The organism is Stenotrophomonas acidaminiphila (assembly GCF_014109845.1).
Lineage (GTDB): Bacteria > Pseudomonadota > Gammaproteobacteria > Xanthomonadales > Xanthomonadaceae > Stenotrophomonas > Stenotrophomonas acidaminiphila.
In genome coordinates this window covers 1,102,672-1,217,372 of sequence record NZ_CP043567.1, presented here as the reverse complement: position 1 = coordinate 1,217,372, position 114,701 = coordinate 1,102,672, and the positions used below count along the sequence as shown (strand labels likewise).

Annotated in this window: 95 protein-coding genes, 1 tRNA gene and 1 pseudogene (2 of these 97 only partly in view); 31 read left to right on the top strand and 66 right to left on the bottom strand. The window is 68.7% G+C overall.

Features of this window, described 5'->3' with window-relative positions; genetic code table 11:
• From F0P95_RS05540 to F0P95_RS05515, 6 genes are all read right to left on the bottom strand, one after another.
• Positions 1 to 721: the 5' portion of a MobA/MobL family protein gene (locus F0P95_RS05540; RefSeq protein ID WP_182335989.1), read on the bottom strand. 2 nt of this gene lie to the left of the window's left edge; the window shows 721 of its 723 coding nt (coding positions 1-721); it begins with the start codon at positions 719 to 721; its stop codon straddles the left edge of the window (only 1 of its three bases is visible, at position 1).
• Between the two features lie 324 nt (positions 722 to 1,045).
• Positions 1,046 to 4,375, bottom strand: coding sequence for a type I restriction endonuclease subunit R (locus F0P95_RS05535; protein WP_182335988.1), 3,330 nt, complete (start codon positions 4,373 to 4,375; stop codon positions 1,046 to 1,048).
• A 4-nt stretch (positions 4,376 to 4,379) separates the two neighbouring features.
• Positions 4,380 to 4,736 (bottom strand): hypothetical protein, encoded by a 357-nt coding sequence (locus F0P95_RS05530; protein ID WP_054659968.1) that lies wholly within the window; start codon positions 4,734 to 4,736, stop codon positions 4,380 to 4,382.
• Between the two features lie 3 nt (positions 4,737 to 4,739).
• The gene (locus tag F0P95_RS05525; protein WP_054659966.1) at positions 4,740 to 5,075 is read right to left on the bottom strand and encodes a type II toxin-antitoxin system Phd/YefM family antitoxin; all 336 of its coding nucleotides are present in this window, start codon (positions 5,073 to 5,075) and stop codon (positions 4,740 to 4,742) included.
• Between the two features lie 71 nt (positions 5,076 to 5,146).
• A complete protein-coding gene (locus F0P95_RS05520) occupies positions 5,147 to 6,316 on the bottom strand; it encodes a restriction endonuclease subunit S (RefSeq protein ID WP_182335987.1) in 1,170 nt (389 codons plus the stop codon).
• A complete protein-coding gene (locus F0P95_RS05515; RefSeq protein WP_182337077.1) occupies positions 6,313 to 6,537 on the bottom strand; it encodes an SAM-dependent DNA methyltransferase in 225 nt (74 codons plus the stop codon). Before F0P95_RS05515 ends, F0P95_RS05520 begins: the two co-directional genes overlap by 4 nt.
• Between F0P95_RS05515 and F0P95_RS05510 the strand changes: the two are divergent.
• Positions 6,506 to 7,411, top strand: a pseudogene (locus F0P95_RS05510) (ISL3-like element ISStma11 family transposase); the annotation flags it as partial. The gene F0P95_RS05515 and the pseudogene F0P95_RS05510 sit on opposite strands and share 32 nt — an antisense overlap.
• Positions 7,412 to 7,493: 82 nt before the next feature.
• On the opposite strand, the gene merA reads toward F0P95_RS05510, so the two are convergent.
• Genes merA through merT form a run of 3 tightly spaced genes read right to left on the bottom strand, consistent with a single transcriptional unit; the run spans position 7,494 to position 9,840 of the window.
• Entirely contained in the window at positions 7,494 to 9,188 is a 1,695-nt protein-coding gene (gene merA, locus F0P95_RS05505; protein WP_057506629.1) for a mercury(II) reductase, read from the bottom strand.
• A gap of 10 nt (positions 9,189 to 9,198) precedes the next feature.
• Positions 9,199 to 9,477 carry a mercury resistance system periplasmic binding protein MerP gene (gene merP, locus F0P95_RS05500; protein WP_054660980.1) on the bottom strand — a complete coding sequence of 93 codons (279 nt, stop codon included), beginning with the start codon at positions 9,475 to 9,477 and terminating at the stop codon, positions 9,199 to 9,201.
• Positions 9,478 to 9,489: 12 nt separating this feature from the next.
• Entirely contained in the window at positions 9,490 to 9,840 is a 351-nt protein-coding gene (gene merT, locus F0P95_RS05495) for a mercuric ion transporter MerT (protein WP_019183730.1), read from the bottom strand.
• Between the two features lie 74 nt (positions 9,841 to 9,914).
• On the opposite strand from merT, the gene merR reads away from it, so the two are divergent.
• Complete coding sequence (gene merR, locus F0P95_RS05490; protein ID WP_012480188.1) at positions 9,915 to 10,322, top strand: mercury resistance transcriptional regulator MerR; 408 nt, start codon at positions 9,915 to 9,917, stop codon at positions 10,320 to 10,322.
• Between the two features lie 316 nt (positions 10,323 to 10,638).
• On the opposite strand, the gene radC is transcribed toward merR, so the two are convergent.
• The 12 genes from radC to dtd form a co-directional block, all read right to left on the bottom strand.
• On the bottom strand, positions 10,639 to 11,127 hold the full coding sequence (gene radC / locus F0P95_RS05485) for a RadC family protein (protein ID WP_232528822.1): 489 nt from the start codon (positions 11,125 to 11,127) through the stop codon (positions 10,639 to 10,641).
• Between the two features lie 147 nt (positions 11,128 to 11,274).
• The gene (locus F0P95_RS05480) at positions 11,275 to 11,433 is read right to left on the bottom strand and encodes a hypothetical protein (RefSeq protein ID WP_158499998.1); all 159 of its coding nucleotides are present in this window, start codon (positions 11,431 to 11,433) and stop codon (positions 11,275 to 11,277) included.
• Positions 11,434 to 11,457: 24 nt separating this feature from the next.
• Positions 11,458 to 12,351: a recombination directionality factor gene (locus tag F0P95_RS05475; protein WP_057506631.1), complete on the bottom strand. Its 894-nt coding sequence runs from the start codon at positions 12,349 to 12,351 to the stop codon at positions 11,458 to 11,460.
• 2 nt (positions 12,352 to 12,353) lie between these two features.
• Entirely contained in the window at positions 12,354 to 13,331 is a 978-nt protein-coding gene (locus F0P95_RS05470) for a YqaJ viral recombinase family nuclease (RefSeq protein ID WP_057506632.1), read from the bottom strand.
• Positions 13,332 to 13,407: 76 nt separating this feature from the next.
• Positions 13,408 to 13,725 (bottom strand): hypothetical protein, encoded by a 318-nt coding sequence (locus F0P95_RS05465; RefSeq protein WP_054660644.1) that lies wholly within the window; start codon positions 13,723 to 13,725, stop codon positions 13,408 to 13,410.
• Between the two features lie 3 nt (positions 13,726 to 13,728).
• Positions 13,729 to 14,685, bottom strand: a complete 957-nt coding sequence (locus F0P95_RS05460) for a DUF932 domain-containing protein (protein ID WP_054660642.1) — start codon at positions 14,683 to 14,685, stop codon at positions 13,729 to 13,731.
• 513 nt (positions 14,686 to 15,198) lie between these two features.
• The gene (locus F0P95_RS05455) at positions 15,199 to 16,560 is read right to left on the bottom strand and encodes an IS1182 family transposase (RefSeq protein ID WP_054662344.1); all 1,362 of its coding nucleotides are present in this window, start codon (positions 16,558 to 16,560) and stop codon (positions 15,199 to 15,201) included.
• Positions 16,561 to 16,731: 171 nt separating this feature from the next.
• Complete coding sequence (locus F0P95_RS05450; protein WP_054659492.1) at positions 16,732 to 17,910, bottom strand: tyrosine-type recombinase/integrase; 1,179 nt, start codon at positions 17,908 to 17,910, stop codon at positions 16,732 to 16,734.
• Positions 17,911 to 18,090: 180 nt separating this feature from the next.
• Positions 18,091 to 18,166 (bottom strand) — tRNA-Ile (locus F0P95_RS05445).
• Between the two features lie 69 nt (positions 18,167 to 18,235).
• On the bottom strand, positions 18,236 to 20,569 hold the full coding sequence (locus tag F0P95_RS05440; RefSeq protein ID WP_182335986.1) for a GH92 family glycosyl hydrolase: 2,334 nt from the start codon (positions 20,567 to 20,569) through the stop codon (positions 18,236 to 18,238).
• A 138-nt stretch (positions 20,570 to 20,707) separates the two neighbouring features.
• A complete protein-coding gene (rpoD, locus tag F0P95_RS05435) occupies positions 20,708 to 22,561 on the bottom strand; it encodes an RNA polymerase sigma factor RpoD (protein ID WP_182335985.1) in 1,854 nt (617 codons plus the stop codon).
• 92 nt (positions 22,562 to 22,653) lie between these two features.
• Entirely contained in the window at positions 22,654 to 23,094 is a 441-nt protein-coding gene (gene dtd / locus F0P95_RS05430; RefSeq protein ID WP_182335984.1) for a D-aminoacyl-tRNA deacylase, read from the bottom strand.
• Positions 23,095 to 23,206: 112 nt separating this feature from the next.
• On the opposite strand from dtd, the gene F0P95_RS05425 reads away from it, so the two are divergent.
• The 4 genes from F0P95_RS05425 (at position 23,207) to F0P95_RS05410 (ending at position 27,405) form a co-directional block, all read left to right on the top strand.
• On the top strand, positions 23,207 to 24,127 hold the full coding sequence (locus F0P95_RS05425; protein WP_182335983.1) for a lauroyl acyltransferase: 921 nt from the start codon (positions 23,207 to 23,209) through the stop codon (positions 24,125 to 24,127).
• Positions 24,128 to 24,210: 83 nt separating this feature from the next.
• Positions 24,211 to 25,341, top strand: coding sequence for a GTP cyclohydrolase II RibA (gene ribA / locus F0P95_RS05420; RefSeq protein WP_182335982.1), 1,131 nt, complete (start codon positions 24,211 to 24,213; stop codon positions 25,339 to 25,341).
• 55 nt (positions 25,342 to 25,396) lie between these two features.
• The gene (locus tag F0P95_RS05415) at positions 25,397 to 25,903 is read left to right on the top strand and encodes a PH domain-containing protein (protein ID WP_232528820.1); all 507 of its coding nucleotides are present in this window, start codon (positions 25,397 to 25,399) and stop codon (positions 25,901 to 25,903) included.
• Positions 25,900 to 27,405 carry a PH domain-containing protein gene (locus F0P95_RS05410; RefSeq protein ID WP_425515910.1) on the top strand — a complete coding sequence of 502 codons (1,506 nt, stop codon included), beginning with the start codon at positions 25,900 to 25,902 and terminating at the stop codon, positions 27,403 to 27,405. The genes F0P95_RS05415 and F0P95_RS05410 overlap by 4 nt, the downstream gene beginning before the upstream one ends.
• A gap of 57 nt (positions 27,406 to 27,462) precedes the next feature.
• On the opposite strand, the gene F0P95_RS05405 is transcribed toward F0P95_RS05410, so the two are convergent.
• Positions 27,463 to 28,521: a CDP-glycerol glycerophosphotransferase family protein gene (locus F0P95_RS05405; RefSeq protein WP_182336797.1), complete on the bottom strand. Its 1,059-nt coding sequence runs from the start codon at positions 28,519 to 28,521 to the stop codon at positions 27,463 to 27,465.
• A 1-nt stretch (position 28,522) separates the two neighbouring features.
• Here F0P95_RS05405 and F0P95_RS05400 point away from each other — a divergent pair, with 1 nt between their 5' ends.
• Positions 28,523 to 29,335 (top strand): glycosyltransferase family 2 protein, encoded by an 813-nt coding sequence (locus F0P95_RS05400; protein WP_182335980.1) that lies wholly within the window; start codon positions 28,523 to 28,525, stop codon positions 29,333 to 29,335.
• Here the strand turns inward: F0P95_RS05400 and F0P95_RS05395 are convergent.
• Positions 29,326 to 30,651, bottom strand: a complete 1,326-nt coding sequence (locus F0P95_RS05395) for an O-antigen ligase family protein (RefSeq protein ID WP_425515929.1) — start codon at positions 30,649 to 30,651, stop codon at positions 29,326 to 29,328. The two genes, F0P95_RS05400 and F0P95_RS05395, sit on opposite strands and share 10 nt — an antisense overlap.
• Positions 30,652 to 30,794: 143 nt before the next feature.
• Between F0P95_RS05395 and F0P95_RS05390 the strand changes: the two genes are divergently transcribed.
• A complete protein-coding gene (locus F0P95_RS05390; RefSeq protein WP_182335978.1) occupies positions 30,795 to 31,733 on the top strand; it encodes a UDP-glucuronic acid decarboxylase family protein in 939 nt (312 codons plus the stop codon).
• A complete protein-coding gene (locus F0P95_RS05385) occupies positions 31,730 to 32,656 on the top strand; it encodes a glycosyltransferase family 2 protein (RefSeq protein WP_182335977.1) in 927 nt (308 codons plus the stop codon). Before F0P95_RS05390 ends, F0P95_RS05385 begins: the two co-directional genes overlap by 4 nt.
• 36 nt (positions 32,657 to 32,692) lie before the next feature.
• On the opposite strand, the gene F0P95_RS05380 is transcribed toward F0P95_RS05385, so the two are convergent.
• The 4 genes from F0P95_RS05380 to def form a co-directional block, all read right to left on the bottom strand.
• On the bottom strand, positions 32,693 to 33,457 hold the full coding sequence (locus F0P95_RS05380; RefSeq protein ID WP_182335976.1) for a glycosyltransferase family 25 protein: 765 nt from the start codon (positions 33,455 to 33,457) through the stop codon (positions 32,693 to 32,695).
• A 214-nt stretch (positions 33,458 to 33,671) separates the two neighbouring features.
• A complete protein-coding gene (rsmB, locus tag F0P95_RS05375; protein WP_182335975.1) occupies positions 33,672 to 35,009 on the bottom strand; it encodes a 16S rRNA (cytosine(967)-C(5))-methyltransferase RsmB in 1,338 nt (445 codons plus the stop codon).
• A gap of 4 nt (positions 35,010 to 35,013) precedes the next feature.
• Positions 35,014 to 35,937 carry a methionyl-tRNA formyltransferase gene (gene fmt / locus F0P95_RS05370; RefSeq protein ID WP_182335974.1) on the bottom strand — a complete coding sequence of 308 codons (924 nt, stop codon included), beginning with the start codon at positions 35,935 to 35,937 and terminating at the stop codon, positions 35,014 to 35,016.
• 88 nt (positions 35,938 to 36,025) lie between these two features.
• A complete protein-coding gene (gene def / locus F0P95_RS05365; RefSeq protein ID WP_182335973.1) occupies positions 36,026 to 36,541 on the bottom strand; it encodes a peptide deformylase in 516 nt (171 codons plus the stop codon).
• A 130-nt stretch (positions 36,542 to 36,671) separates the two neighbouring features.
• Here def and F0P95_RS05360 point away from each other — a divergent pair, with 130 nt between their 5' ends.
• From F0P95_RS05360 to F0P95_RS05325, 8 genes are all read left to right on the top strand, one after another.
• Positions 36,672 to 37,808 carry a LysM peptidoglycan-binding domain-containing protein gene (locus F0P95_RS05360; protein WP_182335972.1) on the top strand — a complete coding sequence of 379 codons (1,137 nt, stop codon included), beginning with the start codon at positions 36,672 to 36,674 and terminating at the stop codon, positions 37,806 to 37,808.
• A gap of 77 nt (positions 37,809 to 37,885) precedes the next feature.
• Positions 37,886 to 39,037, top strand: coding sequence for a DNA-processing protein DprA (dprA, locus tag F0P95_RS05355; protein ID WP_182335971.1), 1,152 nt, complete (start codon positions 37,886 to 37,888; stop codon positions 39,035 to 39,037).
• Positions 39,038 to 39,080: 43 nt separating this feature from the next.
• A complete protein-coding gene (locus tag F0P95_RS05350) occupies positions 39,081 to 39,554 on the top strand; it encodes a DUF494 family protein (RefSeq protein WP_054668528.1) in 474 nt (157 codons plus the stop codon).
• A gap of 184 nt (positions 39,555 to 39,738) precedes the next feature.
• Entirely contained in the window at positions 39,739 to 40,437 is a 699-nt protein-coding gene (locus tag F0P95_RS05345; protein WP_182335970.1) for a pilin, read from the top strand.
• 34 nt (positions 40,438 to 40,471) lie between these two features.
• Positions 40,472 to 41,392: an RDD family protein gene (locus F0P95_RS05340; RefSeq protein ID WP_182335969.1), complete on the top strand. Its 921-nt coding sequence runs from the start codon at positions 40,472 to 40,474 to the stop codon at positions 41,390 to 41,392.
• A gap of 187 nt (positions 41,393 to 41,579) precedes the next feature.
• On the top strand, positions 41,580 to 44,099 hold the full coding sequence (locus tag F0P95_RS05335; RefSeq protein WP_182335968.1) for a DNA topoisomerase I: 2,520 nt from the start codon (positions 41,580 to 41,582) through the stop codon (positions 44,097 to 44,099).
• A 132-nt stretch (positions 44,100 to 44,231) separates the two neighbouring features.
• Complete coding sequence (gene tsaC, locus F0P95_RS05330) at positions 44,232 to 44,792, top strand: L-threonylcarbamoyladenylate synthase type 1 TsaC (RefSeq protein WP_182335967.1); 561 nt, start codon at positions 44,232 to 44,234, stop codon at positions 44,790 to 44,792.
• 103 nt (positions 44,793 to 44,895) lie between these two features.
• Entirely contained in the window at positions 44,896 to 45,570 is a 675-nt protein-coding gene (locus F0P95_RS05325; RefSeq protein WP_182335966.1) for a DUF4124 domain-containing protein, read from the top strand.
• On the opposite strand, the gene F0P95_RS05320 is transcribed toward F0P95_RS05325, so the two are convergent.
• From F0P95_RS05320 to F0P95_RS05305, 4 genes are all read right to left on the bottom strand, one after another.
• Positions 45,564 to 46,793: a sensor histidine kinase gene (locus F0P95_RS05320; protein WP_182335965.1), complete on the bottom strand. Its 1,230-nt coding sequence runs from the start codon at positions 46,791 to 46,793 to the stop codon at positions 45,564 to 45,566. The two genes, F0P95_RS05325 and F0P95_RS05320, sit on opposite strands and share 7 nt — an antisense overlap.
• Entirely contained in the window at positions 46,780 to 47,490 is a 711-nt protein-coding gene (locus F0P95_RS05315; protein WP_182335964.1) for a response regulator transcription factor, read from the bottom strand. The genes F0P95_RS05320 and F0P95_RS05315 overlap by 14 nt, the downstream gene beginning before the upstream one ends.
• A gap of 31 nt (positions 47,491 to 47,521) precedes the next feature.
• A complete protein-coding gene (locus F0P95_RS05310) occupies positions 47,522 to 48,577 on the bottom strand; it encodes a type 1 glutamine amidotransferase domain-containing protein (protein WP_182335963.1) in 1,056 nt (351 codons plus the stop codon).
• Positions 48,578 to 48,671: 94 nt separating this feature from the next.
• A complete protein-coding gene (locus F0P95_RS05305) occupies positions 48,672 to 49,445 on the bottom strand; it encodes an SDR family oxidoreductase (RefSeq protein WP_054661583.1) in 774 nt (257 codons plus the stop codon).
• A gap of 89 nt (positions 49,446 to 49,534) precedes the next feature.
• Between F0P95_RS05305 and F0P95_RS05300 the strand changes: the two genes are divergently transcribed.
• The gene (locus tag F0P95_RS05300) at positions 49,535 to 49,747 is read left to right on the top strand and encodes a hypothetical protein (RefSeq protein WP_182335962.1); all 213 of its coding nucleotides are present in this window, start codon (positions 49,535 to 49,537) and stop codon (positions 49,745 to 49,747) included.
• Positions 49,748 to 49,824: 77 nt separating this feature from the next.
• Here F0P95_RS05300 and sppA read toward each other — a convergent pair whose 3' ends face one another.
• The 4 genes from sppA to F0P95_RS05280 all read right to left on the bottom strand — a co-directional run bounded on the left by sppA (position 49,825) and on the right by F0P95_RS05280 (position 54,869).
• Positions 49,825 to 51,732: a signal peptide peptidase SppA gene (sppA, locus tag F0P95_RS05295; protein ID WP_182335961.1), complete on the bottom strand. Its 1,908-nt coding sequence runs from the start codon at positions 51,730 to 51,732 to the stop codon at positions 49,825 to 49,827.
• A gap of 69 nt (positions 51,733 to 51,801) precedes the next feature.
• A complete protein-coding gene (locus F0P95_RS05290; protein ID WP_182335960.1) occupies positions 51,802 to 53,163 on the bottom strand; it encodes an MATE family efflux transporter in 1,362 nt (453 codons plus the stop codon).
• 130 nt (positions 53,164 to 53,293) lie between these two features.
• Positions 53,294 to 53,851 carry a DUF3106 domain-containing protein gene (locus F0P95_RS05285; RefSeq protein WP_232528806.1) on the bottom strand — a complete coding sequence of 186 codons (558 nt, stop codon included), beginning with the start codon at positions 53,849 to 53,851 and terminating at the stop codon, positions 53,294 to 53,296.
• Positions 53,852 to 53,855: 4 nt separating this feature from the next.
• Positions 53,856 to 54,869, bottom strand: a complete 1,014-nt coding sequence (locus tag F0P95_RS05280) for a hypothetical protein (RefSeq protein ID WP_182336793.1) — start codon at positions 54,867 to 54,869, stop codon at positions 53,856 to 53,858.
• Positions 54,870 to 55,353: 484 nt separating this feature from the next.
• Here F0P95_RS05280 and F0P95_RS05275 point away from each other — a divergent pair, with 484 nt between their 5' ends.
• Positions 55,354 to 57,549, top strand: coding sequence for a primosomal protein N' (locus tag F0P95_RS05275; RefSeq protein WP_182335959.1), 2,196 nt, complete (start codon positions 55,354 to 55,356; stop codon positions 57,547 to 57,549).
• A gap of 41 nt (positions 57,550 to 57,590) precedes the next feature.
• On the opposite strand, the gene F0P95_RS05270 is transcribed toward F0P95_RS05275, so the two are convergent.
• The 8 genes from F0P95_RS05270 to F0P95_RS05235 form a co-directional block, all read right to left on the bottom strand.
• Entirely contained in the window at positions 57,591 to 58,622 is a 1,032-nt protein-coding gene (locus F0P95_RS05270; protein ID WP_182336791.1) for a serine hydrolase domain-containing protein, read from the bottom strand.
• 222 nt (positions 58,623 to 58,844) lie between these two features.
• A complete protein-coding gene (locus F0P95_RS05265; RefSeq protein ID WP_182335958.1) occupies positions 58,845 to 60,281 on the bottom strand; it encodes a glycoside hydrolase family 47 protein in 1,437 nt (478 codons plus the stop codon).
• Entirely contained in the window at positions 60,281 to 62,965 is a 2,685-nt protein-coding gene (locus tag F0P95_RS05260; RefSeq protein ID WP_182335957.1) for a beta-mannosidase, read from the bottom strand. Before F0P95_RS05260 ends, F0P95_RS05265 begins: the two co-directional genes overlap by 1 nt.
• 68 nt (positions 62,966 to 63,033) lie before the next feature.
• A complete protein-coding gene (locus F0P95_RS05255) occupies positions 63,034 to 64,311 on the bottom strand; it encodes an AGE family epimerase/isomerase (protein WP_182335956.1) in 1,278 nt (425 codons plus the stop codon).
• A complete protein-coding gene (locus tag F0P95_RS05250; RefSeq protein ID WP_182335955.1) occupies positions 64,308 to 65,303 on the bottom strand; it encodes a carbohydrate kinase family protein in 996 nt (331 codons plus the stop codon). Before F0P95_RS05250 ends, F0P95_RS05255 begins: the two co-directional genes overlap by 4 nt.
• A 6-nt stretch (positions 65,304 to 65,309) precedes the next feature.
• Positions 65,310 to 66,617: a sugar MFS transporter gene (locus tag F0P95_RS05245; RefSeq protein ID WP_182335954.1), complete on the bottom strand. Its 1,308-nt coding sequence runs from the start codon at positions 66,615 to 66,617 to the stop codon at positions 65,310 to 65,312.
• 31 nt (positions 66,618 to 66,648) lie between these two features.
• Positions 66,649 to 67,710: a LacI family DNA-binding transcriptional regulator gene (locus F0P95_RS05240; RefSeq protein ID WP_054661539.1), complete on the bottom strand. Its 1,062-nt coding sequence runs from the start codon at positions 67,708 to 67,710 to the stop codon at positions 66,649 to 66,651.
• A 127-nt stretch (positions 67,711 to 67,837) separates the two neighbouring features.
• Positions 67,838 to 70,288: a GH92 family glycosyl hydrolase gene (locus F0P95_RS05235; protein WP_182335953.1), complete on the bottom strand. Its 2,451-nt coding sequence runs from the start codon at positions 70,286 to 70,288 to the stop codon at positions 67,838 to 67,840.
• A gap of 755 nt (positions 70,289 to 71,043) precedes the next feature.
• Here F0P95_RS05235 and F0P95_RS05230 point away from each other — a divergent pair.
• Positions 71,044 to 74,178: a TonB-dependent receptor gene (locus tag F0P95_RS05230; RefSeq protein ID WP_182335952.1), complete on the top strand. Its 3,135-nt coding sequence runs from the start codon at positions 71,044 to 71,046 to the stop codon at positions 74,176 to 74,178.
• Between the two features lie 191 nt (positions 74,179 to 74,369).
• Here F0P95_RS05230 and F0P95_RS05225 read toward each other — a convergent pair whose 3' ends face one another.
• Together F0P95_RS05225 and F0P95_RS05220 are read right to left on the bottom strand one after the other, a co-directional pair.
• Positions 74,370 to 74,990, bottom strand: coding sequence for a glutathione S-transferase family protein (locus tag F0P95_RS05225; protein WP_182335951.1), 621 nt, complete (start codon positions 74,988 to 74,990; stop codon positions 74,370 to 74,372).
• 79 nt (positions 74,991 to 75,069) lie between these two features.
• Complete coding sequence (locus tag F0P95_RS05220) at positions 75,070 to 75,846, bottom strand: NYN domain-containing protein (protein WP_056931533.1); 777 nt, start codon at positions 75,844 to 75,846, stop codon at positions 75,070 to 75,072.
• A 121-nt stretch (positions 75,847 to 75,967) separates the two neighbouring features.
• Between F0P95_RS05220 and F0P95_RS05215 the strand changes: the two genes are divergently transcribed.
• Positions 75,968 to 77,263 carry an NAD(P)/FAD-dependent oxidoreductase gene (locus F0P95_RS05215; protein ID WP_182335950.1) on the top strand — a complete coding sequence of 432 codons (1,296 nt, stop codon included), beginning with the start codon at positions 75,968 to 75,970 and terminating at the stop codon, positions 77,261 to 77,263.
• A 12-nt stretch (positions 77,264 to 77,275) separates the two neighbouring features.
• Here the strand turns inward: F0P95_RS05215 and F0P95_RS05210 are convergent, their stop codons facing one another.
• The 7 genes from F0P95_RS05210 to rhlB form a co-directional block, all read right to left on the bottom strand.
• Positions 77,276 to 77,677, bottom strand: a complete 402-nt coding sequence (locus F0P95_RS05210) for a GFA family protein (RefSeq protein ID WP_182335949.1) — start codon at positions 77,675 to 77,677, stop codon at positions 77,276 to 77,278.
• A 178-nt stretch (positions 77,678 to 77,855) separates the two neighbouring features.
• The gene (gene rpoH, locus F0P95_RS05205) at positions 77,856 to 78,731 is read right to left on the bottom strand and encodes an RNA polymerase sigma factor RpoH (protein ID WP_054661518.1); all 876 of its coding nucleotides are present in this window, start codon (positions 78,729 to 78,731) and stop codon (positions 77,856 to 77,858) included.
• A 179-nt stretch (positions 78,732 to 78,910) separates the two neighbouring features.
• Positions 78,911 to 79,645, bottom strand: coding sequence for a uracil-DNA glycosylase (gene ung, locus F0P95_RS05200; RefSeq protein ID WP_182335948.1), 735 nt, complete (start codon positions 79,643 to 79,645; stop codon positions 78,911 to 78,913).
• Positions 79,642 to 80,484, bottom strand: a complete 843-nt coding sequence (locus F0P95_RS05195) for a response regulator (protein WP_182335947.1) — start codon at positions 80,482 to 80,484, stop codon at positions 79,642 to 79,644. The genes ung and F0P95_RS05195 overlap by 4 nt, the downstream gene beginning before the upstream one ends.
• A gap of 7 nt (positions 80,485 to 80,491) precedes the next feature.
• Complete coding sequence (ftsX, locus tag F0P95_RS05190; protein ID WP_182335946.1) at positions 80,492 to 81,469, bottom strand: permease-like cell division protein FtsX; 978 nt, start codon at positions 81,467 to 81,469, stop codon at positions 80,492 to 80,494.
• Entirely contained in the window at positions 81,466 to 82,152 is a 687-nt protein-coding gene (locus F0P95_RS05185) for a cell division ATP-binding protein FtsE (protein WP_182335945.1), read from the bottom strand. Before F0P95_RS05185 ends, ftsX begins: the two co-directional genes overlap by 4 nt.
• A 100-nt stretch (positions 82,153 to 82,252) precedes the next feature.
• Entirely contained in the window at positions 82,253 to 83,938 is a 1,686-nt protein-coding gene (gene rhlB / locus F0P95_RS05180; RefSeq protein ID WP_182335944.1) for an ATP-dependent RNA helicase RhlB, read from the bottom strand.
• 197 nt (positions 83,939 to 84,135) lie between these two features.
• Here rhlB and trxA point away from each other — a divergent pair, with 197 nt between their 5' ends.
• Positions 84,136 to 84,465, top strand: coding sequence for a thioredoxin TrxA (trxA, locus tag F0P95_RS05175; RefSeq protein ID WP_054661500.1), 330 nt, complete (start codon positions 84,136 to 84,138; stop codon positions 84,463 to 84,465).
• A 221-nt stretch (positions 84,466 to 84,686) separates the two neighbouring features.
• Positions 84,687 to 86,405 (top strand): transcription termination factor Rho, encoded by a 1,719-nt coding sequence (gene rho, locus F0P95_RS05170; RefSeq protein ID WP_054661497.1) that lies wholly within the window; start codon positions 84,687 to 84,689, stop codon positions 86,403 to 86,405.
• A gap of 75 nt (positions 86,406 to 86,480) precedes the next feature.
• Here the strand turns inward: rho and F0P95_RS05165 are convergent, their stop codons facing one another.
• The 7 genes from F0P95_RS05165 to F0P95_RS05135 all read right to left on the bottom strand — a co-directional run bounded on the left by F0P95_RS05165 (position 86,481) and on the right by F0P95_RS05135 (position 95,118).
• On the bottom strand, positions 86,481 to 87,350 hold the full coding sequence (locus F0P95_RS05165) for an energy transducer TonB (RefSeq protein ID WP_232528804.1): 870 nt from the start codon (positions 87,348 to 87,350) through the stop codon (positions 86,481 to 86,483).
• 59 nt (positions 87,351 to 87,409) lie between these two features.
• On the bottom strand, positions 87,410 to 89,128 hold the full coding sequence (gene aceK, locus F0P95_RS05160) for a bifunctional isocitrate dehydrogenase kinase/phosphatase (RefSeq protein ID WP_182335943.1): 1,719 nt from the start codon (positions 89,126 to 89,128) through the stop codon (positions 87,410 to 87,412).
• A 150-nt stretch (positions 89,129 to 89,278) separates the two neighbouring features.
• Complete coding sequence (locus tag F0P95_RS05155; RefSeq protein ID WP_182335942.1) at positions 89,279 to 91,504, bottom strand: NADP-dependent isocitrate dehydrogenase; 2,226 nt, start codon at positions 91,502 to 91,504, stop codon at positions 89,279 to 89,281.
• Between the two features lie 347 nt (positions 91,505 to 91,851).
• Positions 91,852 to 92,340, bottom strand: a complete 489-nt coding sequence (locus tag F0P95_RS05150) for a hypothetical protein (protein ID WP_182335941.1) — start codon at positions 92,338 to 92,340, stop codon at positions 91,852 to 91,854.
• 43 nt (positions 92,341 to 92,383) lie between these two features.
• Positions 92,384 to 92,683, bottom strand: coding sequence for a LysM peptidoglycan-binding domain-containing protein (locus F0P95_RS05145; protein ID WP_182335940.1), 300 nt, complete (start codon positions 92,681 to 92,683; stop codon positions 92,384 to 92,386).
• A 104-nt stretch (positions 92,684 to 92,787) separates the two neighbouring features.
• The gene (gene queF, locus F0P95_RS05140) at positions 92,788 to 93,600 is read right to left on the bottom strand and encodes an NADPH-dependent 7-cyano-7-deazaguanine reductase QueF (protein ID WP_182335939.1); all 813 of its coding nucleotides are present in this window, start codon (positions 93,598 to 93,600) and stop codon (positions 92,788 to 92,790) included.
• 204 nt (positions 93,601 to 93,804) lie between these two features.
• Positions 93,805 to 95,118: an amidohydrolase gene (locus tag F0P95_RS05135; RefSeq protein ID WP_425515928.1), complete on the bottom strand. Its 1,314-nt coding sequence runs from the start codon at positions 95,116 to 95,118 to the stop codon at positions 93,805 to 93,807.
• Positions 95,119 to 95,331: 213 nt separating this feature from the next.
• Here F0P95_RS05135 and F0P95_RS05130 point away from each other — a divergent pair, with 213 nt between their 5' ends.
• The 8 genes from F0P95_RS05130 (at position 95,332) to F0P95_RS05095 (ending at position 109,054) form a co-directional block, all read left to right on the top strand.
• Positions 95,332 to 96,579: an efflux RND transporter periplasmic adaptor subunit gene (locus F0P95_RS05130; protein WP_182335937.1), complete on the top strand. Its 1,248-nt coding sequence runs from the start codon at positions 95,332 to 95,334 to the stop codon at positions 96,577 to 96,579.
• A 164-nt stretch (positions 96,580 to 96,743) separates the two neighbouring features.
• On the top strand, positions 96,744 to 99,980 hold the full coding sequence (locus F0P95_RS05125) for an efflux RND transporter permease subunit (RefSeq protein ID WP_182335936.1): 3,237 nt from the start codon (positions 96,744 to 96,746) through the stop codon (positions 99,978 to 99,980).
• Positions 99,977 to 103,096, top strand: coding sequence for an efflux RND transporter permease subunit (locus tag F0P95_RS05120; RefSeq protein WP_182335935.1), 3,120 nt, complete (start codon positions 99,977 to 99,979; stop codon positions 103,094 to 103,096). The genes F0P95_RS05125 and F0P95_RS05120 overlap by 4 nt, the downstream gene beginning before the upstream one ends.
• 863 nt (positions 103,097 to 103,959) lie before the next feature.
• Complete coding sequence (locus F0P95_RS05115) at positions 103,960 to 104,601, top strand: ABC transporter ATP-binding protein (protein WP_198422022.1); 642 nt, start codon at positions 103,960 to 103,962, stop codon at positions 104,599 to 104,601.
• On the top strand, positions 104,582 to 105,568 hold the full coding sequence (locus F0P95_RS05110) for an HlyD family secretion protein (protein ID WP_182335933.1): 987 nt from the start codon (positions 104,582 to 104,584) through the stop codon (positions 105,566 to 105,568). The genes F0P95_RS05115 and F0P95_RS05110 overlap by 20 nt, the downstream gene beginning before the upstream one ends.
• A complete protein-coding gene (locus F0P95_RS05105; RefSeq protein WP_182335932.1) occupies positions 105,565 to 106,551 on the top strand; it encodes an HlyD family secretion protein in 987 nt (328 codons plus the stop codon). Before F0P95_RS05110 ends, F0P95_RS05105 begins: the two co-directional genes overlap by 4 nt.
• The gene (locus F0P95_RS05100; RefSeq protein WP_182335931.1) at positions 106,548 to 107,807 is read left to right on the top strand and encodes an efflux RND transporter periplasmic adaptor subunit; all 1,260 of its coding nucleotides are present in this window, start codon (positions 106,548 to 106,550) and stop codon (positions 107,805 to 107,807) included. Before F0P95_RS05105 ends, F0P95_RS05100 begins: the two co-directional genes overlap by 4 nt.
• A complete protein-coding gene (locus F0P95_RS05095) occupies positions 107,804 to 109,054 on the top strand; it encodes an ABC transporter permease (RefSeq protein ID WP_182335930.1) in 1,251 nt (416 codons plus the stop codon). The genes F0P95_RS05100 and F0P95_RS05095 overlap by 4 nt, the downstream gene beginning before the upstream one ends.
• Before the next feature lie 824 nt (positions 109,055 to 109,878).
• Here the strand turns inward: F0P95_RS05095 and hglS are convergent.
• From hglS to F0P95_RS05060, 7 genes are all read right to left on the bottom strand, one after another.
• Positions 109,879 to 111,243: a 2-oxoadipate dioxygenase/decarboxylase HglS gene (gene hglS / locus F0P95_RS05090; RefSeq protein WP_182335929.1), complete on the bottom strand. Its 1,365-nt coding sequence runs from the start codon at positions 111,241 to 111,243 to the stop codon at positions 109,879 to 109,881.
• Positions 111,244 to 111,367: 124 nt separating this feature from the next.
• The gene (locus F0P95_RS05085) at positions 111,368 to 111,940 is read right to left on the bottom strand and encodes a hypothetical protein (protein ID WP_232528788.1); all 573 of its coding nucleotides are present in this window, start codon (positions 111,938 to 111,940) and stop codon (positions 111,368 to 111,370) included.
• Positions 111,937 to 112,686 (bottom strand): HAD family hydrolase, encoded by a 750-nt coding sequence (locus tag F0P95_RS05080; RefSeq protein ID WP_182335928.1) that lies wholly within the window; start codon positions 112,684 to 112,686, stop codon positions 111,937 to 111,939. The genes F0P95_RS05085 and F0P95_RS05080 overlap by 4 nt, the downstream gene beginning before the upstream one ends.
• Before the next feature lie 85 nt (positions 112,687 to 112,771).
• On the bottom strand, positions 112,772 to 113,110 hold the full coding sequence (locus tag F0P95_RS05075; protein ID WP_182335927.1) for an EF-hand domain-containing protein: 339 nt from the start codon (positions 113,108 to 113,110) through the stop codon (positions 112,772 to 112,774).
• Positions 113,111 to 113,333: 223 nt separating this feature from the next.
• A complete protein-coding gene (locus tag F0P95_RS05070) occupies positions 113,334 to 113,714 on the bottom strand; it encodes a hypothetical protein (RefSeq protein ID WP_182335926.1) in 381 nt (126 codons plus the stop codon).
• A gap of 126 nt (positions 113,715 to 113,840) precedes the next feature.
• Complete coding sequence (locus F0P95_RS05065) at positions 113,841 to 114,545, bottom strand: M15 family metallopeptidase (RefSeq protein WP_232528786.1); 705 nt, start codon at positions 114,543 to 114,545, stop codon at positions 113,841 to 113,843.
• Between the two features lie 21 nt (positions 114,546 to 114,566).
• Positions 114,567 to 114,701, bottom strand: partial view of an N-acetylmuramic acid 6-phosphate etherase family protein gene (locus F0P95_RS05060; RefSeq protein ID WP_182335924.1) — the end only. The gene runs 1,905 nt beyond the window's last position; only the last 135 of its 2,040 coding nucleotides appear in the window; its start codon lies beyond the right edge, outside the window; its stop codon occupies positions 114,567 to 114,569.

Here is a 114,701-nt window from a genome sequence, read left to right as displayed (position 1 = left end):
AGGCGGAATCGCTCTCGCCATTTCGACGTACCGTAACGTATTGAGCCTTCTCCTGCGGTGACATTCCTCGGATCCTCGCCGGTCCGAGATGGCGTTCAGCCCTTCTATCAGCGCCCTGCTCCTTGAGCGTCCGGTGATCGACCCTCGCAGCATGCCCGTTGATCTCAAGATGCTGATTGATGGTGTCCGCCACCGACTTTCGCATCGCGATGACCTCGTCCCTGAGCTGCATGCGATTGCGTCCTCCACTGGCTTTCCTGCGACCGCCATCCTCCGGTCGCTTACTGTTGTACCGAGTGAAGAAGCGATCTGAAGATCGCTCGACTCCATCATCCATGCGATCACACGTCATCAGGTGGAGATGTGGATTGGCCTCACCCTCCAGCGAGGATGATGGCGCATGGATTGCAAACTGGTATGGCTTTCCAGGCGTCAGCTTCGCAACGATATCGTCCACCAAGGCCGCGTTCTGCTCTGCTGTCAGCTCAGCAGGCAGCGCAATGATCGCCTCGCGGTATGCGGCACCGTTCTTGCGCTCGTACTTGTCCGCGGCCTTCCACATGACCTTCGGATCGTTGGCCGCCCAACGCGGCAGATTTCCATGGCTCGCATGAACTAGATCGTCGCGTTTGCGGTGAAAGCCATTTCTGGCGATGTAATCCGCATGATCACCTGCGGTTCCTTTGCCTCCACTCTTGATTTGAACATGAAACGTTGCCATCGGGGCACTACCCTTTTCTTGGTTGTAGAAGTGAAAAGACCGGCCAGGTTGCCTTGGCCGGTCTTTGAGCAATTGAAGTGATTCGTTGGAAACGGTAAGTGCGCGAAGGCTTTGCCCCCCCTATCACTATGAGACAATCCAGTACTGATTACTGCGAACTACCAATCACCGAGCCCACCCCTGCTCATAGGGTAGTGTTACGCAGGTAGAAAATTACTTTTACTTGTTCTTCGTGGTACTGAACTTGGATGGCGAGAGCGGCTGGCTTGAACAGCACAGCAGACGTTCGGTGGCCTAGGCCTGAGAGATGCCTACTGACACGCGTCAGTGAAGCAACCGCACACTGCCGCTGGCAGCACCTGCAAACAGATAGGCGAACACGGCATCGCCCTTGCTCACCACCTCGTCTTCGGAATAGCCCATGTCGGCCATTCCGCTGTCCCACAGGTGGTTCTCGATCTCGTGACGCAACTGCGCCTGCTTAGCTGCCATGTCGCGCAGGTGGCCCATCAGCAGATTGCGCTCCTCCAGCCTTGCCAGCAGTTCGACGGCCGACTTCTTGATCGCCTCGCGATCCTTCCGGCCGAGTGACTTCTTCCGCAGCAGGTCGAATACGGCGAGCTGTTGCTCGGTCTCCAGTCCCTCCCGCTGGAAACGCCGGGCTTCCTCGTCCATCTCGTCATGGGTGGCGAACAGCTCCCCCATCACCTTCTGGATCTCGGCCTCATCCTTGTCGGTGTTGTACTCGGCCACGATGCGCTGGGACTTCTCGTACAAGTCGATCCGCGTCGGGTTCTCCAGCACCATGGCCTTCAGCCCTTCCTCGATCTTCTCTATGAGGTTCAGCGCGACCAGGTTCTTCTGCTTGATGTTCTGGAACTCCGCCCGCAATCGGTCGAAGTCGATGGTGCTCAGGTCGAACTGGGCAGGCACCTTGCTGGCCCCCTGCTCCAGGCCAATGCCCAGGTCCACTACGTCATAGAAGCCCTGCAGCAGCTTGGTGATATCCGGCGACGTGCGCGCTGCCTGCAGCTTGTTGTAGATAGCGTTGAGGGCGCTCTCCTGCTCGTCATAGGCGAACAGGCCGGGATTCGGAAACAGGCCGCGATACTTGGCCGCGACGTCTTCCACGATCACCATGAAGGTCTTGCGCCGCTCATTGCTGGCCGCAAGCAGATCGCAGGCCCCCAGGACTTTCTCGCCCTTGTCCATCCCCTGGGCATCAATCACGTCCTGCAGCTCGAAGCCGAGGTCCGCCAGGAACTCGGCCGCATGCTCGATGCTCGCGGCGTACTCGGCAATCCCTTCGGCGTCGTCCTCCAGATACCCGGGGTCCTCACCTTCGCCGACTTCCACCTTGCCGTCGCGGTCGCCCTGGGCGAACGTCGCCAAAGCCTTGCGCAGGCTCTTGATCATGCCGTTGTAGTCAATGATCAGACCGTTGGCCTTTCCCCCTCCAACGCGGTTCACCCGGGCAATCGCCTGCATCAGGGTGTGGCCCTGCATCGGCTTGTCCAGGTAGAGGGTGGCCAGTGACTTCACGTCGAAGCCGGTCAGCCACATCGCGCAGACGATGGCGACCCGGAACGGATTCTCGGCCTTCTTGAACTCCTGTTCCAGATTGCGCGACGTCATTTTTGCCCGATGTGGCGCGATGTCGAGCGGCTCACCTCGGTGGTTGGTCCACTTCCTGAACTCCTCCACCTCGCCCTGCTCGCTGGACACCACCACGCAGAATTCTGTTTCGCGCATCCACTCCAGGCGTTCGCGCTTTTGCTGCAGGATCCTGGGCAAGGGGCGCTGCGGATACTTGGCAATGAAGGTCGCCTCATCGGCGAGCAGGTCCGCCTCCAGCGCGTCGCTCAGCGCCTTCCACTTGTCAGCGACCAGGTCGTATATCTTCACGCAGGTGATCTTGTCGATGCAGACCACTAGCGCTTTGCTATTGCCACCGGACACCGCATTGCGGCGCTGCGAGTAGTGCTTGACGAAATCCTCCGCCACCGCCTCCAGGCGCGTGGGCGAGGTGAAGATGGTGTATTCCCTGGCCAGCTTCCGGTAGAGCTTGTCTTCCTTCTCGTCCGTCCACGGATCTTCCGCCGTGGAATCGAGCCTGGCCTCTTCTATGTAGCGGGTGATCTTCTCGTTGAGGTCGTCATCAACGATCTCCAGCTTCTCACCGTGGTTCTCATACTTCAGCGGTAGAGTCGCGCCATCAGCGACCGCACGCTGGAAGTCGTAGACAGAGACGTAGTCGCCAAACACTTCGCGGGTCAGCTGCTTCTCCGCCGCTTCGATCAGCGGCGTGCCGGTGAAGCCGATGAACTTGGCATTGGGCAACCCCTTGCGCATGTTCAGGGCAAGCCGTCCGTATTGGCTGCGATGCGCCTCGTCGCTGATGACGATGATGTCGTCACGCTCCGAATAGGGTTCGGTCACGCGCTCGCGGTACTTCTGGATCAGGGTGAAGACATAGCTGCGGTTGCTGTCGCGGAGCATGGCCCGCAGGTTCGCACCGCTCTGGGCCTGGTCATCCTTGGCGTGTGCGCGCCCGCAATGGGTGTAGGTGCCGGCGATCTGGCCATCCAGCTCGCTGCGATCAGTGACGACAACAAAGGTGTAGCCCGCCGACACCCTGCGCCGGATTTTCTCGCTCAGGAATACGATGGAGTACGACTTGCCCGAGCCCTGGGTATGCCAGAACACGCCGAGCTGCCCCGTCGCCAGCTCGGCTTTCACCTTGTCATCGTCCGACTGCAGCCGTGCAATGACGCGATTCACGCCCAGATACTGGTGATTGCGGGCCACGATCTTGGCGAGGGCGCCCTCGCTGGCGTCGAACAGGATGAAGTTCTCGATAATGTCCAGCAGCCGCGCCCTGTCCATCATTCCGCGCAGCAGCAGGGGAAGCTGCATCGTGCTCTTTCCCGGCTCCGGATCGTCCTCGTCCAGCCGCTTCCACTGGTAGTGATGCTCGGACGTGGCCGTGATGCTGGCGTACCTGGCGATGTGGCCATTGGAGAACACCACGAACTGGTTCCAGTGGAACAGCTGCTCGATGCTGCCCTCGATGGCGACTTGCTTGCCGGATTCGTCGGTACCGCGATAGTCGCGGTAGTTCTTCTTGTAGGCGTCGTGGTAGTCCACGTCGAAGCGCTTGAGCTCGACGAACACCAGCGGCAGGCCGTTGACGAAGCCCACCAGGTCGGCGCGACGCAGGTAGTTCCTCCCGCGCACCCACAGCTCGCGAACGGCCTTGAAGCTGTTGTTGTCCGGATCGACGAAATCGACCAGCCGCAGGCGGCGTTCCACGGCTCGCCCGGCGCCATCCTTGAACCGGACCAGCGCGCCGTTGCGCAACAGCTCGTACTTGTCCTGGTTGATGGCGACCAGGGTCTTGGCGTGGTCGTGGGTAGTGGCTTGGTCGATGGCCTGCCGGTAGGCCTCCTCGGGCAAGCCGGGATTGAGCCGCTCCAGCGCGGCGCGCAGGTCGGGCGTGAGCACCGTCTCGGTGAAATTGCTACGCCCGGTGAGATGCGGCCTGTCCTCGGTCTCGGCCTGGGCATGGACCGACGACCAGCCAAGCTCACCCAGGATTGCGGCGGCATCCTTCTGGATCATCCCGTCTTCGCTGTAATCCCCCCGTGCGTTCATCGCCTTACGCCTCGCTGAAGTCGAAGCCGCACTGGCGGTGATGGCGCAGCGTCAGCAGATGGATGCAGTCCCGATGGATGGCATACAGCGCCAGGTACTCTTCCAGAATGTACTCGCGCAGTTCGATGTCATCGCCCAGCAGCTCGCGCACGGCTGTCCAAGCGGCAAGCACTTCCGGCGCTTCAGGGTTGTGGGCGATGAATTCGCGCCCGATGCGCGGCGCCTGAGCCAGGCGCTTGGGCAAGGCGTCATAGGCGTCGTCCAGCAGCTGCTGCCCCGCGGCATCCGCGCCAACGCCGATCAGGTGCGCCACGGCCTCGTCCAGTCTGCGCTCGTAGGCCGCACCCAGGACGACCTGCATGCGTCAGGCGTCCGTCTTGCGTGCGGCCCTGGCCGCGTCCAGCCGGGTCTGCGACCGCGACCTGGCCTCCTCCACCGGGATGCCGGGCTTGCCCGCGCGAATGTCCTGCAAACCGGCGGTCACGTCGTTCAGCAGGCCAAGCTGAAAGTTGGCTCGTGCCAGCGTTTCGCGCTCCAGACGGTGGTAGTAGTCCAGCTTGCGGGCATCCACCAGCGCCACATAGCTCTCGCCGTTGCGGGTGATGATCTTTTCGTGGCCGGCGCGGACTTCATCGGCCAGCCGGGTCAGGTCGGCGCGAGCCTTGTTGAAGGGCACGATGTCCTGTGAGGTGATGGGCATGGCGGGCTCCGGGTGTTGATGCGCCTAAACCTTAATGTATTCGTTGATGTTTGGCAAAATCGCCCTCCGGGCTACGCCGCTTCCGGCTGCGGTAGCGGGATGCCGGAGACGTCCAGTTGTCCGCTCATCAGCTTGGGCAGCAGGGCGTCGCGGGCTCTGGCGAGTTTCTTTTTTTGCCTTTCCAATTGGAATGCTTGCGAATACAGCGGTGCGACTAATGTTTCGAAGGAAGCAGCAACTTCACCGGCTGGCACAAGCAATGACAGCAAATGTGCGTAGTTTCGATTTAAACCAGGCACAGCGGCATCGCTGCTGATGAAGTTCAGGTTGCTCAGGGCTTGCAATAAATAGAACGTCGACGCTTCGGGATCAATGAAGAACACCGTATCGATCGGAAAGCAGGGCTCGGGCGAAAAGTACAGGCTGCCCACATTGCCTTTGCGCCCGACTACGATGGCGCACCCATCCACGAGCGCACGATCATGGTTACCGACAACCCCACTTGAGCCATATACAGGCACCTGTCCATCCTTGCGTTCCGTAGCTTTAAGCGCCCTGCCGTACTTGAGCGGCGCGATTTGACCCAAGGTCTTGCGTGCCCAACCCTCCGGCACGCCATCCACCACCGTGACGGTCTCATGGCCGGGAAAGCGTAGATGCACGAACCATTCTCGATATAGGCGACGGGCGGCGTCTTCCAGAAGGGCGATGCGGCGCTGATTAGTGGCGATGAGATCGTCGTAAGCGAACAGTACTGCAGCTATTCTTCGCTGCTCTCCCAACGAAGGAACAAAAATCTCGAAGCCTGGAAAATTCGTCAACGGAATCCGATCAACCGTCGCGCCCGTCATCGTTTTTGCTTCAATCTGTGCCCGCCATCTCGGCGCGAAGAAGTAGTAGAACAGATAGCAATAGTCGATCTTTTCTGGATCCGGGCGTATCAATGCGGTTCTACGACCCAACGTGAAACTCATGCCGTCGGGGATGATGGCGTACCTATTCAAAGTTGCTTCATAGGTGAAAACGATGTCATTCGCCTGCGGCGTCACGCGACGATTCCATCTCGGAAGGTCACGATCGGCAACCCACCGGGCAGTGGCTAGGTCAATTCTGCCATCTGCCGAAATGTTAGGAATTCCAAGGAATACTGCTGCACCCTCTTCATGAAGCTCTGGCGTTGCATGCGGGCCGTCGTAAACGCCAATAGCAATGTCTCGAATCGTTCGTACACTGTCACTCACGCGAACAACTCCTCGAAGTTCTGGCTGATGGTCGCCGCAAGCTCGGATGCCTTCTCATCCAACTCTGCCAGCTCGTCATGGATGGCCCGCATCCGCTCGGCAAACCCTTCTTCGTCATCTTCAGTGACCACCGCTACGCCGACATAACGCCCCGGCGTGAGCGACCAGTCGTTCTGCCCGATGCGCTCGCGGGTGCTGGGTATCGACGAGCTCAAGATCATCGGCCAGTACCGGGCCATGATCACCAACGTCGAGCGCAAGACCGTGTTCGATATCCGCCCCAGCCGGGCCAAAGCCGAGTTGATGCCCTATTTCCGCGACCTGCGGGACAAGGACTCGGTCGAGTGGGTGGCGATGGACATGTACCACGTTTATCGGCAGGTGGTGCGCGCCACGCTGCCACAGGCCCGGATCGTGGTCGATCGATTCCATATCCAGCGCATGGCGAACGACGCGCTGGAGAAGCTGCGCAAGCGCATTCGCAAGGATTTGTCCACCCGGCAGCGCCTCAAACTCAAGGACGAGCGGTTCCTGCTGCTCAAGCGGCAGCACGACCTGACAGGGAGAGATATGGACCGGATGCGGGAATGGTTCCAACAGTTCCCGCTCCTAAGCGAAGCCCACGCGCTCAAGGAAGGATTTCTGTCGATCTGGGATCAGAAGACCCGCCCAGCAGTAGAAGCCGCCTGCGCGAAGTGGCAGGCCAATATTCCGACCGAATTGGCGGCCACGTTCAAGGACCTGACCACCGCCGTGCACAACTGGCACGACGAAATCTTCGCCTACTTCGAGCAGCCGATTACCAATGCCTATACTGAGTCAGTCAACCGAGTGGCCAAAGACATGAACCGCATGGGCAGGGGTTACAGCTTCGAGGTGCTTCGGGCGCGCATGCTCTACGACAAGAAGGCGCGCAAGGATGGCTCGGTTATCGAAACCGTGTTGGTCGATGACGACGACCCAATGACCACGGACTTCGTGTTCCAGCGGATGACCACGGCGGCAACGCGCAAGAAGAAGATCACGCGCGTGGTCGAGTACGGCCCCTATCTCCCGACGCTGGCGCGGCTACTCGAAGAGGGGTATTTCGAATAGTCCTCAGCCCATTGTGCAAGAGGCGGCGCTTCAGCCTGAATTTGTGATTCAGCCGATGAAGCATAGGTAAGAGGCCCAGCCACTACCCCGCGCAACAGGACAGTTGCTTTACGTCCTTGGTGAAGGTTTGTGCCGCGAGTTTCAGCCCCTCGACCATCGTCAGGTAGGGGAATAACTGGTCGGCCAACTCTCGCACCGTCATGCGGTTGCGAATCGCCAGTACTGCGGTTTGGATCAGCTCGCCTGCTTCCGGGGCTACCGCTTGCACGCCGATCAGTCGTCCCGAACCGGCCTCCGAAACCAGCTTGATGAAACCGCGCGTGTCGAAGTTGACCAGCGCCCGGGGCACGTTGTCGAGCGTCAGCGTGCGGCTGTCGGTCTCGATACCGTCGTGGTGCGCTTCGGCTTCGCTGTAGCCCACGGTGGCGACCTGCGGGTCGGTGAACACCACCGCCGGCATCGCCGTCAGATCCAGCGTCGCGTTGCCACCCGTCATGTTGATTGCAGCGCGGGTGCCGGCCGCCGCCGCGACGTAGACGAACTGCGGCTGGTCAGTGCAGTCGCCGGCGGCATAGATGTGCGGCACGGTAGTGCGCATCGCGTGGTCGATGGTGATGGCGCCTTGCGCATTGACCACCACACCGGCCGCGTCGAGGTTGAGCGTGCGGGTGTTTGGGGTGCGGCCGGTGGCGAACAACAGCCGGTCGGCATGCAGTTCGCCGCGTTCGGTGGTGAGCACGAATTCCCCATCCTCATAGGCGACCTGGCTGGCCTGGGTGTGGTCCAGCACTTCGATGCCTTCGGCGCGGAACACGGCCGTGATGGCCTCGCCAATGGCGGGGTCTTCGCGAAAGAACAGTGTGCTGCGCGCCAGCATGGTCACCTTGCTGCCCAGCCGGGCAAAGGCCTGCGCGAGTTCGACGGCCACCACCGACGAGCCGATCACGGCCAGCCGATCGGGGATCGTGTCGCTGGCCAGCGCTTCGGTCGACGTCCAGAAGGGCGTGTCTTTCAAGCCCGGGATCGGTGGAATCGCCGGACTGGCCCCGGTGGCGATGAGGCAGCGGTCGAAACTCACCTCGCGCATCCCGTCGTCAGCGGTTGCCACGGTCAGCGTGTGCGCATCCTTGAATCGGGCATCGCCGCGCAGCACGGTGATGGTCGGGGTGCTCGTCAGGATGCCTTCGTACTTGGCGTGGCGCAGTTCATCGACGCGCCCCTGCTGCTGAGCCAGCAAGCGCTTACGCAGAATCTTCGGCGAGGCGGCGGCAATGCCGTCATCGAACGGACTCTCGCGACGCAGATGCGCAATGTGGGCAGCGCGGATCATGATCTTGGACGGCACACATCCGACGTTGACGCAGGTGCCGCCGAGAGTGCTGCGCTCGATCAGCGTCACACGCGCCCCTTGCTCGACGGCCTTCAACGCCGCCGCCATCGCCGCGCCGCCGCTGCCGATCACGGCCACGTGCAGTGCAGCCTCATCGTCCTCGCGCTTTGGTTCGCCGCCCAGCCGCTCTTGTGCATTGTTCAGCAGGTCGCTGGGTTGCCCCGGCGCATCGGCAAGCTGCGCTCGGTAACCGAGTGCGGATACCGCCGCGACCAGCGAGGTCACGTCCGCGGCGGTACCTACGCTGGCCTCAATCTCGGCCCGGCGCTGTGGGTAGGACACTGAGGCCGAACGCACGCCGGGCACCTTTTCCAAGGTCTGCTTGACGTGCTCGGCGCACGACCCGCAGGTCATGCCACCGATGTGCAGCGTGATCGCCTCGGTCATGAGCGTGTGCTCACTTCTTGACGGTAGACGGGTAGCCGGCGTTCTCGGTGGCTTTGGTCAACGCGGCCGGAGTGGTCTTGGCATCGTCGTAGGTTACCACCGCCTCCTTGGGCTCCCAGGTCACCTTGGCCTCGATGACGCCTTCGACCTTGGTCAGCGCCTTTTTGACCGTGATCGGACAGGTGGCGCAGGTCATGCTCGGCACCGACAGCATGACGGTTTTGGTGGCGGCCCAGGCGGGAGCGCTGAGGGCAACGGTCAGAGCGAGCAATGCGACGAGTTTCTTCATGGCAATCTCCTTTCAGTAGAACAGGGGCATGAGGTAGGGGAACACGAGCGCGATCAGCACCAGGGCGGTGACGATCCAGAAGATCACCTTGTAGGCCGTCCGCACCTGGGGCACGGCGCATGCGTCGTCCGGCGCGCAGGCGCGAGCCGGCCGGAAGATGCGACGCCACGCGAAGAACAGCGCCACGAGCGCCACGCCAATGAAGATCGGCCGGTACGGTTCCAGCGCGGTCAAGTTGCCGATCCAGGCGCCGGAGAAACCCAGCGTGATCAGCACCAGCGGACCGAGGCAGCAGGTCGAGGCGAGGATGGCGGCGAGGCCACCGGCGGCCAGTGCACCGCGGCCGTTGCTGGGGTCTGCCATGTGAGGGATCTCCTTCCGAGACGTTGCGTGATGCGCTAAGGTTACTTCCGTAGTCAAGTACGGAGTCAAGCGCGATGGTGAACGATCCGCAAACACTGACCATCGGGGCTTTCGCCAAGGCCGCTGGGGTCAACGTGGAGACCATCCGGTTCTATCAGCGCAAGGGGTTATTGCCAGAACCAGGTCGGCCCGTCGGCAGTATTCGCCGCTACGGATCGGCGGACGTGGCGCGGGTGCGTTTCGTGAAATCCGCCCAGCGGCTGGGGTTCAACTTGGACGAAGTCGGCCAACTCCTACAGCTTGAGGACGGCACTCACTGCAGCGAAGCCGCCGAGCTGGCTGCGCTCCAGCTCACCGACGTGCGCACCAAGATGGCGGACCTGACGCGAATCGAAGCGGTGCTGTCACGGTTGGTCAACGAGTGCCATGCGCAGCGAGGCACTGTGTCGTGCCCGCTGATCGATTCTCTGCACGGGAGCTAGGCGCGTGGCTTAACCCGGTTTTCCGTTCCACTGCGCCTCAAACCCCAGTTCGAGCCGGGGGCAAGGTGACCTGCCACTGATTGTTTCCTTGCACCGACATGCGCCAGACAAAGCCCACACTGAAGGCTAAAAGCGCGTAAGCCTTGCGATACCAGAAACCTACCGAACGAGAGCTGTCAGACAAGAAGGGCTAGTGCGGTCTTCCCACACTAAAATCCGGATACCCAAATAAAAAAGGATCCGACCACATCCTGCCAGCCCCTATTGGCTGGCAGGAAAGTCGATCCGGTTTCCCACTGGTTCTCGCGTGTGGCCATCAAAGCCAGCCACGTTCCGCCAGGGTTACAGTCTGCAGTCCACCGACCACCACGTGATCAATCAGGCGCACGTCGACCAGGGCGAGCGACTGCTTGAGTCGCTCGGTCACCGCGCGATCCGCAGCTGATGGTTCTTCCAAGCCCGACGGATGGTTGTGCGCCACGATCACCGCTGCGGCGTTGCAGCGGAGCGCGTGACGCACCACCTCCCGCGGATGGACCTCGGCTCCGTCGATGGTTCCGTGGAACAGTTCCACGTACCCGACCAAGCGGTGACGGGTGTCCAGGAAGGCAGCAGCAAAAACCTCCTGACCCAACCCGCCCAGCTTGTCGCGGAAGAAGGCCTTGGCGGTCTGGGGGTCCGAAAAGGCGGCCCCTCGCTGCATCCTCTGCCCGACGACGGCGCGGGCCGCCCCCAAGACCTCGTCGGCGCTGGCAACCTTGTAGGATCGCGCGCCGCTTCGAACGTACAGCAGGGGCAAGCTCATGGGTGGTGACTCCATCTGGTTCTCCTCGATGAATTTTCGTGCCCTGATTCGACGACAACAGAGAAGGGGCGCGGTTCCGCCCCCTTGCTCCTTTCCCTCACGTTGCCCTGCCTTGCCCGCAAGCCAGGCAGTTCCGACGAGCCCCCACTACGCGCCGTGGACACCCTCCTGCCCGGCCACCTGACCGGCGTCCTCCGGATCCGGCTGTCGCTTGACGCACTGCATGACCTTGACCTTCTCCATGAAGGTGTTGAGTCCGTAAAGGGCGAAGCCGTACACCACGGCCCCACCAATTGCCTTCAGCATGGTCTTCCTCCTCTTGATTGACGATTAACCGCCCGCGATCCGGGCGACCTTGCTCTCCAGCCTGTCCTGCAAGCTGCCGCCAGACGGCCCGCTTGGGACGCCGTTGCCGGCCACACCCGCTTCGCCGGGATAGAACTCCTCCACCACAGCCGGCACGTCCTCTACCAGGTCCTCGAAGGCGCCGTTGGCGAAGCCGAGCCTGGCGGCCTCGTCCAGAGCCGCCTGATCGAAGCCGGCGTCCTTGCGGGCCTGATCGAGCGCCCTCGCCTCCCCGATGGCCTGCTCCAACGACAGGCCCGACCTGACCACCAGATCGACGTAATAGATCGCCGACCTGAAGCTCATCGTCGTGGACTTGCCGCGGAGCTTAAGTTCCAGCGGCATGCAGGCTAGGCGCCCATCGGAGACGGCATCGAAGTAGGCCAGGCGGGCTGCCAGCGTCCGGATCGTGTTGTACGACGTGGTGCGGAGCACAAAGCTCCCCAACTCGTCCTCGTCCCCGACCCTGACGTTCAAGCGGGCGTAGGCCTTGCACTCGCCCATGGCGAATGGACAACCATCCGGGCCAGGGCATACCTCCTGGGTGATGCCGTCCTTGCCCATCCTCCGGCTGGTCTCCCCGTTGCCGACACAGACCGGCCTGCCGGTCGTCCGGTCGAAGAGCGAGTAGTCGGCACGAAGGTTCAGTCCCGGGTCGTTGAACAGCAGCCGCACCGGGATCGAGCGCAGCTTGCCTCCGGCCTCCTTGCGAAGGGCCTCGTCCAGCGGATGCAGCACCCAGCCTTCCCGGTTCTGTACCTGACTGGTCAGCGTGAACTGATCATCCTTCTCCGGCAGGCGCTTGCCGTTGCGCTCGACCATGCGGCCGATTGAGATCCGCCCGACCACGGGCGGGGTGATCGCCAAGCCTTTCAGCATGGTCATGCTCCTTGGGTTTGATGGGGAACGAGCCGGAACCGCCGGGATCCGGGTCGGGCGACGATGAACTCAGCCACCAGGTCCGGGTGGGCCTCGGTCAACCGCTTGAGATCGACACTCGTGCCGTCCTTGGAACGCCGGTAGGTGATCTCACCACTCGGAAAGATCGCCCGAGAGGCGTCGCCCATGGACTGCTCCAACTGCTGGCGCATCTGCTCGGCCCGTTTGTCCATCTGGGCGATCTCGTCACGCAGCAGTACCAGCCCGTCGAAGGTGGCAGACAGTTCGGCGTCTTCGCTGAAGTCGAGGCTGGTGTCGTTGCCCCTGTACAAGCTGCGCAGGGCCCGGGCGGCAGACTCGCTGCCATCCGCCGGGGGCGGGGTATCCTGGGTCACGTACTCCCAGAACCTGGCCTCCAGCACGATCAGGCGCGAGACCACGTCCTCGTCGCGCTCGATTCGGTGCACCTCCAGCTTCTGGCCACAGAGCAGCACGGCCACGTCTGCGGCCGCCTTGCCGGTGACGGCCAGCTGGTGCTGGACCTGGATCTGGACATACTCGGGCACGCCATCCCGCCAGAGTCGTGAGCCGAACTCCCCGGCCGTCTTGCACTCCAGGATCTGCACGTCCGGAACGCCAACCACCTCCCGGTCGACATTGGCCAGCATGAAGCTGTAGGTCGGATGCTGAAGCACCGCGTTGACCCGGCGGACCTTCCGTCCGGTCTGCTCGGTATACGCACCGGCCACAAGTGGCTCCAGCAGGGTGCCCCAGTACATGGGACTGTCCTGGCCGGGCTCATCATCCCGGGTCGTCCGCCCGGTCTTCTCCATCCAGAGCTCAAGCTGGCTCTTGTAGGGACAGAGCCCCACCGCAGCGGCAGCATCGGAACTCCCGATGCCGCGATTGCGGACTTCCAACCACTCCTCACGCTCCATCGAGCGCGTGTCGACCAGACGAATCGCCGCTGATCTGCTCATTTCCAATCCTCCAATCGAAGAAGCCCGGCCTCCGTGGGGAGGCCGGGCTTATGGGTAGCTTTGACAGAGACGGAACCTACACCGGGGTTGTCGCCATCGCTGAGGCCAGCACCCCGTTGAGGATGCTCTGGGCGCTCTCAGGACCACCTCCGGCCAGGAGGTGCTTGCCGAAGGCCACGCCGAAGGGCTCGGCCACCTCGTAGCACCAGACACCGGGGAACACCTCACTACATGCGCGCCAGGCCCGAGTCAGAAGCTCAGCCTGATCGATGCATGCTTGGACGTAGCCCAACTCCCCTTGGAACGGGACCTTCGCGTACGGAGCCCCACTCTTGTCCAGTGCTTGCTTGGCCCCTATGGCGATGTACGCAACGTCGAGCTGATCGACGTCCATCGCTCAGGCCACCAGCTTTATGGCTTCGTCCCAGGCCCGTTGCTTGATCTGGGCGCCCGCCCCGAACCATGCCGCATCCCTGCGGTGGTCGTCGCTCCTGGCACGCCGGTGGTGGTCAACGAACTCCGTCACGCTGCTCAGGACGCCCCAGGCTGTCCCCTTGGCCGTTGACAGCTCCGACCCCCTGCCCGCGCCGTCGTACAGCGCACGGGCGACCGTGAAGGCCTGCTCGTTGACCGCGACTCCCTGCCCGTCCGGGTTGGGGTATGTCAACACCCGGCGCAGGAGTCCGTCCACCGAGTCCGGGTCTACCGGGGTCTCAACCAGCGCCCTCATCTGGGCCACAAACGAATCCCAGGTCGATACGGTGATGCCCAGCTGACGCTTCACCACGTCGGGGTCGAACTGACTGCGGTGCGGCACCTTCACGACGCCCGCATTGCTGCCCAGTGCGATGGCCAAGGTGTTGTTGCACACGACCCGAACCGAGGTGAACTGGGCTGTGGTGGCCAGCGTCCCATCACAGGCCGTGGCCAGCAGCAGGTAGCCTTCGACGCGGTCCTTCCGCTTGAGCACCGTGCTCTGCCCAGTCCTGGCCAAGGCCCAGAACTTACGGCCTTCGCGCAGTACGCCGGCCGTTTCCAGCTCAAAGCCGCCGACCTCGGTCAGGTCGCGATAGAACTCCAGGATTTCCCCCGGCTGGACGACCTTGTAGCGCTTGGAGACGACGGACAGCGGGGCTTGCGTGTCTGACCGGTACAGGACCTTCTGTTCCGGGAAAGCGTTGATGGCCCCGATCCCGTTCTTCCCGACCACGTAGCGGACTTCGGACTCTTCGATCGACCAGTCCATCCCGGCCTCGCGCTTCCAGACCTCGATGGGCTGCTGCGGCGCAAGCTTGTTGCCGAGCCCGTGCCACGGTCGTTCGCCGGCATAGGCCATTGTTTCAACCAGGTGCATCTTTCTTCTCCTAACTCTTGGGCATAAACGCACAAGGCCCGGCGAATGCCGGGCCTTGTGGTCTGTCGCGGGTTGGATTACGGAAATCTTGGGCGTTTGCAGCTGACGCATCTGGCGACGCTCACCAGAGCCGCCGCGACTACTACAAGAACGCAGTAGACCGCCTCGGACCTGTCACTCATAAGGAATCCATCTTCAAGGTGCACAAGGAGCGCTGTGCCCTTGCGCAAAGCCAGACCCTACTGGCTTCAACGAGGTGATATGTGGCTGAGATTTTCTTAGATCGACTCTTTGCGCATTATCCACTCACGCTCGGACGAAATCGCCAGTGAGTCAGTCCCCATGAGCCAGAAAAGGCCCAAAAGCCTGGAAGTATGAGGTGGTGCGTCCGCTCTCGGCCTATTCTGTTGAAAAACTCGGTCCCGGAGCAGGGGCGTCACGTGACCAGGCAGCCGGAAGCGGATTTGTTCGATCCGCAATGAAGCAAATGGGGGCGCGCAAGCGCCCCATGCCTTAGATCGGCACCGCAATTCCTGCTTCCGGGCCTTTCGGCATCAACCACGCCGCCATTCTTCGCAGATTTTGCGCAGTCGCCGCCAACAGGAACTCGTCGCGGGCACCTTTCAGGCCCCGAAGCCGCAAGCGATCCAGCCGCAGGATGCGCTTGAGGTGTGCGAACAGCATCTCGACCTTCTTTCGATGTCGCCGCGATCGTGCGTATCGAGGTGTTGATGCCAACTGGCGGGCCACGTCGCGTGCGGATTCGTTGACCTGGCGGGCGATCTTCCGATGCGTGGTGTTGGGGCAGCATCGCGACTTGAGCTCGCAGCCGGCACAGTCGTAGACGCTGCTGCGATAGATCAGCGTGTCGTCCGCCGTAGGCTTGCCAGTTGAGCGCAACGGCTTGCCCTGTGGGCAGCGATATTCGTCGGCTTCGGCCTCCCAGCGGAAGTCGGAACGTCCCAGCGAACCATCCTTGCGCTCGGCCTTGTCCCACACCGGAACGTGCGGTTCGATCGCTTTCTCGTCCACCATCCAGCCCAGCATCTCGGCGGTGCCGTAGGCCGTATCGCCGATCAGATGCGTCGGCTTGATCTCGAACCGTTCCTCGACGCGATCCACCATGACCTTGGTGGCGTTCACCTCGTTCGTGCGGTGTGCGGGCGTGGCCTCGACGTCGAGGATGACGCCGGCCTTGGTGTCGATCAGGTAGTTGGTCGAATAGGCGTAAAACGCCGGGCCGCCGGGCGCGGCGGTCCACTGCGCGGCCGGGTCGGTGAGCGACACGTTCTTCGGAGGCTTACGCGCTTCCTCTGCGGCGTCCAGCGCTTCCAGGTACTCGCGTACCGGGCGCGTGAGCGACGACTCCCGGTCCCAGCTGGCATCGCTGCCCGGGACACCGCGCTGGCGGTTTGCGTCGGCCTTGATGACGCTGGCATCGATGGCGAAGCCTTCGCCTCCGACCAGGCCCTCAGCCAAGCAGCGCTCCAGCACCTTCTCGAACACGAAGCGCAGCGTGTCGCTGTTGCGGAACCGTCCATGCCGGTTCTTTGAAAAGGTCGAATGGTCCGGCACTGCATCCTCCAGCCCCAACCGACAGAACCAGCGGTAGGCCAAGTTCAAATGCACCTCCTCGCACAGCCGGCGCTCGGAGCGGATGCCGAAGCAGTAGCCCACGATCAGCATCCGGATCAGCAGCGCCGGATCAACGGAGGGGCGGCCGGTGTGGCTGTAGTGCGGGGCGAGGTGCCGATGCAGCTCGCCGAGGTCCAGGAACTGATCGATCCTGCGGAGCAGATGGTTCGCTGGAACGTGGTCTTCCAGGTTGAAGGCGTAGAACAGCGGCACTTGGCCGACTTCCTGACGTCCCATCATCGCGTGAACTTCCGCTCGATCGATGGGACGTCAGTGAATCAGCATCAGCCGGCCGATTCAACAGAGTTTTTCAACGGAATAGGTCGGAAGCGGCCGCCTAAGCACCGGACAAGATCCGCGCCCACCGAGCAAAGTTGGCGACGACGCATGAATTCAACCATGGATCGAGGCCTACGTGCCACGCCTTAGCTCGTCCAGGTAGTTGGCCCAAGCCTGCATCATCTTCTTGCGCTCTCCCAGGTGGGTAGTCCGGTTGTACGCCCGCCCCAGCGGATCCCGCACCGCATGGGCAAGCTGATGCTCGATGAAGTCCGGCCTGAACCCAAGCACCTCGTCCAGCAAGGTTCGCGCCATGGCCCGAAATCCATGGGCAGTCATCATCTCGCCATCGAACCCGAGGTTCCGTAGAGCAGCGTTGATCGTGTTCTCACTGATTGGCTTCTGGATGCTGCGCACGCTGGGAAAGACGTACCGGCTTTTCCTTGCATAGGGCCGGACATCCTCCAGGAGCTCGACGACCTGGCCAGCCAGAGGAACGATGTGCTGGGTCTGGGTCTTGTTGGTGATGTAACGCCACTCAGCAGCATCCAGATCGATATCCTCCCAGCGCGCCGCACGGAGCTCGCCCGGCCTGACGAATAGGAGCGCCGAGAGCTTGAGCGCAGCGGACACGATCGGCGACCCCTGGTAGCCGTAGATGGCCTTGAGAAGCTTCGCCACCTCCCCCGGCTCCGTCAGGCTGGAGAAGTGCTTGGTTTTCGTAGGGGTCAGCGCACCGGCAAGACTCAGGGCGGGGTTGTTCTCTGCACGGCCGGTGGCGATGGCATAGCGAAAGACCATGCCCGCGGCGGCGCGAGCCCGATGTGCCGTCTCAACCGCTCCACGGGCCTCGATCTTCCGGAGGGCTTTCAGCAGGATTGGCGCAGTCACGCTCCGAACGGGCAGATCAGCGATGCTTCCCAGGTCGCGCTCCAGCATCCGGCGCTCCCGTACGACTGACCCGGGGGTCAGCTTCTTGGCCCGTTGCGCCACCAGTTCCTTAGCAAGCGCGCCAAAGGTATTGCCGGCCTCTTCCTCCTGTGCCGCCCGCTCGATCTTCACCACGAGAGCCGGGTCCATGCCCTTCTTGAGCTGGGCCCGGGCCTTGTCCCGCTCGGCGCGAGCTTCTGCCAGGGAAACCGCCGGGTAGTCGCCGATGGTCAGCATGTTCGCCTTGCCGGCGAACCGGTACCGATAACGCCAGATCCTGGCTCCAGAAGGCCTCACCTCGACGCACAGCCCATTGGCGTCGGCGACGCGATAGACCTTGCCCTGGGGCTTGAGGCTGCGCAGCTTGGTGTCCGTCAACATGGCTGTGAGTAACCGGTATGTGAGTAAGCGAAGACCTTCCGGCCATCTTACTCGCACCGTTACTCACGTTCCAGCCGGATGGGGGTGCACACCACCGGACCCGGCCGGACACGAAAGCCACGGAGCACAGCCACTTTGCTAGGATATTCGGACTGATCTGGACGTGGTCGGATCAGCAGATGGTGGGCCCACCAGGATTCGAACCTGGAACCAAAGGATTATGAGTCCTCTGCTCTAACCGTTGAGCTATAGGCCCGCTGCCGGTGGGCAAGTGTAGTGGAGGCCGCGGCAGGCGGCCACCGCCGGCGGCTCGGGCATGCGCGGCTCAGTGCGTGGACTGCGAGTACGGACGGGCGTCGGGCCGGGTGCCCCATTCGCGGTTGGGCGTGGCCTGCATCGTGAAGCGCAGCTCGCCGCCGGCCATGATCTCGTCGTGGCGCAGGAACGCACGGTCCAGCGGCTTGCCGTCAAGGGTGGCGCTGCCGATGTAGGGATGGGCCTCGTCCAGGTTCTCGGCGATGAGGGTGAAGTGCTTGCCGTTGGGCAGGTTCAGGCGGGCGCGCGGCAGGAACGGGCGGCCGATGATGTACTCGTTGCTGCCCGGCGTGACCGGGTAGAAGCCCAGTGCAGTGAACACGTACCACGCCGACATCTGCCCGAGGTCGTCGTTGCCGGCCAGGCCGTCCGGGCGCGGCGCGTACTGGGTGTCCATGATCCGCTTCAGCCGGGCCTGGGTGCGCCACGGCTGGCCGGCGTAGGCATACAGGTAGGCGACGTGGTGGCTGGGCTCGTTGCCGTGCGCGTACCAGCCGATCAGGCCGGTGATGTCCTCCATGTGCTCGAACACCGCCGGGTCCACCTTCGCATCGAACACGTCGTCGAGCCGTTGCAGCAGCCTGTCCGCGCCGCCGTGCGCGGCGGCCAGCCCGGCCACGTCCTGTGGCACGTACCACGAGTACTGCCAGGCGTTGCCTTCGGTGTAGTCGCTGCCGTAGCTGCTGGCGGCGGGATCGAACGGCTCGCGGAAGCGGCCGTCGCGCCTGCGCGCGCGCATGAAGCCGGTGGACGGATCGAAGGCGTTTTTCCAGTTTCCGGCGCGCTTGGCGAATTCCGCGGCGACATCGTCCCGCCCCATGGCCGTGGCCATCCGCGCGATGCTCCAGTCGTCGTAGGCGTATTCCAGGGTCTTGCTCGCCGCCTCGCCTTCCTCGTCGATCGGCACCCAGCCCAGTTCGCGGTACTGGGCGATGCCGTCATAGGGGCCGTAGTCGGCACTGGCGACCATCGCCTGCAGCGCCTCGTCGGCGTCGAAACCACGGATGCCCTTCATGTAGGCATCGGCGATCACCGGCACCGCGTGGTAGCCGATCATGCACCACGTCTCCAGGCCGTGGAACGACCATACCGGCAGGATCCCGTAGGGGCTTTCGCGGCGCGCGGCCAGCAGCGAGTTGACCATGTCGCTGCTGCGCTGCGGCGGCTGCAGCAGGGTCATCAGCGGGTGCAGCGCGCGATAGGTGTCCCACAGCGAGAAGGTCGAATAGTGGGTCCAGCCCTGCGCCTGGTGCACGGCGTTGTCGGGGCCGCGGTAGCGGCCATCGCTGTCCATGAACAGGGTCGGGCCGAGCATGCTGTGGTACAGCGCGGTGTAGAACGCGGTGCGCTGCGCCGGCGGTGCGTCCACCTCCACCGCCGCCAGCGCCTGCGCCCACTGCGCACGCGCGGCGGCGCGCATGCCGTCGAAATCCCACCCGGGCGCTTCGGCATCGAGGTTGGCGATCGCGCTGTCCTCGCTGACCGGCGAGATCGACACTTTGACCAGCAGTGGCTCGCGGCCGCCGGGGCCGAAATCGAAACTGCCGACCAGTTGCCGGCCCTCGATCTGCGCACGCGCGCCCGGGTCCTTGTCCGCCGGTGGTGGGAAGCCGCGGTAGACGACATCGCTTTCGGTGTCGAGGAAAGAATGACCGCGCAGCGGCCGCGAGAAGCGCATGGCGAAGTACAGCTCACGTCCCGGCGCCCAGCCGCGGGTCTGGCGGTAACCGGTCACGGTGCCATCCGCACGCAGCCGCAGGCGCGACCACAGGATCTTGCCCGGGTAGTCGTACATGCTGGTGCGCAGGTCGACCAGCACATGCGCCGGCCGGTCCGCGGGGAAGGCGTAGCGGTGCATGCCCACGCGCGCGCTGGCGGTGAGTTCGGCGCGCACCCCGGAGTCGTCCAGGGTGACGGCGTAGTAGCCCGGCTCGGCGCGCTCGCTGCGGTGGTCGAAGCGCGAGGTGTAGCCGCTGCCCGGCCGGGCGACGTCGCCACGCTCGTACTTCACCTCGCCGCTGAGCGGCATCAGCAGCACGTCGCCCAGGTCGGAGTGGCCGGTGCCGGAGAAGTGGGTATGCGAGAAGCCGACGATGGTGCTGTCGTCATGCCGGTAGCCGGCGGCCCAGCCATAGCCGTCCCTGCGCGACCGGATCTGCGTGTCGGGGCTGAGCTGGACCATGCCGTGCGGCACCGTCGCACCCGGATAGGTGTGGCCCTCGCCGCCAGTGCCGATGAACGGGTCGACCGCCGCCAGCGCGCGCTCGCCGGCACTCTCGCCCGCCACCGCCGTGCCCGCCAGCAGCACCAGCGCGACCATCCACTTCGCCTGCCCGACTGCCATTGCCCGCTCCTTGGATCGATCCAATTCCCATCGAAGATAACATCCGTCGCCATCGCGGTAATGGCGCGGCGCCACAAAACGAAAAGGCCCCGCGATGCGGGGCCTTCTCTTCGGTGCCGCGGCGGGGCCGCAGGCCGGTCAGTCGATGTCGAGGAAGCTGCGCAGCTGCTCGGAACGGCTGGGATGACGCAGCTTGCGCAGCGCCTTGGCCTCGATCTGGCGGATGCGCTCGCGGGTGACGTCGAACTGCTTGCCGACCTCTTCCAGGGTGTGGTCGGTGTTCATGTCGATGCCGAAGCGCATGCGCAGTACCTTGGCTTCCCTCGGGGTGAGGCCGGCCAGCACGTCGCGCACGGTTTCAGACAGGTTGATGTTGGTGGTGTTGTCGATCGGGGACTCCACGTTGGTGTCCTCGATGAAGTCGCCCAGATGCGAATCCTCGTCGTCGCCGATCGGGGTTTCCATCGAGATCGGCTCCTTGGCGATCTTCATCACCTTGCGGATCTTGTCTTCCGGCATGTCCATTTCCTTGGCCAGCTCCTCCGGCGTGGCCTCGCGGCCGTACTGCTGGAGCATCTGGCGGGAAATGCGGTTGAGCTTGTTGATCGTCTCGATCATGTGCACCGGGATGCGGATGGTGCGCGCCTGGTCGGCGATCGAGCGGGTGATCGCCTGGCGGATCCACCAGGTGGCATAGGTCGAGAACTTGTAGCCGCGGCGGTACTCGAACTTGTCCACGGCCTTCATCAGGCCGATGTTGCCCTCCTGGATGAGGTCGAGGAACTGCAGGCCGCGGTTGGTGTACTTCTTGGCGATGGAGATCACCAGGCGCAGGTTGGCCTCGACCATTTCCTTCTTGGCCTTGCGCGCCTTGGCTTCGCCATAGGCCATGACCCGGCTGATTTCCTTCAGCTCGTCCAGGCTCAGGTGCGATTCCTTCTCCACGTCGAGCGTGGCCTGCTGCTCGGCGACGATCTGGTCCTTGACGTCACGCAGTGCCGAGGACCACTTCTGCTTGCGCTTGATCGCGTCCTCGACCCATTCCAGGTTGGTCTGGTTGCCTTCCCAGGAGCGGATGAAGTCCTTGCGCGGCATGCGCGCGGTGACCGTGGCCAGGTGCAGCACGCGGCGTTCCTGGGCCTTGATCCGGCCCATGGTGTCGCGCAGCAGGCGCACCAGCACGTCGGTCAGCGGCAGCGGCAGCTTCAGGGTCACGAAGGTCGCCGACAGCTCCTCGCGCAGCTTGGCCTGCGTCTTGAGGTCGCCCTTGGCGTGGGCCTTCTTGAACTTGGCCAGGTCGCTGGCCAGCTGCTCCATGCGGTTGGCCACTTCCACCGGGTCCGGACCGGTCGGGCCGGTATCCTCGTCGCCGCCGACATCGTCCTCGTCCTCGTCGGCCTCGGCATCGCCGTCGTCGGACGCGTCGTCGCTGTCGGTGGCGGCCGGCGCCGGCTCTTCCTCGACCAGGTCGTTGAAGCCGACGATGATCTCGGCCAGGCGCTTCTTGCCTTCCTTGTGCAGCTCGTAGTCGGCCAGCACCGCCTCGACCGCGGGCGGGAAGGTGCCCAGCGCCGCCTGCACCTGGCCCAGGCCTTCCTCGATGCGCTTGGCGATGGCGATTTCGCCTTCGCGGGTCAGCAGCTCGACCGTGCCCATCTCGCGCATGTACATGCGCACCGGGTCGGTGGTGCGGCCACCTTCGGTGTCGAGTGCGGTAAGTGCGGCAGCGGCTTCCTCGGCGGCGGTATCATCCACCTCGCGGTTGCCGGTGTTGCCATCGCTCAGGATCAGCGTGTCGGCATCGGGCGCCACTTCATGGACATCGATGCCCATGCCGGTGATCAGGCCGATGATGTCTTCGATCTGCTCCGGATCGACCATGTCGTCGGGCAGGTGATCGTTGACTTCGGCGTAGGTCAGGTAGCCCTGTTCCAGGCCCTTGCTGATCAGTTGTTTGATATCGGACTGCTGGGCAGGACGTTCGTTGGCCATGTAGTGCTCGCGCCACCGGCTGGGGAAAGATAGAGAACCTACTATTATACCAGCGCAGCATAACGCTTGCCGGGCGGTGGTTTCACGGCGCGTCAGGGTCTGAGCAGGAAGGTCACCGGTCCATCGTTGACCAGGCTGATCACCATATGGGCCCCGAAGCGGCCGGTTTCCACCCCGCCGGCGTGTTTTTCACGGCAGATCGCCACCAATCGGTTGAATAGCCGTTCAGCCTCGGCCGGCGTCGCGGCGGTGCTGAAGCCCGGGCGCATGCCCGAACGGGTGTCGGCGGCCAGGGTGAACTGGCTGACCAGCAGCAGGCCGCCCCCGGTATCGCGCAGGGAACGGTTCATCCTGCCTGCATCGTCGGCGAAAACCCGGTATCCCAGCAGGCGCTCGGCCATCCGCGCCAATGCCGCCTCGTCGTCGCCCGGTTCGACGCCGACCAGCACCAGCAACCCCGGGCCGATCTGCCCGACCACCTCCTCCCCGACCGTGACCGACGCCCGGGTGACGCGCTGGATGAGGGAAAGCATGCGGGCTCCTGGCAAGGGGGAGCGCGCACCATATACCGCCCGGCGCCGGCTGCGGGCAGGCGCTGCGGCGGCGCAGCCAGGTCCACCACCCCGGCGGGCTAAACTTGCACGGATGAAACCGGAACGCACCGCCTCGCTGTACTACCGCCTCGCCACCGGACTGACCGCGCTGCCCTGGCGCTGGCAACGCGCCCTGGCCGACGGCCTGGCCTGGCTGTGGCGGCGGCTGGATGCCCGCGAAAGCCGGGTGACCCGGCGCAACCTCGAACTGGCCTACCCGGAGCTGTCCGCGCCGCAGCGCGCGCGCCTGCACCGCGACATCCTCAGGACCACCGCCCGCCAGGCGCTGGAGACCCTGTACCTGTGGACCCACGATCCGGCCGGCAACCTGGCCCGGCACCTGCGCGAGCGCCATGGCCAGGCGCTGTACGACGCGGCGCGAGCCTCCGGCAAGGGGGTGATCGTGGTCGCCCCGCACTACGGCAACTGGGAGCTGCTGAACCAGTGGCTGGCTTCGCGTGGGCCGTTCGCCTTCGTCTACGCCCCGCCCGAAAGCCCGGCTGGCAACGCCTTCCTGCAACTGGCCCGTGGCGGCGACAACGTGCGCCAGGTGCGCGCCGAAGGCCCGGCGGTGCGGCAGCTGTTCAAGGTGCTCAAGGACGGCGGCACGGTCGCCATCCTGCCCGACCAGCAGCCGAAGAACGGCGACGGCGTGTTCGTTCCGTTCTTCGGCGTGCAGGCGCTGACCATGACCCTGGTCAACCGCCTGGCCGAACGCACCGGCGCCACCGTGCTCTATGCCTGGTGCGAGCGGACCGGCCCGGACATCGAGTTTGCCCTGCACGTGGAACCGGCGCCGGCGTCGATCGCCGACCCCGACCTGCAGGTCGCCGCCGGTACGCTGAGCGCGGGCATCGAAGGCATCGCCCGGCGCGATCCGGCGCAGTACCAGTGGACCTACAAGCGCTACACGCTGCGCCCGCCCGGCAGCGGCGAAAGCGACCCGTACGCCACCGAGCGCCACCCGCATTGAATGCGCATGCATGATGCCCCTGCAACACTGCGTCACCCCCGCGATCGATTGAATCGCCGGACGCCGACCCCATTAGGTTGCCGATGAACGCTACATCCCCCTCCCCCGCTGCCGCCCTTCCCTGCTTCGGCGAGACCGCGGCGATCCGGTGCGAACGCGCCGCCGCCGAACTGCGTGCAGGGCGGCCGCTGGTGATCACCGAGGGCGACCGCCGCCTGGCCACGATGGCGCTGGACAGCGCCTCGCCGGCCGGCTTCGCCGCGTTCGCCCGGGCCGCGGACGACCGCCACTACCTGTTCCTGACCAGCCCGCGGGCGCGGACGCTGGGCATCGACAGCGCCCATGGCATCCGCATCGCACTGGCAGGGCAGGACTTCGACACCCTGGCGGCGCTGGCCTACCTGCGCGACACACCCTCACCCGGCGGCCTTCCCAGCGAAGGCGACGCCCTGGATGCCGCCGCCGTCGAAGTGGCGCGCCTGGGCCTGCTGCTGCCGGCACTGGTCTCGACCCCCCTGCATGCCGGCGACAGTGCGTTCGACGGCTGCCTGCACCTGGCCCTGGACGACCTGCGCTGCGGCGCCGCCCAGGCCGGCCAGGACTACGAGCTGGTGACGCGCTCGCCGGTGCCGCTGCGCGATGTCGGCATGACCGAGTTCGCGGTGTTCCGCGGCGGGGTGGCCCAACGCGACCAGGTCGCGGTCATCGTCGGCAGCCCCGACCTGCTGGGGGTGGTGCCGGTACGCGTGCACTCCTCGTGCCTGACCGGCGACCTGTTCGGTTCGCTCAAGTGCGATTGCGGCGACCAGCTGCGGCGCGCCCTGCGTACGCTCAAGGAACTGGGCGGCGGCATCCTGCTGTACCTGGACCAGGAGGGCCGCGGCACCGGCATCGCCGCCAAGATGCGCGCCTACGGCTACCAGCACGAGGGCCTGGACACCATCGACGCCGACGCGCAGCTGGGCTTCGGCGCCGACGAGCGCCGCTACGGCAGCGCGATCGCCATGCTGCGGGGCCTGGGCGTACAGCGCATCCAGCTGCTGACCAACAACCCCACCAAGGTGCAGCACCTGCGCAACGCCGGCATCGAAGTGCTGGGCTGCATCCCGGTCACCGGCCAGATCACCCCCGAGAACGAGCAGTACCTGCGCACCAAGGCCGCGCGGGCCGGCCACCACCTGGATGTCGACGCGCTGATCATGTCCGCGCAGTGACCGTGGCCGTGCCGCGCGGATGACGGACCTCCCGGCGGCCCTGTATGGTCGCGCCATGATCGAACCGCCAAGCCTCCCCACCCTGCCTTCCGCCACGGACGACTGGCAGCCGCTGCCGGCCCGCGGCGCGCCCTTCGCCGCGATCGGCGCGGGGCTGGCATCGATGGCCGTGCTGCTGCTGGCCAGCGGCGTGCTGTCGCTGGTACTGCGCAATCCCTGGTGGCTGCCGAGCATGCTGGCCGCCGCCGGCGTCGGCCTGCTGGGCGGGGCCTGGATCGGCTGGCGCCGCCATCGCCGCACGTTCTGGCGGCTGGACCCGCAGGCGCTGGGCGTGCGCCGCGGCCACCTGTGGCAAAGCGAAAGCCACGTGCCGGTGTCGCGCGTGCAGCACCTGGACCTGCGCCGCGGCCCGCTGCAGCGCGCCGCCGACCTGGCCACCCTGGTCGTGCATACCGCGGGCACCCGGATGAACACCGTCGCCATCGCCGGGCTGGCGCAGGAAGACGCCGAGCGCCTGCGCGACCGGCTCGCCCGCCAGCTCGACCACGACGACGCACTGTGAGCCTGCACGACACGCCGGACGAGCCCCGGGAGCAGCGCCTGCATCCCTGGTCGTGGCTGTTCGAGCTGCAGCAGCACCTGCAGCAGTTCCTGCTGCCACTGGTGGCGCTGCTGGTCTTCGGCAGCCGCCGCCAGGACGGCGAGTGGCCGTTCCACCTGGTCACCCTGGCGGTGCTGCTGGCCATGGCCGGCAGCGCGCTGCTGCAATACCTGACCTACCGCTACCGGATCGGTGACGACGCACTGACCGTGCGCAGCGGCATCCTCGAGCGCACCCGCCGCGAGATCCCGTTCGCGCGCATCCACAACGTGGTCGTGCACCAGAACCTGCTGCACCGCCTGTTCGGCGTGGCCGAGCTGCGGCTGGAGTCGGCCGCCGGCAACAAGCCCGAAGCGCAGATGCGGGTGCTGCGGCTGCAACAGGCGCTGGAACTGGAACGGCTGATCCGCCAGGGCGGCACCCGCGTGCCGCTGGCCGCGGACAGTACCCAGGCCGCTCCCGGTACGCTGCTCGCACTGCCGCTGCCGGAACTGGTGCGGCTGGGGCTGATCTCCAACCGCGCGCTGGTGGTGGCCGCCGCCGCCATCGGCGCCGTCTGGCAGATGTTCCCGCGCGAGGTCGCGGAGGATTTCGTCCGCGACCAGGGCCGGCAGGCAATGGGCTATGCCAGCCAGCTGCAGCTGGACAGCGTGCCGCTGGCCGGCACCGTCGCCGTCGTCCTGTTGATCGGGCTGCTGCTGATGGCGGCAATGTCCATCGCCCTGGCGATCGTGCAGTACCACGGCTTCCGCCTGAGCGAGGCCGAGCGCCGGCTGACCGTCGAGCGCGGCCTGCTGACCCGGCTGCGCAGCAGCGTCGCGCACCGCCGCATCCAGGCCTGGACCCTGCGCGAAGGCGTGATGCACCGCCTGTTCCGGCGTCGCCAGCTGCGCGTGGACATCGCCAGCGGCGGTGGCCAGGAGCAGGAGGGCCGGGCCCTGAAGGAGCTGGCACCGGTGGCCGCGCCCGCCGCCTGCGACGCGCTGCTGCAGCATCTGCTGCCCGGCGTGCAGTGGCCGCCCGCGCAATGGCAGGCGGTGTCGATGCGCGGCTGGTGGCGGCTGTGCCTGCCGGCACTGATCATCGTCGCGGCGGTCACGGCACTGGGCTGCCGCCAGTTCGGCGCCTGGGGCCTGCTGCCCCTGCTGTGGCTGCCCTGGTCGGCGCTCAATGCGCATCGCCAGGTCGCACGCATGGGCTACAGCATCGACCCGCAGCGGGTCGCGATACGCGGCGGATGGTGGAGCCGCTGGTGGCGCGTGGCCGAGCTGGACAAGCTGCAGGCGCTGCGCCTGGACCGCTCGCCGCTGGACCACTGCTTCGGCACCGCCACGCTCACCCTGGATACCGCCGGCGCTTTCGGCTCGCCGCCGCTGCGCCTGCATTTCCTCGAAGCCGCGCGCGCCCGCGAACTGATGGAGCAGTTGGGGCGGGAGATGGCTCGACGCCGGCTGCGCTGGTAGCGGCAACCGCGTGGGCAGGGCCCTGCCCTGCCCGGTGCGGCCTGCGCGCCCGGCGGCTTACGCCCGCGAAGGCCCCCAGTAGCCCAGCTCGCGGCGGATCTGCAGGCCGCGCCAGATCGCGCCCAGCGGCTTGCGCCCCGGCTTCCCCAGGCGGCCGGCAATGAAATCCTCGGTGGCGGCGATCACCCGCTCGGACGAACGCCCGTCGCGATACGGATGGATCGAATCGGCATAGCGGGTGATTTCCGCCAGCAGCGCCGGCTCGGGCGACAGTGCGCGCGCCAGCATGTCCGGCAGCCGCTGCGGATCGTCGAAATCGAGCATGTGCGGCTGTGGCACGCGGTTGCGGAAGGTCACCACCGGCTTGTGCTGGACGATGAACTCCGAAACGATCGACGAGGTGTCCGACACCAGCACGTCGGCGGCGCGCTGCGCGGCCATCAGCTGCTCTGGTTCGATGAAGCAGGCATTGGCGCCGGCCAGCGCACGGTAGCGCTCGAACAGCTCCGGCGCGCACTTCGGGTGCAGGGTCAGCAGCCAGTAGCGGTCGCCGGCGGCGATGTCGGCGGCGATGCTGTCGTACAGGTGCGGTGCCGCACTGAGGCGCTCGGTGAAGGTGGAACCGAACAGCACCACCGCGCGGTCGCCGGCCGCCGCGCGCAGGCTGGCGGCCTGCCCGCCGTCATCGCGGAACAGCGGGTCGAGTTTCGGCCAGCCGGTTTCCTTCACCACGAAATGCCGCTCGCGCGCGGCCAGCTCCTGGAACGGCCGCGTCGTCGCCGGCCCCTGCGTGCAGTACAGGTCGAACAGGCCACGCACCCGGAAATGGCCGCGGGCGTCCTCGCGCTTCTGCACGTTGAAGCCGTGGAACAGCTGCACCTTGGCCCCGGCCACGAATGGCGGCACCCAGTTGGCGGCGCTGAGCACCGCGCGCGGCCGCATCGCCAGCGCCTGCTGCAGGCCGATGGCCGGGACCCCCGCCAGGCTCGCCCCGGCCGCGCCGCCCTCGAACCAGGCCGCGACCGCGTGGCCGTCCGCGTGCAACGCCTGCGCCAGAGGCGCGAGAATAGGCAGCGCATAGCGCTCCGTCGCAAACAGCAGGTATCCGGCCATCACCATGTCCTCTTCGACCGCTCCCACCGAACGGCCTCGCATCACGGCCTGCATTATCGCGTTCAACGAAGCCGCACGCATCGGCGACTGCCTGGCCTCGCTGGCCTTCTGCGACGAGATCGTGGTGGTGGATTCGTACTCCAGCGATGCCACCGTGGCCATCGCCGAAGCGGCCGGCGCACGGGTGCTGCAGCGCACGTTCGACGGATTCCGCAGCCAGAAGGCGTACTGCGTCGAACAGGCCCGCCACGACTGGGTGCTGTGCCTGGACGCCGACGAACGCGTGGGCGACGAACTCCGGCACGCCATCGAGCAGGCCCGCGACGCCGGGTTCGACGGTGCCGCCGGTTACCGGTTCGCCCGCCTGTCCGAGTATTTCGGCCGGTTCCTGCGCCATGGCAACGCCTACCCGGACCGCGTGCTGCGCCTGTTCGACCGCCGTCGTGGCGGTTGGCGCGGCGCGCGCGAGATCCACGAGGCCGCCAGCGTCGATGGCCCGGTGCGCACGCTGCGCGGCGACCTGGTCCATTACCCCTATCGTTCATTCGAACAGCAGCTGGCCAAGACCCAGCGCTACGCGCGGATGATGGCCGAGCACGAGTTCGCCCGCGGCAAGCGCGCCACCCTGGGCAAGCTGGTGCTGGCGCCGGCCTGGCGCTTCTGGCGCGGCTGGCTGCTGCGCGGCGGCTTCCGCGACGGCTGGCACGGCCTGGTGTACGCCTACGTGCGCGCCAACTACGTGCGGCAGAAGACCATCATGCTGTGGCTGCTGCAGAACGGCCGGAACGTGGCCGATCCGCCGCGCGATCAGCCCTGAACCGGCTGCTGCCGACCCGCAGTCCGCTGCCCGGGCCGCGGCTGGCGGTGCTCGGACGCCCGCATCAGCGACAGGCCGGCAAGCAGGCCCACCAGAGTGGCGTAGGTGCTCACGGTTATCTGGTGGGCGAACATCGACTGGGTCGCGCCGCAGAGGATGTAGGCGACCACCACCATCACCCCGGCCGCAGCCGGTCCGCGGAATCCGCCCTCGCCGCTGTGCCGATGCAGGCGAATGAAGAGCCACAGCGGCAGACCGTAGATGCACAGCAGCAGCAGCAGGCCCGGGATGCCCTCGGTCGCGCCCCATTCGGCGACGTCGTTGTGCGCGTGTCCCAGGTGGCAGCGGGCCTCCACCACCTGCGGCAGGCGGCAGTCCGGCAGGCGCTGCATGGCAGTGTCGAACTTGCCGATGCCCACGCCCGTCCAGGGATGCTCGCGGAACGTATCCCACGCCACCTGCAGCCGCTCCAGGCGCGCGCCGGCCGACGAATCCACGTCACCGGCCTCGATGCGCTGCACATCGCTGTGCAGTTCGCTCAGGCGGGTAAGCTCGCGCAACTGCGGGACCGCCAGCACCAGGGTCGCCGCGACCAGCAGCAGTCCGGCCAGAGACGCCAGGCGCAGGCGTCCGCTGCCGCGGCGTATCGACAGCGCCATGGCCACCAGCAGCGCCAGCAGCGCCGGCCATACGCCGCGGCTGCCGCTGAGCAGGATCACCGCACCACCGGCGGCCATGCCCAGCGCGATGCAGCCCCAGCGCCCCGGCGGGCGGCAGAACACCAGCACGATCATGAGCACCAGGGTGACGTCGGCCAGCACGATGGAATTGGTCCATGCTTCGGCGCGCGGCCAGCCGTGGGTCACCTGGTAAATGGCGATGGCCAGGGTCGCGAACAGGCCGAACAGCGCCCCCCACCACAGCATCTCCTGGCGGGGCCGGAATGCGCATACCCACAGCAGCACCCAGGGCATTGCCAGGAACCGGGTGCGGTAGCCCTCGTCCCTGAACGCCTCGGCGGACTGCCATGACGACACCAGCGACGAGGCCAGCGCCGCCACGGTCAGGGCCAACAGCAGGTAGCCGATGACGCCCGGGCGCGCGCGCCACAGGCGGGAGAATCCCCAGGCACTGGTCAGCAGCAGTACCAGGGCGAACGGCAGCACGTTGAAAGGCGTGCTCACCATTGCCGCCGGCAACAGGAACAGCGCTGCCGACGCCAGCGTGCCCAATGTGTCCTTCCGCTCAATACCAGCGGTTGCGGTATACGTCAGATTGCGTGCCATCCGTGCAACTCTGGGGCCGAAGCCATGAATCATTCCCTACCAGACAGACCATCGCCGCCGTCCATGCCCCCTGGATCCACGGATGCGGTTTCCCGGCCGCGGCAGCCGGCGGACGATAGCACGCCTGTATGATTCCCCTTAACAGGCGCTCCCATCCCAGTCATATTTCCTCAATGAAACGTATCCTGGTCACCGGCGGCGCCGGCTTCCTCGGCTCACACCTGTGCGACCGTCTGGTGGGCGGCGGCCACGACGTGCTGTGCGTCGACAATTTCTTCACCGGCAGCAAGCGCAACGTCGCACACCTGCTGGGCAACCCCGGCTTCGAGCTGATGCGCCACGACGTGACGTTCCCGCTCTATGTCGAGGTGGACCGGATCTTCAACCTCGCCTGCCCGGCCTCGCCCATTCACTACCAGCACGACCCGGTGCAGACCACCAAGACCAGCGTGCACGGGGCGATCAACATGCTGGGCCTGGCCAAGCGCCTGGATGCGCGCATCCTGCAGGCGTCCACCAGCGAGGTGTACGGCGACCCGGAAGTGCATCCGCAGCAGGAGGGCTACTGGGGCCGAGTCAATCCGATCGGGCTGCGCAGCTGCTACGACGAGGGCAAGCGCTGCGCCGAGACGCTGTTCTTCGATTATTTCCGCCAGCACGCGCTGGACATCAAGGTGGTGCGCATCTTCAACACCTATGGGCCGCGCATGCACCCCAGCGACGGCCGGGTGGTCAGCAATTTCATCGTGCAGGCGCTCAAGGGCGAGGACATCACCATCTACGGCGACGGCAGCCAGACGCGCAGCTTCTGCTACGTGGACGACCTGGTCGATGCCATGGTCCGCATGATGGACAGCGAGCGCGGCTTCACCGGGCCGGTCAACATCGGCAATCCGGGCGAGTCCACCATGCTGGAACTGGCGGAGAAGGTGATCTCGCTGGTCGGCGGCGGCTCCAGGCTGGTGTTCCAGCCACTGCCGGAGGACGACCCGAAGCAGCGCCAGCCGGACATCGCGCTGGCCCGCTCGGCGCTGGACTGGGAGCCGAAAGTGGCACTGGACGACGGCCTGAGGGAAACCATCGCCTATTTCCGCCAGGTGCTGGCGGCATGAGTATCGCGGCCACCACGTTCTCGGTCGTCATCACCAGCTACAACTACCTCCAGTTCGTCGTGGAGGCGGTGGAGAGCGCGCTTGCGCAGACCCGGCCGGCCGCGCAGGTCATCGTCGTCGACGATGGCTCCAGCGATGGCTCGCCGGCCATGCTGCAGCAGCGCTACGGCGCCGATCCGCGCGTGACCCTGCTGTTCGGCGAGAACGAGGGGCAACTGGCCGCGTTCCAGCGCGGTACGGCCGCCGCCAGCGGCGACGTGGTCTGCTTCCTGGACGCCGACGACCGCTGGAAACCACGGTACCTGGAGAAGATCGGCGCGATCTACGACGCGCGGCGCGATGTCGATTTCGTGTTCAGCGACCTGCGCACCTTCGGCATCGACAACCAGGACATCCTGTACGAGGACAGCAAGGCACCGATCGATCTGGGCTACACCGCGATCAGCACCTACTTCTTCGTCACCTGGTACGGCGCACCGACCTCGGCGCTTTCCCTGCGCCGGCGCTGGGCGGACACCGTGCTGGACCTGCCGCCCAGCTTCCGCAAGCAGTGGAAGTTGTGCGCCGACGCCTGCCTGGTCCACGGCGCCAGCATCCTGGGCGCACGCAAGTTCTACCTGCCCACCGACTGCGTCGAATACCGGACCCATGGCAGCAATGGCTGGTGGGCGACGCGCCAGCAGCCGGCCTCGCTGCACCTCAACGGCCTGCGCAACTACGGGATCGTCCGCCACTACGCCTGGCGCAGCGGGCTGGACGACAACTGCTGCGTGCTCAGCAAGAACGAGTACCGCACCAAGCCCGCGCCAACCCGCAAGGAGCGCAAACGCTATGCGTCGCTGGCGCTGCGCGGCGATGCGCCGTGGTGGAAGCGCTATGAGCGCGCGGCCAGCATCCTGTTCGGCCGCAAGCGCAACCGCTGAAAGCCGGTCGCCGGCATGCCAGCGCGGGGCCGGCGCTCAGGGGCAGGATGCGGCCCGGGTGCGGAAGCGCCCGGGCAGGTTGTGCAGGAACCAGCGCACGTCGAGCTTCAGCCGGTAGCTCTCCCGCGCCAGCCAGCGCCACGGTCCGACCGGCTCCTTCACCCCGGTGCGGGCCTGGATGATCGACTCGAAGCTCTCGTCGCTGCTGACCAGCCCCGGCTTCAGGCCCAGGCATTCCACGCCGTGCAGCCAGGCCAGGTCCATGTAGTCGTCGACCGCCACGACCCATTCGTCCGCATGCCGCAGGAACCGTTCCGCCGCCGCCGGTGCCAGGTAGTAGCCGAACGTGCACAGCGGGCTGCGCCAGTAGCGGTGCAGGACGAAATCACCGAAACGGCACCACGGCTCGCTGGGCCTGTCGGCGGCGTGCAGGCGGAAGTACCCCACCTGCGGCGGCAATTGCCGCAGCTCGGCCAACAACCCGGGCAGGCGCGGGTCGATGGCGATGTCGTCCTCCAGCACCAGCATCGGCTCGCCGCTTTCCAGGCAGCGCTGCCAGAGCAGGTAGTGGCTGGCCCAGCAGCCGATCTCCCCCGGGCGGAACGGCCTGCCCTTGCGCAGCAGGCGCTTCTTCTCGGCGACATGGCCGAACAGTGGATGCGGCTGGCGCCCGTTCACCGCTTCGAAGAACTGGAAGCGCAGCCCCAGCGCGGCCGCCTGGCGCTCCATCGACACCCGCCGGTCAGCCGAGGCGGGCAGGTTGATGACGTAGATCGGCAGTTCGCTCGTTGACCGAGGCATGGGGGACACTTCTGGATTCGGGGAAACGACGACGATGAAAGCGGGACGCCATGCCGGCAGGCGGGCCGGGCCTTGGCCCGGAAAAGACGCGCCCGCGCGGCCGCACATGCACCGCCGCTGTTTTCACAAGCATTGCACGGACACCGGAAAACCCATGTGAATGGGCGTTCCGTGATGGTGAGCACATCCACCCGGGCATCATGACCGGTTTTGACTACCGGCTTTTCACCAGCCGCGCATGGAAGAAGCCATCGCCGTCCTGTTCGCCCGGCAGGCGCTGGCGCGTCCCGGCATCGTCGTGGCCGAAGCCCTCCGGCAGCCGGTCGATGCGCGCATCCGCCGTCCGCGCCAGGAAGGCGGCGACCTGCTGCTGGTTCTCGCGGCGCAGGATCGAACAGGTGGCGTACACCAGCACGCCGCCGGGCGCCACCACCTGCCACAGGGCATCGAGCAGCCGCGCCTGCTGGGCAACCAGCGCATCGATGTCGCCGGGGCGCCGGTGCAGCAGCACGTCGGGCTGGCGACGGATCACGCCGGTGGCCGAACACGGCGCGTCCAGCAGCACCGCGTCGAAGGGCTCGCCGTCCCACCACGCGGCGCAATCGGCCGCGTCCGCAGCCCGCACCTGCGCCGAGGCGCCCACACCGGTGCGGTTGAAGGTCTCGCGGATGCGCTGCAGGCGCCGCGCATCCACGTCCAGCGCCAGCAGCCGCAGGCTGGGATCACGTTCCAGCAGGTGCGCCGCCTTGCCGCCAGGGGCCGCGCAGGCATCGAGTACCCGCGCACCGGGCGCCGGCGCCAGCGCATCGGCCACCTGCTGCGCCGACAGGTCCTGCACCGACACCGCGCCCTCGCCGAAACCGGGCAGGCTGGCGACCGGCACCGCGACCGGCAGGCGGATCGCGTCGGCGGCCAGGGCCGAGCGCTCGGCCTCGATGCCCGCCTCATGCAACAGCGAGAGATAGGCATCGCGCGGGTAGCGCTGGCGGTTGACCCGCAGCCACAGCGGCGCCGGCTGCAGGCTGGCGGCGAACACCGCCCCGGCCTGCGCCGGCCAGTCCCGGCGCACATGCTCCTGCAGCCAGGCCGGCCATGCGTCCTCGGCACGGACGTCGGGGAAACCTTCACGCTGCGCCCGGCGCAGCACCGCGTTGACCAGCCCGGCCTGGCGCTCGCGCCCCAGCGCGCGTGCCGCATCGACCGTGGCCGACAGCGCGGCATGGGCCGGCAGCTGCAGCGCATCGAGCTGGGCGAAGCCGGCCAGCAGCAGCCCCTTCAGGTCGGCATCGCGCGCTCCCAGCGGTTTCTGCAGCCATTGCCGCAACGCCTGCTCGTAGACCGCGTGGCGGCGCAGCGCGGCGAAGCAGATCGCTTCCAGCAGGGCGCGGTCACGGCCATCGTCCAGCTTCGGCAGCACGGCCGCCAGCTCGGCCTTCAACGAACGACCGCGGCCGGCCACTGCCGCCAACACCTTGGCCGCCAGCAGGCGCGTCTGCACGCCCGGCTGTCGCGCGGCGCCGCCCTTCCACGGCCCGGATGCCGAAACCACCATCCGCTCAGCCCTCCACCGGCAGGTCGCGGCGGGCATTGAGGTAGTCGGCGGCGGTGATCGCCTTGCCGCCCTCGCGCTGCACCACGCGCAGCCGCAGTGCACCGTGGCCACAGGCGATGTCGATGCCCTCGCGGGATGCGCCAATCACCGTGCCCGGCGCCTTGCCGCGGTTGTCGGCGATGGCCACCGCGCCATGGATGCGCACGCGCTCGCCGGCCAGCATGGCCTCGGCCACCGGCCACGGGTTGAAGGCGCGCACCCGCCGCGCCAGCGCCGCGGCGTCCTGGCTCCAGTCCAGCCGCGCCTCGGCCTTGTCGAGCTTGTGCGCATAGGTGACGCCGGCCTCGGGCTGCGGCTGCGCGACCGGCTTGAGGCCCGCGCGCAGCAGGCCCAGGCCGTCGGACAGCACCCGCGCGCCCATCTCCGCCAGGCGGTCGTGCAGCAGGCCGCCGGTATCGGTGTCGGCGATGGCGGTGCGCTGGCTCAGCAGCACCGGCCCGGTATCCAGCCCGGCCTCCATCTGCATCAGGCAGACCCCGGTCTCGCCGTCGCCGGCCTCGATCGCACGCTGGATCGGGGCCGCGCCGCGCCAGCGCGGCAGCAGCGAGGCATGCACGTTCCAGCAGCCGTGGGTGGGAATGGCGAGCACCGCCCTGGGCAGGATCAGGCCGTAGGCGACCACGACCATCAGGTCCGGCTGCAGGTCGCGCAGCTGCTGCTGGGCTTCTGCGCCCTTCAGGCTCTCGGGCTGGAACACCGGGATCCCGCGGGCGATGGCGTCGAGCTTGACCGGCGACGGCATCAGCCCACGGCCGCGGCCGGCCGGACGGTCGGGCTGGGTGTAGACCGCGACCACCTCATGGTGGCGCGCGGCCGCGCCGAGCGAGGCGACGGCGAATTCCGGCGTACCGGCAAAAACGATTCTCATGGCAATCCAACTCCCGGAAAGAACGACGGCGCCGGGGACGGCGCCGTGCGATGCGCTGGTGCGCGCCCGGCCAGGCCGGGGGCGCGGCTCAGGCGACGTGCTTGCGCTGCTTGGCCAGCTTCTTGCGCACCATCTCGCGCTTGAGCGGCGAGAGGTAATCGATGAACAGCTTGCCGTCCAGGTGGTCCATCTCGTGCTGGATGCAGGTGGCCAGCAGGCCTTCGGCCTCCAGCTCCTGCGCGCGGCCCTCGCGGTCGAGGAAGCGCACCACGATGCTGTCGGCACGGGTCACGTCGGCATAGATGCCGGGCACCGACAGGCAGCCTTCCTGGTAGACCCGGCCACCCTCGCTGGCGCTGGCGATCTGCGGGTTGATGAAGACCTGCGGCGCATCGTGCTCCTCGCTCACGTCGATCACCATGAAGCGCTTGTGCACGTCCACCTGGCTGGCGGCCAGGCCGATGCCGGGGGCGTCGTACATGGTCTGGAACATGTCGTCGAGCAACTGCTGGAACGCCGGGGTGGTCACTTCGGCAGGGTCGACCGGGACCGCCTTGGTGCGCAGCCGCGGGTCGGGGAATTCGAGAATGGGCAGGAGGGCCATGGGGTGCACCGGATGGGAGATGCCGCACAATTCGGCAGGACGTCCCAATTCTAGCGCCTGCGCTTGCCCCGCGCCCCGGGTTCTGCACTATAGTGCGCGAACCTGTTGGGGAATCAGGCAGATCGCAGCCATGCTGAAACAAATACGTACGGTCGCCGCCGTCGCGTTGCTGACCGTGACGACCTATGCCGTGGCGGTCGAGACGGGCGCCACCCATCCGGACACCTACGTGGTGCGCAAGGGCGACACGCTCTGGGATATCGCCGCCCGTTTCCTGAAGAAGCCGTGGCTTTGGCCGGAAATCTGGCAGGCCAACCCGCAGGTCAAGAACCCGCACCTGATCTACCCGGGTGACATCCTGAGCCTGGCCTACCTGGACCGGGTGACGCCGCAGGGCACCCTCCAGCCGGGCAAGCGCGACGAAGCGCCGATCAATGCGATCCCGCTGGCCCAGGTTGAACCGTTCCTGAAGAACCTGACCGTCATGGACAGCTTCAAGCAGCTGCCCTACGTGGTCGGCCTGGAAGACAACCGCATGCGCGCCAGTGCCGGGCAGCAGGCGTATGTCCGCGGCCTGCAGGGGGCGCAGGCCGGCCAGCGCTATGCCGTGCTGCGACCCACGGTGCGTTATGGCCAGCCCAAGCCCAGCGACGACCTGGACGAACGCGGCAACGTCGTGCCGTTCACCGGCGACCTGTGGAGGAGCTACGTGGCCAGCAGCGACCGCCACGAACTGCTGGGGTACGAACTGGCCCAGGTCGCGACCGGCACGATCACCCGCGTCGGCAGCGGCGAGCACGAAACCAGCACCCTGCAGCTGCAGGCCAGCGGCCGCGAAGTGCGTGCCGGCGACCGCCTGGTCCCGGTCCAGGCCAACCCCTACGACCTGCAGTTCGTGCCGCATGCGCCCGCCGCGGCGGTGGCCGACGGCCACCTGCGCGTCCTGGCCGTGGCCGATACCCTGACCTCGGGCGGCCCGCGCGATGTCATCGCCATTTCCGGCGGCGCCCGCGACGGCATCGACAACGGCACCGTGTTCTCGGTCTGGCGCAGCGGCCGCCATGTCACCGACCGGGTGACCGGCATGGCCACCTCGCGTACCGATGATGGGCTCAAGCCCGGCGCCGGCCGCGTGTCGCTGCCGGCCGAATATGCCGCGCACGCGATGGTGTTCCGCACCTTCGACAGGGTCAGCTATGCGCTGGTGATGGAAGGCACCAAGCCGGCGCGCGTCGGGTACGAGCTCAAGCACCCGGACGCCCAGTAGGCGACGCGGCGTAATCCCACGTGGCAATACGACGGCGCCCGAGGGCGCCGTCGTCGTTTCCGGGCCAGCATGCGCGCATGCCAGCCCTTCCCGACCCCGCCGGCGAGCGCGCAGATGAAACCCGGGCGCTGTTGGCGCTGGTGCTGGCCGGCGGCCGCACCCGGCCACTGCGCGACCTGCTCGACCACTTCGGCAGCGCCAGCCATGCGCTGGCTGCCGGGCCCCGGGCTTGGCAGGCCGCCGGCCTGGACCGGCAGCAGGTGCAGGCACTGGCCACCACCGCGCCGGCATGCAGCGGGCAGGCCCGCCGCTGGCTGGAGCACCCTCGCCACCACCTGATCGGCTGGAGCGACGGCGACTACCCGCCACTGCTGCGCAATTGCCAGAATCCGCCGCTGGCCCTGTTCATCGACGGCGACCCGGCATGCCTGTGGCGGCCGGCCATCGCCGTCGTCGGCAGCCGCAATCCCAGTGCGGCGGGGTGCGAGAACGCCTGCGAATTCGCCCGCGCGCTGTCGGCAAGCGGGCTGGCGATCGGCAGCGGCCTGGCCGCCGGGATCGATGCGGCCGCCCATCGCGGCGCGCTGGACGCCGGTGGCGCCACGTTCGCGGTGGTCGGCACCGGTCCGGACCTGGCGTACCCACGCCGCCATGCCCCTCTCCAGGCGCGGGTCGCCGCCCACGGCGCGGTGGTCAGCGAGTACCCGCCCGGCACGCCGCCGCGCAACGGCCAGTTTCCGGCCCGCAACCGGGTACTGGCCGCGCTGTGCCTGGGTACGGTGGTGATCGAGGCCGCCGCGCGTTCCGGCGCGCTGATCACCGCCCGGCTGGCGGCCGAGGCCGGGCGCGAGGTATTCGCGGTGCCCGGATCGATCCGCAATGCCATGGCACGCGGCTGCCACCGTCTGATACGCGACGGTGCAATCCTGGTGACACAACCGGCCGACATCCTTGAAGGCGTGGCCAATCTGGCCGGCGAACTGGCAGGCGCCTTGCAAAACCGGTTGCTGACCCCCATTCCTGAGGCCCCGGGCAGCATTTGCCTGGCCCCCACCCCACCGGACCCGGACTACCAGCGCTTGTGGAATGCGCTGGGCCACGACCCAACCGGTATGGATTCGTTGATCAGGCGCACTGGATTGACGGCCAGCAGGCTGTCATCCATGCTGCTGGTCATGGAACTGGAAGGGAAGGTGTCGTCCGCATACGGCTGCTACACCCGTACCTGAGGTTCCTTCACCTCCACAGCGCCGCATGGCGCAGGCCGAGGCAATGAAAGAGAGCATCCTGGACGTCCTGCTGTATCTGTTCGAACACTATTTCAGCGAGGACGCCGATCTCATCCGAGACCGCGACTCCCTGCAGAACGGCCTGATCCAGGCCGGTTTCAGCCCCACCGAGATCAGCAAGGCCTTCGACTGGCTCGACGCCCTGGCCGAGCAGCGCCCGGCCGTGGGCCAGGCCCGGGTGGACGGGCCGGTGCGTATCTTCCATGGCCCGGAACTGGACAAGCTGGACGTGGAGAGCCGCGGCTTCCTGCTGTTCCTGGAACAGCACGGCATCCTCGATGCCGACCAGCGCGAACTGGTGCTGGACCGGGCGATGGCGCTGGACCAGGACGAGCTGGACCTGGACGACCTCAAGTGGGTGGTGCTGATGGTGCTGTTCAACCAGCCCGGCGCCGAAGCCGCCTACGCCTGGATGGAAACGCAGATGTTCGTCGACGAACCGGAGCCGCTGCACTGAGTACGGGTGGCGCGTTGCATCGCGCCCCGAAATCAGCATGCGGCGCGAATGGACGCGTCGCTCCCCGCGCCGACCTGGACCGGGGCGCATGGCCCGGCATTTCCTCCGGGCTGGGTACCGGCCGAAGCAGCACGCCCCTGCGCGTCCAGGCGTGCCCCTGTCTGGACAGCCGCAAGGAGTCCCCGTGAGCCAGTGGTTCTACGCCGAAGGCAACCGCGAACGCCGCGGTCCGCTGCCCGCGGCGAGCATCGTCGAGCTGTTCCGTTCCCGGCGCATTGCCGGCGACACCCTGGTGTGGCGCGAAGGTGCCACCGACTGGCGGCCGCTGAGCGAATTCGCCGGTGAACTCGGCCTGGACATGCCGCCAGGCCAACCCACCGCGCCGCCATTGCCGCCCCCGGTGCAGCACGTGCATATCGTCGCGCCGGCGCCGCCGCGGCCCGGACTGTCCGGATGCGCCGTGGCCGGCGTGGTCGCCGCGGTAGTGGGCGTGGTGCTGCTGGCGATCGGCGGCATTCTCGCCGCCATCGCGATACCCGCCTACAACAGCTACCTGATGCGCGCGAAGACAACCGCCGCCTGGGCGCAGCTGCAGCCGCTCACCGAGGACGTCGCGCGGTTCGCCAGCGCCAACGGCCACTGCCCGGTCAACGGCGACAGCGGCTTCGAGGGCCCGGAAAGCTACGCCGCCGGCGATGTCGCGAGCGCGCGTGTCGGCCGTTTCGAGAACGGCCACTGCGGCGTGGAGGCGCGCTTCCGGGTGCCCGGCAAACAGGCGCTTGACGGCAAGCACCTCTGGCTCGACTACGATACGCAGACCGCGACCTGGACATGCAGCTCCGACGTGGCGGACGAACATCTGCCCACCCAGTGCCGCGGCTGAGCCGGTACGAACACCACCTTACAGGGGAATATTGATGAGTCAGTGGTATTACGCCGATGCGCAGCGCGAGCGGCATGGGCCGGTCGAAGCCGACGCCGTGCGCGACATGTTCCGCAGGAACGAGCTGGACCTGGGCAGCCTGGTCTGGCGCGAAGGCATGTCGCAGTGGCAGCCGCTTTCGGCGATGGCCGAGGAACTGCAGCTGCTGGTACCGGCGGCCACCGGGGCCGGCATCGACCTGCGCGCGGACTACCAGGCCATCGAGGACGGCACCGCCGTCGCCAAGGCCAGCGCGGCGGCGCCGTCGCCGTATGCCGCGCCCGCCAGCGCCACCACCGGCGAAGCGGTGGTCAACGGCGGCGAGATCGTCTACGCCGGCTTCTGGAAGCGGGTGGCGGCCTATTTCATCGACAGCCTGATCGTCGGCATCGTCGGTGGCGTGGTGGCGATGGTCATCGGCATGGTGCTGGGCATCGGCATGGCCGGCATCGGCGGCGGCAGCGACGCCATGGGCGCGGGGTTCATCGCGATCCAGCTGCTGACCAACCTCGTCTCCATCGGCCTGGCCGCCGCCTATTACGCCGGCTTCCATGCCTCGTCCGGCAAGGCCACCCTGGGCAAGATGGCGGTGGGCATCAAGGTGGTGCGCAGCAACGGCGAGCGGATCACCATCGCGCGCGGCATCGGCCGCTACTTCGCGGCCATGCTCAGCGGCCTGATCCTGTGCATCGGCTACCTGATGGCCGCCTTCACCGAGCGCAAGCAGAGCCTGCACGACATGATCTGCGACACCCTGGTGGTGGACAAATGGGCCTTCACCGACCACCCGGAATGGCAGCAGCGCGGGCTGGGCACGGTCACCATCGTGATCCTGGCGCTGTTCGGCGTGGGGGTGTTGGTGGGCCTCGTCGCGCTGCTGGCGATCATCGGCATCGCCGCCTCCAGCTTCAGCTGAGTCACATGCCGCCGCTTGACAACGGCGGCCTCTCCGTGATTTCTCTGGACAAGGAAAGCTGAACGCCCGGGCCCTGCCCGGGCGTTGCGCATCTCCGTACCGGCCCCCGCGGCTTCACTATCGGGCGCGTTTGCGCCACCCTAGCGCCCCCCACCGGGCCCCGCCCTCCCCGCAAGAACCCACTGACATGCCCAAGCACCTGCTCATCGTCGAATCGCCCGCCAAGGCCAAGACGATCAACAAATACCTCGGCAAGGACTTCACCGTCCTGGCCTCGTATGGGCACGTGCGCGACCTGGTCCCGAAGGAAGGCGCGGTCGATCCGGACCATGGCTTCGCCATGCGCTACGACCTGATCGAGAAGAACGAGAAGCACGTCGAGGCCATCGCCAAGGCCGCCAAGGGCGTCGATGACATCTTCCTGGCGACCGACCCGGACCGCGAGGGCGAGGCGATCAGCTGGCACATCGCCGAGATCCTGAAGGAACGCGGGCTGCTGAAGGACAAGTCGATGCAGCGCGTGGTCTTCACCGAGATCACCCCGCGCGCGATCAAGGAAGCGATGGCGCAGCCGCGCGCCATCGCCGACAACCTGGTCGACGCCCAGCAGGCGCGGCGCGCGCTGGATTACCTGGTCGGCTTCAACCTCTCCCCGGTGCTGTGGCGCAAGGTGCAGCGCGGCCTGTCCGCCGGCCGCGTGCAGAGCCCGGCGCTGCGCATGATCGTCGAGCGCGAGGAGGAGATCGAGGCGTTCAAGGCGCGCGAGTACTGGTCGATCCAGGCCGACTGCGCGCATCCGACCCAGCATTTCTCGGCCAAGCTGATCAAGCTGGACGGGCAGAAGTTCGAGCAGTTCACCATCACCGACGGCGACACCGCCGAGGCCGCGCGCCTGCGCATCCAGCAGGCCGCGCAGGGCCGCCTGCACGTCACCGACGTCGCCAGCAAGGAGCGCAAGCGCCGCCCGGCGCCGCCGTTCACCACCTCCACCCTGCAGCAGGAAGCCTCGCGCAAGCTCGGCTTCACCACGCGCAAGACCATGCAGGTCGCGCAGAAGCTGTACGAAGGCGTGGCGATCGGCGAGGAAGGCACTGTCGGCCTGATCTCCTACATGCGTACCGACTCGGTGAACCTGTCGCAGGACGCGCTGGTCGAGATCCGCGACGTGATCGCCCGCGACTACGGCACCGCCTCGCTGCCGGACAAGCCCAACACCTACACCACCAAGAGCAAGAATGCCCAGGAGGCGCACGAAGCGGTGCGCCCGACCTCGGCGCTGCGCACGCCGGCGCAGGTGGCCAGGTTCCTGACCGACGACGAGCGCCGGCTGTACGAGCTGATCTGGAAGCGCGCGGTCGCCTGCCAGATGATCCCGGCCACGCTCAATACCGTCAGCGTCGACCTGTCCGCCGGCAGCGAGCACGTATTCCGCGCCAGCGGCACCACCGTGGTGGTGCCCGGCTTCCTGGCCGTCTACGAGGAAGGCAAGGACAGCAAGAACGCCGAGGACGAGGACGAGGGCCGCAAGCTGCCGGCGATGAAGCCCGGCGACAACGTGCCGCTGGAGCGCATCGGCGCCGAGCAGCATTTCACCCAGCCGCCGCCGCGCTACACCGAAGCGGCGCTGGTCAAGGCGCTCGAGGAATACGGCATCGGCCGTCCCTCGACCTACGCCTCGATCATCCAGACCCTGCTGTTCCGCAAGTACACCGAGATGGAAGGCCGCAGCTTCAAGCCCACCGACGTCGGCCGCGCGGTCAGCAAGTTCCTGTCCAGCCACTTCACCCGCTACGTCGACTACGACTTCACCGCCAAGCTCGAGGACGAGCTGGACGCGGTGTCGCGCGGCGAGGAGGAATGGGTGCCGCTGATGGAGCGCTTCTGGGGCCCGTTCAAGGAACTGGTCAGCGACAAGAGCGAATCGCTGGACCGCACCGACGCCGGCAGCGCGCGCGTGCTCGGCACCGACCCGGGCAGCGGCAAGGAAGTGAGCGCGCGCATCGGCCGCTTCGGGCCGATGGTGCAGATCGGCACCGTCGAGGACGAGGAAAAGCCGAAGTTCGCCTCGCTGCAGCCCGGCCAGAGCATCTATTCCATCTCGCTGGAAGACGCGCTGAAGCTGTTCGACATGCCGCGCAGGCTCGGCGCCGACGCCAATGGCGAGGAAGTGAGCGTGGGCATCGGCCGCTTCGGCCCGTTCGCCAAGCGCGGCAGCACCTACGCCTCGCTGAAGAAGGAGGACGATCCGTACAAGATCGACCTGGCCCGCGCGCTGTTCCTGATCGAGGAAAAGGAAGAGATCGCGCGCAACCGCGTGATCAAGGAATGGCCCGGGCATGACGTGCAGGTGCTCAACGGCCGCTTCGGCCCGTACATCAGCGACGGCAAGCTCAACGGCAAGATTCCGAAGGATCGCGAGCCGGCATCGCTGTCGCTGGAGGAAACGCTGAAGCTGCTGGAAGAAACCGGCAAGCCGGCGCGCAAGGGCTTCGGCGCGAAAAAGGCCGCCACCAAGAAGGCCGCGGCGAAGAAGACCGCGGTGAAGAAGGACGCCGCGCCGAAGAAGCCGGCCGCCAAAAAGGCCCCGGCCAAGAAAGCGGCGGCCAAGAAGGCTACAACCACCAAGACCACGGTGAAGAAGGCCGTCAGGAAAGCCGTCGTGAAAGCCGTGAAGGCACCGGTGGACGACGACACGCCGCCGTTCTGAGCGTGGCCTCCCGCTGCCGCCCCGGCAGGGGGATAATCGGTGTACCTGCTCCAGGCCGCCCACGGGCGGTCTGGTGCGTTTGGCCTCCCTGCGTTCCCGCGGCCGTCGCCGCGGTAGCCAACGGTACCCCCGATGATTGAACTCGATCTGCAGAATGTGGTCCCGGCGCTGCGCGCCGGAAGCGTCATCGCCTACCCGACCGAAGCGGTCTGGGGCCTGGGCTGCGACCCGGCCAACGAAACGGCGGTGATGAAACTGCTGGCGCTCAAGCAGCGGCCGGTCGAGAAGGGCATGATCCTGATCGCCGCCGACGTGGCGCAGCTGCAGGGCTGGGTGCGGCTGGACGCACTGGCCGCGGACCGCCGCCAGGCGGTGCTGGACAGCTGGCCCGGGGCCAATACCTGGATCGTGCCGGCCGGGCCGCTCGCCCCCAGCTGGATCACCGGCGAGCACAGCGGCATCGCGGTGCGGGTCAGCGCGCATCCGCAGGTACGCGCCCTGTGCCAGGCCTGGGGCGGCCCGCTGGTCTCGACCAGCGCCAACCTTGCCGGGCAGCCCCCGGCACGCGCCCGCGACCAGCTCGACCCGGCCCTGCTGGCGCAGCTCGACGGCCTGCTCGACGGCGCCACCGGCGGGCTGGCGCAGCCCACCCGCATCCGCGTCGCCGCCACCGGGCAGGTGCTGCGCGAGTAAGCAACCCGGCGGCGTGGGGCCCGCTCCGGGGGCGGCAGGCGCCCGGCAGCGCACCGTAGACGTCCGCCTACCCGCCGTCCGCCATATGCGGCACCATGGCCGCATGCGCGTCCGCCTGCTCCTGCTCGGGTTCCTGGGCCTGCTGCCCGCCATGGCGATGGCTGCCGAACCGCCGCCTGCCGGCAGCGTGCGCATCTACCGCTGCGTTGCCGGCAATGGTGCGGTCACGCTGCAGGACGCCCCCTGCAACGGCGCACACCGCCAGCAGGTGCTGGACATGCAGCGCCCCCAGGACCCGCCGCCGCGGCCGGTGGCGGCACCCACGACGTCCCCTGCGCCACCGCCACCGGAGCGCGAAGTACGCATCGTCACCGTACAGCCGCCGCAACCGCTGTACGAATGCATCGCGCCGGACGGTGGGCGTTACACCAGCGATGACGGCGTCGGCAATCCACGCTGGGTACCGTTGTGGGTCGGCGGCTATTACCCGCCCGGGCCCATGGGCAGCCCCGCCCCGGGCTCCGCTGGCGGCGGGCTCCCGGGCGGACGGCCCGGCCACGGCCACCCCCATCCCGGCGGGGCTGCGGTCGCTACCGGCACCTGGGTCCGCGACGCCTGCCACCCGCTGCCACAGCAGGAAGTGTGCGCACGCCTGCGCGACCGCCGCTGGGAACTGGTGCGGCGCTACAACAGCGCGCTGCAGAGCGAACGCCAGGCCCTTACCCGCGAACAGCGCGGCATCGAGGCGCGGCTGGGCCGCGACTGCGGCGGTTATTGACCCGTACCGGTACTGCAGGCGGCTGCCGGCCAGCGCAGCTCGCAACGGACCATGCCGGCGGCCACCTGCATTTCCAGCCGCCAACCGATACGCGCGGCCAGGCGCCGGGCGATCTCCAGGCCGAGGCCGAAACCCGGCACGTCGGCCGCCGCCTGCCGGTTGCATATCACCAACCGCCCGCCATCGGCCTCCACGCCGATGACGCCGGCGTCACCGTGCTGGATCGCGTTGAGCAGCAGGTTGGCCAGCAGCGTTTCCACCACCTCCCGGGGCGCGTCCCAGTACAGCCCCGGGGCGACGCGGACGTCGAACGCCTGTGCGCGGGCGACCGCCAGCGGTTGCAGCTCGTCGACCAGTTCGTCCAGCGCCGGCCGCGCCGGGGTGGGTTGCCCGCCGCACAACACCGTATCGGCGGACAGCCACAGGATCGCGTTGCCCGCCCGTTCCAGCCGCGACAGCGCGCGCCGCAGCCGCGACAACGCCGGAGACGAGGGAGTCGCCGCGGTGGCTTCTTCCAGCAGCGCCAGGCTGGTGCGTGCCGACTGCAGCGGCGTGCGCAGCTCATGCGCGAGGAAGGCCAGCGTCTGCCGCTCGCGTTCGACCGCCTGGTGGCGGCCGCGCCAGACATCGGCATGCAGGCGCAGGATCTCGGCGAACTCGTGCACCGGTTCCGCGCCGGCCAGGGCGTCCAGGCTGGCCGGGTCCGGCGCCGACCGCACCTGCGACAGCAGGCGCCGCGCATGCCGCTGCGCACGGCCGACGAAGGCATTGGCCAGCAGCCAGGCGCACAGCAGGGTCGAGCCGAACACCGCCGCGGCAGGGCCCAGGCCGGCGCGCAGGCCGGCGGTCACCGTGAGCTCGCCGGTGACGTCGTACAGCAGCACCGCGCGCGTACCGTCCGCCGCGGACAGCAGCAGCGCATGCACGTAGCGCCCGTCATCGCGCCTGAACTCGGTGATCGTCCCGACACCGCGGTCGCCCAGCCGCTGCCGTCCCGCAGCCGGAAGCCGGTCGAACGCAACCCACTGGAAATGCTCGGGCAGCGCCGTCGCGCGCATGTCCGCCGGCAGGGTCGCCGCGACTGTGCGCAGGCGTCGGTCGATGAAGCTGTCTTCCAGCACGAACAGCAGCAACACGGTGGCGCCCGCGAGCAGCAGCGACAGCAGCGCGGCGAACAGCATCCAGCGCCGGACCAGCGCGTGGCGCAGGCTACGCCGACGCATCGCCGCGCTCCGCGCTGAAGCGATAGCCGACGCCGCGCACGGTGGCGATCAGCGGCACGCCGAAGGCACGCAGGCAATGCCGGCGCAACTGGTAGACATGCATGCGCAACGGATCGCTGTCCGGCGGCTCGCCCTGCCACAGCAGCTCGCACAGTGCCTGCCGCGACACGACGCCCGGGCTGGCACGCATCAACTCGCGCATCAGCACGAAGCCGGCGGCGTGCAGGGGCAGCGATTGTCCGGCGCGCTGCAGCAGGTGGTGCCGGATATCCAGCACGAAATCGCCGGCGCGCAACGGCAGGCCACCACTGCTGGCCGCATGCGCGGTGATCGCACGGGCGCGGGCGAGCAGCTCGGCGGGCGCGAATGGCTTGACCATGTAGTCCACCGCCCCCGCCTCGAACGCCGCCAGCTTGTCGTCCAGCGCGCCACGCGCGGTGAGGAACAGCACCGGCGGTCGCAGGCCGGCGTCACGCTTGAGCGCCCGGCACAGCGCCAGCCCATCCTGCCCCGGCAGGTTCACGTCCAGCACCAGCAGGTCGAATGCCTGCGCCTGCAGGCGCAGCCGTGCCTGCGACGCGTTGTAGGCGAAATCCACCTCCACGCCGTGGCTGTCCAGGTAGTCGCCGATACCGGCGGCGATGTCGACATCGTCCTCCACCAGCAACAGCCGCAATGACGGTGCGCGCAGCTTCATCGCCTTTTCCGTTCGGGGCGCGCGAGTGTAGTCATCCATGCGCCAGGCGTTGCAAGTGCCAGGCATCGCGCCAGCGCTGCTGCATCGCGGCCACCAGCGCATGCATCAGCAGCAGCCGCTTGTCGACGCCGGGCAGCGAGCCCCGGGCCTCCCGTGCGGCGGTGATGCCGCCCCGGCGATAGGCCTCCATCAGCCGTACCGCCTGCTCTTCGCCGGTGGCTTCGCGCGCCGCCGGCACATGGCCCAGGGCCCTGACCATCGCCTCGGCGACCGACCACGTCGACCAGGGGTTCTGGCCGGTCACCAGGCGGCCGTCGACCACGGTGTTGTCCAGGTAGAGGCCACCTTCGACGAAGCGCGCGCCGCGCTGCGCCAGCGCGTCCTGCAGCAGCGTGTCGAAGCGCTGGCGCGCATCCTTCATCAGGAACAGCTCCTCGGCATTGCTGAAGCCGGTGACGCGGCGCCCGTGCAGCAGCGGCGTGCCGTCGTCCAGGGTCACCTCGAGCAACGCGGCCGGGCCATGGCATACCGCGCCGATCACGCCGCCGGCGCCATGCACATGGCGCACGAGCCGGGCGATGGCGGCATTGCCGGGAAAATCGAACATCGCGCCCTTGCCGCCGACGAAGTACACCGCGGCGTAGCGCGTGGCGTCCACCTGCTCCAGCGGCTGGCTGGCGGCAAGCCTGGCCCGCGCCTGCGCGTCGTTGAGGAAGGCATGGTCGGCCACGCCCATGTCCTCGTCGTCCACGCGCATCGGCGGCGGGCCGCCGAGCGGACTGGCGATGTCCACCTCGTAGCCGTTGGCGATGAAGGTGTAATAGGCGCGCGCCAGCTCGGTCAGCTCGAAGCCGGCGCGCTTTTCGGTACCCGGGAACACCCCGGCGCTGCTGACCACGGCCAGGATCCGGCCACGCGCCGGTGGCGGTGCAGCGCGCAGGAACGCCAGATCGGCCACGCGACTGCGCGGATCGGCCGGAGGCTGGCTGCCCAGGTCCAGGCTGTGCAGGTACAGGCCCGCGCCTGCCGCCAGCACCAGCGCCGCAACCAGCCCGCCCCGCAGCAACCGCTTGATCCAACGCCACATGTTCCACTCCCGGGCCGCGCCCATGTTCGGTATGCGGCCACGTTGCAGCGGCGATGTAGAACCAGGATCAGTCCATGCATCCCGGCGCGGCGGCTCAGAATCCGTAGCGCAGGAAGCCGCCGTCCACAGCGATGCACTCGCCGGTGACGTAGCTTGCAGCCGGCAGGCACAGGAAGCCGACCGCCGCGGCCACTTCCTCCGGCTCGCCGATGCGGCGCATCGGCGTGCGCGCGATCACTTCGTCGTAGTAATCGGCGTCGGACAGCGGCCCGGAGGTGCGCCGGGTGCGGATGTACCACGGCGCCACCGAATTCACCCGGATGCCGTCTTCGGCCCATTCGCAGGCGAGGTTGCGGGTCATCTGCTGCAGCGCCGCCTTGGTCATGCCGTAGACCACGCCACTGCGCACGTGGGTGATGCCGGAAACGCTGCCGACGTTGACGATGGCCGACGCGGCGTGGCGGGTGAGCAGCGGGTAGGCGTAGCGGGACAGCTCGAACGCCGAGAACAGGTTGGTCTCGAAGATGCCGCGCCACTCGTCCTCGCTGTAGTCGTTGGCCGGCCTGGTGATGTTGCCGCCAGCGTTGTTGACCAGCAGGTTCAGCCCGCCATGGTCCTCGACCCAGTCCAGGATCGCCTGGCGGTCCTCGTCGTCGGCGACGTCGGCCGACAGGCCATGGATGGCGCGGTCGGGGAACTCGTCGGCCAGGTCGTCGCGCGCCTGCGCCAGCGCGTCGGCATCGCGCGCCACCAGCAACAGGTCGGCGCCGAAACCGAGCAGTTCGCGCGCGATCGCCAGGCCGATGCCGGCGCTGGCGCCGGTGATCAGTGCGGTCTGTCCGTCCAGCCGCCAGCGGTTCGTGTTCATGGGTGAAGGATACCGCCGCATCGGCCGCGGGTCAGGTTGCCGCCGCGGCGTTGTGTCAGGATGAGGCCAGCCTGCACAGGAGCACGCCGATGGATATCCGTCATTGCCTGTTGCCGATGGCCCTGGCCCTGCTTGCCGGTTGCGGCAGCCCGCGGCCGCCGGAGACCGAGCGCCGGCCCGATCCGCAGGCCGCGGCGACGCGCCGCGACGACGCCCCGGCGCGGGTACAGGCCATCGCCACGCGCGCGGAGCCGGCCCCTACCGGATGGAAACCTGCGCAGCCGACCGGCAACGCGCCGTAGCCACGCGCACGGCGGCGCCCCGCTGGAACGACAACGCCGCCCGGAGGCGGCGTTGCCGGGTCACGCGGTGGCGGCGCTTACAAACCGCAGAAGCAGTAGGCCAGCGCCTTGACCGGCGCGCCGTTGCGATCCTTCACCGCATCCTCGACGAAGCGCAGCTGCGCATCCATCTCCGGCATCGTGCGCGCCAGCATCAACCGCGCCATGCTGGAATCGGACAGCATCCAGGCGCCGGCGCGGCTGCCGGCGAAGCCGGTCATGAACTGCGCGAACGGCGTGGCCGCCTTCTCGATGTAGTTCACCCGGTACTTGTCCGGGTCGCCGAGCTTGGCGCGCCCGGCGGCATCGGCGACCGCGGCCTTGAGGCCACCGAACGCGTCCACCAGCCCGCGCTCCTTGGCCTGGGCACCGCTCCACACGCGGCCGCGGGCGACCTCGTCGATGGCGTCCACGTCGCGGCCGCGCGCCTGCGCCACCTTGCCGGTGAAGTCGGCATAGCCCTTGTCGATGACCGACTGCACTACCCGGCCCACCGCTGGATCCATCGGCCGGGTGACGTCGAACGCACCGGCGAAACGGGTGGTGCCCACGCCATCGGTATGCACGCCGATCTTGTCCAGGCTGCGCGCGAAGTTGGGGATCATGCCGAAGATGCCGATCGAGCCGGTGATGGTCGATTCGTCGGCGTAGATGCGGTCGGCGTTCATGCTGATCCAGTAACCGCCGGACGCGGCGAGGTCGCCCATCGACACCACCACCGGCTTGCCGGCGGCCTTGAGCGCGTCGACCTCGCGACGGATCTGCTCGGAGGCGAACACTTCGCCGCCCGGGGAATCCACGCGCAGCACCACCGCCTTGACGTCGTCGTCGTCGCGCGCGGCACGCAGCAGCGCCGAGGTGGAGACGCCGCCGACGCGGCCGGCCGGCAGGTCGCCCCCGGCGATCTCGCCCTCGGCCACCACCACCGCCACCTGCGGGCGGTGGTCGATCGGCGAACGGCGCGCGTCCACCTGGGTCAGGTAGTCGCCCAGCGCGATCTGGCGGAAGCCGCCATCGGCGTCGCTGTCGGCCACGCCACGGTCGGTGAGCAGCGCTTCCACTTCCTCGCGGGTCTTGAGCCCGTCCACCAGCTTCTGCTGCAGGGCGAAGCGCGCCAGGTCGCCACCGGCGGCGGCGATGCCCTCGGGCAGCGTGTCGATGCCGGCGGCCAGCTGCGCGGCGTCGAGCTTGCGCGCCCTGGCGATGTCGCCCAGGTAGCGCTGCCACACGTCGTTCATCCAGAACAGGTCGGCTTCCTTGGCCTGCGGCGAGGCGGCGTCGAGCACGTAGGGCTCGGCGGCCGACTTGTACTCACCCACCTTGAACAGGTGCACGTCCACGCCCAGCTTGTCCTGCAGGCCACTGCGGAAGTACTGGCGGTAGCGCCCCAGGCCTTCGAGCAGCAGGCTGCCCATCGGGTCCAGGTAGACCTCGTCGGCCTGCGCGGCCAGCAGGTACTGCGACTGGCCCATGTTCTCGCTGAAGGCGACCAGCTGCTTGCCGGAGGCGCGCAGGTCCTGCAGCGCGGCGGCGACCTCGCGCATCGACGCGAAGCCCGAGGGCTGCAGCTTGTCCAGTTCCAGCACCACGCGCTCGATCTTCTTGTCGTCGCGCGCGGCCTCGATGGCGCGGATCAGGTCGCGCAGCTGGATTTCCTCGGCGTTGTTGTCGCCCACCGCCTTGGCCAGCGCACGGCTGACCGGGTCGGTGCTGTACTGCTCGACCAGCCGGCCTTCCGGCGCGATCACCAGGGTGGTGCGGTCCTGCAGGATCTTGGCGGACGACGCGCCCTTGCCCATCGCCACCATCATCACGATCAGCACCAGGAACAACAGGCCGAAGAACACCAGGTTGAGGATCAGCCGCCGGGTGAAGTTCATCACGTCCCACAGCCCGACGAAGAAGCTGGCGATGGGGTTGCGGCGGGGCAGCGGTGGAGGATTCATGGACGCTCCGGAAGGGGCTTGTTGCAAAGCAGGATACCCATAACCGGCGGTCCGGGCATGGGCTTCAAGTCAGGGTGCCGGCTGGAGGAACAGGCGCTGGCTGCTGATCCGCAGGCGCCAGCCCATCAGCACGGCGGCCGCGGTCAGGCCCATGATCAGGCCGACCCACATGCCCTGCGGCCCCCAGCCCAGGCCCAGGCCGAGGCCGGCGCCGAGCGGCATGCCCACCCCCCAGTACGCGAACATGGCGATGAACATCGGTACGCGCGTGTCCTTGAGCCCGCGCAGCGCGCCGGCCGACAGCACCTGGATGCCATCGGGGAACTGGAAGGTCGCCGCGTACAGCAGCAGAGTGGAGGCCAGCGCGGCCACCGCCAGGTCATCGGTGTACAGGCGCACCACCGCGTCGTGGCCCAGCAGCAGCACGGTGATCGACAGCATCTGCGTGACCAGCACGATCGCGTAACCGGCCCAGGTGGCGCGGCGCACGCCCAGCGGATCGTTGCTGCCCACCGCATGGCCGACGCGCACGGTGGTGGCCTCGGCCACGCCCATCGGGATCATGAAACACAGCTGGGCGACGTTGATGGCGATCTGGTGGGCGCTGGCCTCGACCGCGCCGATACGGCCGATCAGCAGCGCGGTGATGATGAACAGACCGCCTTCCATGAGCACGGTGATGCCGATCGGCAGGCCGGTACGCAGCAGGTCCCAGATCGCGCGCCAGCGCGGCGGCTCGAAATGCCCGAACAGCTGCAGGTGGGCGAAACGCCGGGTCTTCCACAGGTAGCCGGCGAAGCACAGCGCCTGCAGCCACATCGTCACCGACGAGGCGATGCCCAGGCCTTCGGCGCCCATTTCGGGAAAGCCGAAGCGGCCATTGCACAGCGCATAGCCCAGCGGCCCCAGCACCAGCAGCCCGCCGAACCCGAGCAGCATGGTCGGCAACGTCCAGTGCATGCCCTCGCTCAGGTAGCGCATGCAGAAATACAGCGTCAGCGCCGGCACGCCCCAGCGGATCGCATGCAGGAAGCCGGTGGCCCCGGGCACGATCTCCGGGGCGATGCCGAAGGCCGGCAGGAACGCCGGCACCACGCTGAGGAAAGCGAACATCAGCGCGCTCAGGCCCACGCCCAGCCACAGCGCCTGGCGGAACAGCGGGCCGATGTCGCGCTCGCGGCCGGCGCCGTGCAGCTGCGACACCGAGGCGGTCAGCGAGATCAGGGTGCCGATCGGCACCAGCATCGGCAGCCACAGCAGCGCGGTGCCGATGCTGACAGCGGCGAACGTATCGGTACCGTGGTGGCCGGCGATGGTGTTGTCGACGAAGGCGATCAGGCCAGTCGAAACATGGCCCAGTACAAGCGGCAGGGCGAGCAACCCGGTGGCGCGCACTTCCTGGCGGAAGCGCGGCGTGGCGGTGATGGACATGCGGGGGAATGACGCGGACTGCGGCCGGCGCGGGACGCGCTGTTGCCGGGTCGCGGAAGCAGCGCATTGTAATGGCAATGGATGAAGCCGGGTGAAAGACGGCCGCGCCACACCTGCCGGCGCGCACGCCTCAGCGCGATTCGGTGCTTTGCCGCAGCCAGTCCGCGCGCTGCGCCGGTGGCAACGCCAGCAGCCGCTCGCGCAGCGCATCGCGTTCCTGCGGCGGGGTGCGTTGCGACAACACGCCCAGTTGCGCCAGCTGCGTGGCATCGAGCTGGTACAGCAGGGCCAGCATCGGCGCGCGCTGGGGTTCGGGCAGGTAGCCCAGCAACGGTTGCAGCTTCGGATAGTGCGCGCCCAGTTGCGGCCCCAGCCGCCAGCCATCGCGATGCAGCCGATCCAGCGCCAGGAAGCGGTTGCGCAGGGCCTCGCGCTCGGCGGGAGGCAACGCCGCCATGTCGGCCGCGGCCCGGCGCACGCGCTGGCGCTCGGATTCGGGCAGCGCGCGCCAGGCCGCATAGCGCGCGCGCAGTTCGCGCTGCCGGGCCGGGGCCAGTGCCGGCCAGTGCGCCCGTGGATCGGGCCCGGGGGTGGCCGTGCCTGTTTGCGCGACAGGTACGGCAGGCAGCGCCGCCGGCGTCGCCAGCGACGGCGCGGCCGGCAGCAGCGCAAGCAGTAGCGGCAGCACTCGCTCAATCCTCGGCATCGACCGTCTCCAGTGCGCTACCGGCAGGTTCGGCGCGGCCAGGCTGCGCCTGCGATTCGTCCACCGGCACCGGGCCGCCGGCGGCATACCAGGCATGGAAGTCGGCATCCTGCGCCAGTACCAGTTCCGGGTCGGCCAGCATCGCGGCATCGTCCGCGGCACGGCTGCCGGGGGCTGCGGGGCCGGCGGCGGCGCCGTCGTCCGGCAGGGCTTCCACCTGTACCGGGCCGTTGTCCGCCACCGCGCCCTCGGCCGCCGGTGGGGCCGCGCCGGGCAGTGCCGGGCCATGTCGCGTCCACCACCAGGCCGCGACCAGCGCCAGCAGCAGCAACGGCAGGCACAGCAACAGCCAGGTCCGCCAGCTCCAGCGCGCCCGGGTACGGCGCGGCGCGCGGGCAATGCGTGCATCGGCCTCGACCCGGGGCACCGGCGTCGCCGTGGGCACCGGCGCGGCAGCGGCCGCCGTCGCCCCGCGCAGTTGCTCCAGCTGTTGCAGGCGAGCGGCCGGCAGGTCGCGCACCTGCGCCTGCACCTGCTCGGCCAGGCCACGCCAGGCCAGCGCATCCGGAAGGCCCTGCGCATCCAGCGGGCAGGCTGCGGCCAGCGCATGCCGGTACGCCTCGGGCGTGAGCCCCAGCGCGGCGGACGCGGCGTCTTCGTCCAGGCCGCCGCCGACGCGCAGCAGCAGCGCCAGCCGCGCGGCCGGCGGCAGCCCCTGCAGGTGGGTCAGCGCAGGCGGCCAGTGCCCGTCCGGGGACACCGCCCGCAGCTGCGGGTTGCCGCACAGCAAGACCCAGAAGCGCGCCGGCCAGTCGGCCATGGGCATGTCCGTGGCGGGGCCGGCAAAGGCACGCATGGCGGCCGCCACGGCGCGGCCGGCGGCGGCCTCGTCGCCGCTCTGCAGGCTGGCGACGGCCAGCGCACGGCGTTCGACACCTTTCAGGAAAGCGGACAGGGCGCTGGCTGCGGCCGGTGTGGGGGAGGCGGGTGCAGCCATCAGGTGGACTCCTTCATCGCGGGGAATGATACCCAGCCGATCCCGCCCTGCAGCCGTTGCCGGCGGCGCCCTGCACACCGTCTTCACGCCATTGGCAGCGGCCCTTGCCGCAACTTGTGCACAGCGTCAATAGTTCGGCCCCGATTACCCTGAATTCCGTCCACGGGCCCGTGTTTCGCTTTTGTTTCACGAACAAGTTGTTGATTTTAAAAGAATTGATGCCGTGGCTATTTTTTGACCAATTTGAGTGAAAGGCTTCAACCACCGCCCTGGACGCGTGGAGCACAACGCTGATGCACAGAGTTATCCACACCTTGTGTGGATAAGCCCAAATCTCCAATCGGGGCATGCGTTTACGCGGTGTTTATGCTTCCGGTGCTGCACAAGCACCCGCAAGTGACGCGCCCACCGGGGGCAGGCGCGATCAGCCCGGCGCCGCCTGGCACGGGGGTGTGCCGGGCACCGGCCGCCGCCTACACTGCCGCCCATGCCCACCTGCCCCACCCTGCGCATCGCCCTGCCGGTTCCGTTGCCGCAGACTTTCGACTACCTGCCTCCGCCCGGCAGCCCGGCGCCGGACGCCGGCGACAGCGGGCGCCGGGTGCGGGTTCCATTCGGCAACCGCGAACTGGTCGGCATGGTCGAGGGCATCGGCACGGTGCAGGACCCGGCGACCCTGCGCGAGGCACTGCAATGGCTGGATGGTCCGCCGCTGCTCGGCGGCGAGCTGCATGCCTCGCTGCGCTGGCTGGCCCGCTATACCCATGCGCCGCTGGGCGAGGTGGTCGCCACCGCGCTGCCGGCCCCCTTGCGGCGTGGCGAACCGCTGCCCGCTACCCATGCCTGGGGCTGGGAGCTGACCGCGGCCGGGCGCGAGGGCGCGGCGCGGCTGCGCGGCGGCAGCCGCCCACGGCGCCTGGCCGAACTGTTGGGCGACGGCCCGCTGGGCGAGGACGTGCTGGCCGCGCGCATGGACGGCTGGCGCGAGGCCGGCCGCGGCCTGCTCAAGCGCGGCTTCGCACAGCGCGTGGCGCTGGCCGAGACGGCGCCGGGTGCCCGGCCGCAGCCCGGCCCGGTACCCAACGTCCAGCAACAGGCCGCGATCGAGGCGATAACCGCGGCCGACGGCTTCCAGCCCTTCCTGCTGGACGGGGTCACCGGCAGCGGCAAGACCGAGGTCTACCTGCAGGCCATCGCCCGTTGCCTGGAACAGGGCCGGCAGGCGCTGGTGCTGGTGCCGGAGATCGGCCTGACCCCGCAGATGCTGGCCCGCTTCCGCAGCCGCCTGGGCATCGCGGTGCATGCGCTGCACTCGGGCCTGAACGACAACGAGCGCGCACGGGTGTGGGCGGCGGCCGCGCGCGGGCAGGCGCGGGTGATCGTCGGTACCCGTTCGGCGGTGTTCACGCCGCTGCCGCAGGCCGGGTTGCTGATCGTCGACGAGGAACACGACGGCAGCTACAAGCAGCAGGATGGCATCCGCTACCACGCCCGCGACTTCGCCCTGGTGCGCGGCAAGGCGCTGGACGTGCCGGTGGTGCTGGGCAGCGCCACGCCGTCGCTGGAGTCGCTGCACAACGCGCGCGCCGGCCGCTACACCCACCTGCGCCTGCAGCAGCGCGCCGGCGACGCGCGACCGCCGGCGGTGCGGGTGTTCGACGTGCGCAAGCGGCCACTGCAGGACGGCCTGTCGCCGGAAGTGCTGGCCGGCATCGAACAGCACCTGCGTGCCTGCAACCAGGTGCTGGTGTTCAAGAACCGGCGTGGCTACGCGCCGGTGCTGTTGTGCCACGACTGCGGCTGGACCGCGCCGTGCAGCCGCTGCAGCACCCCGTTGCACACCACCCCGATGACCGTGCATGGCGCCGGCCGCCGCCTGCAGTGCCACCACTGCGGCGCACGTGCGCCGGTGCCGCTGGCCTGCCCGGACTGCGCCAGCCTGGCACTGCAGCCGCAGGGCATCGGCACCGAGCGGCTGGAGGAACGGCTGCTGCAGCTGTTCCCGGATTTCCCGGTGCTGCGCATCGACCGCGGCACCACCGCCCGCCGCGACGCGCTGGAACAGACCCTGGCCACGCTCGGCGAGCAACCCGGCATCCTGGTCGGCACCCAGATCCTGGCCAAGGGCCACGACCTGCCGCGGCTGACCCTGGTGGTGGTGGTGGGGATCGACGAAGGCCTGTTCTCGGCCGATTTCCGCGCCAGCGAGAAGCTGGCCCAGCAGTTGATCCAGGTTGCCGGCCGCGCCGGCCGCGCCGACCGCCCCGGCGAGGTCTGGCTGCAGACCCACCACCCGGACAACGCGTTGCTGCACACGCTGGTCAACGGCGGCTACCACGCCTTCGCCGACGCCGAACTGGCGCAGCGCGAAGCCGCCGGCTTCCCGCCGTTCGCGCATCTGGCGCTGATGCGCGCCGAGGCCCGGCAGGTGGAGCACGCCAATGCGTTCCTGGCCACGGTGAAACAGGCCATTCCCGGCGCCAGCCCGGTCGAATGCTACGGCCCGATGCCGGCGCCGATGCCGCGCCGCGCCGGTTTCCAGCGCACCCAGCTGCTGTTGTCGGCGACGCAGCGGCGTGCGCTGCACGGCCTGCTCGACACACTCATGCCACAGGTCTACGCGCTGCCACAGGCACGGCGCGTGCGCTGGTCGCTGGACGTGGACCCGATGGACCTGTATTGAGCGCGGTGCCCGGCCACGCGCCGGGCACGCGATGCACGGGGTCAGCGCGGCGCGGCGGACTGCACCGGACGATAGAACCCGGCGATCCCGGCGATGAAGTCCTGCGGGTCGGCGCCGACCAGGTTGGTCAGCACCACCACCGCCAGGCCGTCGTCGGGATAGATGCGGAAGGCCGCGCGGGCGCCGCCCATGCTGGTCACTTCGCGATGCGGGGCGGTGCCGGCCACGGGCCAGCCGGCGGCCCATTCGCCCACGCGGCCATCATTCAACCGCTCCGGCGCCCACATGCGTTCGCGTACGTCCGCATCGAGCAGCCGCCCCTGCATCAGCGCGACCAGCCATTGCGCCAGTTCCTCGGCGGTAGTCTGGATCCCGCCGCCCGCCCACAGCCCGTGGGGCACGTCATAGAACCAGTGCGACAGCCGCGCGGGCATGCCCGGCGCATCGCTCCGGCGCGGCAGGAAGCTGTACACGGTAGCCGCGCCAGCGACCAGGTCGTAGCTGTCGCCGAAGCGCGAACGGCGCATCCGCAGCGGCGCGAACTGGCGTTCGGCGACGAACGCCGCGTATGGCATCGCGCCCTGCCCTTCGACGATCCGCGCCAGCAGCCCGTAGTTGGTCTGGTTGTAGGCGAAGCGCTCGCCCGCCGCGGCCTGCAGCGGCATCGCCGCCACCGCCTGCCATGCGGCCGGCTCCGTGCCGGTGCCTACCAGCCCCTGCGCATCGACGATGTCCGGAAGGCCGGAGGTATGCGCGAGCAGCTGGCGCACGCGGATCGCACGCCATGCCGGCGGCAGGTCCGCCAGGTAGGTCGAGATCGGCGCCTCCAGGTCGACGCGCCCGGCCTGCACCAGCTGCATCACCGCCACGCCGGTGAAGGCCTTGGTCGCGGAGTTGATCGGGAACAGGGTCGTGGGTTCGACCGGCACGCGGTTCTCGACATTGGCCAGGCCGTGGCTTTCGGAAAACACCACGCGACCATCGCGGACCACCGCGACCTGCAGGCCCGGTATGCCCCGCGCCTTCATCGTCGCACGGACGAAGTCGCGGGCGGCGGCATTGGCATCGGCCATGGAAGCGGCGGTGGCCGGCGCGCCGGCCAGCAGGGCAAGCAACGCCAGCAGCAACCGCCGGCGGATCGTGGTCGGCATCGAGTGTTCTCCAGGGTCGGGTATGGCCGATGCGCACCGACAGGCGCGCGACTGGAGGTTGGATGCCGGGCAGGTGCAGAAGGGTTTAAACCGGCGCAACCGCAGCCGGCCCCTCCCCTGCGAGGAGAGGGGGCCGGCGTGCGCTCACCAGGTGCGGCGCAGCGGATGCGCTTCGGTGTTGAACACCACGCCGTCGAAGTCCAGCGCGGTGGCCGGCGCGAACAGCAGATAGTAATACTTGAAGGTCTCGGCGAACAGGAAGCTCTCCATCGAGTCGTCCTTCTCCTTGCTGCGCACGTCCTTCAGCGCCGAGAAGCCGTGTTCGGTGCGGGTGTATTTCACGAAATCGTCGAAGAACTCCTTGCCCATGCCGCGGTAGCGCGCATCGCCGGTGTAATGGTGCAGGTAGTAGGCCGACTCGACGATTTCCGGGCGCAGCGCATACCCGGGCGAGCGCACCTGCATCGCCGCGTAATCCAGCGACTCCGGTTCGATGCCATGCAGGCGCCACATCTTCAGGTTGGACTCCTGCAGGCGCCGGGCGCGCTCCAGGTCGCCCCCGAGCGCCAGCAGCCCGGGCATGAACGCATCCAGCGCGCCATAGGTGGTGGACGTGCGCGCGCCGCTGTCCATGTCGGCATGGCCGTACCACAGCTCGCCTCCGCGCACGTCGTCGGCCAGGTACTGGTTGAGCGGGCCGATGCTGTCCTCCCACATGCGCTTGCAGTCCTCGTCGCCGAACAGCTTCCAGCACTTGAGCAGGTATTCGTAGTACGAATCGATGCCGCCGGCGATGGAGGCATCCTTGTTGGTCCACTCGCCGGTCTCGACGTTGATGTTCAGCCCGACCAGGCCGATCTTCGAGCGGCGCCTGTAGGTCTCCACCAGCGCGCGCTTGGCCTTGTCGTAGTACGCCTGCTTGCCGGTGAGCCTGGCCAGGGTGCCGAACTCCAGCAGCAGGGTGCCGGTCTCGGCCGGGTTGCTGATCGTGCCGCGGGTCTTGCCGGTGCGCAGGTTGACGTGGGTGTACGGCAGGCCGGTGGGGCTGTCGAATACCGGCGACAGGCGCGTGCCAAGGTCGTCGGCCAGCGCGAGCAGGCGCGGGTCGTCGGTCATCTGGTAGGCCGACAGCAGGCCACCAAGCAGGCGGATGGTGACCTCGAAGTTCTGCACTTCGATGTCCTGGTCGAACGAGAGCTGGCCGACGATCAGTTCGCGCGCCTCGTTGGCCTCCTTGTCCAGGCCGAGCAGCAGCAGCGTGTCCAGCGCGTCGACCGGCGACATCAGCAGCGGCACCGGGTACCAGTCGCGCGGCTGCGCGCTGATCGGCTTCAGGTCGTCGTGGCCCCTGGCGTACTGCATGTAGCCCTGCCAGGCATGGCGGGTGGCCTCACGCACCTGCTCGGCCATGCGCGCGGCCTCGGCGTCGTCGACCGCCGGTACATCGGCGGCCGCGGCCGGGCCAGCGGCAGGAGCGGCGTCGCCGGGTGCGGCGGTGGAAGCAGGCGGCGACGGCGTGCAGGCGGACAGCGCCAGCAGCAGGGCCGCGGCCAGGGGGGCATTGCGCAGGGCTCGGTTCATCATCGGGTCCTCGGGGTGGAAGCGGGGGCGTGCGGGGGAGCGGAAGCGGCGTGCAGGGTGTCGCCCAGGGTGCGCATGCGCAGCGCGGCGCGCAGCGCATCGAGACGGGCGTCGGCATCCACGCGCAGCTCGCGGCTTTCGCCGGGCAGCAGGTCGAAGGCGTTGTCCTCCACGCGGGCGCCGGTGTCGCCGAAATCGACCCACACCGCGCGCACAAGGCCATCGGCATGCAGCCGCAGGCGGTAGCCGTCGCCCTCGGCGCGCAGTTCGGCCTGCAGCTGGCCGGCGCCGAGCGCCTGTTCCCGGGCCGGCACGAAATGCACCAGCCGGCGCGCGACCACCTGGCCGTCGCGCAGCAGTTCGAACACCGCCACGCTGCGCGCCGGGTCGTGACCCTTGAGCAGGTCGGCATCGACCAGCTGCGCCACGGCGGTCGCGGCCATCGGCGCCAGGGTGATGGTTTCCTGTTGGCGGGCGAACTCGCGGCCGTCCACGTCCATGACCCGCACCCGCCACTGCGCGGTGAGCGGCCGTGCGCCATCGTTGAGCAGGCTGAAGCGGGTGACCCCGTCGTCTTCGCGCAGCGCCGCCACCGCGACGTCGGCGAAGAAGCGCCGCGCGTGGTAGTGCAGCGCCTTCCAGTGGCCGTAGTAGTCCAGGCTCGACCACGATGCGCCCGGCCACACGTCGTTGAGCTGCCAGTACAGCGAACCCATCGTGTAGGGGCGCGAGGCGCGGTGGTGCAGCGCGGCCAGTGCGATGCCCTCGGCCTGCATCACCTGGCTCAGGTAGACGAAATCGGCGAACGTGGCCGGCGTGCCGTACTCGCGCTCGATGTAGTGCAGCAGGCGCGCGTTGCCGTTGCCGGCCATGAATTTCTGGTGGGCGCGGATCACCGGCCCGTCGATGCGCTGCTCGTCGCGCGTGGCGAACGCATCCACCGTGGACAACTGCGGCCACGCCTGCAGGCCGTACTCGGACATGAAGCGCGGGGTCTCGTCCAGGTAGGCGGTGACCGGCAGCGCCGGATTGCCCCACACCTGCCAATAGTGCTTGTCGCCACGGGTGGAGTCATTGGCCCGGGCGTCGAGGTCGTTGCCCGGCGAGCTGGACCAGTACGGCACGCCCAGGCCTTCCTCGGCCACCACCGCGCGCAGGTCGGTGCCGAACAGGTCCACGTAGCCCTGCCAGACCCGGGCGGCGAACGCGGGGTCGGCATCCTTCAGCTGCTTGCCATGCCCCCAGTCCTTCCACGCGGTTTCCTCCTCGTTGTTGCCACACCACAGCACGATGCTGGGGTGGTGGCGCAGGCGGCGGATGTTGTCGCGGGCCTCGGCCACCACGCTGGCGCGGAACGCCGGATCGTAGCCAGGCTGCATGCCGCCGCCGAACATGAAGTCCTGCCACACCAGCAGGCCCAGTTCGTCGGCGATGTCGAAGAAGTCGTCGCTCTCGTAATAGCCGCCGCCCCAGTTGCGCAGCATGTTCATGTTGGCATCGCGCGCGGCCTGCAGGTCGCGGCGCAGGCGTTCGCGCGTCACCCGCGCCGGGAACGATTCGAACGGGATGACGTTGGCGCCCTTGGCGAACACCGGTACGCCGTTGATGACGAAGGCGAAGCCCTGGCCGCCATCGGCGTCCTGCTCGCGGCGCAGCTCCACCGTGCGCAGGCCGGTGCGCAGCGTCGTCTCGCGCGCCGGGTCGCCGCCGCCATCCAGGCGCGCCCGCACGGTGTAGCGGTCCTGCGCGCCATGGCCCACCGGCCACCAGCGCCGTGGCTGCGCGATCTCCAGCGGCAGCTGCAGCGCATTGTCGCCGGGCTGCAGGCGCACATCGCGTTCGAGCCGCGCAACCCGGCGCCCTTCCGGATCGAGCACGTCGACCGCGACCGCGGCCATGCCTGCGGCTTCGCCGCGCTGCACCTGCAGCCGCACGCCCAGGCGTGCGCGCCGCGCGTCCAGCGCGTCGATGCGCACGGCCAGGTCGGTGATGCGCTGCAGGTCCCATCCGTCCAGGTGCACCTGGCGCCAGACGCCGGCGGTGACGTAGCGCGGGCCCCAGTCCCAGCCGAAGTGGTAGGCCGGCTTGCGCACGAAATTGCCGACCATCGCGTCGGCCGGCTCGTCGCCGTAGGGCGAAGGGTAGTTGCCGGCGATCCTGTGCGGCATCGCCTGCACCTGCGGCAACAGGGTGCGGATCGGCGAGCGGAACACGACCCGCAGTTCGTTGCCGTCCGCACGCAGGCGGCCGTCGACGCGCGCGCGCCAGGTACGGTGCGCGTTGTCGGCCTTCAGCAACGGCTGGCCGTTGAGGCTGACCTCGGCAAACGTGTCCAGGCCGTCGAAACGCAGTTCGGCATGGCGGCGCGACAGCGTGGCCGCATCCACGTCGAAGCGCGCCCGGTACTCCCAGGCGGCCAGCCCGATCCATTGCAGGCCGGCCTCGGCCGCACCCACGTAGGGGTCGCCGATCACGCCGGCGGCGTACAGGTCGTCATGCACGCTGCCCGGCACCCGCGCCGGGCGCCAGGCGTCGAGGCCGGGGTGCGCCTGCAGCTGCGGATCACCCGGCAGCAGCCGGAAGCTCCACTGCGCCTGCAGCGGCGCCGCCGCGGCAGTGCCGGCGAGCGCGCACAGCGCATACAGCAGCAGCGCGCGACAGTAGCCCGCCACACGGATTTGCATCGATCCAAAATGGAGTATCGCCTGCCGCATGATCGCTCTCCCGCTGCCGTCGCCGCTGTCGCCGGGCCTCAGCCCGGCTGGCCTGCGCGCACCACGTTCAACACTTCGTGGCAGGCGCCCATGGTGTGGTAATCGGTCTTGCCCGCCGGGCTCTTCTCGTCGTCGTACCTGCGGTTGTCGGCATCGAGAATGCGGAACCAGGCGCCGTAGCGGTGATCGACCATGTGCTGCCAGGCGTATGCCCACAGCCGCTCGTACCACTGCCAGTAGGCATCGTCGCCGGTACGCCCGGCCAGCAGCGCCGCGGCCGCAAGCGATTCGGCCTGCACCCAGAAATACTTGTCGTCGTCGCAGATATCCGCAGGTCCTGCTGCAAGATCCCGGCCATCCACCGGCGTGGCCTTCGCTGCCCGCGCTTCTTCCAGCGCCTGCTGCAGCCCCGCCGGTGCGAAGCCGTAGTACAACCCGCCGCGCGTCGCATCCCACGAATGCGCCACCGCGTCGTCGAACAGGTGCCGCGCGGTCGGCAGCAGCCAGTCGGCCTCGACGTGGCGGTCCAGGATCAGCAGCAGCTTGGCCCACTCGGTCTGGTGCCCGGGCTGGAAGCCCCACGGCCGGAACAGGTGCCTGGGGTTGTCGAGGTGGTAGGTCCAGTCGACGTTCCAGTCGACATCGTAGTGCTCCCACACCAGCCCGCCGGCCTTGGCCGCCTGGCGGCGGGTCATGTTGTCGGCCAGCTGCAGCGCGCGCTCCAGGTAGCGGCGCTCGCCGCTGGCCTCGAACGCGGCCAGCATCGCCTCGCACATGTGCATGTTGGCGTTCTGGCCACGGTAGCCGGTGAAGTTCCAGTGCGCGTCGGCCTCGTCGCGGTACAGGCCGTGGCGCGGCTCCCAGAAGTGCTTTTCCAGCAGCTGCCAGGTCTCATCCATCCACGCCCGGCCCTGCTCGATGCCGGCCTTGAGCGCGCAGCTGTAGGCCAGCAGTACGAAGGCCACGCCGTAGCAGTGGTTCATGTCGTCCTCGACCATGCCGTCGCGCAGGGTCCAGGCGTAGCCGCCGGTAGCCGGATTGCGGTGCACGTTGCGCAGGTAATCCACGCCGTGCTTCACCGCGGCCAGGTACTCGGGGTTGCCGAACTCGCGGTAGGCCATGGCGTAGTTGAAGACGAAGCGGGTACTGCTCACCAGGTGGCGGTGGCGGGCGTCGTAGACGCTGCCGTCGTCCTTGTAGTAGTGGAAGAAGCCGCCGGCCGGGTCGATGCAGCGCGGGTGGTAGAACGCCATGGTGTCGGCGATGTGCGCGCGCAGGAAAGCCGGGGAACGGAAATCGGGAGCGGGAGTGTTCATGCGATGGCGTCCTGTTGCTGCAGCAGCTGCTGCACTTCTTCGAGTTCGGGCATGGCGGCGAAGGCGCCCTTGCGGGTGACCGCCAGCGCGCCGACCGCGGCGGCGAAACGCAGGGTGGCGGTGACCGCGTCGTGGTCGCGGCAGAACGCGTCGAACGCGGCGCCGGTGCCGCCGCGCTCGGCCAGGCCGTAGAGCACGCCGCCGACGAAGGCGTCGCCGGCCGCGGTGGTGTCCACGGCGGGCACGCGGAAGCTGGGCACCTGGCCCTGGGCCTCGCGGGTCAACCAGCGCAGCGGCGCGGCGCCGTCGGTGACGATCACCCAGCGCGCCTGCGCGCCGAGCAGCCGGCGCAGCACGCGCGCTTCGCCGTCCTCGCCGAATGGGGCGGCCAGGTAGTCCAGTTCCTCGCGCGAGAGCTTGACCAGGTCCGCGCGCTCCAGCGCCTGCCACAGCCACGGCGTCGGGTCGACGTCGGCCGGCCACAGCGCCGGACGCAGGTTGAGGTCGAGGCTGACCACCGCGCCCGCGGCCCGCGCGCGGTCCATGCCGGCGAAGGTGGCCGCGGCGATGTCCGCTTCGGTCAGGCTGTTGGAACAGACGTGGAAGCAGCCGGTGCCGTCGAAGCAGGCCGGATGGAAATGCCCGGCGCGGAACAGCAGGTCCGCGGCCGGTGGGCGGTAGAAGCTGAAGCTGCGTTCGCCGTCCGCATCCAGCGCGACGAACGCCAGCGCGGTCTTGGCCGCATCGGTGCGCACGATGCAGTCGGTGAGCACGCCGGCCTCGGCCAGGCTCTCGGCAAGGAAGTCGCCGAACATGTCGCGCCCGAGCATGCCGGCGAAATAACTGCGTGCGCCCAGCCGCGCCGCCGCCACCGCGACGTTGGCCGGCGCCCCGCCGGCGTATTGCAGGAACGCACGCGGCGTTTCCGGCGTGGCCGGCGGCTGCGCCAGTAGATCGATCAAAATTTCACCGAAACAAACGATCTTGCCCATCTGGCCTCAGCCTCCCTGGCCGCTGGCGGCCCGCGGTCGCGAACCGACCAGGCCGTAGAAAATGATGTAGAGGTAGCACGCCACCGGCAGCACGAAGCTCAGGTGCAGGCCGATGCGGTCGGCCAGCATGCCCTGCAGCAGCGGGATCACCGCGCCACCGACGATGGCCATGATCAGCAGGCTCGATGCCTTGTTGGTCAGCGGGCCCAGGCGCTCGATGGCCAGCGAGAAGATGGTCGGGAACATGATCGAGTTGAACAGCCCCGTTGCGACGATGCCGTATACCGCGACCTGGCCGCTGGCGGCCAGGATCACCCCCAGCAGCACCACGTTGGCCAGGGCGAAGCCGGCCAGCAGGCGCCGCGGCGGATACTGCGCCAGCAGCCAGGAGCCGGCGAAGCGCCCGACCATCGCGCAGCCCCAGTACGCGGACACGTACTGCGTGGCGCGCTGTTCGCTCATGCCGCCGGTTTCCGGCAGCGCCAGGTAATTCACCATCAGGCTGCCGATGGACACCTCGGCGCCGACATAGAAGAAGATCGCCAGCACCCCGAACAGCACGTGCGGGTGCTTCAGTGCGTCCAGCAGGGTGTGCTGGGCGCTGTCGGCCTTTTCGGTGGCCTCGGCCAGGCTCGGCAGGCGGAACAGGCACACGAACACCGCCAGCAACGCCAGTGCGACCGCCAGGCCCAGGTACGGCCCCTGCACCGACTGCGCTTCGGCCGCGCGGTAGGCGACCTGCTCGGCCACCGGCAGCGCCTGGATCTGCTCGCCGCTCATGACCGTGGTGCCGAGGATCAGGAACCCGCCGAACAAGGGTGCCAGGGTGGTACCCAGCGAGTTCAGCGCCTGCGCCAGGGTCAGCCGGCTGGACGCGGTCTGTTCCGGTCCCAGCAGGGCCACGTACGGGTTGGCCGCGACCTGCAGCACGGTGATGCCGGTGGCCAGCACGAACAGCGAGGCCAGGAATGCCTCATAGGTGCGCAGTGCCGCCGACGGCCAGAAGCCCAGCGCGCCGACGGCGGCGATCAGCAGCCCGGCGATGATGCCCTTCTTGTAACCCAGGTGCGCGACCAGCCGGCCGGCCGGCAGCGACATCAGGAAGTACGCGCCGAAGAAGGTGAACTGCACCAGCATCGCCCGCGTGTAGTTCAGCTCGAACACCGCCTTCAGGTGCGGGATCAGCACGTCGTTGAGGCTGGTCAGGAAGCCCCACATGAAGAACAGCGTGGTGGCGACCGCCAGCGCGACCCGGGGCGTGACCACCGTGCTGGAGGTCGCGGGCGTTGACAGGGGCGTGGACGGGATCGGCATGGCGCGCCTCGGGGTGCGGTGTCGGAAGGAATCAGGTGGGGCGCGCGGCGCTGCTTTCGCGGATGCGCAGCTGCACCGGCGCGACCGTGCGCATTGGCGGCGCGTCGGGATCGTCCAGCCGCTGCAGCAGCAGCGCGGCGGCCTGGCGCCCGCGCTCGCGCGGGTCGGCGATCAGCGTGGTCAGTGGCGGCACCGCCACCGCGGCCTCGGAAATGTCATCGAAGCCGGTAACGGCGAAATCGCCGCCGGGGCGGATGCCACGCGAGGTCAGGCCCAGCATCAGGCCCAGCGCGACAGTGTCGTTGTAGCAGACCGCCGCGCTGGGACGCTGGCCGTCGGCGAACAGCTCACCGGTGCGCGCAGCCGCCTCCAGGCGGTTGGGTGCCGACTCGATCATCCACTGCGGGCGCGCCTGCAGGCCCGCTTCGGCCAGCGCCTGCTGGTAACCGGCACGGCGCTGGTGGCACGAGCTGGACGCGGCGTGGCCGCCGAAGAAGGCGATGTCGCGATGGCCGCGTTCGATCAGGTGACGGGTGGCCAGGTAGGCGCCCTGCTGGTTGTCCATGGTCAGGAAGTCCCAGTCGGCGCCGGGCAGTTCGCGGTTGAACAGCAGCACGTTGGCGTGCGTGCCGAGCACCTGGCGCAGCTGCGCGGCGTCGCTGCCTTCGGCCGGCGACAGGATGAAGCCGGTCGGGGTGTGTTCCATCAGCGTGCTCAGCACCGCCTGCTGCCGCTCCGGCGACTCGCCGGTGCTGCCGAGCAGGGTCACGTAGCCCTTGCCGCCCAGCGCCTCGTCCACGCCGGATGCGAACTCGGCGAAGAACGGGTTGGACAGGTCGTTGATCACCAGCGCGATCGACGACGAGGTGCGTCGCCGCAGGTTGGCGGCGGTGCGGTTGTACACGTAGCGCTGGCGGCGCAGCTCGGCCTCGACCCGGGCGCGGGTATCGACGTTGACCAGCGGGCTGCCGCGCAGCACCAGCGACACGGTCGCGCGCGACACGCCCACGGCCTGGGCAATGTCGGTCACGGTGACCGCGCGCTTGCCGGTCCGGCGCGTGGATTTTCCGGCGGTGGAGGTGTCGTTGCTCATCGTCGCTCGCAGGTGGGCATGAACGTCACAGCTTAAAAGCGGCCGATGACGAAGTGGGAACCGGGATCAGTCCCCGTGGCGCGGCGCATCGCCCGGGCCGTCGCTGCATCGTCCGCAAGGCGCCGGTTCACTGCATCGCGCTGCCCGGGGTGGCGCACCAGGACACCGGCAGGTCCGCCACGTCCGTGCCCCAGCCCTGCTCGGGCGCCTGCGCGGCCAGCGTGTAGCGGATCGTGCCGCCCGCGCGCAGCCGCGCCCAGTCCAGCCACACCGCATGCTGCGGCGCGCCGTCGACCTGCACGCCCTGGATGTACTGCAGCCGGCGTCCGTCGGCACCTGGTGCCTGCAGACGCAGGGTGCGGCCGTTGCCCAGCGCGATCTCCGCGCTGGAGAAGCGCGGCGCGTGCAGCAGGAACTGGCCGCTGCCCGGTACCGCCGGGTACAGGCCCAGCGCGCTGAACAGGTACCACGCCGACATCGTGCCCAGGTCGTCGTTGCCGGTGACGCCGTTGGGGGCGTTGGTGAACAGCTGCTGCGCGGCGCGCACCACGGTGGCGGTCTTCCACGGCTGGCCGATCAGCGTGTACATCCACGGCGCATGCAGGTCCGGCTCGTTGTTCGGGTTGTAGCGGTACTGGTTGTAGTAGCTGTAGGGTCCGACCACCCATTCCTTGCGCGCGGCGGTCAGCGGCGCCTGCACCAGCGCGTCGTAGGCGAAGAACGCATCGAGCCGGCGCCCGGCCTGCTCGCGGCCATGCATCGCCGCCACCAGTCCCGGAACGTCCTGCTGCACCAGCCACTGGTACTGCCAGGCGGTGCCTTCGTGGAAGCCATGCTGCGAACGCGGGCTGTAGTGGCCATCGGCCGGCGTGTACCACGCACCGTTCTCGTCGCGCGGGCGCGGGAACCCGCTGAAGCCGGTGTCGGCGTCGCGCACCTGCGGGTCCCACACCTTGTGCCAGTTGCGGCCGCGCTGGCGCAGCGTCGCCGCGTCGTCGGCATGGCCCAGGCCGTCGGCCATCTGCGACAGCGCGCAGTCGGCCAGGGCGTATTCCAGCGTGGCCGAACCGCCGTGGTGCGGGTCCACGTCCATGCCCTTGGACGGGAACGCGCGGTCATAGGCGACATAGCCGTCGCGCAGGTAGCTGGCGTTGCCGGAGCGGCCGGCCGCGCGTGAGTTCAGTGGCGGCATGCCGAACGCATTGCGGCGCAGCGCGGCCCAGGCTTCGGCCTCGCGGCCCGCCAGCGCGCCGAAGCGCCACAGGTCCACCATGAACGGCGTGACCGGGTCGCCGGTCATGATGTTGGTCTCGAAGCTGGCGTAACCCCAGCGCGGCAACCAGCCGCCCTGCGCGTCGATCGCCAGCAGGCTGCGGCCGATGTCGCGCGCGACCTCGGGCCGGGTCATCGCCAGCCACTGGTTCTGCGCGCGGTAGGTATCCCACAGCGAGAAGTACTCGTAGTAGGTCCAGCCGTCGGCACGGTGGATCGCGTCGTCGTAGCCGCGGTAGCGGCCATCGGCGTCGCTGCCGGTCATCGGCTGCAGCAGCGCGTGGTACAGCGCGGTGTAGAGCACCGTGCGGTCATCCCGGCTGCCGCCCTGCACGCGCACCGCATCCAGTTGTTCGCGCCAACCCTGCTGCGACAGCGCGCGCATGCGGTCGAAGCCGAGCAGGCGGCCGTCCTGCATGCCATCGGCGCGCAGGTTGGTGCGCGCGCCCTCGGCATCGACGTGCGAGATCGCGCTGGTCGCGGTGACGGTACGGCCATCGGCCAGGTCGAAGCTCAGCCACGCACCATTGGGCTTGAGCTCGCCCTCCATGCTGTGGCGCGCGCCGGGCAGGCCGCCCTGTTCGCCCCAGGTGCCATGCGCCTTGAACGGGCGGTCGAACTCGATGCGGAACCAGGTGGTGTACTGGTGCCCGCCGCAGAAACTCCGGGTCACCAGCTTGCCTTCCACGGCGCGGTCGCCGACCACGTCGATGACGCTGCCGATCACCGAATGCCGCTCGTTGGCCTGGCCCACGTTGACCAGTACGTGGCCCTCGGCGCCGGTGGTGAAGGTATAGCGTTCGCTCGCGGCACGGGTGCGCGCGGTAGCTTCCACGTCGATGCCGCCGTAGCCGGTCAGCCGCACCCGGTAGTAACCGGCCTGCCCCACCTCGCCGTCATGGCTGTAGGCCGAGGCGTAGCGCGTGTGGTCGAACGCCTTGGCGTCGGCGGTGTCGAAATCCCCTCCCGGGCCGATGCGGCCGGTCACCGGCAGCACCGATACCTGCCCGCCCTGCTCCCAGCACCCGGCGCCGGAGAGGAACGAATGGCCGAACCCGCGGATCTTCTCGTCGTCGTAGCGCCAACCGGCGTAATGGCTGCCGATCGGGCTGACCTGGATCAGGCCGAACGGTGCCGACGCGCCCGGGAAGGTATTGCCGTCGTCCTTGCTGCCGATGAAGGTGTTGACCTCGCGCTCCAGCGCGAGCGGCTGGGCCGGCAACGACGGGACGAAGGCCAGCGCCAGCAGGCAGGCAAGCCCGGCGGCGGAACCCGGACGGGCGGCGGGGGACGGCGATCGGCGCATGCGGTGGTTCCTCAGGGTCGATGTCGGTGCGTGGAAAAGGGGGTCCGGCCGAAGCCGGACCGGTGATACCCGGCCCATCCCATGCGGGATGGGGGAGAGAGGGCCGGGATCAGAAAGCGGCAGGACGAGGCGCGGTCCAGCGCGCCGGGGATGACGGCCAGGCCGGGACAAACGGGCGATTCGATTCGGTCATGGCGTCCTCCTCTTCGATCCCGCTGCCCGGCGCCTGCGGAGACTGCCCGCAGCCGGCGATCACGAGACCTTCCATCGTTCCAAACGGAACATACGTTGAATTTAGATCGATTCAAGTAAACCACGGTCGTTTGCCGGACTGCATTCTGCGGCGCACCATCGCCTGCGCCCTCTGACAGGCCGGCCGGGTTGCGCGTCTCCATGCGCCGCAGCCGCCGGCGTGCCCGCTCCCGCGCCATGGGCGGCGGATTCCAGGCAGGGACCCCCGCGCGTTCGAGGCCCAGGCCTTGTCCGGCCGGCCTCCGTCGGAGCGCGACTTATTGCGCAGCAACATGCACCCGGGGTGGCGCTGTGCTAAAAAAACCGCGTCATTTGTTTAGATCGATCCAAATAGAGATCGACTGGCGATTGCCTGCGACAAGGGGAAAACGGACCGGGTCCGTCGCTCGATCCATGCACGAAACGCCCCCGGGCTCCCGGGGATGTCCGGCTTCAGAACTTAGATCGATTCAAGTCCTTTCGTACCCGTAGTGAATTCAAATCCAGGAGAGGGAGAGAGTGGAATGAAACAGAAGTCACGCATGCACGCCCGGAGTTCGCTGTCCGGGGCGATCGCCGTCGCACTGGCCGCCACCGTGCTGCCGGTCGGCGCCATCGCCCAACAGGCGGCCACGTCAACGCCCGATGCCACCACGCTGGATGCGGTCACCGTCACCGGTTACCGCTACGCCATCGAGAAGAGCCTGCAGCAGAAGCGCGATGCCAACGCGGTGGTCGAAGTCATCACCGCCGAGGACGTCGGCAAGTTCCCGGACAAGAACGTGGCCGACGCGCTGCAGCGCGTGCCGGGCGTGATCATCACCCGCAGCGGCGGCGAAGGTAAGAACGTCAGCGTGCGCGGCCTGGCCGCCGACCTGACCCTGACGCAACTGAACGGTAACTACGTCGCCAGCTCGGAAACCAACAACGAAGCCTCGCGCTCCTTCAACTACACCCTTCTGCCGTCCAACATGCTGTCGGCCGCCGAGCTGTACAAAACGCCGGAGGCACGCCTGGACGAAGGCGGCATCGGCGGCACGGTGATCCTGCGTACCCGTCGCCCGCTGGACATGGAATCCAACACCGGCTTCGCCAGCATCGAAGGCACCTCTTCGGACACCAGCAGCGGTGTCGACCCGCAGGCCTCGGCGCTGTACTCCTGGCACAGCAAGGACGAGCGCTTCGGGTTGCTGGTCGGTGCCACCAGGCAGAACCGTACCAACCGCAGCATGGATGTCACCACCGAGGACTGGCAGTGGTACAGCGATCGCCTCGATGCCAACGGCAACATCAGCCATGACTATGTCTGGAACGAGGCAGGCACCACCCGCAACCCGCCTGTCGACGCGCATGGCAACCCGATGAAGGATGTGTCGCAGTTCTGGGGCCGCTCCGGCATCTATGACCAGAACGGCCGCCACTACTCCGGTTTCTCGATGCCGACCTCGGTCAACTTCGCGGTGAAGGACGAGAAGCGCGAACGCACCGGTGGCCAGCTGACCTTCCAGTTCAAGCCGGTCGACAACGTCACCATGACCGCGAACTACTTCCGCTTCGAGCTGCAGGGCAACTACACCCAGAACATGCTCAAGATTCCGGAATGGAACCTGGCGCGCGTGGCCGGTGACGGCAACTGGGAAGGCGGCCGCCTGCTCAACGGTTTCACCATGGACCCGAGCGGCACCATCGTCACTGGTGCCGAGTACGAAAAGCTCGCCGGCAAGACCTACATCTGCAGCGAGGACGAGGCCGCCGCTGCGGGCCTGCCAGGCGGTGGCTGGGGTCCGGATGACTGCACCATCCCCACCCCGCAGCTGACCGGCACCTACAGCCGCGAGAAGGCCTTGTCGCAGACTGCCGACCTGAGCGTGGACTGGGATATCAGCCCGCTGTGGAAGGCCAGCTTCGCCGGCGGCCGCACTTGGTCCGAGGGCGGCCCGTCGATGAGCTTCCGCATGTCAGCCAAGCCCCGCCGCAAAGTCGGCAACAGTTGGGAAGCCGGCAATCTGTACAGCGCGTGGGATCTCACCGGAACGCCGACCGCGACCTTCTCGCCCGATCTACAGCAGAAGCTGATGTCCGGTGTCGCCGAAATCGACACAGGCTCGACCGACTCGTCGTGGATGCAGACCAGCATCGAGCAGAACCACTTCCAGGCCGATTTCACCAAGCTGTTCGAAGCCGGCGTCCTGGACTCGATACAGTTCGGCGCCAAGTACAACGACACCGACGTGCACCGCAACACCGGCAATACCTACTGGGTGTGCCAGGGTGCGGACCCAGGCGATTACAGCAAGCGCTACCAGGCAGGCTGTGATTCCACCGCGGGCATCGCGCAGCCGGGCTTCTTCCTGTCGCAACCACTGGGCAACATCGCCGGTGGCTTCAACGCCAACCTGTTCCCGGGCATCAACTACCCGGCCTACATCGACTACCTCAACAACACCTACGGCCCGGCACAGAACCGCCGTGAAGACGATTTCGTCTACAACGTCGGCGAGAAGGTCTACTCCGGTTATTTCCAGGCCAACTTCCGCACCGAGCGCCTGCGCGGCAACATCGGCGTGCGCGTGGCACGCACCAGGCAGCATGCGGAATCGAGCGATTCGGTCGAGCGCTTCATCGACTACTTCGCCGACAACGCCGCCGGCAATCCCATGGCCTGTACGGATCCCGCCGCCGCGGCGCTGCTGGGCTCGAACACCGGCTATGGCTGCGAAAGCGGCTTCGTGCGCCTGCCCGACGCCATGGCCCGCGAAAAGACCTACGAGCTTGCGGCGCTGGACAAGACCTATACGGACATCCTGCCGAGCTTCAATATCGCCTGGGACATCACCGAGAGTCTGGTGTTGCGTGGAGCGGCATCCAAGGTCATCGCTCGCCCGCGTTACACCAGCATCGCCTATCCGGGTGGTCTGAGCTACTACAGCCAGGAATACAGCAACGACCGTGTCGTTGCCGGCGGCGCGGTCAATCCCGGCTGGTACGGTTCCGGCAGCAACAAGGGCCTGGATCCGTTCGAGGCCACCCAGTACGACCTGAGCCTGGAGTGGTACTTCAAGCCCGGCGCGGTGGCCGGCATCGGCCTGTTCCGCAAGGACGTGAAGAACTTCACCATCGGCGTCGAACGCGACATGCAGATGAACGTCGGCGGGCAGATGGTCACGGTGCAGAACTACAAGACCGATGCCAATGGTCGTGACGCGGTGTCGCAGGGTGTGGAGCTGTATGGCCAGTACACCTTCGACTTCGGCCTGGGCTTCCAGGCCAACTACACCTACAACGACACCAACATGGCCTCGGTCGAGATCAACGGCGAGAGCATCGGCGCCTCGCCGCTGGTCGGCAGCGCCAGGAACCAGGCCAACTTCACCGTGTTCTACGAGAATGCCCGCTTCCTGGCACGCGCCTCGTACAACCGTCGCGGCGAGGTGGTCGGCGACCTGAGCAACGGCTTCAATATCTATACCGAGCCGTACGATCAGTTGGACCTCAACACGGCTTTCAACATCCGCGAGGATCTGACGCTGGCCGCCTCCGTACTGAACGCCACCAAGTCCGAGCAGCGCGCGCACCTGGGCAATGACACCAAGGCCCGCTTCTACTCCAATGGCTACAGCGGTCGCCAGCTGTATCTGGGCCTGACCTGGAAGTTCTGATCCCTGCCTTCCGCACACCCACGACGACAGCCGCGCTGGTACAGGCGGCTGTCGTCGTTTGTAGCGTTTGCAGATGCGTGGCTCGCCCGCAGGGGCTTCACCGCAAACGCCCCGTGCGGGGCAGGCCACGTACCTACGGACTACCGCGTGGATACGGGGCCTGCCGCGCGTCTACGGTATTCCGGCAATTCTCAGGTCAGCGGCGTCATCACCGCGCTGCGGTACGCCGGGCGCTGTTTCAGCCGCGCATACCAGCCGCCCAGGTGCGGCAGCTCCGGGCGCTGGACCGGCATCTCGAACCAGGCATACGCGAACGCGCCGAGCGGGATGTCGCCCATCGCGAACGTGTCCCCGGACAACCACGGCTGCCGCGCCAGCTCGGCGTCGGCCAGTGCCAGCAGCTCGCCACAACGCACCAGCGCGGCGTCGATGCGCGCCGCGTCGCGGTCGGCCGGCGCGGTGCGCACCACGCCCCAGAACAGGTCGCGGAAGGCCACGGCGAAGCTGGAGATGGTCCAGTCCATCCATTTCTCGCTCTGCGCGCGCAGCGCCGGATCTTGCGGATACAGCGTGCCCAGCGCATAGCGCGCCGACAGGTAACGGACGATGGCGTTGGACTCCCACACCGGCAGGCCGTGATCCTCGATCACCGGCACCAGCCCGTTGGGATTCATCTGCCGGTACTCCGGCGTCTGCGTGCCGCCGAACGCGCCGCCGACCTCGATCGATTCGTAGGGCAGGCAGATCTCCTCGGCGCACCACAACACCTTGCGCACGTTGCTGGAATTGCGACGTCCCCAGATCTTCAACATTGCGGTTCCCGTCATGGGCGATGCCAGCCGCGCACGATACGCCAGCCCACGTCATGACGGCGTCCGCAGCGGTGCGCCGTCACGCCGCGCCCGGCTTGCCGGCCTTGGGCGCGGCCTTGCGCGGCAGCGCGCGCACGTAGGACGACTTGCCGTCCTTCTTCAGCTCGAACAGGCCGATCGCGGCGAGCAGGTCGGAGAGCTTGCCGTACCCGTAGTTGCGCGGGTCGAACGAGGCCTGGTTGCCGATCTGGCTGCCCACCGGCCCCAGGTGCGCCCAGCCGTCCTCGCCCTCGGCCGCACTCACCGCGCGGCGCAGCATCTTCACCAGCCGCGTGTCGCCACGCAGTTCGGCGCCGCTCTTGCGCGGACGCGCTTCTTCGCCCACGTCCGGGCCGACTTCCGGCGTGCCCGGGTGCGACTGCCCCAGCACTTCCAGGTAGGTGAACTGCGAGCAGGCGTTGACGAACGGATCGGGCGTCTTCTTCTCGCCGAAGCCGTACACCTTCACCCCGTCGGTCAGCAGGCGCATCACCAGCGGGGTGAAGTCGGCATCGCTGGAGACGATGGCAAAGCCATCCAGATTACGTGCGTAGAGCAGGTCCATCGCATCGATCACCATCGCCATGTCCGACGCGTTCTTGCCCTTGGAATAGGCGAACTGCTGGATCGGCCGGATCGCGTACTCGTGCAGCACCGATTCCCAGCCCTTCAGGCGCGGGCTCTTCCAGTTGCCGTAGGCGCGGCGCACGTTGGCCACGCCGAAGCGCGCCACCTCGGACAGCACTTCGTCGATCTTCGCCGCGGGCGCGTTGTCGGCGTCGATCAGCAGGGCGATGCGCTTCTCGGAATCGGACACGGCGGTCTCTCCATGGCGGTCGGCTTGACCCCAGTATCGATCATCGACATGCGCCTGCGTACCCCGTGCGAAAATGGGGGCCGGTTGTCACGCCCTGCACGGCCTTCCACCGGAGTACCGCATGCCCCACGACCGCCCTCCCCGCCTGTTGATCATCGGCGGCGGCTTCGCCGGCCTCTGGGCCACCCGCGCCCTCGCCGGCGCGAACCTGCGCATCACCCTGATCGACCGCCGCAACCACCACCTGTTCCAGCCACTGCTGTACCAGGTGGCAACCGCCGGTCTGTCGGCCCCGGACATCGCCGCGCCGCTGCGCCATATCCTCGGCCGCCAGCGCAACGTCGAAGTCCGGCTGGGCGAGGTGGAGGCGATCGACAAGCAGCACCGCCAGGTGCGGCTGCGCGATGGCGGCACCCTGGACTACGACCTGCTGCTGGTGGCCTGCGGCGCCACCCACGCCTATTTCGGCAACGACCAATGGGCGGCGGACGCGCCCGGGCTGAAGACGCTGGACGATGCGCTGGCGCTGCGGCGGCGGCTGCTGCTGGCCTTCGAGAAGGCCGAGGCCGAAGCGGACCCGGCCAGGAAGGCGGCATGGCTGAGTTTCGCCATCGTCGGCGGCGGCCCCACCGGCGTCGAGCTGGCCGGCACCCTGGCCGAGATCGCGCGCCACACCCTGCGCAACGAATTCCGCCATATCGATCCGGCGTCGGCAAAAGTGCGCCTGGTCGAGGCCGGGCCGCGGGTGTTGTCCAGCTTTCCGGAAGTGCTGTCGCTGAAGGCACGCCGGCAACTGGAGCGGCTCGGGGTGGAGGTGCATACCGGCACCCCGGTGACCGCCATCGATGCGCAGGGCTTCCGCCTGGGCGGGGATTTCATCGCCGCCCGCACCGTGGTCTGGGCCGCCGGTGTCGCCGCTTCGCCGCTGGCGCGGACGCTGGACACGCCGCTGGACCGCGCCGGCCGGGTGCGGGTGCAACCCGATCTCACCGTCCCCGGCCACCCGGAGATCTTCGTCGCCGGCGACCTGGCCGCGCTGGCCCAGGCCGATGGCCGGCCGGTGCCGGGCGTGGCCCCGGCCGCAAAGCAGATGGGCAGGTACGTGGCCGCCGCCATCCATGTGCGGCTGCAGCAGCGCGCCGCGCCGCCGCCGTTCCGCTATCGCGACCAGGGCAACCTCGCCACCATCGGGCGCATGGCCGCCATCGTGCACATGGGCCGGCTCAAGCTGTCCGGCCTGCTCGCCTGGTGGTTCTGGCTGGCCGCGCACGTGTTCTTCCTGATCGGCTTCCGCAACCGGCTGGTGGTGCTGCTCAACTGGGCGGTGGCGTACTGGAGCTACCAGCGCGGCGCGCGCATCATCTTCGGCGACGCCGATGCCGACACCGATCCGCCCACGCGGCCGCCGGCGGACTGACCGGCAACGGGCCTAGCCGTTGCCGCCGGCGAACTGCTCGAACACCTGCTGGCCGGTCAGCGTCGGCGTCTGGTTGGCCAGCGCATAGAACGGCGGCTTCTCGTCGATGAAGATCTGGCTGGCCAGTTCGAACGCCTGGTCCTGGAACAGCCCGGCCGAGACGTAGTACTCGCCATCGGGCACCAGCCGGTAGTAGAGCGTGCTGCCGCAGGTACCGCAGAACGCGCGCTCGGCCCACTCCGAGGAGCGGAAGGTCTTCAGCGCAGCGCCGCTGAACTGCACCTTGTCGTCACAATGCACGGCGAAGAACGGCCCACCGGTCCAACGCCGGCACATGCTGCAGTGACACAGGCCGATCTGCGTCGCATCGCCGGCCACCACTTCAACCGCGCCGCACAGGCAGATTCCCTTCATCGTCGTCTCCATTCGTGGATGCATCCACGCAATCTACACCGCGGCGACGCCACCGAAGCCACCCGCGGTCGCGGTTCCGCAAGGCGGTGCCGGCATGTCCGCGCCGGTACCGGCGAGCGGCAACGAAAAAGCCCGGGTTTCCCCGGGCTCTTCGCATGCCAGCCTGGCGGCGTGGCGATCAGGCGGTGAACAGCGCCTTCATCTTCTTCAGCGCGTTGGCCTCGATCTGGCGGATGCGCTCGGCCGACACGCCGTACTCGTCGGCCAGCTCCTGCAGCGTCACCTTGCTGTCGGCATCGAGCCAGCGGCGGGCGATGATGTCGCGCGAACGCTGGTCCAGGTTGGCCAGGCCCTCGCGCAGCAGCTGCAGCTGGTTTTCCTCGCTGTCCTCGCGCTCGTAGGCCTGCGACGGGTCCTCGTCGCGCGCGACCAGGTACGCCGCCGGCGACGGCGGTGCGTGGTCGTCGTCTTCGTCGGACGGCGCATCGAAACCGACGTCGCGACCGGACAGGCGCGACTCCATCTCCATCACTTCGCGCTCGGAGACGTTCAGGTCCCGGGCCACCGCGCTGACCTCGGCGGCGTTCATCCAGCCCAGTCGGGTCTTGGACTTGCGCAGGTTGAAGAACAGCTTGCGCTGCGCCTTGGTCGTGGCGACCTTGACGATGCGCCAGTTCTTGAGGATGAACTCGTGCATCTCGGCACGGATCCAGTGCACCGCGAAGGAGACCAGGCGCACGCCCATGTCCGGGTCGAAGCGCTTGACCGCCTTCATCAGGCCGATGTTGCCTTCCTGGATCAGGTCGCCCAGCTGCAGGCCGTAGCCGTTGTAGCCGCGGGCCACGTGCACGACGAAACGCAGGTGCGAATGCACCAGCTCGCGCGCGGCATCCAGGTCCTGCTCGTCGCGGAAGCGGCGCGCCAGTTCCTGTTCCTCATCGACCGAGAGCACCGGGATCTGGTGCACGGCACCGATGTAGGCATCCAGCGAACCCAGCGCACTGGGAATCGGAAGATTGTTCGCCACAAGGGCAGTGGAGGTGTTCTGGCTCATAGGACCTCATCTTAGCAGTCGAACTATTGGACTGCCCGGTACAGAAAAAGTTCCAGCGTTCCATTTTTGTTGAAAAACAACCCTGGAAGCCCCTTGAAACTCCCCGGATGGATCAACGGGGACATCAACCCAGCCTAGCAGGAAGCCGGTCACCGCCGCATGACAGGACCCCGCGACGTTCAGCCGCCGGCGAGCTGGGCGTCCAGCGCCGCCCGGGGCGGCAGACGCCAGTCGATCGGCGCCTGGCCACGACGCACCAGGTACTCGTTGGTCTGGGAGAAATGGCGGCAGCCGAGGAAGCCGCGGTGGGCCGACAGCGGCGAGGGATGCGGCGCCTTCAGCACGCGATGGCGGCGGGTGTCGATGACCTTGCCCTTGGCCTGCGCGTAGCTGCCCCAGAGCAGGAACACCAGGCCTTCGCGCTCGCGGTTGAGGACATCGACCACATGGTCGGTGAAACCCTCCCAGCCCTTGCCCTGGTGGGCACCGGCGCGGCCTTCCTCGACCGTCAGCACGGCGTTGAGCAGCAACACCCCCTGCCGCGTCCAGGGCAGCAGGCAACCGTGGTCCGGGCGCTGGAACGGCGGCGCGACGTTGCCGTCGCCTTCCAGCTCCTTGTAGATGTTCAGCAGCGACGGCGGCACCGGCACCCCCGGCATCACCGAAAAGCACAGGCCATGGGCCTGGCCGAGGCCGTGGTACGGGTCCTGGCCGAGCACCACCACCTTCACCTGCTCGAACGGGGTCGCGTCGAACGCGGCGAAGATCTGCGGCCCCGGCGGGAACACCCGCGCACCGGCGGCCTTGCGCTGGCGCAGGAAGGCCGACAGCTCGCGCATCTCCGGGCGCAGCAGCCAGTCGCCGATGCGTGCCTTCCAGCCCGGCTCGAGCTGGATGTTCGGTGCCGCGCTCACAGCGCCGCGGCCGGCTGTGCCAGCCGGGTCAGGCGCAGCTGGAACAGCACCTTGGTCACCAGCAGGCGCTCCTCGATCGGCTTCTGTACCAGGTCGTTGGCACCGGCCTGCAGCAGCGCGGACTGGTTGTGCGGGTTGCTGTCGCCGGTCATCACCAGCACCGGCAGGCGGCGCTTGCCGTAGCCGAAGTCGATGCGTACGCGCTCGACCACGTCGCGGCCATTGAGCTCGCCCTTGAGGGTGACGTCGGTGAGCACCAGGTCGATGCGGCGCGTGGTGCGTCCCAGCGATTCTGCGGTCAGCAGCGAGAACGCATCCTCGGCGGTGAGCACGTGCACCACGTGCAGGTCGTGGCGCTCGAGCATGCGCTTGGTGGCCTCGGCCACCACCCTGCTGTCCTCGACATACAGCACGGTCGCGCCGGGCACCGGCTCGGGCTGCACGTAGCCGCGGATGAAGGTCGCCAGCGCCTCGTGGCCCAGCGCCTTGTCGAAATAATCGGTGACGAATTCGTTGAAGCGGCGCTGCTCCAGGTGGCGCTGGGCATCGCCGGACACCACGATCACCGGCACGTAGGCCTGCCCGGCCGCCTCGCGCACGCTGCGCGCCAGCGCCAGGCCATCACCATCGGGCAGGGCCAGCGAAGTGGTGACCAGGTGCACCGGGCCGGTCGCCAGCGCCGCACGCGCTTCCTCGATGCCGGCACAGCCCACCACCTCCACGTCCGGCAGCTCGCGCTGCAACACGTCGGAGATCAGCTTGCGCACCAGTTTTGAACCATCGACCACCATCACCCGGGGGGCGTCGCTGATCAGATGCTTGAGTTCGTGGGTGGACATGCGCGTGTCAGGTATCGGTCGGGCGAGTCTGCCTGAGGAAGTGCCCGGTCACCAGCCACGCCCCCAGCCAGCCCAGGATCACCGTACCCAGCACCACCAGCCCCGAATGCAGCGCATCGAGCCCATGCAGGGTGAACGCACTGCCGTAACTGCCGGTCAACGCCGCCAGCGGCGGGCGCAGGGCCAGGCCGCAGGCGCCGATCAGCGCCAATGCCAGCGCACCCGCAGCCAGGCCGTACCAGGCACCCAGGTAGATAAACGGACGGCGGATGAAGCCGTCGCTGGCGCCCAGCAGCTGCAGCACGCCGATTTCCTCGCGCCGCGCCTGGATGTCCAGCCGCACGGTATTGCCGACCACCAGCACCGCCCCCAGCCCCAGCAGCAGCGACAGCACCTGCACCAGCCGCGCGCCGAACCCGAGCCAGGCGTCCAGGCGCTGGCGCCACAGGGCATCGTGCTGGACCAGGTCGGCCTGCGGCAGGGCCTGCAGCGACCTGGCCAGGGCCATGTCCTGGTCCCCAACCGGGGTGACGATCAGCAGCGTCGGCAGCGGGTTCTCGCCGAGTGCGTCGATCGCCTCGCCCAGCCCGGCGCTCTGGCGCAGTTCGGCCAGGCCTTCGTCGGGCGTGCGCAGCACCACGCCGGCCACGTCGGCGCGCGACCGCAGGCTCGCGGCCACGTCCTGCGCGGCGGCGCCGTCGACTTCGGGCTTGAGGAACAGATTGATGTCGCGCGACTGCTGCACGCTGCCAGCGAACAGCTTGAGGTTGTCCAGCGCGATCGACAGGCCCAGCGGCAGCGCCAGGGCCAGCGCCATCACCGCCACGGTCAGCACCGTCGCCCATGGCTTGCGCAGCGCGCGGCCAAGGCTGAAGACCACGCTGTGCAGGTGGTGGGCGAACCACACGCGCAGCCGCGACGGCGCGGGCGCGGCATGGGCGGCGGGCTTGTTCGCGGCCTCGGCCTTGTTCGCGTCCCTGCTCATTCGGCCAGGTCCTGCGGCGAGATGTCGTCCACCAGGCGGCCATGGTCGAGGATCAGCACGCGCTTGCGCATGTGCTTGAGCAGCGCCAGGTCGTGGCTGACCACCAGCACGCTGGTGCCGCGGCCGGGCAGTTCGGCGAACAGGGCCATGATCTCCGCGGCGAGGGTCGGGTCGAGGTTGCCGGTCGGCTCGTCGGCCACCAGCAACCGGGGCTCGGCGACGATCGCGCGGGCGATGCCCACGCGCTGCTGCTCGCCGGCCGACAACTGCGTGGGCAGCGCCTTCTCGCGATGGCCCAGGCCCATCCGTTCGAGCACCGAGCGCACCCGCTTGCCGGTGTCGGCGCGCCGGTCGCCACGCAGGATCAGCGGCAACGCCACGTTCTCGCCGACGCTGCGGTCGATCAGCAGGCGGTGGTCCTGGTGGACCGCGCCGACTTCACGGCGGTGCAGCGCCACCTTGCCACCGCGCACCTTGAGCAGGTTGCGCTCGCCGAACAGCACGGCGCCACGGGTCGGGCGCTCGCTGAGGTGGATCAGTTTCAGCAGGGTGCTCTTGCCGGCGCCGGAGTGGCCGGTGACGAACAGCATCTCGCCGGCCGCCACCTCGAAGCTGACGTCCACCAGCGCCTGGTGGCCGCCCGCATAGTGCTTGCTGACATTGTCGAAACGCAGGACGCTCATGCCCCGATTATGCCGGAGCCGAAGCGCGGCGTGCATCGCGATGCCGGGGCCGCGAACGACCCGGGCCGACGACAGCGCCGGCCATGGGCCGGCGCATCGATCAATCGCCCGACAGCATCCGCCGGATCTTGCGGCCCAGGCGGGTCAGGAACGAATCGCTGTCATTGCCGGACGCGCGCATCGGCGTGGCCGGCACCTGCACCGGCCCGTTGCCGGATGCAACCGCGGGTGCGGCGACGGCGGCTTCAGCGCCCTCGACCGGACGCCCATGGCGACGACGGCGGCGCTTGCGCGGCGCGCGCTCGCCTTCCACCGCGGCCTCCGGTGCGCCTTCGGCGCGCGGCGGACGCGGCGGGCGCGGGGCCGCGGCCGGTTCGGCGGCGGCAGCCACCTGCTCGCCCTCGACACGCGGCTTGCGCGGGCCACGCGGCTTGCGCTCGCCGTCGCGGCGTTCACCACGGCCAGCGCCGGAGCGCCCCCCGCTGCGGCCGCCACCGCGGCGCTCTTCCTCCGCGGCACGCGCTTCGCGCGCCTCGCGGAAGATCGCACCGACGCTCTCGTTCTCGTCGGCCTCGCCTTCGGCCGGCGCCGCGCGTTCCGGACGCGGCAGCGCGGTCATCAGCTCGGTGGTGACCGGCTCGACCGGGATCTTCTGCTGGATATAGGCCTCGATGTCCGGCAGGCCCATCGCGTAGCGCTCGCAGGCGAAGCTGATCGCGTCGCCTTCCTCGCCCAGCCGCGCGGTGCGGCCGATGCGGTGCACGTAATCCTCGGCGTCGAACGGCAGGTCGTAGTTGTAGACGTACTTGACCCCGTCGATGTGCAGGCCGCGCGCGGCCACGTCGGTGGCCACGAGGATTTCCAGCTGGCCCTTCTGGAAGCGGTTGAGCAGGCTCTCGCGCTTCTTCTGCGGTACGTCGCCGGACAGCACGCCGACGCGGTAGCCGGCCTTCTCCAGCGAACGCGCCACGCGCTCGACGAACATCTTGGTGTTGACGAACACCATGGTGCGGGCGCCTTCGCTGCGCGAGAGCAGGCCCAGCAGCAGCGGCAGCTTCTCCTCGTCGGCCGGGAAGTAGATGCGCTGGCGCACGCGTTCGGCGGTGACGGTCTCGGTCTCCACCACCAGCTTCTGCGGCTCGTTCATGTGCTCGTAGGCCAGCTCCAGCACGCGATAGCTGAGGGTGGCCGAGAACAGCAGGGTCTGGCGGGTGGTGCGTTCGGGCATGCGCCGCAGCAGGAAGCGGATGTCCTTGATGAAGCCCAGGTCGAACATGCGGTCGGCTTCGTCCAGCACGCAGATCTCGCAGGCATGCAGCGAGACCACTTTGTGCTGCTTGACGTAGTCGATCAGGCGGCCCGGGGTGGCGATGATCACGTCCACGCCCTTCTGCAGCAGCTCGCGCTGCTTGTCGTAGTCGACGCCACCGTAGACCAGGGCGAAACGCAGGCCCGAGTCGGACGCGAACTTCATCGCGTCCTTGTGGATCTGGATGGCCAGCTCGCGGGTCGGCGCCAGGATCAGCGCGCGCGGATCCTCCGGCTTGCGGTCGGCCAGCGCCGGCCGGATCAGCAGCCGGTTGATGACCGCCACCAGGAACGCCAGCGTCTTGCCGGTGCCGGTCTGCGCCTGGCCGGCGACGTCGCCGCCAGGCAGGGCCACCGGCAGGGTCAATGCCTGGATCGGGGTACAGCGGGTGAATCCGGCTCCTTCCAACCCGGCCAACAGCGCCGGGTGCAGCTCGAAGGAGGAAAAAGTCACATCAGTCAGCGGTTTGTCGCTCATTATTTGGTCTTGGTAGTGCCAGCCGGCCAGGTTGGCCGGGCGGCTTGCATCGTATCGGGCACCGTCGCACACTGCGGCCCCTGCGCCGGGTCGCGCGACGCAAGGCCAAGCCTTTAGGTCCGCGCAATGCCCCAGTTTAGCGCAATGCGACAGCCAACCCGGCATGGGCCGTCGCATTGCCCCAGGAGACTCCTCAAGTGAGCGATAAGGTTCTACACGTCGGCGATGCCGATTTCGACGCCGCCGTGCTGCAGTCCGACACCCCGGTGCTGGTGGACTTCTGGGCCGAATGGTGCGGCCCCTGCAAGATGATCTCGCCGGTGCTGGACGAACTGGCCGACGCCTATGACGGCAAGCTGAAGATCGCCAAGCTCAACGTCGACGACAACCGCGCCACCGCGGTCAAGTACCACGTGCGCTCGATCCCGATGCTGCTGCTGTTCAAGGATGGCCAGATCCAGGCCACCCAGATCGGCGCCGTCGGCAAGGGCCAGCTGAGCCAGATGATCGACAAGGCGCTGGCCTGATCCCTCCCGCCGGCGGCCATGGCCGCCGGCTCCGGGCCAGCCTTACCGCGGCCCAACGGGCGTTTCCCGCCACCTTGCACCGCCGTGCGCGGCGGTGTTAGTGTCGCCGCATCCGGCAGCTTTGGCCTGCCGCACCCTCCGGCCGGGTTCTCGTCCGGATCATTCCCAACCAGTTCGCCGCCCTGTCAGGCGCTCGCACGTCAGCGAGAGGAATCAAGCACTTGTCCGAGAACACTCCTTCCGAAACCGGGAGCGCCGACGCGCCCGTCGAGAAGCGCGTGCGCAAGCCGCGTGTCGCCAAGGCCGCCGAGGCCGCCGACAGCAGCAGCCCCGCTTCCGCCCCGGCCCAGTCCGCCCTGCCGCTGCCGGCCGGCGACGCTTCCCCCGCCCCGGCCGCTCCGGCCCCGGGCAACGAAGGCCAGGCGTCCGCGCCGGCCGGCAACCCGCACGGCGGCCAGGAAGGCGGCGAGCCGCGCGACGGCAACAACAACGCCCAGCGCCATGGCCAGCAGAACCCGCAGAATCAGCAGGGCCAGGGTCAGGGCAATCGCCGCGACCGCTTCCGCAACCGCCGCGAGCGCAACCGCGACCGCTTCCGCGACGACGGCCTGCCCGGCGACAACGGCAACGAGACCTTCGTGCCGCGCCCGCACCCGTCGGTGCCGGAGGGTTTCCCGGTCTATTCGCTGAGCGATCTGAAGAAGATGCCGGCGCACAAGCTGCTGGAGATCGCCGAGCAGCTGCAGATCACCGACGGCGTGGCCCGCGCCCGCAAGCAGGACGTGATCTTCGCCCTGCTCAAGGTGCTGACCCGCCATGGCGAGGGCGTGGCCGCCGACGGCGTGCTGGAAATCCTGCCCGACGGCTTCGGCTTCCTGCGCGCGGCCGAGGCCAGCTACCTGGCCGGCCCGGACGACACCTACATCTCGCCCAGCCAGATCCGCCGCTTCAACCTGCGCACCGGCGACCACATCGCCGGCCGCATCCGCTTCCCGAAGGACGGCGAGCGCTACTTCGCGCTGAACATCGTCGACACCATCAACGGTGAGCCGATCGAAGCGTCGAAGAACAAGGTGCTGTTCGAGAACCTGACCCCGCTGTTCCCGCGCAAGCGCTTCACCCTGGAACGCGGCAACGGCTCCTCGGAAGACATCACCGGCCGCATCCTCGACCTGATGGCGCCGCAGGGCAAGGGCCAGCGCGCGCTGATCGTCTCCCCGCCCAAGGCGGGCAAGACGATGATGATGCAGCAGATCGCCACGGCCATCACCACCAACCACCCGGAAGTGCACCTGATCGTGCTGCTGGTGGACGAGCGCCCGGAAGAAGTGACCGAGATGCAGCGCACCGTGCGCGGCGAAGTGGTCTCCTCGACCTTCGACGAGCCGGCCGCACGCCACGTGCAGGTGGCCGAAATGGTGATCGAGCGCGCCAAGCGCCTGGTCGAGCACAAGAAGGACGTGGTGATCCTGCTGGATTCGATCACCCGCCTGGCGCGTGCCTACAACAATGTCGTGCCCAGCTCCGGCAAGGTGCTGACCGGCGGCGTGGACGCCAATGCCCTGCACCGCCCGAAGCGCTTCTTCGGCGCCGCGCGCAACGTCGAGGAAGGCGGCTCGCTGACCATCATCGCCACCGCGCTGGTCGAGACCGGCTCGAAGATGGACGAGGTGATCTACGAAGAGTTCAAGGGCACCGGCAACAGCGAAGTGCACCTGAACCGCCGCATCACCGAGAAGCGCGTGTACCCGGCCATCGACATCAACCGTTCCGGCACCCGCCGCGAAGACCTGCTGATCGAGCCGGAGCTGCTGCAGAAGATCTGGATCCTGCGCAAGCTGCTGCACCCGATGGACGAAATCGCGGCGATGGAATTCCTGCTCGACAAGATGAAGAACACCAAGTCCAACGACGAGTTCTTCGGTTCGATGAAGCGCTGATTCCCCGCCGGAACCGCTGTAACGAAAAAGCCCCGCGAACGCGGGGCTTTTTCGTGGCTGGCGCAACCGGCGCGCTCAGCCTTCCAGCGGCGTCAGCAGCTTGGGCCCGCCGCCGCGGCCGGCCATGTAGACGCCACCGCTGGCCAGTGCGTCCGAAGCGTTCTCCCAGTCCTCGTCGCTGATCCATGGCGCGCGTTCGCGCGGTCCGGGGATGTAGGCCTGCCACGCGCCGTACTCGTCCGGCATCGGCTGGGACCTGTCGAGCATCGCGTACTGCACCGGGATGCGCACGTTCCAGTGCGGCGCGTCCGCGTCCTCGCCTTCGACCGGAACGCGGAACTCCCACTTGCGCGCCGCGGCCAGCGCATTGCCACCCAGCACCTGGCGGAACCGGCGCATCTGGCCCTCGCTGGCCACCACGGTCATGTTGACCTGTTCCACGTACGCGTCCGCGACGCGGCCATCGCGCCCGACCTTGAGGACCAGGTAGACATTGCCCTGCGCCCCCACCTCGTACATCGCGCGCGGGTAGCTTGGCGGCGTCATCTTCAAGGCGGTGACCGCGCTCCTGCTTTCCGGATCGTAGGCCTCGAAGGTGGCACTGCGGATGGCCACCTGGGTGCCGCCGTCTTCCAGCTGCCTGCCGACCAGGCGCAGCATCAACGGCGAACGCGCGGCGACCGGCTTGCCGTCGCGGACCACCGGAACGAAGGTCCAGCCCATCACCGAGCTCCGCACGAAACGGGCCAGCTCCGCACTCAGCCGGTCCTGCTGGTCCAGCCGCACCGCCTCCACGCTGCCATCGGGCGCGATATCGATCTGCCCGGACAGCTGCATGCCCATCTCGGCCTGCTTGCGCACCGCCCCCGGCCCGGCGGCCGACGCGGCAACGGTCACCAACAGCAACGCGGCCAGCACGGCCCCGCGACGCAACGACTTCAGCATGACGCTCTCCTTGCCACTGCATGTCCAGGGCGCGACTGTAGCGCTTCCGGCGGCGATGTTCACGCCAGCCGCAGCGCACGTGGGTAGGGCGGGGTATCGGGGAATTCGCCGCGGGCGAAAGCGGCCTGCAGGCCGCGCCACCAGCGGGGGTCGAACAGCTCGCCGTGCGCCTCGCGCACCGCCTCCATCAGTGGGCGCGGCAGGCCCATGAACAACGGGAAGCGCTCGGGGAACACGTCGTTGGGCGCGACATGGAACCACGGCTCCGCGGCCAGGGCTTCGGCGGCATCGCGCGGCTGCGGCCAGTCGCGGAACGTGCAGTCGCCGACCCGGCACAGTTCGTCGTAGTCGTAGAACACCACGCGGCCATGGCGCGAGACGCCGAAGTTCTTGAGCAGCATGTCGCCGGGGAAGATGTCGTTGCGCGCCATGTCGGTGATGGCCTGCGCGTAGTCCAGCGCCGCCGCGCGCGCGGCCTGGGGGGTCTGTTCGCTCAGGTACAGGTTGAGCGGGCGGAACCGCCGCTGCACGTAGCACAGCGATATCACCAGGTCCTCGCCCTCGACCCGCACGCTGCGCGCGCAGCTCTCCAGCAGCTCCTGGCGCAGCTCGGGGGCGAAGCGGGCCAGCGGGAAGCGCAGGTGGCGGTAGGGTTGCGCGTCCAGCAGCCGGCCGATGCGATCCAGGTTGAACACCAGCGCGTAGCGGTCCTCCACGTCCTGGCGGCTGACCGTCTTGGGCCAGGCGAAGCGGTCGCGGATCAGCTTGAACACCAGCGGGTAACTGGGCAGGGTGAACACCGCCATCACCATGCCCGGCGTGCCCTCGGCCTGCACCAGCCGCTCGTCGGGATGCTGCTGGAAATGGCGGAAGAAGGTGCGGTAGCGCTCGGTCTTGCCCTGCTTGGCGCGGCCGAGCACGGTGTAGATCTCGTCCACCGGCTTGCCCGGCAGCAGGCTGCGCAGGAACACCACCGCGTCGGCGACGGTGGGCAGGTCGGCCTGGAAATAGCTGCGCGACACGCCGAACAGGTGCGCCACGTCGCGGCGCCCGCTGAGCACCGCCTCGGCGCGCAGGCCCTCGTCGCCGTCGTTGACCAGCGCGATCACGCAGGGCGAGAAGCGATGCTCGCCGAACACGCGCCCGACCAGGTAGGCGCGGCGCTCGCGGTAGAACACGGTGTCCAGCAGTTCGATGGCGCGCACCGGGTTCGGCCCCCAGTGGGCGAGGTCATCCTGCAGGCGTACGGCGATGGCCGCGGCGCAGCGCAGGCGGTGCCGGTAGGGCACGTCGAAGCGGTAGTCGGCCAGCACGCGCTCGAAGGCCTCGGCCGGGCGCGCCTCGGAAACGGTGTAGACGTGGCGCGCCACCGGGTGGGTGATGGCGTCGGACGGCTCGATCTCGAGCGCCATGAACTCGATGGCATCGTCCACCCCGCGGGTGGCGAACAGGCGCCGGGTCAGGGTGTTGTAGAAGGTCTTGTACAGTTCGCCGTCGATCAGCCCGGCGACCTGCGTGGCGAAGGCCGCGCGCACCCGCACCCAGGCCTCGCGGCCGGGCCGGCTGCCGGCGACGCCCTGCAGGCGCGCCATGCATTCGCCGATGCACAGGTCGTACAGCGCGATGCGCTCGACCGCGTCCTGGCGCGCTGCCGCCCAGTCGCGCTGCTCGAAGCGCCCGCGTGCGCGCCGGGTGATGGCGGCAAACCGGGCGTGGTAGTCCTCGAAGCCGTCGCGGATGCAGGCGGCGATGGCGTGGGCGGATTCGGTGGCAGGCATCGGCAGTGGGGGAGTCGGGGCGCCGGCCCCACCCTACCGCACCGGACTGGCGTGCGCCCTCGCGACGTGGACGCGCGGGTAGCCGGGCACAAAAAACCCGCATCGCCAGGGCGATGCGGGTCCGGGGTCAAGCCACCGCGGCGGGTGCGATCAGAGCGCGGCCAGCGCGGCGTTGAGGGTCGCGCTCGGGCGCATCGCCCGGCTGGTCTTGCCGAGGTCCGGGCGGTAGTAGCCGCCGATGTCCACGGCCTTGCCCTGCACCGCGACCAGCTCCTCGACGATCTTCTGCTCGTTGTCGGCCAGCGCCTTGGCCAGCGGCGCGAACTTCGCCTTCAGCGCGGCGTCCTCGTCCTGCGCGGCCAGCGCCTGGGCCCAGTACATGGCCAGGTAGAAGTGGCTGCCGCGGTTGTCGATGGTGCCCAGCTTGCGGCCCGGCGAGCGGTCGTTGTCGAGGAAGGTGCCGTTGGCCTGGTCCAGCGCCTTGGCGAGTACCGCGGCGGCCTTGTTGTCGTAGCGCTGGGCAAGGTGCTCCAGCGAGGCGGCCAGGGCCAGGAACTCGCCCAGCGAATCCCAGCGCAGGTAATCCTCCTCGACGAACTGCTGCACGTGCTTCGGCGCCGAACCGCCGGCGCCGGTCTCGAACAGGCCGCCACCGGCCATCAGCGGCACGATCGACAGCATCTTGGCGCTGGTGCCCAGCTCCAGGATCGGGAACAGGTCGGTGAGGTAGTCGCGCAGCACGTTGCCGGTCACCGAGATGGTGTCCTGGCCCTTGCGGATGCGCTCCAGCGAGAACTTCGTGGCCTCCACCGGCGACAGGATGCGGATGTCCAGGCCCTGGGTATCGTGGTCCTTCAGGTACTTCTCGACCTTGGCGATCATCTGCGCGTCATGCGCGCGGTTGGCGTCCAGCCAGAACACGGCCGGGGTGTTGCTCAGACGCGCGCGGCTGACCGCCAGCTTGACCCAGTCCTGGATCGGCGCATCCTTGGCCTGGCACATGCGCCAGATGTCGCCGGCCTCGACCTTGTGCTCGAACACCACGTTGCCGGCCTCGTCGCTGACGCGCACGGTGCCGTCGGCCGGGATCTGGAAGGTCTTGTCGTGGCTGCCGTACTCCTCGGCCTTCTGCGCCATCAGGCCGACGTTGGGCACGCTGCCCATGGTCGCCGGGTCGAACGCGCCATGCGCCTTGCAGTCCTCGATCACCGCCTGGTAGACGCCGGCGTAGCAGCGGTCGGGGATCAGCGCCTTGGTGTCCTGCAGCTTGCCTTCGGCATTCCACATGCGGCCGGAGTCGCGGATCATCGCCGGCATCGAGGCGTCGACGATCACGTCGCTGGGCACGTGCAGGTTGGTGATGCCCTTGTCGGAGTTGACCATCGCCACCGCCGGGCGCTTGGCGTACTCGGCGGCGATGTCGGCCTTGATCGCTTCCTGGGTGGCTTCCGGCAGCGACGGCAGGCGCGCGTACAGGTCGCCGATGCCGTTGTTCGGGTCGAAGCCGGCCTGCTTGAGCTCGGTGGCGTACTTGCCCAGCACGTCCTTGTAGAACTCCTCGACCACCACGCCGAACATGATCGGGTCGGAGACCTTCATCATGGTCGCCTTCAGGTGCAGCGAGAACAGCACGCCCTGGGCACGGGCGTCGGCGATCTGCGCGGCGACGAACGCGGCCAGCGCGCGGCGCGACATCACCGAGGCGTCGACGATCTCGCCGGCCTTGACCGCGGTCTTGTCCTTGAGCACCACGGTCCGGCCATCGTCCTGCACCAGCTCGATCTTCAGGCTGCCGGCGCCGGCCAGCGTGGCCGACTTCTCGCTGCCGTAGAAATCACCGTCGTCCATGTGCGCGACGTGCGACTTCGAGTCGCTGCTCCACGCGCCCATGCGGTGCGGGTGCTTGCGGGCGTAGTTCTTGACCGACAGCGGCGCGCGGCGATCGGAGTTGCCCTCGCGCAGCACCGGGTTCACGGCGCTGCCCTTGACCTTGTCGTAGCGCGCCTTGATGTCGCGCGCGACGTCGTCGGCCGGCGCGTCCGGGTAGTTCGGCAGCGCGTAGCCCTGGTCCTGCAGTTCCTTGATCGCGGCCTTGAGCTGCGGCACCGAGGCGCTGATGTTGGGCAGCTTGATGATGTTGGCTTCCGGCCGGGTCGCCAGCTCGCCGAGCTCGGCCAGATCGTCGCTGATCTTCTGCCCGTCCTGCAGGTAGTCCGGGAACTGCGACAGGATGCGGCCGGAGAGCGAGATGTCGCGGGTCTCCACTGCGATGCCGGCGGTGGTGGCATACGCATCGATGATCGGCAGCAGCGACTGCGTCGCCAGGAACGGGGCTTCGTCGGTGAGCGTGTAGATGATCTTCGGCGTATCGGACATGGGGGATGGTTTCCGTCGGAAGTAAAGGCAGGGAATCAGCACCGCATTGTCGCGCGTCGTGACGGTTCCGGCAAAACGGGCCGGTACGGTTGCGGCAACGCGCCGCCGCGCCGGTTCATGGCATCTGCTCATGTGGCATGCATCAGCCGGGCGCGCGCGGGGCGCCGCGCAGCCGCACGGTTCCGGCGCGCAGCGGCGGCTACGGCGCAGGCGCCGACGCCGCCCCGGGCAGCGCCGCCCACGCCCACCTGCGGCCCGGGCGCGGCAATAAAAAAGGGCGCAGTCCTGCGACTGCGCCCATGGCCTGCACCTGTCGGGAGAGAGGGGCGACAGGTGGATGCCGCTTGCTACTTCACTTCGAACTCCTGGGTGGTGCCGGCCGGCTGGCCATCCAGGGTCACGTCCGCGCGGTACTTGCCGGCGGGCCATGCGCTTGCCTTGCTGAACTCGATATTGGTGGTCTCCGCACCGCTGGTGGTGAGCGTGGCGCTCTGCTCGCCGGCCACCTGCCCGTCCTGGTAGGTGAGCTTGGCGCCCAGGCTGGCGTTGGTCGCGGCGCCGTCGGTCTTCACCGACACGATGATCTTGTCCTTGCCGCCGATCATGGCCACCGGGGCCACCGACTTGTCGGCAGCGGCGGTGGTGCCGACGGTGATCGAGGTGACGCTGACCGCCGGCGCAGCCGGCGGCGGCGGTGCCGGCTCGCTCATCGGCGCCGGCGCCGGGGCACTGGTCATCGGCGGCGGCGCGGCCTCTTCATTCTTCTTGCAACCGGCCACGGCCAGGGTGCCGGCCAGGGTGATCATCAGGACACTGCTGAACGAAGTCTTCTTCATGGGATGCTCCGGAATGTGGGAAAAGGCACTGGGCCTGGTGGCCTCAACCCTGGCGCGGGGGAATCTTCAGGGTCTGCCCGGGAAAGATCTTGTCGGGGTCGGAAAGGACATCGCGGTTGGCCTCGAAGATCTGCTTCCAGGCATTGGCGTCGCCCAACAGGTGCTTGGCGATCCGGGAAAGACTGTCGCCCTTCTGCACCGTGTACTGTTGTTCGCCCGCGATCTGCGCGGTGGAATCCACCCGCGCGCTCACATCGGAAAAATCGGCCTTCGGCGCGACGGCGGCGGTGCTGTCCACGGTGGACGTCACATCCGAAAAATCGGCCTTCCTGTCATTGCTCATCGGGTCGTTCCTCCTCGGCTGGCTGCCACCATTGCACCGGCCGCGTTAAGGAACCATCGCGCCGGCGTAAAGCCGGCGTATACCCACCGGGTACCCGGGCCGGATTACTGGCGTGGGTCGCGGAACGGACGGTGCCCGGCGGCGAAGTCGGCGGTCGACCGGCGCGGGTTGATGTCCAGCCCGCCGCGGCGCGTGTAGCGCGCCTCCACGTCCAGCGAATGGCAACCGCAGTGGCGCACCAGGTCGAGGAAGATGCGCTCCACGCACTGTTCGTGGAACTCGGCGTGGTCGCGGTAGCTGGCCAGGTAGCGCAGCAGGCCGCCGCGATCGATGCGCGGGCCCGCGTAGCGGATGCTCACGCTGGCCCAGTCGGGCTGGCCGGTGACCGGGCAATTGGACTTGAGCAGGGCCGAGACCAGCGTCACGGCGACCGCCTCGCCGCCATCGGCGTGCAGGAAGCCGGCCTGCGGCGGGCCATAGTGGTCGATGTCCAGCTCCAAGCCGTCGATGCTCTCGCCTTCGGCGTCGGCCACCGGCGGCAGGCCGAACTCGACCGTGACCCCGGCCCCGGCGCAGGCGGACAGGTCGGCGGCGATGCGTGCGCGCACGTCGGCGGCGCTGGCGAAACGCGCCGCGTTGAGTGAGTTCAGGTAGAGCTTGAGCGACTTGGATTCGACCAGGTTGGGCGACGCCGCCGGCACCCACAGCGTCGCGGTGGCCACGCACGGCTTGCCGCGCATGTCCAGCCAGCCCAGCTCATAGACATGCCAACGGTCCTGGCCGACGAACGGCAGCGCGGCGGCGAGGCCGATCTCGGCGCGCGCGGCGGCCCGCGGGATCGGGAACAGCAGCCCCGGGTCGTACTGCGAGGGGTAGGCGACCTCGCGGCCGAGGCTGGAATCGTGGGGGGTATTCATGCGCGGATTGTAGGAGCTGTCAGGTGAGCCGTGGCTGCACCGCCTGCCGGCACCGGCGCCCCTCCGCAGGCGTCGGCGGGCCATGCCGGCCGCCGCAACCTGGAGTGGCGGCCGCGGGCCGCCGTCAGTGGCCGCCCGCCAGGACGGCGGCGCGGCGAGCCGGCCGCGCACGCCGTCGACAGTCCGGGCGAGGCCGGCCGGGGCTCAGCCGGCGGCGCCGTGCAGGTAATCCAGCGACACCTGCAGCAGCGCGCGCAGCCCCACGTCCAGCGCCGTCTCGTCGAGCAGGAACTTCGGCGAGTGGTTGCTGGGCGCGGTGGCCGGGTCGATGCCGGCGCCGGTGGAGCCGACGAAGAAGAACATCGCCGGCACCTGCTGCGCATACAGCGAGAAGTCCTCCGAGCCCATCTGCAGCGGCGGCTCGTAGACGTTGTCCTTGCCGACGACGGCCTGCAGGCTGGGCAGCATGCGCGCGGTCAGCGCCGGGTCGTTGACCGTGGCCGGGTTGCCGTCCTTCTCGTAGATGTCGGTGGTGGCGGTGGCGCCATGCGCGGCGGCGGTGTGCTCGGCGACGCTGCGCAGGTCGGCGAAGATCTGCCGGCGCATGTCCGGATCGAAGGTGCGGATGGTGCCGACCATCTCCACCGCGTCGGGGATGATGTTGTAGCGGATGCCGCCCTTGATCGCGCCGAAGGTCAGCACCGCCGGCTGCCTGGACAGGTTGGCGCGGCGGCTGACGATGGTCTGCGCGGTCCCGATCAGGTCGGAGGCGGCGACGATCGGGTCGATACCGTTCCATGGCGCCGAGCCATGGGTCTGGCGGCCGTTGACGGTGATGGAGAAGCGGTCGGAGGCGGCCATCAGCGGGCCCCCGCGCACGGCGATCTGCCCGGCCTGGACGCTGGAGAACACATGCAGGCCGAACACCGCCTCCGGCTTGAAGTCCTTGAACAGCCCTTCCTTGAGCATCAGCTCGGCGCCGCCCTGCTCCGGCGGCGGCGCGCCCTCCTCGGCCGGCTGGAAGATCAGCATCACCTCGCCCGGCAGCTTGTCGCGCATCGCCATCAGCGCATCGGCCACCCCGAGCAGGGTGGCGGTGTGGGCATCGTGGCCGCAGGCGTGCATCACCCCGACCTTCTCGCCGCGGTACTCGGCGGTGGCGGTGGACGCGAACGGCAGCCCGGTCTGCTCGGTCACCGGCAACGCGTCCATGTCCGCGCGCAGGGCGATTTTCGGGCCCGGCAGGCCGCCCTTGATGACCGCCACCACGCCGTGCACGGCCACCCCGGTCTTCGGCTGCAGGCCCATCGCGCGCAGGCGCTCGGCGACCTTGGCGGCAGTGCGCGCCTCGCGGTTGGACAGCTCCGGATGCTGGTGGAAGCCGCGGCGCCACTCCACCACCTGGCGCTGCAGGCGCGCGGCGGCGGCCTCGACCTCCGGGCGCTGGGCGTCGGCGGCCAGCGCGGCCGCGGGGGCCAGGGCGCACGACAGCGCGGTCAACAGAACGGTCTTGCGGATCATCCAGGCATTCCTCGTCGGCAATCGAGAGGTGAATGTAGGGCAAACGAACCGGGGCGACGAGTGTCAACCGACGCCGCGCGGAACCGTTCACCCCCCATGCCGGTCAGAGCGCGTGGCCCATCGGTCATGCAGCCGCTGTCATGGCCCGGCGTTATGCTCTGCGCCGTTGTGCCCGCCCCTTCGCCCATCGGTTCCTCGGGAGTTTTCTGCATGTCGCGTTTCTGGAAGATCGTGCTGCTCGTCATCGCCGTCCTGCTGGTGGCGGGAATCGGCTACCGGATGATGGGAGGCGGCAAGCAGGCCGGGGACCCGGCACAGGCGGCGGGCGGCGGCCGGGGCGGCGGCGACAGGGCGCGCGACCCGGTGCCGGTCACCGTGGTGGCGGCCGAGCGCAGGAACGTGCCGGTGTATGTCACCGCGCAGGGCACGGTGGCCGCCTACAACACGGTCACGGTCAGCCCGCAGGTCGGCGGCGAGCTGCTCAGCGTCGACTTCAAGGAAGGCCAGGCGGTGAAGAAGGGCGACCTGCTGGCGCGGATCGACCCGCGCACCTTCCAGGCCCAGTACGACCAGGCCCTCGCCAGCCAGCGCCAGAACCAGGCCCTGCTGGCCACCGCCCAGTCCAACTACGAGCGTTCCAATTCCGAGGCCTACCGCCAGTACGTGGCGCAGACCGACCTGACCACCCTGCGCAACCAGGTGGCCCAGTACCAGGCGGCCGTGGCCGCCGCCCAGGCCACGGCCAACCAGAGCAGGGTGCAGCTGGGCTACACCCGCATCGTCTCGCCCATCGACGGCGTGGCCGGCATCCGCGCGGTCGACCCGGGCAACGTCGTCAGCGCCGGCACGGCGATCGTCACCCTCACCCAGCTGCAGCCGATCCACGTGCTGTTCAACCTGCCCGAACAGCAGTTGGACGCGGTGCGCGCGGCGCAGGCCAAGGGGCCACTGGAAGCGGCGACGCTGGACCGCGCCGGCGGCAGCGTGGTCAACGCCGACGGCAAGCTGCAGGTGGTGGACAACCAGATCAGCGCCACCAGCGGCACCTTCCGCCTGCGCGCCGAGTTCCCCAACGCCGACCAGGCGCTGTGGCCGGGCCAGTTCGTCAACGTGCGCATGAAGCTCGACGAGCTGCCCGGCGCGGTAGTGGTGCCGGCCGAGGCCGTGCAGCGCAGCAGCACCGGCGATTTCGTCTACCTGGTCAAGCCGGACGACACCGTCACCCTGCGCGACGTGGTGCAGGGCGGCCAGGTCGACGACAGCCACGTGGTCATCAGCAAGGGCCTGCAGCCGGGCGACAAGGTGGTCACCGAAGGCCAGTTCCGGCTCAAGGAAGGCGTCAAGGTCATTCCGCTGCAACCGGGCCAGGCACCGCCGGAGCCGACCGAGGCGCAGTTGAAGGCCGCCAGCGAGAAGCGCGGCGGCGGCGGCGGCCGGGGCGGTCGTGGCCCGCGCTGAGGCCGCGCGCGCGCCACGGCCGCTGGCGCGCGATACACCGGTGCAGGCACCGGGCATGTACGCATGCGTGAGCACCCCGCGCGGGCCACGCGACGCGCGCGGCGGGAGCGTGGGCAGGTCCTGACCGCCCCGCACCGCGCACACTCTCACCACAGGAATCGACCGTGGGCTTCTCGACTCTCTTCATCCGCCGCCCCATCGCCACCTCGCTGCTGATGGTCGGGCTGATGCTGCTCGGCATCCTCGGCTACCAGCGCCTGCCGGTTTCGGCCCTGCCCGAGATCGAGGCGCCCAGCCTGGTGGTCACCACGCAGTACCCCGGCGCCAGTGCGCAGACCATGGCCTCGCTGGTGACCACGCCGCTGGAACGGCAGCTGGGCCAGATTTCCGGCCTGGACCTGATGACCTCCGACTCCTCGGCCGGCCTGTCCAGCATCGTGCTGCAGTTCTCGATGGAGCGCGACATCGACACCGCCGCGCAGGACGTGCAGGCGGCGATCCGCCAGGCCACCCTGCCCGGCTCGCTGCCGTACCAGCCGGTCTACAACAGGGTGAACCCGGCCGATGCGCCGATCCTGACCCTGAAGCTGGCCTCGGACACGCGCCCGCTGCGCGAGGTCAACGACCTGGCCGATTCGGTGCTGGCCCAGCGCCTTTCGCAGGTGGACGGCGTCGGCCTGGTGTCGATCGCCGGCAACGTGCGCCCGGCCGTGCGCATCCAGGCCAACCCGGCGCAGCTGGCCAACATGGGCATGACCCTGGAAGACCTGCGCAGCGCGCTGACCCAGGCCAACGTCAACGCACCCAAGGGCTCGCTCAACGGCAAGACCCAGAGCTACACGCTGTCCACCAACGACCAGCTCAGCGACGCGGCCGACTACAACGACATCATCGTGCGCTACCGCAACGGCGCGCCGGTACGGCTGCGCGACGTGGCCAGCGTGGTCGACGGGGTGGAGAACGACCAGATCGCGGCCTGGGCCGACGGCAAGCCGGCGGTGCTGCTGGAAGTGCGGCGCCAGCCCGGTGCCAACATCGTCAAGACCGTGCAGAACATCCGCCAGATCCTCCCCGGCCTGCAGGGCATGCTGCCGGCGGACGTGAAGCTGGACGTGTTCTCCGACCGCACCGTCACCATCCGCGCCTCGGTGCACGATGTGCAGTTCACCCTGGTGCTCACCATCTGCCTGGTGGTGGCGGTGATCTTCGTGTTCCTGCGCCGGCTGTGGGCCACGGTGATCCCGTCGGTGGCGGTGCCGCTGTCGCTGCTGGGCACCTTCGGGGTGATGGCCTTCGCCGGCATGTCGCTGGACAACCTGTCGCTGATGGCGCTGACCGTGGCCACCGGCTTCGTGGTCGACGACGCGATCGTGATGATCGAGAACATCGTGCGCTACATCGAGCAGGGCAAGGACGGCCAGGATGCCGCCGAGACCGGCGCGAAGGAGATCGGCTTCACCGTGCTGTCGCTGACGGTGTCGCTGATCGCCGTGTTCCTGCCGCTGATCCTGATGCCGGGCGTCACCGGCCGCCTGTTCCACGAGTTCGCCTGGGTGCTGTCGATCGCGGTGGCGATCTCGATGCTGATCTCGCTGACGCTCACCCCGATGATGTGCGCCTACCTGCTCAAGCCGGACGCGCTGCCCGAGGGCGACGATGCCCACGAGCGCGCCGCCGCGCAGGGCAAGGTCACGGCGTGGTCGCGGCTGGTGCACCTGTACGAATCCAGCCTGGACTGGGTGCTGCGCCACCAGCGCATGACCCTGGGCATCGCCCTGGGCTCGGTGGTGCTGACCGTGCTGCTGTACATCGCCATCCCCAAGGGCCTGCTGCCCGACCAGGACACCGGCATGATCACCGGCGTGGTGATCGCCGACCAGAACGTGGCCTTCGAGCAGATGCAGCAGCGCACCCGGGCCGTGGCCGAGGCGTTGCGCCAGGACGCGGCGGTCACCGGCGTGGCCGCCTACATCGGCGCCGGCTCGATGAACCCCACGCTCAACCAGGGCCAGCTGAACATCGTGCTCAAGGATCGCGGCGAGCGCGCCAGCCTGGACACGATCCTGCCGCGGCTGCAGGCCGCCGCCGCGCACATCCCCGGCGTCGCGCTGTACCTCAAGCCGGTGCAGGACGTGACCCTGGACACGCGCGTGGCCGCCACCGCCTACCAGTTCTCGCTGTCGGACATGGACAGCCGGGAGCTGGCCGAGCAGGCCGCGCGCGTCACCGACGCGCTGCGCCGCCTGCCGGAGCTGGCCGACGTCGACAACAACCTGGCCGACCACGGCCGCGCCCTGCACGTGGAGGTGGACCGCGACAAGGCCAGCCGCTACGGCGTGCCGATGCAGACCATCGACGACACCCTGTACGACGCCTACGGCCAGCGCCAGATCTCCACCATCTTCACCCAGCTCAACCAGTACCGGGTGGTGCTGGAGGTGGCGCCGGAGTTCCGCACCGCCGACGCGCTGATGAACCAGCTGGCGATCGGCAGCAACGGCAGCGGCGCGCTCACCGGCAGCAACGCCACCACCCTGGGCCAGGTCAGCTCCAGCAACTCCTCCACCGCCACCGGCATCGGCAACAGCAACACCGGCATCGCGCTGGGCGCCGGTGGCAGCATCCCGCTGTCGGCCATCGCCACCGCGACCCCGGGGACCGCGCCGCTGATCGTCAGCCACCAGCAGCAGCTGCCGTCGGCGACGATCTCGTTCAACCTGGCCCCGGGCTACTCGCTGTCCGAAGGCGTGGCGGCGATCAACAAGGCCGTGGCCGCGCTGCAGCTGCCGTCGCAGATGCAGGCGCAGTTCGTCGGCACCGCCGCCGAGTTCTCCAGCAGCCAGACCGACGTGGTGTTGCTGCTGCTGGCCGCCATCGCGGTGATCTACATCGTGCTGGGCGTGCTCTACGAGAGCTGGATCCATCCGTTGACCATCATCTCCACCCTGCCCCCGGCCGGTGTCGGCGCGCTGCTGGCGTTGTACCTGTGCGGGATGAGCCTGTCGGTGGACGGCATCGTCGGCATCGTGCTGCTGATCGGCATCGTCAAGAAGAACGCGATCATGATGATCGACTTCGCGCTGGACGCGCAGCGTACCGGCATGAACGCGTTCGACTCGATCCGCCGCGCCTGCCTGCTGCGCTTCCGCCCGATCATGATGACCACCGCCGCGGCCATGCTCGGCGCGCTGCCGCTGGCGCTGGGCACCGGCATCGGCTCTGAACTGCGGCGCCCGCTGGGCGTGGCCATCGTCGGCGGCCTGCTGCTCTCGCAGCTGGTCACGCTTTACACCACGCCGGTGATCTACCTGTACTTCGAGCGGTTCTCCGAGTGGGCCGCGCGGCGCCGCGAGCGGCGCGCCGCCGCACGCCTGCAGGCCGCCGGCAAGCGCACGGCATGAACATCTCCGCGCCCTTCATCAAGCGCCCGATCGGCATCAGCCTGCTGGCCATCGGCCTGTTCTTCGCCGGGCTGCTGTGCTACCTGCGGCTGGGCGTCGCGGCGCTGCCGAACCTGTCGATCCCGGTGATCTTCGTGCAGGCCAGCAACATCGGCGCCGACGCCGACACCATGGCCGCCACCGTCACCGCGCCGCTGGAGCGCCACCTCGGCCAGGTGCCGGGCATCGGCACCATGCGCTCGAGCAGCAGCGACGGCCGCAGCATGGTGTTCCTGATGTTCGACACCAGCCGCGACATCGACGCGGCGGCGCAGGACGTGCAGGCGGCGATCAATGCCGCCATGGCCGACCTGCCGGCCGGCATCAACACGCCCACCTACCAGAAGGCCAACCCCAACGACGACCCGGTGATCGCGCTGTCGCTGACCTCGGACACGCAGTCGGTCGCGCAGCTCTACAACCTGGCCGACTCGCTGCTGGCGCAACGCCTGCGGCAGCTGCCGGGGGTATCGCAGGTGGACATCGCCGGCGCCTCCACCCCGGCGGTGCGGGTGGACCTCAACCTGCGCGCGATGAACGCGCTGGGGCTGAGCCCGGACGACCTGCGCAACGCCATGCGCGCGGCCAACGTGGCCTCGCCGCTGGGCTTCCTCGACGACGGCCGCAGCCAGACCGCCATCGTCCTCAACGACCAGGTGCGCAAGGCGGCCGATTTCGCCAACATCGCCATCGCCAGCCACGACGGCGCGGTGGTGCGGCTGAAGGACATCGCCACCGTCTACGACGGCCAGCAGGACGCGTTCCAGGCGGCCTGGTTCAACGGCAGGCGCGGCGTGCTGATGTACGTGTACCTGCGCAGCGGCGCCAACCTGGTGGCGACCGTGGACCGGGTCAAGGCGGAGATGCCGGCACTGTCCAGCCATCTCGATGCCGGCACCACGCTCACCCCCTACTTCGATCGCACCCCGACCATCCGCGCGTCGCTGGCCGAGGTGCAGATCACCCTGATGATCAGCCTGGCGATGGTGGTGCTGACCATGGCGCTGTTCCTGCGCCGGCTGGCGCCGACGCTGATCGCCGCGGTCACCGTGCCGCTGTCGCTGGCCGGCGCGGCGGTGGTGATGATGGTACTGGGCTTCACCCTCAACAACCTGACCCTGCTGGCGCTGGTCATCGCCATCGGCTTCGTCGTCGACGACGCCATCGTGGTGATCGAGAACATCATGCGCCACCTGGACGCCGGCATGCCGCGCATGCAGGCGGCGATGGCCGGCGCGCGCGAAATCGGCTTCACCATCGTCTCGATCACCGCCTCGCTGGTGGCGGTGTTCCTGCCGATCATCTTCGCCCAGGGCATGCTCGGCGCGTTCTTCCGCGAGTTCACCCTGACCCTGGTGGCGGCGATCATGGTGTCGGCACTGGTGTCGCTGACCCTGACCCCGGCGCTGTGCGCGCGCTTCCTGCAGCCGCACGAGGCGCACGTGCGCGAGTCGCGCAGCCACCGCCTGCTCGACCGCGTGCACGGCGGCATGCTGAAGCTGTACACGGTGGCGCTGGATTTCTCGCTGCGCCATGCGCTGCTGCTGGCGCTCACCCCGCTGCTGCTGATCGTGGCCACGTTCTACCTGGCCGGCGCGGTCGGCAAGGGCAACTTCCCCGAGCAGGACACCGGCCTGATCTGGGGCCGCGCCAGCTCCAGCGCCACGGTGTCCTTCAACGAGATGAGCCAGCGCCAGCGGCGCCTGAGCGACATGTTCCTGGCCGACCCGGCGGTGAAGATGGTCGGCTCGCGGCTGGGTTCCAGCCGCCAGGGCAGCAGCGCGCAGTTCAACATCGAGCTCAGGACGATGGCCGAGGGGCGGCGCGAACCGACCAGCCTGGTGGTGGCCCGGCTCAGCGCCAAGGCGGCGCAGTTCCCGGACCTGGACGTGCGCCTGCGCGCCATCCAGGACCTGCCTTCCGACGGCGGCGGCGGGGGTGGCCAGGGCGCGCAGAACCGCGTCACCCTGCAGGGCAACGATGCCGCGCAGCTGGCCGAATGGCTGCCGAAGCTGGTCGAGGTGCTGAAGCAGAACCCGAAGCTGCGCGACGTCGGCTCGGACGTGGACAAGGGCGGGCTGATGCAGAAGATCGTCATCGACCGCGAGAAGGCCTCGCGCCTGGGCGTGAGCATCGGCGCCATCGACGGTGCCCTGTACGGCGCCTTCGGCCAACGCCAGATCTCCACCATCTATGCCGACCTCAACCAGTACGGCGTGGTGGTGAACGCGCTGCCGGAACAGACCGGCAGTCCGGCGGCGATCGACGACGTGTACGTGGCCTCCAGCAGCGGCCAGATGATCCCGCTCACCGCCTTCGCCCACCAGGAACCCGGGCTGGCACCATCGCAGGTGACCCACCAGAACCAGTACACGGTGATGGACCTGAGCTACAACCTGGCGCCCGGCGTCAGCAGCGGCGAGGGCGATGCCATCGTCAAGGCCGCCATCGACGGCCTGCGCATGCCCGGCGACATCCGCCAGGCCGAACCCGGTGGTTTCCGCCAGGCGCTGGACCCGGCCGCGATGCTGATGCTGATCATCGCCGCCATCGCCACGGTCTACATCGTGCTGGGCATGCTGTACGAGAACCTGGTGCACCCGGTCACGATCCTGTCCACCCTGCCGGCTGCCGGCATGGGCGCGCTGCTGGCGCTGTGGGTGACCAGCACCGACCTGTCGGTGATCTCGACCATCGCCCTGGTACTGCTGATCGGCATCGTCAAGAAGAACGCGATCATGATGATCGACTTCGCCCTGGTGGCGCAGCGCGAACACGGCATGTCGCCGGCCGAAGCGGTGCGCGAAGCCAGCATCGTGCGCTTCCGCCCGATCATGATGACCACGATGGTGGCGATCCTGGCGGCGCTGCCGCTGGCGATCGGCCTGGGCGAAGGCTCGGAACTGCGCCGCCCGCTGGGCATCGCGATGATCGGCGGCCTGCTGATCTCGCAGAGCCTGACCCTGCTCAGCACCCCGGCGCTGTACGTGATCTTCTCCTGCCTGCAGCAGCACTGGCGCGGCTGGCGTGCGCGCCGCCGCGAGCGCAGAAGGCAGCGGCGGATCGCGCGGGCCTGATCGTCTCCCGCACGCGGCTGCGTTCCGCTGGAGCGTAGCCGGGACGGTCTCTGCCGGGCATTGCATGACATCACGGCAACTCCCATCGCGGCGCGTTGCCGCTGCCGTTGCCGTTGCCATTGCCGTTGTTCCTCTGCTTTTGACTTCCTGACCCCTTCCGCAGCGACGGCGCCGGCGGGAAAAAGCCCGAAGGGCGACATGCAGGGATGCGCGTCGTTCTTCGACGGGACAGGCGCGAACCGGAAACAGGTGAAACACTGCTTCGCCCCGGTGAGCGGGCTGACGCCGTGGGGCGACTGCCCCGGCCGCAGCTGCATCGCAGCTGGGTCGCGTCGAAAAATGCCGGCGGCGCAGTGGACCCGTGGCATGCGGTGCCGTGGGCACGGAGGCAGGGGCGTGTCGACCAGCCATTCGGCTGTTGCAAAGCACCTGTCCTGGCTGCTTCTCTTTGTTCGTGCAAAGAGAAGCAGCCAGGTCGGGTACGGGCAAGGCCATGATCCGTCGGGCGGCGCCCGCCGGCCCCTGCGCCCCGGGTGCCAAGGCGACGGCGCACGATCCGCTTCGCGCAGGCAGGTGCGCCTCCTCGCCCCTGTCCCGCGGCACTGCCCGGCGCGCGCTGCGCATGGATGGAACGCAAGCAGGAACAGGGCAGGACCACGAGCAACCGCACAATTTCCGCATGATCGTGCTGGCGGCCGACCGGCAGGCAAGCCGGACCATCGACACCCGCCGCGTGCCTCGATCCAGGCGCCGCGCCATGGCCTTGCCGCCACCTCTTCGGCTAGCATCGGCTGCAGGACCACAGGGGCAGTCAGGATGACCGGACCGTGATAGAGCTGCGCAACGTACACCGGCACTACGCCATGAGCGGCCAGACCGTGCGCGCGCTGGAGGATGTGAGCCTGGGGATCGGCGCAGGCGAGTTCGTGGCCATTACCGGCCAGTCGGGCTCGGGTAAATCCAGCCTGCTCAACATCCTTGGCTGCCTCGACCACCCCACCAGCGGCCATTACCTCATCGAGGGCCGCGACGTGGCCACGCTCGACGACGAGGCCAGCAGCGACATCCGCAACCGCCGCATCGGCTTCGTTTTCCAGAGCTTCCACCTGCTGCCGCGGCTGACCGTGCGCGAGAACGTGCTGCTGCCATTGCGCTTCAACCGCCAGCCGCCCGCCGGGGTGCAGGAACGCGCGGACGCGCTGCTGGAACGGGTCGGGCTGGCCGACCGCCGCCACCACCGCCCCGGCGAGCTTTCCGGAGGGCAGATGCAGCGCGCCGCCATCGCCCGCGCCCTGTTGTTGCAGCCGGCCCTGCTGCTGGCCGACGAACCCACCGGCAACCTGGACTCGCGGAGCGCGGCCGACGTGCTGGCGCTGATCGACGAGGTGCACCGCGATGGCCAGACCGTGGTGCTGGTGACCCATGACAACGACATCGCCGCGCGCGCGCCACGCCGCGTACGGCTGCACGACGGCAGAATCGAGCATGATTCGGCGCTGCACTGAACGGGCGGCGCTGGCCGCGCTGTGCCTGGCCATGATCGCGCCGGTGGCGGCACGGGTGGTGCTGACCGGCGAGGTGCGTTCGATCGACGGCCAGGCCATCTTCACCCCGCAGTCGAACAGTTCGCCGGTGGTGATCCGCTATTTCGTGCCGGAAGGAGAGCCGGTGAAGAAGGGCGAGGTCGTCCTGCGCCTGGACCCGGGCCAGTCGGCGGCGATGATTCCCGACCTCGAGTCGCAGATCGAGCAGCTCAGCGCCAAGGGCAACAAGGAGATCGCCGAACTGGAGGTCAAGACGGTCGAGGCCGAACTGGCCCTGGTCGACGCGCAGGCCAAGCTCGGCACCGCCAGGATCGACGCGCGGATTCCCAAGGGGCTCGTCTCCGATCTCGACCATGATCGCTACCAGGGCGAACTGGACAGCACCACGCGCGAGGTGGCGCTGCAGCAGCGCCTGCTGTCCGAGGCGCGCGAGGCGGTACGCCGGCGCCGCGAGGACAACCGGCTCGAGATCCGCAAGCTGGAGGTCCAGCGCGACTACCACGCCGTGCTGGTGCGCAACGCCGAAGTCCGCGCCGACCGCGACGGCATCGTCGTGCACGGTTTCAACAACAACTGGATCGGCGGCCGCATCGACGAGGGGTCCTCGACGATGCCGGGCAGCCGCGCCGGCGAGGTGATCGCCACGACCAGCCGGTTCGCGGTCCGCGCCTGGGCCCTGCAGCCCGATCGCCAGGCGCTGCGGATCGGACAGGCGGTACGACTCGGGTTCGATGCCGTGCCCGGCGCCGACGTGGCGGGGCGCATCACCGCCATCGGTGGCGCGCCCGAGCGCCGGCCCGAGTGGGGCAACGGACTGTATTTCCCGGTGGACATCGCGTTCGACCCGGGAAAACTGCCGCTGCTGCCGGGCATGAGCGTGCGCGTGATCGCCGATGCGCACGCCACCCGCGGGGGAGCGCCACGATGAACCGACCGTTCGCACGCCTGTGCCTGACGGCCCTGCTCGGCGTGGCGCTTGCCGCCCCGGCCGCCGGCGGCGGCACGCTGCGTGTCGATGGCGAGGTCTACGCCCAGCAGTCGGCGCAGCTGATGTCGCCGTCCGTGGACCGCATGTGGCAGTTCAAGATCACCCAGCTCGCCCCCGACGGCTCACCGGTCCGCAAGGGCCAGCCGGTACTCGCATTCGACAGCAGCCAACTGCAGCGCGACCTTGGCGAGAAGCAGAGCAAGCTGCAGGAAAAGCAGCGCGAGCGCGAGAAGCTGCTGCTCGACCTGGCCGAACGCGAGCGCACCGAGCGGCTTTCCACCGCCGAAGCGCGCGCCGCGCTGGAGAAAGCGCAGCGCAAGACCGAACAGCCGCGCGAACTGATCGCCGCGATGCAGTACGACAAGCTCGTGGAAGAGCGACGCCGGGCCGAACAGCGCATGGCGCTGGTGCAGCGGCGCGAACTGCTGGCGGCGGAACAGCGCCGGCAGGAACGGCGCCTGGTCGATTCCGAGCTTGCCCAGTTGCAGGCCGATGTCGCGCGACTGCAGGCGTCGGTGGCACGGATGACCGTGACTGCGCCGCGTGACGGCGTGATGGCGCACAAGAGCAGCTGGAACGGCGAGAAATTCGATGTCGGTTCGCAGGCGTGGCTGGGCCAGACCGTGGCCGAGATCCCGGATGCGTCGGCGCTGGCCGTGCGCGCGCAACTGCCCGAGCGCGACCTGCTGCGCGTATCGGTGGGGACATCGGCGCGGATCGTGGTCGAAGGCGGCGGTGGCAGCACGCACCACGGGCGCGTCGCCAGCATCGGCCGCGCGGTGCGCAGCAAGTCGCAGGTGCAGCCGATCCCGGTGGTCGACGTGGTGATCCAGTTCGACGGCGCCGCCACGCGGCTGCGTCCCGGCCAGGCCGTGCGCGTCGAACTGGCCGTGCCCGCTTTGGCGAAGGAGGCCGGCGCATGACCCCGCGTCCATGGCTGCTGCTGCCACTCGCGCTGGCCCTGTCCGGGTGCGCGGCCGACGCCGTGCCGCCGGCATCGGAGATCGTGTCCGCGGGCGAACTGCTGCTCAGCGTCGACGGCGAAGGTGAACTGCGTTCGAGCAAACCGATGCCGCTGAACGTCCCGGGCCGCAACTGGGCCTCGCGCCAGGTCGAATGGATGCTGCCCGAAGGCAGCGTGGTGAAGAAGGGCGACCTGCTGGCCCGCTTCATCGCCCCCGACGGCAGGCAGCAGCTCGACCAGGCCATGCTCGACCTGCAGCGCAATGCGCTGGCCCGGATGTCGAAGGAGGGCGACCTGGAAGCGACCCGGGGCCGGGTCTCGGTGGACCTGGCGCAGGTCGCGGTCCAGCTTGGCATCGCGCAGCGCTACGCCGGTGCCGATTTCTCGGCCCTGGCGCGCAATGACGTGCTCGACGCGATCGAGGACAGCCGCTATCTGGGCGAGAAGCAGGACACGCTGCAATGGCGTCGCGCGCAGGCAGGCACCCGCGGCGGCGCCGAGCTGGCGGTGCTGGACGCGCAGCGCGCCACCTTCGACCTCACCGCCAGAGATCGGCGGGCCGACCTCGACGCGCTGGAACTGCGCGCACCCAACGACGGCGTGCTGCTGCTGACGCCCAACTGGTCGGGCGACAAGCCGACGGTCGGCGCGGCGATGTACGCCGGCACCGAGTTCGGCAGCCTCCCCGACACCTCGGCGATGGAGGTCCAGATCGACCTGCCGCAGATCGAGGCACAGGGCGTGGCCACCGGCAACAGCGTCGAGCTGCATCCGCTCGGCCGGCCCGACCAGCACTTCACCAGCCAGCTGTCATGGGTCGCCAGCGCGGCCAAGACGCGGGGGCGCGAGAGCCCGGTGAAGTACCTGTCGGTGCGCGCGCCCGTGCCCGCGGAGGTGATCGCGCGGCATGGCCTGGTCCCCGGGCAGCGGTTCGTGGCCAGGATCGTGCTGGCGCGCGAGGCCGATGCCATCGGCGTGGCCAATGTCGCCATCGAGCAGCAGGACGGCAAGCAGTGGGTGCGGGTACGCGAAGGCCGTGATTTCGTCCGCCGCGAGATCGAGCTGGGCGTGCGCGGCACCGCGCGGTCGAGGGTGCTCAAGGGCCTGCAGCCCGGTGAGGAGGTACTGCTTTCGGCCGGGGGGCCAGCACCGTCCCCGGGCGAAGAACCGGGCGACGACGACAAGGCCGGTGCCATGCAGAAGGATACGGAATGAAGCCCAGGCTTCCGGAACTGCCACAGGTGTGGCGCGAGGCGGTCGAGGAACTGTGGCGGCGGCGCCTGCGCACCCTGCTCACCCTGCTCGGCCTGATTTTCGGCGTGGGCGCGATCGTGGCCATGCAGGCGGTTGGCGAAGGCAGCCGGCGCGAGGCATTGAAGCTGGTCGAGGGACTGGGCCTGCACAACCTGATCGCCGAGGCACGTCCGCAGGACGACGCCACGCTGCGCGAGAACCGCGCCCGCAGCCTGGGGCTCACCCTTTCCGACGCGCAGGCGGCACTGCAGGTCGTGCCCGGCGCGGAGCGCTTTGCGGCCGAGAAGCGCATCCGCACGTACTCGGTGTTCAGCGACCATGCCGGCAGCGATGCCCAGGCCAGCGGGGTGAGCCCGGACTGGTTCGAGCTGTCCTCGCTGCAGCTGGCAAAAGGACGTGCGCTCACCGCCGGGGACGATGCCGCCCTGGCATCGGTGGCGGTACTCGGGCACCAGGCCGCGGCCAGCCTGTTCCCCGGCCGCGATCCGGTCGGGCAGCTGCTCAAGGTCAACCATGTGTGGCTGGAGGTGGTGGGCGTGCTCGCCGACCGCGACCTGGGCAAGCGCGATTTCGAGGGCGTGCAGCTGGGCTCGGAGAGCAACCGCGTGTTCGTGCCGCTGGCCAGTGCGCAGGCACGTTTCCGCTTCCAGCCGCGCGAAGACCCCATCGACCGCTTCCTGCTGCGCCTGGACACGCCCGACAAACTGGCCGCCGGGGCCGGCGTGCTGTCGGCCGTGCTCGACCAGCGCCATGCCGGCGTCGCCGACTACCAGCTGGTGGTGCCGCAGCAACTGTTCCAGCAACACCAGAAGACGCAACGCATCTTCCAGGTGGTGATGGGCGCCATCGCCGGCGTCAGCCTGCTGGTCGGCGGCATCGGCATCATGAACATCATGCTCGCCAACGTGCTGGAACGGCGGCGCGAGATCGGCCTGCTGCGCGCCCTGGGCGCACGCCGCAACGATGTCGTCGCGCAGTTCCTGCGCGAGGCCAGCGTGATCTGCATCGCGGGTGCGCTGCTGGGCCTGCTGTTCGGCGCGGTACTGGCCTACCTGATCGCCGCCTTCGCCGGCTGGCAGGTAGCGTGGGCACCCTTGCCGGTGCTGCTTTCGGCCGGGTTCTGCGCCCTGGTCGGCCTCGCCTTCGGCGTCTACCCGGCACGCCAGGCGGCGCAGCTGGATCCGATCGCGGCGTTGCGGCAGGAGTGAGTACAGCCATGGTCGCTGGCGGCAGTGGTATGACACACGCAACGACTGTTGCCGATGATTTGCTTGCGCTTCTTCGCTTCTGATTTCCGGGTCCCCTTCCGCAGCGACGGAGCCGACGGATAAGACCCCCGCAGGGGGCTACGTGCATGGATGCACGTCGTTTTTCGACGAGACATGGATGTCTCGTCGAAAAATCCCGGCGGCGGAGTGAACCCGGCGCGCGCAGCGCGGCGGGCGCGGAGGCTGGGGCGTGTTGACCAGCCATTCGGCTGTTGAAAAGCGCCTCTCTTGGTTACTTCTCTTTGCACGAGCAAAGAGAAGTAACTCGCTCCTGCGAAGCAGGGGCGAAAGCTCTGCTTTCAAGCTTCAGCCTTGGCAGCTGTTTCCAGAGCCAAAGCTGAAGCAACGCCTGAAGCAGGATCAAGAGCTTTCGCCCCTCCTTCGGGGCGCGAGCCACCTCGACCAGCCATTCGGCTGTTGAAGAGCTCTTCTTTGCTCGTGCAAAGAAACGTGGCCCCAAGAAACACAGGCCGGGACGCGAGCCGACGCGGCTGCGCCGCACCGGTTCCCTACGCTCCTCGCGGGCCAGGGGACAGCGCACAACTCGCTTCGCTCAGACATGTGCGCCTCTTCCCCTGTCCCGCTACGGTGCTCGGCTCGCTCTACGGCCGCAGGAAGTCAAAAGCAGAAGCAGAATCACGGCAGCAGCAACCGCCAGCGGGGCAAGCCCCGCTGCTACGAGGCAGGCTGGCCTTGCATGTGCCGGGCTTTGCCCAAGACTTGTAGGTGCCGCGCTTGCCCGGCACGGGCTTTACCGCTGTGTATCAGGCCACCAGCTGCGCCAGCGATTCCGCCTGCAGGCGCTCGTAGATCGCGAATTCGTCGGCCACCGTCGCCCCCAGCGCCTGCTCGAACGCCTCGCGGTTGGCGCGCGCCGCATAGGCGCGCTGCTCCTCGCCGCCCAGGTTGGACTGGAAGATGCCCGCGGCGCTGACCGGTAGGAAGTCCTCGTAGACGATGGGTTCGGCGACCGCCAGGCCACGCTCGATCAGCACCTCGGCCGGCAACCCGCGCTCGGCCGCCGGCAGCGCGCGGCCGGCATCGGTCAGCACGTAGCGGTAGTAGCCCAGGCCTTCGCGGCGCAGGGTGGCGTGGTCGTCGGGGAAGCCGGCGAATGCCGCCTGCAGGCGCTGCGTGTAGTCGCCACCGGTGCTGCCGGCGCCGCCGTTGTCGCGCGCCTGGGCCAGCAGCGCGTCGTACAGCGCGCGGCCCTTGGGGGTCAGCGCCAGGCCGCGCTGTTCGATCTCGCCGAAGCGCGCGGTATGGGTGCCGGCGGCGTTGTCCTCGCCCGACGGGAAGTGCACCAGTTCCTCCAGCGCCTTGAAGCTGGTCTGGCGCAGCAGGATCGGGCACGCGCGGCGCGGCGGGCCTTCGATGACCGCCTTGGCGGCAAGGCCACGCGCATGCATCGCCGCCTGCGCGGCGTCGATGTCGAGCGTGCGCGGGGTCAGGTGGTTGATGTGCGGTCCGCGGAAGCTGACCACGTCGGCCACCAGCCGGTGCGCGGCATGCAGGGCGTGGTAGGTCTGCAGCGACACGGTGGCCTCGTTGTGCCAGCGGAAGGTTTCCAGCGCCTCGACCACGAAGCGCCAGGCGTCCTCGCCGGACAGGCCGCCATCGCGCTCGCACTGCTCGATGAGCTGCAGCACGCCCGGGGTGAAGATCGTGCGCCGCGACAGGATCCCGGCCGCCTGCGCGCGCAGCGCCTCGTCCTCGATCAGCTCCAGCCGCAGCAGCGAGGTGAACACGCGGAACGGATTGCGGTTGAGCGATTCGCCATCGACCGGGCGGAACGCGGTGGAGTGCACCGGTACGCCGGCCACCGACAGATCGTAGTAGCCCACCGGCTGCATGCCCATCACCGCGAACAGGCGGCGCAGCGTGGACAGTTCCTGCGCGGTACCGACCCGGATCGCGCCGTGGCGCTCCACGTCCAGGCGCTCGCGCTCGCCGCTGCGCTGCATCTGCGCGGCCAGCTCCGGCTGCGCGTCCAGTACGCCGGCGTTGACCTCGCCGACCAGTTCCACGAGGGTGCCGTACAACGGCACTTCGGTGCGGTACATGTGCGACATCGCCTGCGAGAACAGGCTGCGGATGTGGTCGGTCGAGACGAAACGGTCGGCGGTCATGGCGGGGCGCGCGGCGCGGCAGGGGAAACCGCCATTTTCGCCCGGATGGGGCCGCGGGGTCATCCATTGCATCGGTTACTTTCGCGGTGCCGCCGGGGCATCCACCGTGACCTGCCCCGGCCGCTCAGTCCGGTGCGCGGGCGGCCGCGTCGCGTCGCGCGCGGTCGCCGAGCTGGCGCTGCAGCAGCGCATCCAGCCGGACCGGCCGGTCCCAATGGTCGCAGCTGGCGACCAGGGCGTGGCGCACCGCGCGCCAGTGCAGGTTCTCCGGTGCCACCGCCAGGCTTTCCACCACGGCTCTCCAGCCTTCGCCCGGGAGCCGGGTGCGCGCCTGCACCGGCTCGCGGCAGCTGGCACCGATGGCCTGGCCCCAGAAGCAGGCGAACCAGACGTCGCCGGCCGCCCAGCCATGCTGCTGCATCAGCGCCTGGACGTAGCCGCGGCGCGCGCCGCCATAGCGCACCACCTCGTCGACGAAGGCATCGGGGTAGCGCTCGGCGTAGCGGTTGACGTCGGCCAGCTGGCGGTCGAGCCAGGCGTCGCCGGTCCCGGGGTCGTAGGCAGGCGCGGCCGCCGCGGCTTCCTGCGCCACAGCCACCCCGGGAAAGGCGGACACCGCGGAAACACACGCGAGCAACGCGGGCAGGCAGCGGCGCAGCCATGCCACCCGTGGCACCGCGCGCACGCGTCGGTTCATCGCCCGGCCGCTTCGATCGCGGCCACCGCCTGCGGCCACTGCCAGGCGGTATCGGCCAGGCGCAGGCGCGGTTCGTCGCTGGACACGCCGTGCTCGGCCTCGTGCGCCCAGGTCATCGCGTACGGGGTGTGCACGCCCCAGCCGCCGAGCGCCAGCACCGGTTCGATGTCCGAGCGCAGCGAATTGCCGACCATCACGAAGCGCTCGGCCGGCAGGTTGAACTCGGCCAGCACCCGGGCATAGGTGGACGGGTCCTTTTCCGAGACGATCTCGATGCGCGGGAACAGGTCGCGCAACCCGGAGCGTTCGATCTTCTGCTCCTGGTGGAACAGGTCGCCCTTGGTGATGAGTACCACCGGCCAGCGCGCGGCGATGGCGGACACCGCCTCGCGCACGCCGTCGATCACCTCCACCGGGTGCTGCAGGGTGCGGCGGCCGATCTCGACGATCTGGCGCAGGTGCGCGGCGGAGATGCGCTCGTCGGTCAGCTCGATCGCCGCTTCGATCATCGACAGGGTCATGCCCTTGGCGCCGTAGCCGAACACCGCCAGGTTGCGCCGCTCCACCTTGAGCAGGTGCTGCGCGGTACCGGCATCGTGCAGGTCGACGTAGTGGCCGAGGACGGACTCGAATTCCTGCTCGGCCTGGCGGTAGAAGTCCTCGCTCTTCCAGAGCGTGTCGTCACCGTCGAAGCCGACCAGGCCGATGCCGGGGGAATGTGCCGAAGCGTGGGATGCGGAAGTCATGCGGCACAGGATAGCAACCGGCCCATGCGGAAGGAGCGGCCTGCGGCCGCTCCTCCGGGGACATGGCGGTACCGCCGCCACTGCGTTACTTCTGCTGCGAGGCGCTGTAGGTGCGGTATTCGTCCGGGGTCAGCTTGCCGTCGTTGTCGGCATCGGCGGCGTCGAACACCTGCGCCAGCCCGGCATGGGCCTGCGATTCGGCGCGGCTGATGCTGCCGTCGCCGTCGGTGTCCAGGCTGGCCCACGACTGGCCATTGCCGCCGGCCGCCGCGTCGGCGGCGGTGGCCTGCCCGGCCTGTGCCGCCTGCCCGTGGGCCTGGTGTTCCTGCTCGGCCTTGGGGTCCTGGGCCATGGCCGGCAGGGCCAGCGCGGCACCGGCGACGGCGACGAGGGCGAACAGCGGGTTGCGGTTGCGGATGGTCATCAGGGGGTTCCTCCTGCGGTTCTGGAAAGCGCGGTGATTCCGCACGCCGCCACCCTGGCAGGCCCGGGCTGAATCGCGCACGCCCCGCGGAACCGCCGCAGACACGGTGTTAACCAACGCACGCGCGCAAGCCGCTACCGCCCTGGTTAGCGATGCGTGAGCCGCAGGTAAGCCATGCATTCGGGCGTTCCATCCACGGCACGCCCGCGTGGATCGGGCGGCGTCAGTCGCCGCGGGTGTCGCCTTCCGCGGCGGCGCGCGGGCTGAACGCCCGCCATCCAAGCCCCACGCCGACCAGCGCACCGGCGATTTCCAGCACCACCCGTGTGCCCAACTGGTCGGGATCGTGGATACCGGCCAGCGCCAGCCGCGCATACAGCGGCGACTCCAGCTGCACCATGCCCAGGTAGAACATGTTCCAGCCGTCCACGCCGGCCCCGATGGCAACCGCGGCCAGGCATGACCAGGCGATGGCATGGCCCGCCGACAGGCCGGTGCGACGGCACACCTGCCACCACAGGAAGAACACCACGAAACCGACCGCCAACGCGATCAGGGCTGCTTCCAGCGAGCCCAGCAGGCCGTAGTGGAGTTCCAGGTTCATCGTTTTCCGGTCATGGCAACGGGGAGGCCGCAGTGTAGCCGGCCGCACGCGGCCCGCAGGCGCGCCGGTGGCCGCGACGCGGCTTTGGTGGCGACGCCAGCGCCGCGTGATGCGGCGCTGGTCGCGCTAGCGCACCGGGAAGTCGTAGGCGGTATCGGGGGTCGGCTCGGGCCGGAATGTGTAGTGCCACCATTCCATGGGGTAGTTGGCGAAGCCTTCGGCGCCCATCGCGTCGAGCAGCAGCCGGCGGTTGTCGCGCTGCCGGGCGGTGATGTCCGGACTGTCGGTATGCGCCAGCGGATCGAACCGGTCGAAGCCGGTGCCCATGTCCAGTTCCACGCAGCCGCCCTGGCGGCAGTCGAGCAGGCCCAGGTCCACGGTGGCACCGCGGCTGTGGCCGGAATGCTCGGCGATGTAGCCGTCCAGCAACCGGCTCTTGTCGATGTTCGGGTAGTAGCGGGCCTTGGCCTGCTGGTCGGCCGGGTCGTGCGCCCAGGCGACGAACGACTGCACCGAGCGTACCGGGCGGTAGCAGTCGTACAGCCGCAGCGCGTGGCCCTGCGCCTGCAGCGCGCGCTGCACGCGCGCCAGCGCCTGCGCGACCGGCGCGAGCAGGTAGCAACGCGGCGCGTCGTAACCGGGCACCGGCCGGCCAGTGAAGTTGTCGCTGCCGGCATAGCGCATGTCCAGCGAGAACCCCGGCGCCAGGGTGGCGACATCCAGCATGCCGGCCTGCGCCGGCGTGGCGGCCGGGGACACCGCCGGCACCGCCGCCTGCGCCACGGCGCAGGCGGCCAGCGCAGGCAACGCGATCCAACACCGGAGATTCATGGCAATGGCTCTGCGCATGGCTCAGGTGCGCTCGCGCAGATAGCCGTTCAGGCCCTTGGCACGCAGCAGCTGCGCGGCGCCGGCCCAGTCCAGCGGCCTGCCGCTGTCCAGGCACTCGAGCACGGCGACGATCGCCAGCTCCACCTCGGGCAGCTG

What these genes read in the sequence shown, in the direction of transcription:
- F0P95_RS05535 (WP_182335988.1), bottom strand. Translation starts at nt 4,375, where the DNA reads ATGAACGCACGGGGGGATTACAGCGAAGACGGGATGATCCAGAAGGAT.
- F0P95_RS05530 (WP_054659968.1), bottom strand. Translation starts at nt 4,736, where the DNA reads ATGCAGGTCGTCCTGGGTGCGGCCTACGAGCGCAGACTGGACGAGGCC.
- F0P95_RS05525 (WP_054659966.1), bottom strand. Translation starts at nt 5,075, where the DNA reads ATGCCCATCACCTCACAGGACATCGTGCCCTTCAACAAGGCTCGCGCC.
- F0P95_RS05515 (WP_182337077.1), bottom strand. Translation starts at nt 6,537, where the DNA reads ATGATCTTGAGCTCGTCGATACCCAGCACCCGCGAGCGCATCGGGCAG.
- merA (WP_057506629.1), bottom strand. Translation starts at nt 9,188, where the DNA reads ATGACCGAGGCGATCACGCTGCACATCGGTGGCATGACCTGCGGGTCG.
- merP (WP_054660980.1), bottom strand. Translation starts at nt 9,477, where the DNA reads ATGAAGAAACTCGTCGCATTGCTCGCTCTGACCGTTGCCCTCAGCGCT.
- merT (WP_019183730.1), bottom strand. Translation starts at nt 9,840, where the DNA reads ATGGCAGACCCCAGCAACGGCCGCGGTGCACTGGCCGCCGGTGGCCTC.
- merR (WP_012480188.1), top strand. Translation starts at nt 9,915, where the DNA reads ATGGTGAACGATCCGCAAACACTGACCATCGGGGCTTTCGCCAAGGCC.
- radC (WP_232528822.1), bottom strand. Translation starts at nt 11,127, where the DNA reads ATGAGCTTGCCCCTGCTGTACGTTCGAAGCGGCGCGCGATCCTACAAG.
- F0P95_RS05480 (WP_158499998.1), bottom strand. Translation starts at nt 11,433, where the DNA reads ATGCTGAAGGCAATTGGTGGGGCCGTGGTGTACGGCTTCGCCCTTTAC.
- F0P95_RS05475 (WP_057506631.1), bottom strand. Translation starts at nt 12,351, where the DNA reads ATGCTGAAAGGCTTGGCGATCACCCCGCCCGTGGTCGGGCGGATCTCA.
- F0P95_RS05470 (WP_057506632.1), bottom strand. Translation starts at nt 13,331, where the DNA reads ATGAGCAGATCAGCGGCGATTCGTCTGGTCGACACGCGCTCGATGGAG.
- F0P95_RS05465 (WP_054660644.1), bottom strand. Translation starts at nt 13,725, where the DNA reads ATGGACGTCGATCAGCTCGACGTTGCGTACATCGCCATAGGGGCCAAG.
- F0P95_RS05460 (WP_054660642.1), bottom strand. Translation starts at nt 14,685, where the DNA reads ATGCACCTGGTTGAAACAATGGCCTATGCCGGCGAACGACCGTGGCAC.
- F0P95_RS05455 (WP_054662344.1), bottom strand. Translation starts at nt 16,560, where the DNA reads ATGATGGGACGTCAGGAAGTCGGCCAAGTGCCGCTGTTCTACGCCTTC.
- F0P95_RS05450 (WP_054659492.1), bottom strand. Translation starts at nt 17,910, where the DNA reads ATGTTGACGGACACCAAGCTGCGCAGCCTCAAGCCCCAGGGCAAGGTC.
- F0P95_RS05440 (WP_182335986.1), bottom strand. Translation starts at nt 20,569, where the DNA reads ATGGCAGTCGGGCAGGCGAAGTGGATGGTCGCGCTGGTGCTGCTGGCG.
- rpoD (WP_182335985.1), bottom strand. Translation starts at nt 22,561, where the DNA reads ATGGCCAACGAACGTCCTGCCCAGCAGTCCGATATCAAACAACTGATC.
- dtd (WP_182335984.1), bottom strand. Translation starts at nt 23,094, where the DNA reads ATGCTTTCCCTCATCCAGCGCGTCACCCGGGCGTCGGTCACGGTCGGG.
- F0P95_RS05425 (WP_182335983.1), top strand. Translation starts at nt 23,207, where the DNA reads ATGAAACCGGAACGCACCGCCTCGCTGTACTACCGCCTCGCCACCGGA.
- ribA (WP_182335982.1), top strand. Translation starts at nt 24,211, where the DNA reads ATGAACGCTACATCCCCCTCCCCCGCTGCCGCCCTTCCCTGCTTCGGC.
- F0P95_RS05415 (WP_232528820.1), top strand. Translation starts at nt 25,397, where the DNA reads ATGATCGAACCGCCAAGCCTCCCCACCCTGCCTTCCGCCACGGACGAC.
- F0P95_RS05400 (WP_182335980.1), top strand. Translation starts at nt 28,523, where the DNA reads ATGTCCTCTTCGACCGCTCCCACCGAACGGCCTCGCATCACGGCCTGC.
- F0P95_RS05390 (WP_182335978.1), top strand. Translation starts at nt 30,795, where the DNA reads ATGAAACGTATCCTGGTCACCGGCGGCGCCGGCTTCCTCGGCTCACAC.
- F0P95_RS05385 (WP_182335977.1), top strand. Translation starts at nt 31,730, where the DNA reads ATGAGTATCGCGGCCACCACGTTCTCGGTCGTCATCACCAGCTACAAC.
- F0P95_RS05380 (WP_182335976.1), bottom strand. Translation starts at nt 33,457, where the DNA reads ATGCCTCGGTCAACGAGCGAACTGCCGATCTACGTCATCAACCTGCCC.
- rsmB (WP_182335975.1), bottom strand. Translation starts at nt 35,009, where the DNA reads ATGGTGGTTTCGGCATCCGGGCCGTGGAAGGGCGGCGCCGCGCGACAG.
- fmt (WP_182335974.1), bottom strand. Translation starts at nt 35,937, where the DNA reads ATGAGAATCGTTTTTGCCGGTACGCCGGAATTCGCCGTCGCCTCGCTC.
- def (WP_182335973.1), bottom strand. Translation starts at nt 36,541, where the DNA reads ATGGCCCTCCTGCCCATTCTCGAATTCCCCGACCCGCGGCTGCGCACC.
- F0P95_RS05360 (WP_182335972.1), top strand. Translation starts at nt 36,672, where the DNA reads ATGCTGAAACAAATACGTACGGTCGCCGCCGTCGCGTTGCTGACCGTG.
- dprA (WP_182335971.1), top strand. Translation starts at nt 37,886, where the DNA reads ATGCCAGCCCTTCCCGACCCCGCCGGCGAGCGCGCAGATGAAACCCGG.
- F0P95_RS05350 (WP_054668528.1), top strand. Translation starts at nt 39,081, where the DNA reads ATGAAAGAGAGCATCCTGGACGTCCTGCTGTATCTGTTCGAACACTAT.
- F0P95_RS05340 (WP_182335969.1), top strand. Translation starts at nt 40,472, where the DNA reads ATGAGTCAGTGGTATTACGCCGATGCGCAGCGCGAGCGGCATGGGCCG.
- F0P95_RS05335 (WP_182335968.1), top strand. Translation starts at nt 41,580, where the DNA reads ATGCCCAAGCACCTGCTCATCGTCGAATCGCCCGCCAAGGCCAAGACG.
- tsaC (WP_182335967.1), top strand. Translation starts at nt 44,232, where the DNA reads ATGATTGAACTCGATCTGCAGAATGTGGTCCCGGCGCTGCGCGCCGGA.
- F0P95_RS05325 (WP_182335966.1), top strand. Translation starts at nt 44,896, where the DNA reads ATGCGCGTCCGCCTGCTCCTGCTCGGGTTCCTGGGCCTGCTGCCCGCC.
- F0P95_RS05320 (WP_182335965.1), bottom strand. Translation starts at nt 46,793, where the DNA reads ATGCGTCGGCGTAGCCTGCGCCACGCGCTGGTCCGGCGCTGGATGCTG.
- F0P95_RS05315 (WP_182335964.1), bottom strand. Translation starts at nt 47,490, where the DNA reads ATGAAGCTGCGCGCACCGTCATTGCGGCTGTTGCTGGTGGAGGACGAT.
- F0P95_RS05310 (WP_182335963.1), bottom strand. Translation starts at nt 48,577, where the DNA reads ATGTGGCGTTGGATCAAGCGGTTGCTGCGGGGCGGGCTGGTTGCGGCG.
- F0P95_RS05305 (WP_054661583.1), bottom strand. Translation starts at nt 49,445, where the DNA reads ATGAACACGAACCGCTGGCGGCTGGACGGACAGACCGCACTGATCACC.
- F0P95_RS05300 (WP_182335962.1), top strand. Translation starts at nt 49,535, where the DNA reads ATGGATATCCGTCATTGCCTGTTGCCGATGGCCCTGGCCCTGCTTGCC.
- sppA (WP_182335961.1), bottom strand. Translation starts at nt 51,732, where the DNA reads ATGAATCCTCCACCGCTGCCCCGCCGCAACCCCATCGCCAGCTTCTTC.
- F0P95_RS05290 (WP_182335960.1), bottom strand. Translation starts at nt 53,163, where the DNA reads ATGTCCATCACCGCCACGCCGCGCTTCCGCCAGGAAGTGCGCGCCACC.
- F0P95_RS05275 (WP_182335959.1), top strand. Translation starts at nt 55,354, where the DNA reads ATGCCCACCTGCCCCACCCTGCGCATCGCCCTGCCGGTTCCGTTGCCG.
- F0P95_RS05270 (WP_182336791.1), bottom strand. Translation starts at nt 58,622, where the DNA reads ATGGCCGATGCCAATGCCGCCGCCCGCGACTTCGTCCGTGCGACGATG.
- F0P95_RS05265 (WP_182335958.1), bottom strand. Translation starts at nt 60,281, where the DNA reads ATGAACCGAGCCCTGCGCAATGCCCCCCTGGCCGCGGCCCTGCTGCTG.
- F0P95_RS05260 (WP_182335957.1), bottom strand. Translation starts at nt 62,965, where the DNA reads ATGCAAATCCGTGTGGCGGGCTACTGTCGCGCGCTGCTGCTGTATGCG.
- F0P95_RS05255 (WP_182335956.1), bottom strand. Translation starts at nt 64,311, where the DNA reads ATGAACACTCCCGCTCCCGATTTCCGTTCCCCGGCTTTCCTGCGCGCG.
- F0P95_RS05250 (WP_182335955.1), bottom strand. Translation starts at nt 65,303, where the DNA reads ATGGGCAAGATCGTTTGTTTCGGTGAAATTTTGATCGATCTACTGGCG.
- F0P95_RS05245 (WP_182335954.1), bottom strand. Translation starts at nt 66,617, where the DNA reads ATGCCGATCCCGTCCACGCCCCTGTCAACGCCCGCGACCTCCAGCACG.
- F0P95_RS05240 (WP_054661539.1), bottom strand. Translation starts at nt 67,710, where the DNA reads ATGAGCAACGACACCTCCACCGCCGGAAAATCCACGCGCCGGACCGGC.
- F0P95_RS05235 (WP_182335953.1), bottom strand. Translation starts at nt 70,288, where the DNA reads ATGCGCCGATCGCCGTCCCCCGCCGCCCGTCCGGGTTCCGCCGCCGGG.
- F0P95_RS05230 (WP_182335952.1), top strand. Translation starts at nt 71,044, where the DNA reads ATGAAACAGAAGTCACGCATGCACGCCCGGAGTTCGCTGTCCGGGGCG.
- F0P95_RS05225 (WP_182335951.1), bottom strand. Translation starts at nt 74,990, where the DNA reads ATGTTGAAGATCTGGGGACGTCGCAATTCCAGCAACGTGCGCAAGGTG.
- F0P95_RS05215 (WP_182335950.1), top strand. Translation starts at nt 75,968, where the DNA reads ATGCCCCACGACCGCCCTCCCCGCCTGTTGATCATCGGCGGCGGCTTC.
- F0P95_RS05210 (WP_182335949.1), bottom strand. Translation starts at nt 77,677, where the DNA reads ATGAAGGGAATCTGCCTGTGCGGCGCGGTTGAAGTGGTGGCCGGCGAT.
- rpoH (WP_054661518.1), bottom strand. Translation starts at nt 78,731, where the DNA reads ATGAGCCAGAACACCTCCACTGCCCTTGTGGCGAACAATCTTCCGATT.
- F0P95_RS05195 (WP_182335947.1), bottom strand. Translation starts at nt 80,484, where the DNA reads ATGTCCACCCACGAACTCAAGCATCTGATCAGCGACGCCCCCCGGGTG.
- ftsX (WP_182335946.1), bottom strand. Translation starts at nt 81,469, where the DNA reads ATGAGCAGGGACGCGAACAAGGCCGAGGCCGCGAACAAGCCCGCCGCC.
- F0P95_RS05185 (WP_182335945.1), bottom strand. Translation starts at nt 82,152, where the DNA reads ATGAGCGTCCTGCGTTTCGACAATGTCAGCAAGCACTATGCGGGCGGC.
- rhlB (WP_182335944.1), bottom strand. Translation starts at nt 83,938, where the DNA reads ATGAGCGACAAACCGCTGACTGATGTGACTTTTTCCTCCTTCGAGCTG.
- F0P95_RS05165 (WP_232528804.1), bottom strand. Translation starts at nt 87,350, where the DNA reads ATGCTGAAGTCGTTGCGTCGCGGGGCCGTGCTGGCCGCGTTGCTGTTG.
- aceK (WP_182335943.1), bottom strand. Translation starts at nt 89,128, where the DNA reads ATGCCTGCCACCGAATCCGCCCACGCCATCGCCGCCTGCATCCGCGAC.
- F0P95_RS05155 (WP_182335942.1), bottom strand. Translation starts at nt 91,504, where the DNA reads ATGTCCGATACGCCGAAGATCATCTACACGCTCACCGACGAAGCCCCG.
- F0P95_RS05150 (WP_182335941.1), bottom strand. Translation starts at nt 92,340, where the DNA reads ATGAAGAAGACTTCGTTCAGCAGTGTCCTGATGATCACCCTGGCCGGC.
- F0P95_RS05145 (WP_182335940.1), bottom strand. Translation starts at nt 92,683, where the DNA reads ATGAGCAATGACAGGAAGGCCGATTTTTCGGATGTGACGTCCACCGTG.
- queF (WP_182335939.1), bottom strand. Translation starts at nt 93,600, where the DNA reads ATGAATACCCCCCACGATTCCAGCCTCGGCCGCGAGGTCGCCTACCCC.
- F0P95_RS05130 (WP_182335937.1), top strand. Translation starts at nt 95,332, where the DNA reads ATGTCGCGTTTCTGGAAGATCGTGCTGCTCGTCATCGCCGTCCTGCTG.
- F0P95_RS05120 (WP_182335935.1), top strand. Translation starts at nt 99,977, where the DNA reads ATGAACATCTCCGCGCCCTTCATCAAGCGCCCGATCGGCATCAGCCTG.
- F0P95_RS05115 (WP_198422022.1), top strand. Translation starts at nt 103,960, where the DNA reads ATGAGCGGCCAGACCGTGCGCGCGCTGGAGGATGTGAGCCTGGGGATC.
- F0P95_RS05110 (WP_182335933.1), top strand. Translation starts at nt 104,582, where the DNA reads ATGATTCGGCGCTGCACTGAACGGGCGGCGCTGGCCGCGCTGTGCCTG.
- F0P95_RS05105 (WP_182335932.1), top strand. Translation starts at nt 105,565, where the DNA reads ATGAACCGACCGTTCGCACGCCTGTGCCTGACGGCCCTGCTCGGCGTG.
- F0P95_RS05100 (WP_182335931.1), top strand. Translation starts at nt 106,548, where the DNA reads ATGACCCCGCGTCCATGGCTGCTGCTGCCACTCGCGCTGGCCCTGTCC.
- F0P95_RS05095 (WP_182335930.1), top strand. Translation starts at nt 107,804, where the DNA reads ATGAAGCCCAGGCTTCCGGAACTGCCACAGGTGTGGCGCGAGGCGGTC.
- hglS (WP_182335929.1), bottom strand. Translation starts at nt 111,243, where the DNA reads ATGACCGCCGACCGTTTCGTCTCGACCGACCACATCCGCAGCCTGTTC.
- F0P95_RS05085 (WP_232528788.1), bottom strand. Translation starts at nt 111,940, where the DNA reads ATGAACCGACGCGTGCGCGCGGTGCCACGGGTGGCATGGCTGCGCCGC.
- F0P95_RS05080 (WP_182335928.1), bottom strand. Translation starts at nt 112,686, where the DNA reads ATGACTTCCGCATCCCACGCTTCGGCACATTCCCCCGGCATCGGCCTG.
- F0P95_RS05075 (WP_182335927.1), bottom strand. Translation starts at nt 113,110, where the DNA reads ATGACCATCCGCAACCGCAACCCGCTGTTCGCCCTCGTCGCCGTCGCC.
- F0P95_RS05070 (WP_182335926.1), bottom strand. Translation starts at nt 113,714, where the DNA reads ATGAACCTGGAACTCCACTACGGCCTGCTGGGCTCGCTGGAAGCAGCC.
- F0P95_RS05065 (WP_232528786.1), bottom strand. Translation starts at nt 114,545, where the DNA reads ATGAATCTCCGGTGTTGGATCGCGTTGCCTGCGCTGGCCGCCTGCGCC.